General features: G+C 40.3%; 106 protein-coding genes and 2 pseudogenes (2 of these 108 only partly in view). 49 read left to right on the top strand and 59 right to left on the bottom strand.

Features of this window, described 5'->3' with window-relative positions; translation table 11 throughout:
* Nucleotides 1-350: the 3' portion of a bifunctional acetate--CoA ligase family protein/GNAT family N-acetyltransferase gene (locus ACM2FC_RS10070; protein ID WP_498480777.1), read on the top strand. It extends 2,335 nt beyond the left edge of the window; the window shows 350 of its 2,685 coding nt (coding positions 2,336-2,685); its start codon lies off the left edge, out of view; the stop codon is at nt 348-350.
* A 34-nt stretch (nt 351-384) separates the two neighbouring features.
* Here ACM2FC_RS10070 and ACM2FC_RS10065 read toward each other — a convergent pair whose 3' ends face one another.
* From ACM2FC_RS10065 to ACM2FC_RS10050, 4 genes are all read right to left on the bottom strand, one after another.
* Entirely contained in the window at nt 385-1,278 is an 894-nt protein-coding gene (locus ACM2FC_RS10065) for a LysR substrate-binding domain-containing protein (RefSeq protein ID WP_498480776.1), read from the bottom strand.
* A 454-nt stretch (nt 1,279-1,732) separates the two neighbouring features.
* Nucleotides 1,733-3,418 carry an SgrR family transcriptional regulator gene (locus ACM2FC_RS10060; protein ID WP_498480775.1) on the bottom strand — a complete coding sequence of 562 codons (1,686 nt, stop codon included), beginning with the start codon at nt 3,416-3,418 and terminating at the stop codon, nt 1,733-1,735.
* A gap of 102 nt (nt 3,419-3,520) precedes the next feature.
* Entirely contained in the window at nt 3,521-3,754 is a 234-nt protein-coding gene (locus ACM2FC_RS10055) for a DUF3389 family protein (protein ID WP_498480774.1), read from the bottom strand.
* Between the two features lie 17 nt (nt 3,755-3,771).
* On the bottom strand, nt 3,772-4,194 hold the full coding sequence (locus ACM2FC_RS10050; protein WP_498480773.1) for a hotdog fold thioesterase: 423 nt from the start codon (nt 4,192-4,194) through the stop codon (nt 3,772-3,774).
* Nucleotides 4,195-4,285: 91 nt separating this feature from the next.
* Between ACM2FC_RS10050 and ACM2FC_RS10045 the strand changes: the two genes are divergently transcribed.
* Nucleotides 4,286-4,843: a PhnA domain-containing protein gene (locus tag ACM2FC_RS10045; protein ID WP_498480772.1), complete on the top strand. Its 558-nt coding sequence runs from the start codon at nt 4,286-4,288 to the stop codon at nt 4,841-4,843.
* A 54-nt stretch (nt 4,844-4,897) separates the two neighbouring features.
* On the opposite strand, the gene ACM2FC_RS10040 is transcribed toward ACM2FC_RS10045, so the two are convergent.
* From ACM2FC_RS10040 to ACM2FC_RS10020, 5 genes are all read right to left on the bottom strand, one after another.
* Nucleotides 4,898-5,995 carry a Fic family protein gene (locus ACM2FC_RS10040; RefSeq protein WP_498480771.1) on the bottom strand — a complete coding sequence of 366 codons (1,098 nt, stop codon included), beginning with the start codon at nt 5,993-5,995 and terminating at the stop codon, nt 4,898-4,900.
* Nucleotides 5,996-6,204: 209 nt separating this feature from the next.
* Nucleotides 6,205-6,681 carry an aminoacyl-tRNA deacylase gene (locus ACM2FC_RS10035; protein ID WP_498480770.1) on the bottom strand — a complete coding sequence of 159 codons (477 nt, stop codon included), beginning with the start codon at nt 6,679-6,681 and terminating at the stop codon, nt 6,205-6,207.
* A 588-nt stretch (nt 6,682-7,269) separates the two neighbouring features.
* Nucleotides 7,270-7,458, bottom strand: coding sequence for a hypothetical protein (locus ACM2FC_RS10030; protein WP_498480769.1), 189 nt, complete (start codon nt 7,456-7,458; stop codon nt 7,270-7,272).
* Nucleotides 7,459-7,742: 284 nt separating this feature from the next.
* Nucleotides 7,743-8,765, bottom strand: a complete 1,023-nt coding sequence (locus ACM2FC_RS10025; protein WP_498480768.1) for a TerC/Alx family metal homeostasis membrane protein — start codon at nt 8,763-8,765, stop codon at nt 7,743-7,745.
* A gap of 397 nt (nt 8,766-9,162) precedes the next feature.
* Nucleotides 9,163-10,923: a bifunctional metallophosphatase/5'-nucleotidase gene (locus tag ACM2FC_RS10020; protein ID WP_498480767.1), complete on the bottom strand. Its 1,761-nt coding sequence runs from the start codon at nt 10,921-10,923 to the stop codon at nt 9,163-9,165.
* Between the two features lie 197 nt (nt 10,924-11,120).
* On the opposite strand from ACM2FC_RS10020, the gene ACM2FC_RS10015 reads away from it, so the two are divergent.
* Nucleotides 11,121-12,752: an ATP-dependent endonuclease gene (locus ACM2FC_RS10015; RefSeq protein ID WP_498480766.1), complete on the top strand. Its 1,632-nt coding sequence runs from the start codon at nt 11,121-11,123 to the stop codon at nt 12,750-12,752.
* 49 nt (nt 12,753-12,801) lie between these two features.
* Here the strand turns inward: ACM2FC_RS10015 and ACM2FC_RS10010 are convergent, their stop codons facing one another.
* Both ACM2FC_RS10010 and ACM2FC_RS10005 read right to left on the bottom strand, forming a co-directional pair.
* The gene (locus tag ACM2FC_RS10010; RefSeq protein ID WP_498480765.1) at nt 12,802-13,371 is read right to left on the bottom strand and encodes a YceI family protein; all 570 of its coding nucleotides are present in this window, start codon (nt 13,369-13,371) and stop codon (nt 12,802-12,804) included.
* Complete coding sequence (locus ACM2FC_RS10005; RefSeq protein WP_498480764.1) at nt 13,368-13,919, bottom strand: cytochrome b; 552 nt, start codon at nt 13,917-13,919, stop codon at nt 13,368-13,370. The genes ACM2FC_RS10010 and ACM2FC_RS10005 overlap by 4 nt, the downstream gene beginning before the upstream one ends.
* 401 nt (nt 13,920-14,320) lie before the next feature.
* Between ACM2FC_RS10005 and ACM2FC_RS10000 the strand changes: the two genes are divergently transcribed.
* Nucleotides 14,321-14,956, top strand: a complete 636-nt coding sequence (locus ACM2FC_RS10000; protein WP_498480763.1) for a hypothetical protein — start codon at nt 14,321-14,323, stop codon at nt 14,954-14,956.
* Nucleotides 14,957-15,028: 72 nt separating this feature from the next.
* Here ACM2FC_RS10000 and ACM2FC_RS09995 read toward each other — a convergent pair whose 3' ends face one another.
* Both ACM2FC_RS09995 and narQ read right to left on the bottom strand, forming a co-directional pair.
* Entirely contained in the window at nt 15,029-15,661 is a 633-nt protein-coding gene (locus ACM2FC_RS09995) for a response regulator (RefSeq protein ID WP_498480762.1), read from the bottom strand.
* Nucleotides 15,648-17,372, bottom strand: a complete 1,725-nt coding sequence (narQ, locus tag ACM2FC_RS09990; RefSeq protein ID WP_498480761.1) for a nitrate/nitrite two-component system sensor histidine kinase NarQ — start codon at nt 17,370-17,372, stop codon at nt 15,648-15,650. The genes ACM2FC_RS09995 and narQ overlap by 14 nt, the downstream gene beginning before the upstream one ends.
* 204 nt (nt 17,373-17,576) lie before the next feature.
* Here narQ and napF point away from each other — a divergent pair, with 204 nt between their 5' ends.
* The 12 genes from napF (at nt 17,577) to arsB (ending at nt 28,120) form a co-directional block, all read left to right on the top strand.
* Entirely contained in the window at nt 17,577-18,083 is a 507-nt protein-coding gene (gene napF / locus ACM2FC_RS09985) for a ferredoxin-type protein NapF (RefSeq protein ID WP_498480760.1), read from the top strand.
* A complete protein-coding gene (locus ACM2FC_RS09980; protein ID WP_498480759.1) occupies nt 18,073-18,378 on the top strand; it encodes a chaperone NapD in 306 nt (101 codons plus the stop codon). The genes napF and ACM2FC_RS09980 overlap by 11 nt, the downstream gene beginning before the upstream one ends.
* On the top strand, nt 18,375-20,864 hold the full coding sequence (gene napA, locus ACM2FC_RS09975; protein ID WP_498480758.1) for a periplasmic nitrate reductase subunit alpha: 2,490 nt from the start codon (nt 18,375-18,377) through the stop codon (nt 20,862-20,864). The genes ACM2FC_RS09980 and napA overlap by 4 nt, the downstream gene beginning before the upstream one ends.
* A 62-nt stretch (nt 20,865-20,926) precedes the next feature.
* On the top strand, nt 20,927-21,382 hold the full coding sequence (locus tag ACM2FC_RS09970) for a nitrate reductase cytochrome c-type subunit (RefSeq protein WP_498480794.1): 456 nt from the start codon (nt 20,927-20,929) through the stop codon (nt 21,380-21,382).
* A gap of 30 nt (nt 21,383-21,412) precedes the next feature.
* Nucleotides 21,413-21,991: a NapC/NirT family cytochrome c gene (locus ACM2FC_RS09965; RefSeq protein WP_498480757.1), complete on the top strand. Its 579-nt coding sequence runs from the start codon at nt 21,413-21,415 to the stop codon at nt 21,989-21,991.
* 11 nt (nt 21,992-22,002) lie between these two features.
* Nucleotides 22,003-22,137, top strand: coding sequence for a TIGR02808 family protein (locus ACM2FC_RS09960; protein ID WP_498480756.1), 135 nt, complete (start codon nt 22,003-22,005; stop codon nt 22,135-22,137).
* 171 nt (nt 22,138-22,308) lie between these two features.
* On the top strand, nt 22,309-23,049 hold the full coding sequence (locus ACM2FC_RS09955; RefSeq protein WP_498480755.1) for a 5-oxoprolinase subunit PxpA: 741 nt from the start codon (nt 22,309-22,311) through the stop codon (nt 23,047-23,049).
* On the top strand, nt 23,050-23,751 hold the full coding sequence (locus ACM2FC_RS09950; protein ID WP_498480754.1) for a 5-oxoprolinase subunit B family protein: 702 nt from the start codon (nt 23,050-23,052) through the stop codon (nt 23,749-23,751).
* Entirely contained in the window at nt 23,751-24,695 is a 945-nt protein-coding gene (locus tag ACM2FC_RS09945; RefSeq protein WP_498480753.1) for a 5-oxoprolinase subunit C family protein, read from the top strand. Before ACM2FC_RS09950 ends, ACM2FC_RS09945 begins: the two co-directional genes overlap by 1 nt.
* Nucleotides 24,696-25,054: 359 nt before the next feature.
* Nucleotides 25,055-26,485 (top strand): ATP-binding protein, encoded by a 1,431-nt coding sequence (locus tag ACM2FC_RS09940; RefSeq protein WP_498480752.1) that lies wholly within the window; start codon nt 25,055-25,057, stop codon nt 26,483-26,485.
* Nucleotides 26,486-26,653: 168 nt separating this feature from the next.
* Nucleotides 26,654-26,995, top strand: coding sequence for an ArsR/SmtB family transcription factor (locus ACM2FC_RS09935; protein WP_498480793.1), 342 nt, complete (start codon nt 26,654-26,656; stop codon nt 26,993-26,995).
* Between the two features lie 69 nt (nt 26,996-27,064).
* Complete coding sequence (gene arsB / locus ACM2FC_RS09930) at nt 27,065-28,120, top strand: ACR3 family arsenite efflux transporter (protein ID WP_498480751.1); 1,056 nt, start codon at nt 27,065-27,067, stop codon at nt 28,118-28,120.
* A 19-nt stretch (nt 28,121-28,139) separates the two neighbouring features.
* Here arsB and ACM2FC_RS09925 read toward each other — a convergent pair whose 3' ends face one another.
* The 3 genes from ACM2FC_RS09925 to ACM2FC_RS09915 form a co-directional block, all read right to left on the bottom strand.
* Nucleotides 28,140-29,492, bottom strand: a complete 1,353-nt coding sequence (locus ACM2FC_RS09925) for an FAD-dependent oxidoreductase (RefSeq protein WP_498480792.1) — start codon at nt 29,490-29,492, stop codon at nt 28,140-28,142.
* Nucleotides 29,493-30,190: 698 nt separating this feature from the next.
* A complete protein-coding gene (locus ACM2FC_RS09920) occupies nt 30,191-31,027 on the bottom strand; it encodes a 5'-methylthioadenosine/adenosylhomocysteine nucleosidase (RefSeq protein WP_498480750.1) in 837 nt (278 codons plus the stop codon).
* A 556-nt stretch (nt 31,028-31,583) separates the two neighbouring features.
* Nucleotides 31,584-32,972 (bottom strand): YopT-type cysteine protease domain-containing protein, encoded by a 1,389-nt coding sequence (locus ACM2FC_RS09915; protein WP_498480749.1) that lies wholly within the window; start codon nt 32,970-32,972, stop codon nt 31,584-31,586.
* Nucleotides 32,973-33,404: 432 nt separating this feature from the next.
* Between ACM2FC_RS09915 and ACM2FC_RS09910 the strand changes: the two are divergent.
* Nucleotides 33,405-34,666 (top strand): annotated as a pseudogene (locus ACM2FC_RS09910) (ISL3 family transposase).
* A 130-nt stretch (nt 34,667-34,796) separates the two neighbouring features.
* On the opposite strand, the gene ACM2FC_RS09905 reads toward ACM2FC_RS09910, so the two are convergent.
* The gene (locus ACM2FC_RS09905) at nt 34,797-35,354 is read right to left on the bottom strand and encodes a GNAT family N-acetyltransferase (RefSeq protein ID WP_498480748.1); all 558 of its coding nucleotides are present in this window, start codon (nt 35,352-35,354) and stop codon (nt 34,797-34,799) included.
* Entirely contained in the window at nt 35,330-35,689 is a 360-nt protein-coding gene (locus tag ACM2FC_RS09900) for a type II toxin-antitoxin system TacA family antitoxin (RefSeq protein WP_498480747.1), read from the bottom strand. Before ACM2FC_RS09900 ends, ACM2FC_RS09905 begins: the two co-directional genes overlap by 25 nt.
* Before the next feature lie 207 nt (nt 35,690-35,896).
* Here ACM2FC_RS09900 and ACM2FC_RS09895 point away from each other — a divergent pair, with 207 nt between their 5' ends.
* Nucleotides 35,897-36,535, top strand: a complete 639-nt coding sequence (locus ACM2FC_RS09895; RefSeq protein WP_498480746.1) for a recombinase family protein — start codon at nt 35,897-35,899, stop codon at nt 36,533-36,535.
* A gap of 1,258 nt (nt 36,536-37,793) precedes the next feature.
* Here the strand turns inward: ACM2FC_RS09895 and ACM2FC_RS09890 are convergent.
* From ACM2FC_RS09890 to ACM2FC_RS09880, 3 genes are all read right to left on the bottom strand, one after another.
* Nucleotides 37,794-38,021 carry a hypothetical protein gene (locus ACM2FC_RS09890; RefSeq protein ID WP_498480745.1) on the bottom strand — a complete coding sequence of 76 codons (228 nt, stop codon included), beginning with the start codon at nt 38,019-38,021 and terminating at the stop codon, nt 37,794-37,796.
* A 137-nt stretch (nt 38,022-38,158) separates the two neighbouring features.
* Nucleotides 38,159-40,591: an ABC transporter permease gene (locus tag ACM2FC_RS09885; RefSeq protein ID WP_498480744.1), complete on the bottom strand. Its 2,433-nt coding sequence runs from the start codon at nt 40,589-40,591 to the stop codon at nt 38,159-38,161.
* A complete protein-coding gene (locus ACM2FC_RS09880) occupies nt 40,591-41,265 on the bottom strand; it encodes an ABC transporter ATP-binding protein (RefSeq protein ID WP_498480743.1) in 675 nt (224 codons plus the stop codon). The genes ACM2FC_RS09885 and ACM2FC_RS09880 overlap by 1 nt, the downstream gene beginning before the upstream one ends.
* Between ACM2FC_RS09880 and tesA the strand changes: the two genes are divergently transcribed.
* The 3 genes from tesA (at nt 41,264) to ACM2FC_RS09865 (ending at nt 44,854) form a co-directional block, all read left to right on the top strand.
* The gene (gene tesA, locus ACM2FC_RS09875) at nt 41,264-41,863 is read left to right on the top strand and encodes a multifunctional acyl-CoA thioesterase I/protease I/lysophospholipase L1 (RefSeq protein WP_498480742.1); all 600 of its coding nucleotides are present in this window, start codon (nt 41,264-41,266) and stop codon (nt 41,861-41,863) included. The two genes, ACM2FC_RS09880 and tesA, sit on opposite strands and share 2 nt — an antisense overlap.
* 77 nt (nt 41,864-41,940) lie before the next feature.
* Nucleotides 41,941-43,122, top strand: coding sequence for an enoyl-ACP reductase FabV (gene fabV, locus ACM2FC_RS09870; RefSeq protein WP_498480741.1), 1,182 nt, complete (start codon nt 41,941-41,943; stop codon nt 43,120-43,122).
* Between the two features lie 79 nt (nt 43,123-43,201).
* Entirely contained in the window at nt 43,202-44,854 is a 1,653-nt protein-coding gene (locus ACM2FC_RS09865; protein WP_498480740.1) for a P-loop domain-containing protein, read from the top strand.
* Here ACM2FC_RS09865 and ACM2FC_RS09860 read toward each other — a convergent pair.
* The 4 genes from ACM2FC_RS09860 to ACM2FC_RS09845 form a co-directional block, all read right to left on the bottom strand.
* On the bottom strand, nt 44,851-45,468 hold the full coding sequence (locus ACM2FC_RS09860) for a DNA-J related domain-containing protein (protein WP_498480739.1): 618 nt from the start codon (nt 45,466-45,468) through the stop codon (nt 44,851-44,853). The genes ACM2FC_RS09865 and ACM2FC_RS09860 overlap by 4 nt on opposite strands.
* 154 nt (nt 45,469-45,622) lie before the next feature.
* On the bottom strand, nt 45,623-46,462 hold the full coding sequence (locus ACM2FC_RS09855) for an isopenicillin N synthase family dioxygenase (protein ID WP_498480738.1): 840 nt from the start codon (nt 46,460-46,462) through the stop codon (nt 45,623-45,625).
* Between the two features lie 175 nt (nt 46,463-46,637).
* Nucleotides 46,638-49,073 carry a molybdopterin guanine dinucleotide-containing S/N-oxide reductase gene (locus ACM2FC_RS09850; protein WP_498480737.1) on the bottom strand — a complete coding sequence of 812 codons (2,436 nt, stop codon included), beginning with the start codon at nt 49,071-49,073 and terminating at the stop codon, nt 46,638-46,640.
* 14 nt (nt 49,074-49,087) lie between these two features.
* The gene (locus ACM2FC_RS09845; protein ID WP_498480736.1) at nt 49,088-50,188 is read right to left on the bottom strand and encodes a NapC/NirT family cytochrome c; all 1,101 of its coding nucleotides are present in this window, start codon (nt 50,186-50,188) and stop codon (nt 49,088-49,090) included.
* Nucleotides 50,189-50,629: 441 nt separating this feature from the next.
* On the opposite strand from ACM2FC_RS09845, the gene ACM2FC_RS09840 reads away from it, so the two are divergent.
* From ACM2FC_RS09840 to ACM2FC_RS09830, 3 genes are all read left to right on the top strand, one after another.
* Nucleotides 50,630-51,958 (top strand): MFS transporter, encoded by a 1,329-nt coding sequence (locus ACM2FC_RS09840; RefSeq protein ID WP_498480735.1) that lies wholly within the window; start codon nt 50,630-50,632, stop codon nt 51,956-51,958.
* Between the two features lie 123 nt (nt 51,959-52,081).
* Entirely contained in the window at nt 52,082-53,599 is a 1,518-nt protein-coding gene (locus ACM2FC_RS09835; protein ID WP_498480734.1) for an MFS transporter, read from the top strand.
* A gap of 107 nt (nt 53,600-53,706) precedes the next feature.
* A complete protein-coding gene (locus ACM2FC_RS09830; protein ID WP_498480733.1) occupies nt 53,707-54,186 on the top strand; it encodes a CreA family protein in 480 nt (159 codons plus the stop codon).
* A 39-nt stretch (nt 54,187-54,225) separates the two neighbouring features.
* Here ACM2FC_RS09830 and ACM2FC_RS09825 read toward each other — a convergent pair.
* From ACM2FC_RS09825 to nrdD, 5 genes and pseudogenes are all read right to left on the bottom strand, one after another.
* Nucleotides 54,226-54,641 (bottom strand): annotated as a pseudogene (locus ACM2FC_RS09825) (GNAT family N-acetyltransferase).
* Between the two features lie 41 nt (nt 54,642-54,682).
* A complete protein-coding gene (locus ACM2FC_RS09820) occupies nt 54,683-55,342 on the bottom strand; it encodes an ATP-dependent zinc protease family protein (protein ID WP_498480732.1) in 660 nt (219 codons plus the stop codon).
* 24 nt (nt 55,343-55,366) lie between these two features.
* Complete coding sequence (locus tag ACM2FC_RS09815) at nt 55,367-56,548, bottom strand: amino acid aminotransferase (protein ID WP_498480731.1); 1,182 nt, start codon at nt 56,546-56,548, stop codon at nt 55,367-55,369.
* 88 nt (nt 56,549-56,636) lie between these two features.
* On the bottom strand, nt 56,637-57,113 hold the full coding sequence (gene nrdG / locus ACM2FC_RS09810; RefSeq protein ID WP_498480730.1) for an anaerobic ribonucleoside-triphosphate reductase-activating protein: 477 nt from the start codon (nt 57,111-57,113) through the stop codon (nt 56,637-56,639).
* Between the two features lie 4 nt (nt 57,114-57,117).
* Complete coding sequence (gene nrdD / locus ACM2FC_RS09805) at nt 57,118-59,262, bottom strand: anaerobic ribonucleoside-triphosphate reductase (RefSeq protein WP_498480729.1); 2,145 nt, start codon at nt 59,260-59,262, stop codon at nt 57,118-57,120.
* Between the two features lie 505 nt (nt 59,263-59,767).
* On the opposite strand from nrdD, the gene ACM2FC_RS09800 reads away from it, so the two are divergent.
* Nucleotides 59,768-60,658, top strand: coding sequence for an endonuclease/exonuclease/phosphatase family protein (locus ACM2FC_RS09800; protein WP_498480728.1), 891 nt, complete (start codon nt 59,768-59,770; stop codon nt 60,656-60,658).
* Nucleotides 60,659-60,728: 70 nt separating this feature from the next.
* On the opposite strand, the gene phaC is transcribed toward ACM2FC_RS09800, so the two are convergent.
* The 4 genes from phaC to ACM2FC_RS09780 are packed head-to-tail and all read right to left on the bottom strand — an operon-like array spanning nt 60,729 to nt 64,910.
* Nucleotides 60,729-62,501 (bottom strand): class I poly(R)-hydroxyalkanoic acid synthase, encoded by a 1,773-nt coding sequence (phaC, locus tag ACM2FC_RS09795; protein ID WP_498480727.1) that lies wholly within the window; start codon nt 62,499-62,501, stop codon nt 60,729-60,731.
* A 58-nt stretch (nt 62,502-62,559) separates the two neighbouring features.
* Nucleotides 62,560-62,907, bottom strand: coding sequence for a phasin family protein (locus ACM2FC_RS09790; RefSeq protein WP_498480726.1), 348 nt, complete (start codon nt 62,905-62,907; stop codon nt 62,560-62,562).
* Nucleotides 62,908-62,948: 41 nt separating this feature from the next.
* On the bottom strand, nt 62,949-64,157 hold the full coding sequence (locus ACM2FC_RS09785; RefSeq protein ID WP_498480725.1) for an acetyl-CoA C-acetyltransferase: 1,209 nt from the start codon (nt 64,155-64,157) through the stop codon (nt 62,949-62,951).
* Between the two features lie 12 nt (nt 64,158-64,169).
* Nucleotides 64,170-64,910 (bottom strand): SDR family oxidoreductase, encoded by a 741-nt coding sequence (locus ACM2FC_RS09780; RefSeq protein ID WP_498480724.1) that lies wholly within the window; start codon nt 64,908-64,910, stop codon nt 64,170-64,172.
* A gap of 949 nt (nt 64,911-65,859) precedes the next feature.
* On the opposite strand from ACM2FC_RS09780, the gene ACM2FC_RS09775 reads away from it, so the two are divergent.
* On the top strand, nt 65,860-66,573 hold the full coding sequence (locus ACM2FC_RS09775; protein WP_498480723.1) for a TetR/AcrR family transcriptional regulator: 714 nt from the start codon (nt 65,860-65,862) through the stop codon (nt 66,571-66,573).
* Here the strand turns inward: ACM2FC_RS09775 and ACM2FC_RS09770 are convergent.
* Nucleotides 66,565-67,167 (bottom strand): acyl carrier protein phosphodiesterase, encoded by a 603-nt coding sequence (locus ACM2FC_RS09770; RefSeq protein ID WP_498480791.1) that lies wholly within the window; start codon nt 67,165-67,167, stop codon nt 66,565-66,567. The genes ACM2FC_RS09775 and ACM2FC_RS09770 overlap by 9 nt on opposite strands.
* A 61-nt stretch (nt 67,168-67,228) precedes the next feature.
* Nucleotides 67,229-67,354, bottom strand: coding sequence for a hypothetical protein (locus tag ACM2FC_RS09765; RefSeq protein WP_498480722.1), 126 nt, complete (start codon nt 67,352-67,354; stop codon nt 67,229-67,231).
* A 319-nt stretch (nt 67,355-67,673) separates the two neighbouring features.
* Here ACM2FC_RS09765 and ACM2FC_RS09760 point away from each other — a divergent pair, with 319 nt between their 5' ends.
* Nucleotides 67,674-68,879: an aromatic amino acid transport family protein gene (locus ACM2FC_RS09760; protein ID WP_498480721.1), complete on the top strand. Its 1,206-nt coding sequence runs from the start codon at nt 67,674-67,676 to the stop codon at nt 68,877-68,879.
* Nucleotides 68,880-69,128: 249 nt separating this feature from the next.
* On the top strand, nt 69,129-71,153 hold the full coding sequence (locus tag ACM2FC_RS09755; RefSeq protein ID WP_498480720.1) for a sensor histidine kinase: 2,025 nt from the start codon (nt 69,129-69,131) through the stop codon (nt 71,151-71,153).
* Nucleotides 71,154-71,173: 20 nt separating this feature from the next.
* On the opposite strand, the gene ACM2FC_RS09750 is transcribed toward ACM2FC_RS09755, so the two are convergent.
* Complete coding sequence (locus tag ACM2FC_RS09750; RefSeq protein ID WP_498480719.1) at nt 71,174-72,718, bottom strand: DUF3369 domain-containing protein; 1,545 nt, start codon at nt 72,716-72,718, stop codon at nt 71,174-71,176.
* Between the two features lie 529 nt (nt 72,719-73,247).
* Here ACM2FC_RS09750 and gad point away from each other — a divergent pair.
* The gene (gene gad, locus ACM2FC_RS09745) at nt 73,248-74,642 is read left to right on the top strand and encodes a glutamate decarboxylase (RefSeq protein WP_498480718.1); all 1,395 of its coding nucleotides are present in this window, start codon (nt 73,248-73,250) and stop codon (nt 74,640-74,642) included.
* Between the two features lie 33 nt (nt 74,643-74,675).
* Here the strand turns inward: gad and ACM2FC_RS09740 are convergent, their stop codons facing one another.
* The gene (locus tag ACM2FC_RS09740) at nt 74,676-75,623 is read right to left on the bottom strand and encodes a LysR family transcriptional regulator (protein ID WP_498480790.1); all 948 of its coding nucleotides are present in this window, start codon (nt 75,621-75,623) and stop codon (nt 74,676-74,678) included.
* 129 nt (nt 75,624-75,752) lie between these two features.
* Here ACM2FC_RS09740 and ACM2FC_RS09735 point away from each other — a divergent pair, with 129 nt between their 5' ends.
* Together ACM2FC_RS09735 and ACM2FC_RS09730 are read left to right on the top strand one after the other, a co-directional pair.
* The gene (locus tag ACM2FC_RS09735) at nt 75,753-76,847 is read left to right on the top strand and encodes an HlyD family secretion protein (protein ID WP_498480717.1); all 1,095 of its coding nucleotides are present in this window, start codon (nt 75,753-75,755) and stop codon (nt 76,845-76,847) included.
* A gap of 4 nt (nt 76,848-76,851) precedes the next feature.
* Nucleotides 76,852-78,402 (top strand): DHA2 family efflux MFS transporter permease subunit, encoded by a 1,551-nt coding sequence (locus ACM2FC_RS09730; protein WP_498480716.1) that lies wholly within the window; start codon nt 76,852-76,854, stop codon nt 78,400-78,402.
* A gap of 102 nt (nt 78,403-78,504) precedes the next feature.
* On the opposite strand, the gene ACM2FC_RS09725 is transcribed toward ACM2FC_RS09730, so the two are convergent.
* The 4 genes from ACM2FC_RS09725 to ACM2FC_RS09710 form a co-directional block, all read right to left on the bottom strand.
* Nucleotides 78,505-78,867, bottom strand: coding sequence for a VOC family protein (locus ACM2FC_RS09725; protein ID WP_498480715.1), 363 nt, complete (start codon nt 78,865-78,867; stop codon nt 78,505-78,507).
* Between the two features lie 108 nt (nt 78,868-78,975).
* Entirely contained in the window at nt 78,976-79,443 is a 468-nt protein-coding gene (locus tag ACM2FC_RS09720; RefSeq protein ID WP_498480714.1) for a hypothetical protein, read from the bottom strand.
* 5 nt (nt 79,444-79,448) lie between these two features.
* Nucleotides 79,449-80,150 carry an aspartate/glutamate racemase family protein gene (locus tag ACM2FC_RS09715; protein ID WP_498480713.1) on the bottom strand — a complete coding sequence of 234 codons (702 nt, stop codon included), beginning with the start codon at nt 80,148-80,150 and terminating at the stop codon, nt 79,449-79,451.
* Between the two features lie 25 nt (nt 80,151-80,175).
* Nucleotides 80,176-80,556 (bottom strand): MazG nucleotide pyrophosphohydrolase domain-containing protein, encoded by a 381-nt coding sequence (locus tag ACM2FC_RS09710; protein ID WP_498480712.1) that lies wholly within the window; start codon nt 80,554-80,556, stop codon nt 80,176-80,178.
* A gap of 459 nt (nt 80,557-81,015) precedes the next feature.
* Between ACM2FC_RS09710 and ACM2FC_RS09705 the strand changes: the two genes are divergently transcribed.
* Nucleotides 81,016-82,221 carry a sensor domain-containing diguanylate cyclase gene (locus ACM2FC_RS09705; protein ID WP_498480711.1) on the top strand — a complete coding sequence of 402 codons (1,206 nt, stop codon included), beginning with the start codon at nt 81,016-81,018 and terminating at the stop codon, nt 82,219-82,221.
* Nucleotides 82,222-82,297: 76 nt separating this feature from the next.
* On the opposite strand, the gene ACM2FC_RS09700 is transcribed toward ACM2FC_RS09705, so the two are convergent.
* From ACM2FC_RS09700 to ACM2FC_RS09690, 3 genes are all read right to left on the bottom strand, one after another.
* Nucleotides 82,298-83,461, bottom strand: a complete 1,164-nt coding sequence (locus ACM2FC_RS09700) for an MFS transporter (protein WP_498480710.1) — start codon at nt 83,459-83,461, stop codon at nt 82,298-82,300.
* 108 nt (nt 83,462-83,569) lie between these two features.
* Nucleotides 83,570-86,353: an ATP-binding protein gene (locus ACM2FC_RS09695; RefSeq protein ID WP_498480709.1), complete on the bottom strand. Its 2,784-nt coding sequence runs from the start codon at nt 86,351-86,353 to the stop codon at nt 83,570-83,572.
* Nucleotides 86,354-86,518: 165 nt separating this feature from the next.
* Nucleotides 86,519-87,712, bottom strand: coding sequence for an acetate/propionate family kinase (locus ACM2FC_RS09690; protein ID WP_498480708.1), 1,194 nt, complete (start codon nt 87,710-87,712; stop codon nt 86,519-86,521).
* 296 nt (nt 87,713-88,008) lie between these two features.
* Between ACM2FC_RS09690 and cueR the strand changes: the two genes are divergently transcribed.
* The gene (gene cueR, locus ACM2FC_RS09685) at nt 88,009-88,395 is read left to right on the top strand and encodes a Cu(I)-responsive transcriptional regulator (protein ID WP_498480707.1); all 387 of its coding nucleotides are present in this window, start codon (nt 88,009-88,011) and stop codon (nt 88,393-88,395) included.
* Between the two features lie 66 nt (nt 88,396-88,461).
* On the opposite strand, the gene ACM2FC_RS09680 is transcribed toward cueR, so the two are convergent.
* Complete coding sequence (locus ACM2FC_RS09680; RefSeq protein ID WP_498480706.1) at nt 88,462-88,878, bottom strand: RNA-binding S4 domain-containing protein; 417 nt, start codon at nt 88,876-88,878, stop codon at nt 88,462-88,464.
* Nucleotides 88,875-90,521, bottom strand: a complete 1,647-nt coding sequence (locus ACM2FC_RS09675) for a hypothetical protein (RefSeq protein ID WP_498480705.1) — start codon at nt 90,519-90,521, stop codon at nt 88,875-88,877. The genes ACM2FC_RS09680 and ACM2FC_RS09675 overlap by 4 nt, the downstream gene beginning before the upstream one ends.
* Nucleotides 90,522-90,743: 222 nt before the next feature.
* Here ACM2FC_RS09675 and ACM2FC_RS09670 point away from each other — a divergent pair, with 222 nt between their 5' ends.
* The 3 genes from ACM2FC_RS09670 (at nt 90,744) to ACM2FC_RS09660 (ending at nt 93,461) form a co-directional block, all read left to right on the top strand.
* Complete coding sequence (locus ACM2FC_RS09670; RefSeq protein WP_498480704.1) at nt 90,744-91,148, top strand: PPC domain-containing DNA-binding protein; 405 nt, start codon at nt 90,744-90,746, stop codon at nt 91,146-91,148.
* Between the two features lie 261 nt (nt 91,149-91,409).
* Nucleotides 91,410-92,372 (top strand): LysR family transcriptional regulator, encoded by a 963-nt coding sequence (locus tag ACM2FC_RS09665; RefSeq protein WP_498480703.1) that lies wholly within the window; start codon nt 91,410-91,412, stop codon nt 92,370-92,372.
* Between the two features lie 204 nt (nt 92,373-92,576).
* The gene (locus ACM2FC_RS09660; RefSeq protein ID WP_498480702.1) at nt 92,577-93,461 is read left to right on the top strand and encodes a LysR family transcriptional regulator; all 885 of its coding nucleotides are present in this window, start codon (nt 92,577-92,579) and stop codon (nt 93,459-93,461) included.
* A gap of 10 nt (nt 93,462-93,471) precedes the next feature.
* Here ACM2FC_RS09660 and ACM2FC_RS09655 read toward each other — a convergent pair whose 3' ends face one another.
* From ACM2FC_RS09655 to ACM2FC_RS09640, 4 genes are read right to left on the bottom strand one after another with little or no spacing between them, the layout of a single operon-like run.
* Nucleotides 93,472-95,061 carry an ABC transporter ATP-binding protein gene (locus ACM2FC_RS09655; protein ID WP_498480701.1) on the bottom strand — a complete coding sequence of 530 codons (1,590 nt, stop codon included), beginning with the start codon at nt 95,059-95,061 and terminating at the stop codon, nt 93,472-93,474.
* A gap of 18 nt (nt 95,062-95,079) precedes the next feature.
* Nucleotides 95,080-96,126, bottom strand: coding sequence for an ABC transporter permease (locus ACM2FC_RS09650; protein WP_498480700.1), 1,047 nt, complete (start codon nt 96,124-96,126; stop codon nt 95,080-95,082).
* Nucleotides 96,127-96,153: 27 nt separating this feature from the next.
* Nucleotides 96,154-97,239, bottom strand: coding sequence for a microcin C ABC transporter permease YejB (locus ACM2FC_RS09645; protein WP_498480699.1), 1,086 nt, complete (start codon nt 97,237-97,239; stop codon nt 96,154-96,156).
* Nucleotides 97,240-97,248: 9 nt separating this feature from the next.
* Complete coding sequence (locus ACM2FC_RS09640; protein ID WP_498480698.1) at nt 97,249-99,066, bottom strand: extracellular solute-binding protein; 1,818 nt, start codon at nt 99,064-99,066, stop codon at nt 97,249-97,251.
* 176 nt (nt 99,067-99,242) lie between these two features.
* Here ACM2FC_RS09640 and ACM2FC_RS09635 point away from each other — a divergent pair, with 176 nt between their 5' ends.
* Both ACM2FC_RS09635 and ACM2FC_RS09630 read left to right on the top strand, forming a co-directional pair.
* Nucleotides 99,243-99,563, top strand: coding sequence for a heavy metal-binding domain-containing protein (locus ACM2FC_RS09635; protein WP_498480697.1), 321 nt, complete (start codon nt 99,243-99,245; stop codon nt 99,561-99,563).
* Nucleotides 99,564-99,868: 305 nt separating this feature from the next.
* Nucleotides 99,869-100,072 (top strand): hypothetical protein, encoded by a 204-nt coding sequence (locus ACM2FC_RS09630; protein WP_498480696.1) that lies wholly within the window; start codon nt 99,869-99,871, stop codon nt 100,070-100,072.
* 46 nt (nt 100,073-100,118) lie between these two features.
* Here the strand turns inward: ACM2FC_RS09630 and ppiC are convergent, their stop codons facing one another.
* A complete protein-coding gene (ppiC, locus tag ACM2FC_RS09625) occupies nt 100,119-100,397 on the bottom strand; it encodes a peptidylprolyl isomerase PpiC (protein ID WP_498480695.1) in 279 nt (92 codons plus the stop codon).
* A 158-nt stretch (nt 100,398-100,555) separates the two neighbouring features.
* Here ppiC and ACM2FC_RS09620 point away from each other — a divergent pair, with 158 nt between their 5' ends.
* Entirely contained in the window at nt 100,556-101,473 is a 918-nt protein-coding gene (locus ACM2FC_RS09620) for a chemotaxis protein (RefSeq protein WP_498480694.1), read from the top strand.
* Between the two features lie 5 nt (nt 101,474-101,478).
* Here the strand turns inward: ACM2FC_RS09620 and ACM2FC_RS09615 are convergent, their stop codons facing one another.
* Nucleotides 101,479-101,838, bottom strand: coding sequence for an MmcQ/YjbR family DNA-binding protein (locus ACM2FC_RS09615; RefSeq protein ID WP_498480693.1), 360 nt, complete (start codon nt 101,836-101,838; stop codon nt 101,479-101,481).
* Nucleotides 101,839-102,041: 203 nt separating this feature from the next.
* On the opposite strand from ACM2FC_RS09615, the gene ACM2FC_RS09610 reads away from it, so the two are divergent.
* Complete coding sequence (locus ACM2FC_RS09610) at nt 102,042-103,058, top strand: GGDEF domain-containing protein (protein WP_498480692.1); 1,017 nt, start codon at nt 102,042-102,044, stop codon at nt 103,056-103,058.
* 62 nt (nt 103,059-103,120) lie between these two features.
* On the opposite strand, the gene ACM2FC_RS09605 is transcribed toward ACM2FC_RS09610, so the two are convergent.
* Nucleotides 103,121-104,053, bottom strand: a complete 933-nt coding sequence (locus ACM2FC_RS09605; protein WP_498480691.1) for an exopolyphosphatase — start codon at nt 104,051-104,053, stop codon at nt 103,121-103,123.
* Nucleotides 104,054-104,243: 190 nt separating this feature from the next.
* Here ACM2FC_RS09605 and ACM2FC_RS09600 point away from each other — a divergent pair, with 190 nt between their 5' ends.
* The 3 genes from ACM2FC_RS09600 (at nt 104,244) to ACM2FC_RS09590 (ending at nt 106,797) form a co-directional block, all read left to right on the top strand.
* The gene (locus ACM2FC_RS09600; protein WP_498480690.1) at nt 104,244-104,483 is read left to right on the top strand and encodes a putative hemolysin; all 240 of its coding nucleotides are present in this window, start codon (nt 104,244-104,246) and stop codon (nt 104,481-104,483) included.
* Between the two features lie 172 nt (nt 104,484-104,655).
* Nucleotides 104,656-105,318 (top strand): hypothetical protein, encoded by a 663-nt coding sequence (locus ACM2FC_RS09595; RefSeq protein ID WP_498480689.1) that lies wholly within the window; start codon nt 104,656-104,658, stop codon nt 105,316-105,318.
* A gap of 108 nt (nt 105,319-105,426) precedes the next feature.
* A complete protein-coding gene (locus ACM2FC_RS09590) occupies nt 105,427-106,797 on the top strand; it encodes an L-serine ammonia-lyase (RefSeq protein WP_498480688.1) in 1,371 nt (456 codons plus the stop codon).
* A gap of 6 nt (nt 106,798-106,803) precedes the next feature.
* On the opposite strand, the gene ACM2FC_RS09585 is transcribed toward ACM2FC_RS09590, so the two are convergent.
* On the bottom strand, nt 106,804-107,004 hold the full coding sequence (locus ACM2FC_RS09585) for a DUF1289 domain-containing protein (RefSeq protein ID WP_498480687.1): 201 nt from the start codon (nt 107,002-107,004) through the stop codon (nt 106,804-106,806).
* 244 nt (nt 107,005-107,248) lie between these two features.
* Between ACM2FC_RS09585 and ACM2FC_RS09580 the strand changes: the two genes are divergently transcribed.
* The 3 genes from ACM2FC_RS09580 to ACM2FC_RS09570 all read left to right on the top strand — a co-directional run bounded on the left by ACM2FC_RS09580 (nt 107,249) and on the right by ACM2FC_RS09570 (nt 109,883).
* Nucleotides 107,249-108,070 carry a hypothetical protein gene (locus tag ACM2FC_RS09580; RefSeq protein ID WP_498480686.1) on the top strand — a complete coding sequence of 274 codons (822 nt, stop codon included), beginning with the start codon at nt 107,249-107,251 and terminating at the stop codon, nt 108,068-108,070.
* 108 nt (nt 108,071-108,178) lie between these two features.
* On the top strand, nt 108,179-109,249 hold the full coding sequence (locus ACM2FC_RS09575; RefSeq protein WP_498480685.1) for an SLC13 family permease: 1,071 nt from the start codon (nt 108,179-108,181) through the stop codon (nt 109,247-109,249).
* 88 nt (nt 109,250-109,337) lie between these two features.
* Nucleotides 109,338-109,883 (top strand): chorismate mutase, encoded by a 546-nt coding sequence (locus ACM2FC_RS09570; RefSeq protein WP_498480684.1) that lies wholly within the window; start codon nt 109,338-109,340, stop codon nt 109,881-109,883.
* 78 nt (nt 109,884-109,961) lie between these two features.
* Here ACM2FC_RS09570 and ACM2FC_RS09565 read toward each other — a convergent pair whose 3' ends face one another.
* From ACM2FC_RS09565 to ACM2FC_RS09555, 3 genes are all read right to left on the bottom strand, one after another.
* On the bottom strand, nt 109,962-110,555 hold the full coding sequence (locus ACM2FC_RS09565) for a DUF1294 domain-containing protein (protein WP_498480683.1): 594 nt from the start codon (nt 110,553-110,555) through the stop codon (nt 109,962-109,964).
* A gap of 182 nt (nt 110,556-110,737) precedes the next feature.
* Nucleotides 110,738-111,412, bottom strand: a complete 675-nt coding sequence (yjjG, locus tag ACM2FC_RS09560; RefSeq protein ID WP_498480682.1) for a pyrimidine 5'-nucleotidase — start codon at nt 111,410-111,412, stop codon at nt 110,738-110,740.
* 148 nt (nt 111,413-111,560) lie between these two features.
* Nucleotides 111,561-112,373, bottom strand: a complete 813-nt coding sequence (locus ACM2FC_RS09555) for a Cof-type HAD-IIB family hydrolase (RefSeq protein WP_498480681.1) — start codon at nt 112,371-112,373, stop codon at nt 111,561-111,563.
* A 352-nt stretch (nt 112,374-112,725) separates the two neighbouring features.
* On the opposite strand from ACM2FC_RS09555, the gene ACM2FC_RS09550 reads away from it, so the two are divergent.
* The 3 genes from ACM2FC_RS09550 to ACM2FC_RS09540 all read left to right on the top strand — a co-directional run bounded on the left by ACM2FC_RS09550 (nt 112,726) and on the right by ACM2FC_RS09540 (nt 114,996).
* Entirely contained in the window at nt 112,726-113,157 is a 432-nt protein-coding gene (locus ACM2FC_RS09550; protein WP_498480680.1) for a hypothetical protein, read from the top strand.
* Between the two features lie 284 nt (nt 113,158-113,441).
* Complete coding sequence (elbB, locus tag ACM2FC_RS09545; RefSeq protein WP_498480679.1) at nt 113,442-114,095, top strand: isoprenoid biosynthesis glyoxalase ElbB; 654 nt, start codon at nt 113,442-113,444, stop codon at nt 114,093-114,095.
* A gap of 169 nt (nt 114,096-114,264) precedes the next feature.
* A complete protein-coding gene (locus tag ACM2FC_RS09540) occupies nt 114,265-114,996 on the top strand; it encodes a dienelactone hydrolase family protein (RefSeq protein ID WP_498480678.1) in 732 nt (243 codons plus the stop codon).
* Nucleotides 114,997-115,231: 235 nt separating this feature from the next.
* Here ACM2FC_RS09540 and secF read toward each other — a convergent pair whose 3' ends face one another.
* Nucleotides 115,232-115,343, bottom strand: the 3' portion of a protein-coding gene (secF, locus tag ACM2FC_RS09535; protein ID WP_498480677.1) for a protein translocase subunit SecF. The gene runs 791 nt beyond the window's last position; the window shows 112 of its 903 coding nt (coding positions 792-903); its start codon lies beyond the right edge, outside the window — the gene reads right to left on this strand; it ends in the stop codon at nt 115,232-115,234.

Raw genomic sequence — 115,343 nt, 5'->3', positions numbered from 1 at the left:
TAGCCAAGCTGACTCAAATTGATTATGACCGAGAGATGGCATTTGTAGCCGTTCAAGATAGTGAGCAGAGCCCCAAAATCCTAGGCGTCTCTAGGGCGCTCATTGATCCAGACAACGATGTAGCAGAGTTCGCTATTTTGATTCGTTCAGATTTAAAACGGAATGGATTAGGTAAAATTTTAATGGAGAAAATCATCCATTACTGCAAAGAAAAAGGCACCAGACAAATTCAGGGTATGACAATGCCAACTAATCAAGGCATGCTTAGGTTGGCCTCAAGTCTCGGTTTTGAATTAGAAGTTGAATTTGAAGATGGCATTGCCGACATGAAATTGACACTAAACCCTTGAGAAGTAGAACGATCCCATTCGATCTTCGTAGATCTTAAGCTAATTTCCAGTTTTTCTGCAAATATTGAATACACCAAGATTTAGCCTCGCCGATAGAGTTTCTCCTCCAAGAGAGAATGATATCGGCGAACTTTTCCTCACTGCCTTCAATTATCTTTAGTTCACCCGAATCAATCAGTGGAGACGCAACCTGACTAGGTAAAGTGCCGATACCTAACCCTACTCTCAAAGCTTCAATTTTGGCGTGAAAATTAGTCACAGTAACACGAGGTTGTTTTTGTAGAATATTTACACTGATTGCTGCCTGCTCTCTTGCAGTATCAGCGATTGCTATTACGCGATATTTTTCACGCGCCTCCTCATCAAATGGGCCTTTTCTTTTATGTATATAGTGATTGCTACTCGCCACCCATACCATTGAAAATTTCCCCAACGCAACTGACTTCACCTCTGGCGGTAAAGGTTCATCCCCTACTCTTGGACAAACCAATAAGTCTGCTCGCCCTTGTAATAGTGACTCCCAACTTCCGGCAAGAATTTCCTCTTGTAACTTAACTCTGGTCTTACTCACCTGACTGAACGCTTCAACAAGTGGGAAAAAGTTGCTGACAGGAATAATGCCATCAAATGCCAACGTTAAGTCAAGTTCCCAGCCGTTAGCAACCAAGCTTGCTTCATTTACCAAGTTTTTTGTTGCTGATAGTATTTGCCGCCCCTGATTTAAAATAAGCTTTCCCGCATCGGTAAAAGATGCTTTGTGTCCAGAACGATCGAATATCATGATATCGAGTTCTTGCTCGAGTTTTTGAATTTGATAACTCAATGATGAAGGCGCTCTTTCAAGCTCTACTGCTGCGGCTGCGAAGCTACCTCGCCTTTCAATAGCATCTAATATATGTAAAGCTTCTAACGTGACTGGGCTCTGCAAAACCTACTCCGTGGGATGACTATTATCTCTATACAATAGATGATTTTCGACATTCGACCATCAACCCAAAATAACATGTTGTCAATTTGAGCGTATAACTTTTTGAATAGGCTTATTAAAACAAAAAGCCAGCGATTACTCCACTGGCCTTAGCAGGAAAAGCTCAAATATCTCTTTAGATATTATCACTTAGAGTTGTTCATATCCTTTGACGATTTCATCTCTTTTACCACCATAACTGTTGCTGTGGCGATGAATACGACGATCAAAGCTAGCTCCATGGAGCACCTCTTTACTGTATTTTTCAAGGAATGTTGTATTAAATCGCGGCCATTCTAACAGGTTGTATAAATGTTAACAGGTTTTATTTTATTGATTATCAATTTATAGATATAGATCAAGGTGATTTTCTGTATGTTATTGATCAATATAAACAACGTATAAATCAGGTTGCTTACAATTCACCGTCTGGTTTAACCCAGACTTGACTAAAATCGAACCAACCAAGTGCATTACATTTCGCATTCTGAATTGAACCACAGTGGTCTTTACTTACTCCCAACCAACAATGAAACATTGGGATAATTTGCATTTTTTCAACGAGTGACTTTGCAAGTGATTGGCTCGGAAATACTTCTATTTCACCTGAACGCCAATCACTGATTTGTTGTGTCCAAAATTGATAGTCTTCTTCTAAACTAAACGTTTTTACATCACTGTAATTTAATAACCAACCAGCAAGCGCATCTTCTCGGTTATTGGTAATTCCCATCGGTTTTATCCAGATATCGACTTGCTCACTATTCGGAAGATCCATATCGTATTTAACCAGTTCGACAGATACCCCATCATTTTTTAGTACTTTCTGGATACTCTGAGCAAGTGTCGGAAACATCGGGTGCTGAGAATAATAAGCGATCTTTACCGTTCCGCTTTCAGGTGGAAAAGCATCTTTGTCTGCATATGGCTGATGATACCAGCCCGGCTTGATGCCGTGGGCTGGCAAAATACCGAGTTCCGTCACCTGAGTTTGAGAAATATGACCAAACAAATTCAGAGAGTTTAGCCTATTTAAAAAGTACATTGCCCACCTATCATCGGTTGCCAAACCCGATCTCCTGTTCAGCAATAGATAAGTACATCCGGGATCCAATTCAACTCCTTCCGTCATTGTGCCCCTTTTAGGCTTGGTAAGACTAGGAAATACTATAGAAGAATGAACTTTATCGATCACCCAAACTTCAACCCTATCTAAAAGAGGACGAAAGCCAAAATAATTGTCGTTCGCTTGCAAAACCAGTCGCTTATTGTCATTTTGAATCACTTTATATGGGCCTGTACCCACTGGTAACCTATCGAAGTTTTCAGAACGGGTAGATTGCTTAGGTAATATTTTCGCGCAAGACTCGGTGAGTAATAAAGGTAGGCGTATATCCGGCTGGCTCAATAGAATATCTACAACCCAGTTTGCAGGCGATTCTACTTTTGAAATATGGCTAAATAAATCTGTCGTTTTTAACGCTCTAATACTTTCGAGAATACAGTCAATCGTCAGTTGGTCTCCATTGTGAAAACGCACACCTGGACGGATGTAAAACCGCCAATGAAAAGGAGAGATCGCTTCCCATGAATGGGCCAAATCGGGTTGTATTGATTCACTTTCATCCAAACGGATTAATCCGCTAAACACTTGGCGTGCAATATGTAATTCAGAACGTCGCATGGGTTTAAAAGGATTGAGCATCGAAAGCGGTCGATAGTATGGCAACCTAATGACTTGTTCACCTTCTTGCTGTTGCAGCCCTAAATAACCCTCAACAACTTGAGAAAGCTTTACGGCATCATGTCCCAACACCGCCAACGCTTGTTCTATTTTTCCTTCATCTAGATAACGCTTAGCTAAGGTTTCGCTAATATCGTTTCTGCTTCGCTTGAAATTCAGCTGGGATAGTTTCCCTCGCCCTGGAGAAGGACGCCACTCTATCCATCCCTCTTCCTCTAATTTATTCAGTACAATTCTTGCGTTTCGACGTGTACAGAATAATATCTCTGTAATTTCGTCTAACTGAACTTCGCAGTTTTCTCCATTGTAATGTTCAAATAGCTTTTCAAATTGTGCTCTTAGCCTTGGGCTTACCATAAAGAGGAAATCTCATTTTTTTTGGGACCAAAATTAGTTTCCCTATTTTAGACGATATATCAAGGGATATTTAGAGCATGTTTTACTTTTGCGAGAATATAGTTACAAGATATCACAACCTAACTGCTGAGATATTTGCTGTATTTGTTCCTCTGAGTCCAGCTTTATAGACCATTTCATGTCGCCAATATTGGCTGATATCACGTTTGCTCCATTACCTATCAGAACAACATTTTCAGCACTAGCTTGCATTGTAATCATATTATCGCCACCTGCTTTAACCACAAGCTCATAGGGCGTAACAATAATTTTTCCATTCTTGAACTCAAGTACCACTGTTTAAACCTCACCTCTTATTGTTTTCTTTTTACAGCAACAGTAAGTCTGCTCGTGCAAACTAAGCGCTCTCTCTCGTCAGTAATGTTGATTTGCCACACTTGAGTAGTCACACCCAAATGTATCGGCTCAGCTTTGCCAATCACTGTCCCAGATCTCATTGACCGAATATGGTTTGCGTTTATATCTAATCCAACACAGTACGAGCCTTTTTCAACACAGAAATTTGCAGCAACGGAGCCCAGTGTTTCTGCTAGAACAACCGAAGCGCCCCCGTGGAGCATGCCAAGAGGTTGATGGGTAAACGAACAGACAGGCATTGTTGCGGATATTGAGTTTTCATTAAATTGTGTGTATTCAATTTGCAAATGTTCAATTAGGGTATTTTTTGACGTTTCATTCAAAACATCAAGGTCAATATCTCGTTTCCAAATTGCCATTTAATATTCTCCACCAACTATCATTAAGTGCATCTTTATATTCCTTGAGTATAATACCCGCGTTTTTATTGTTAACCCACAAGAGATACTTATGTCTATCGAAGCTTCGTTGCTCGAACGCAGTCAATCTAAGTGTGAGCTTTGCTCAAGTACCAAGCAACTAACGCCTTATGTCGTGCCGCCTTACAGTCAACTTACTGTTGATCATAGCATTTTACTATGTGAAAAATGTACGAGTGAAATTGAGGATCCAAAAGATATTAATCATTGGCGTTGCCTAAGTGATAGCATGTGGAGTCAGGTTGCTCCTGTCCAAGTCACCGCTTGGCGACAGCTCACTCGACTCAATACGGAAAGTTGGGCGCAAGACTTGTTAGACATGATGTACATAGAAGAAGAGCAACAGAATTGGGCAATGATTGGAATGTCTGAAGACGATAAGCCATTAGATTGCAACGGTGTTGAGCTTAAAAAAGGTGACGACGTAACGGTAATCAAGGATTTACCAATTAAAGGCAGTTCTCAGGTCATCAAACAAGGTACGGTGATTCGAGGCATTAGTCTTTCAGCAAATGACCCAACTCACATTCAAGGTAAAGCAAACGGTCAAGCAATGTTTGTGATTGCAGAGTACTGCCGCAAGAAATAGCTCTAATTGCTACAGCTAACTAGAAATGGCAAATCCCACTGCCATTTCTTTACATTAAGGTAAAAAATACCTCGTACTTCTTCCTCCAGAATCCGATTTAACTAAACACCCTAGCTCCAAAAGCGTTGCTAAATGTCGAGTAGCCGTTGCCCTACTCACTTTTGCGACCTTTTGGTATTGGCTGGTATTGATACCCTGTGCAAAATCTCCATCTAGCATTCGATTGATAACTTTAACCTGCTCTGCATTGAGTTGTGTTTGATCGATCCCACGCCAATAATTGGTTTTGTACACGGTTTGATCAATCTCGGCCAACACGCCAGAAAATGTTTCATCAAGGACATCTAAAAACCAGAGCAACCAAGCTGTGATATTTAAATCGCCTTTTTGTGTGTTTTCTAGGATTTGGTAATAGCTTTTTCTGTTCGCTAAGATGCCTACAGACATTGCGTAAAAGCGCACTGACTGTTTTTCTGCTTGTGCCAAAGCTAAATCGGTTAACAATCGAGTAATGCGGCCATTACCATCATCTAATGGATGAAGCGTCACAAACCATAAGTGAGTTATCGCGGCTCTCAACAATGGATCCAACGTATAGTCAACTATTGAAGAATTGAACCAATCAATAAAATCAGCCAGTTCCCCCTCAAGTATTTCTCTATTCGGGGCTTCAAAGTGAATAATTGGCTTATCTATTCGACCAGATACAACTTGCATTGGTGCGTTGCCACGCAACTGGCCCCCTATAACAGGGTTGAACATGGTATAGCCTTCCGGAAAAAGCTTTCTGTGCCACTCTAGGATACGCCCTAATGCCAAGGGCTCATCTAAATTTTCTACCGCGTCGAGCATTATTTCAGCTAAGCCGTCTGTTTGCTCTGTTGTAGGAAAAGGTCTTTCCTCACTCAGACCTAGCTTATTTGCCAACGAAGAGCGAACCGAGAACGCATTCAGCTTTTCTCCTTCAATTGCACTTGAATGAACAATGTTTGCGAGCAAAGTATCCAGCATGGTTTTTTGTTTATCCTGCGACTGCGCGCTCACTTTACCCAGCAAGATTCCTTGGTTGAGCCTAACTTGTCGCAAACGAGGCTCAATGCTTTGCTCATCCCATGAGAAATGGGGCCATTGCTTGCGTTGCCATATCCACATATAAACCTCAGTGAGTCGAATAACGTTATTATTTAAATCAAATTATGATTCAAATAAGTAAAACATTCAACTCACATAATGATTTGAATAAGCATTTAATTAGCTCAAGTAAAGAATCATTGAGAAAGCCAAAAAAAGCACCATGACTCAAAAGTCGATGGTGCTTTTACAAACATCCCAAAATGCAGCCATAGGATTCTATGTTTATCTCAATGAAATTGCTTACCAAAACGTAAATGACGTGCATTAGACATAAGTAACTGAAAAGTTTCTTTATCGACACAAATTAACGTCTCGTGATCGCCTGCTTCAATATAAACTTTGTCCAAATTGTCTAGTAGCTCATCACAAGCAACCATTAAATTATAAGGTTCACCGAGTGGTGGCACTGCACCTTTTTCGCAGTCCCAAAACATACTGTATACCGTAGGCTCTTTTATCAGAGAATATTTAGCATTAAAGTTATCGTTTAACACCGACAAACTTATCTTTTTATCAGCGGGCAATACCGCCATCAATCGACGACCCTCATGATCCTCTAATAAAACTGCCTTGGCTAAATGATGTAAAGGAACTTTAGAAGCAACAGCGCTATCCACTGAACTTGTACTTTGATAATGAGATATAATATCGTAATCAATCCCTTCGCTTTCAAGGTATCGATTTACTCTCGCTGAAATTGTCATATTTCTCTCCTCTTGGGTAAAACACCCTATGAGGTCAACTAAAATTCAATCACACATCGTTATCTACCTAACAGGGTTGTCAGCCTATAACTTAGCCCCAATACTCTGTGAGATAGTCAAGTCGTGTAATAAAAGTATATATGCAAGTGAAATGAGTGAACGGTATGTTGTGCAAGTTTTGAGCAAATAAACAAGCAATGTGCACATTGACACCTTTTGGAAGATGCAATAGCAAGGATGTAATTAGAAAGTCAATAACATACGCTGATATATGAATCAGTATATATCTCTAGATTTTGGGACCATAGCAAAGCATCATAAATAAAAACAATGATTACATTTATTGAACTACAAAAACTCGTTGTTATGTTGTTAACTAAATGTGAAACGAATTGTTTACCTTACTGTCCATGTTACAAATGTTGAGTGACATAAAAGTCACTTAATCCCCCTTCCCCCCATGTAACATGACAACGCCGCTTTTTAACGAGCGGCGCTTTTTTTGGGTATAAAAAAACCAGCAACTCATAGTGCTGGCTCTTTCTACGTCAGTAGCAACTGCTACGGACACTTATTGGCTGAACTCGCTTATCGGTTGATACCAATATCTCTTTGCATGTGACCAGACAAATCACTAGCGTTGTAACAACGAGAAGTATTGTTGTCTGTAAAGAGAACATCTAGAAGATGTTTGAACAGTCCTTTGAAGTCAACCGAGTAGCGTTTTTTGCCCAAGTCATTCGATGCAACGTTTTCTACATTGATTGCGTGTGCCATATGCGCCTCTCAGAAGTATGTAATTCAGATTTCCCGCGCATAATAAAAAATATCTTATACGATAAACAATGACATATTTTAAATTTTTCGATTAGTTTTTCTAATGAAACAATAGATTAACAAGTCGTTCGGTAAATATTCAAATTGTTTTATTTTTACGCATATAAATTCATCAAACATGAAAGTTAACTCAAGTACTCGATAGATAACTCCAAATGTTTACAAATTTTCAACATGAGACATTCATCACGCTTAACTAAACGATTCCAACCCCTATAAAATAGCTATATTTTACGAATTACTTTCTTGTTTTTCATTACTTTAGACTTTTCATGCCAAACAGATAACACGACTGCAATTAGCATCGCCAATACTAGCACCGTAAGCGAAATAGGAGTTGGTATGTGCCATGAGGTATGCACAAGTGCCATTTTAACGCCGATGAATATCATTATGAATGAAAGTGCCGGTTTAAGATAAATAAACTTATCGATCATCCCCTGCAATACAAAGTATAAAGAACGCAAACCTAGCAAAGCAAAAACATTGGCCGCTAAAACAAGAAATGGTTGGTGTGTGACTGCAAAAATAGCTGGGATTGAATCAAGAGCAAACATAACGTCAGCAAACGCTATAACAACAAGAATAATAGCAAAAGGAGTAAGGTGCCTCTTACCATTTAATGTTGTAGATAAGTGGGTGCCACGAAATTGTTCTGTAACGGGAAGTAATCTACGCAATATTTTCTCTGGCCAAGGGTTAAGCTCTTCTTCTCCTTTGTCCAAAGCCAAACTGAAGCCAGTCCAAATCAGAAATACCGCGAATACATAAAATAACCACTGGAACTGATCTAATAGATGGATTCCAATAACAATCATTATACTGCGCAGTATTAGAGCGCCTATCACTCCCAGCAACAAAGCACGAGGTCTTAAAGCATCGGGAACAGAATACTGGCTAAAAATAATAGCAAATATAAACAGATTATCGACACTAAGCGACTTTTCTAGCAAATACCCAGTCACAAAAGCCGTCGCTGCTTGAGGGGCTCTGTACGCACTGTTTGGGTCAATATATGACCAAAAATAGTGAATGAAGACTGCAAAACCTAATGCGAGTACAAACCAAAAAATGCTCCAAATAACCGCACTTCTCAGCGATACGCGACCATTACGGGTTAACCAGATATCGAATAAGACAAGAACAATAGTGAAAGCAAAAAAAGAAAAGTACATTGTTGGGGTCATAAATCCTCCAATTGCAGAAGGATTAGGTGTAATAACCTGAACGAAACCTTCCGCAAACAAAACAAAACCCTTCTCAACCCAAACAGGTACGAGAAGTGATAATTAAGTTGCGTTGGTCTCGTCGAAGCATTAGCTCTTGCTAACGCCCATACTCACCGGATAAGACAAAGCTTAACGAGATGACGATAAGTATGCTCTAGGCGACTACTCCCCAAAACGTGGTGATAATATATTTATAACTAGAATATGTCTACAATCAATTTCGGTTCCTAACTGTGCGACAACAATAATAATTTAAAGTCACACCCCAACATAAGGTAAAAAATACACCAGTGCCGACCAGACACCTATCCAAGCGGCCACCAGCATGAAATCGAACCAATCTTTATCCCACATAATTTACTCTCCAAGCACACTTACGTTCGAGTATGCTTTATGAATCAAATACAGTGGATAATTAGCAACCTTTATGCCAGTTAAAGTTTTTCGTTCCGTTTAATTTAGACTGATTAATGACTTCGGGGTGATCGGTCAAAAGTTCAATAAAACAATCGGCCATTGAGAAGGTTGTCACTCTACCCTCACCTTCCATGTCCAGTATCGCGTGGTAGCCTTCTTTACCTTTCATCGAGTAAGCTGAAGAGCTTCCTCTATATAGTTTATTCTTTTCAACAGCTTGCCACCCAGATTCAGCGGTAAATATTTCTAGATTAACTACTCTTTTCCCAAGCGCGTTATTAGCAAGATAACGATACCTAAGGTTATAAGTATATGGGTATGATCCAGTCCCGGTTCCATTTACACCATTATTCGTCGCATTATTGATTGCACCTTCCAAGATCAGTGCAATCGTCGTTCCTTTGACGCAATAACTCCCAACTGGGACGGCAAATGGCAACAGTTTCCCGGCAATATCTGCCACAGAGATATTACCTTCTGTAAGTGATGTCCTCACGCCACCCGCGTTATGGATAGCAAACTCAACATTATCGCCATGCTTATTCAACATGTATAAAAACGATTGAGCAACCAACGGGGCGATTTCACTCGCGCCTTGCTCATCTGGTACACGAACATGCCGCAGTGTGTTAGAAGCCTTAGCAATTTTTTTCTTTTGAAGCTTACGTACTCGAGGAATGTACTTGTCCTGCAACATTCCTTGTACTTGAGGATCTTTTTTACAGACAACAACATTTGGGTGCTGGCCAAGAAACTCACAGGCAGCAATGTGTGCGTCATCGCTGCCAGCAGTATCCATACTAGCGTTCAAAAACAATCGTCGTCCTAACAGAAGTTCATTTCGTCCAGAGAAGCGTGTGACTTCCCCCTCTGCACTAAATTCAATTTCGCAATGCCCAAGACAGAGCGCATTACATCCAGATTGAACAATATACGTATCATTAACTTTAATGCCGTATTCGTCGTGTTTGCCTAGGCCAATAGAGCTAAAGTCACCCTGTAACGTATGACTGTGTCCACCAACAATCAAACTTATGCCACTAACATGCTTAGTGAGTTCAATATCAGCTTCATAGCCTAAGTGACTCAACAGGATTATTTTATTAATACCGTTCGACTGAATTAACCGGACAGTGTTGGCCACAGTTTCCACTGCGTTAGTAAATGGCGTATCAGGATCAGGGTTTGCAATATCAGCCATTTTATCTATAGAGACACCAAAGATTGCCACTGGCTCATGATTAACTGTCTTACAAATCCACTGAGCACTTTGAGATTCAGGTAAGTAAGAAAATACTTTGGGGCTATTTGAAAGTCCATGATGTTTCTTACTGTCTTCGTTTGAAAGGTCCCAGTTCCCAGCCAACAATGGAAACTTAATTTTGTTAACAAACGCTGCAACAGGAGCATTTCCCATATCCAATTCGTGATTCCCTAATGCCATTGCATCAAGCTGAAGCTCGTTAAGCATATCGGCATTCGCTTTGCCTTTAAATAGGGAAAAATACAGTGTGCCTTGAAAACAATCGCCCGCATGCAAAAAGAGGAAACCTCGGCGCATACGTTCCGCATCATTCTTTAGTTGGTGAATTCGGGTCGCAATTCTTGCGAACCCACCCGCACTAACATAAGGCTTGAGCTGTTGGCCATCTTGTTCGAATGTAAGTTGAAGTGAAGTAGGTTCGAAGTAAGAGTGAGTATCATTGACGTGCGCTAAAGTAAGCCTCAGCGGCTTATTTATCATTACTTTGCCATTCATTTTATATTCTCTGTTCATCCTCGTTACACTAGCACATAAATCATGACAGAACCATGATATGCAAAATGACGGGTATTCGTGAATCACTTCATCAACAGGCATCCGAATTTGCGTTATGCTTATAAGTATTAAAGCAATTTTATTAGGAGCGCATTTGAGAAAATTTAAATGGAGTTTTTACTTTAGAGGTCCACTCTATGAGACTAGAGCGAATAGAAATATCTGGATTTAGAGGAATCAAGCGCCTTTCTCTTGCTTTCGATGATCTAACGACGCTCATTGGAGAAAACACATGGGGTAAATCTTCGCTTCTTGACGCTCTATCAATTGTATTACCCGCTGAAGGCAAGCTTTATCAATTCGAGATGAGTGACTTCCACGTCGATTACTCAATTTCGCATCCACAGACGCAGCATTTACAAATCGTATTAAGCTTAGTGGCCTCGGACAAAAAAGAGCTTCTTGCTGGCAGGTACCGAAAAATAAAGCCTATCTGGATTGAAGATGAAACTGGCACGAATAGAATTTACTACCGTATCAGCGGCTCCAGAGATGGTTACAACGTCACTACAAGCTATGCTTTTTTAAATGTAAAAGGCTCCCCACTGCCATTACATCACTCCGAGAAACTTGCCCACGAGTTAATGACACTTCATCCTGTTATTCGTTTAAGGGACTCAAGACGCTTTGAAAAATTTAATACTCAAACGAACGGTATCAACGCACGAATTGAAAAACGGATAAACAATACTTGTAGGCGACTTCTCGCCATTCCTGGACATGTCAATAAAGGGGAAATGCGGAGCAGTTTAAACTCGATGAATAGTTTAATTGAGCATTACTTCTCTTACAAAACCCCTCAACGTAAAAACCCAAGAAAACAGAGAGATGGCTTATTCTATTCCTCCAACCATAAAGAGAAGAGCCTAACTGAAGTCGTAGAAGAAACGAAAAGCCGTCAGACACAGTTACTTTTAATGGGGCTTTTAAACGCCTATTTACAAGCTAAGGGGCCCACTGAACTTCGTCGGTGTGCGAGGCCACTGCTAATATTGGAAGACCCAGAAAGTAGGCTCCATCCAACTCATCTAGCAAGAGCCTGGAGTCTGTTACAATTACTGCCTATGCAAAAAGTCCTGACGACCAATAGTTCAGAGCTACTTGCGCAAGTGCCACTCGGTACCATTCGGCGGCTTATCCGGCATTCTGATAAAACAATAGCCAGAACAATTCCACTTAAAGGCCTCAATAAGGATGAGTTGCGTCGAATTGGTTTTCATATCCGCTTTCATCGCTCCGCAGCATTATTCGCTCGTTGTTGGTTGCTAGTTGAAGGAGAAACCGAAGTTTGGTTATTTAACGAGCTTGCCAACCAATGTGGATACAATCTCGCGGCAGAAGGCGTACAAATTATCGAGTTTGCACAATCGGGTTTGAAGTCTTTGATAAAAGTTGCCAAAGCATTTGGCATTGATTGGCATGTAGTGACGGATGGCGATGCTGCAGGTAAGAAATACGCTGCGTCAGTGCGTGGACAACTAGATAACGAAATCGAAAATCACCGCTTAACTGAATTGCCCGACAGAGATATTGAACACTTTTTATATTCACATGGCTTTGAAGCATTTTTTAAAGACATGATTAGAATTCCACATGATCACCCTATACCAGCGAAAAAAGTCGTCGCACGAGTGCTGAAAAAGCATGCTAAACCCGACTTAGCGTTAGCTATTGTCTCTTACTGCGAAGAACAAGGAGTAGAGATTATACCAGTTGAACTTCGCTGGATTCTTAAAAGAGTAATTACAATGGCAAATGGTAACACCTAAAGAAAAAACGCGCACTAAGGTGCGCGCTTATCGGTAGCTTCAACTGCATTTACTGCTTGATACCTTCAACATACAACTCCATATCGACATAGCTTGTCGTACCCATCACTTTAATATCGAAATCAGCAAGCTCTATTCGAGTTAATCCAGAAAAACCTGCTCTTTGCCCACCCCATGGGTCTTTTCCTGCGCCGATAAAGTCAGCAACAATAGTAATCGGTTTGGTTTTTCCATGGAGTGTTAAATCTCCTTGAATGTCAAACAGTCCATTCCCTTTATCAACAACTTTAGTACTGACAAATTTTGCTTCAGGATATTTCTTAGCATCTAAGAAATCATCACTGCGTATATGTTTGTCTCGCTCAGCGTGGTTCGAATCTACGCTGCTTGTATCCACCGTTACAGACACAGTAGACGCTTCAATGTTTTTCGGATCATAGCTAAATTGACCTTTAAACTTATCAAACCGTCCGACTGTATAACTAAAACCAAGGTGGCTTACTTTAAAATTGACGGATGCGTGAGCACCTTTAGTGTCAATTAAATAATCCGCAGCATTTGCACCAATTGGAAGACTTATCCCTAAAGCAAGTCCTACTGCAAGTAAGTGTTTCTTCATTTTGACGTTCCTATCATCTTCCGTAACGTATTGTCTTTATTTAAAAAATGGTGTTTCAATGCCGCTATCACGTGTAAAGCAGCCAAGCTTATTAAAACCACCGCGCTATATAAATGAATATCTCCAGCAATATCAGCTTGATGTGAAAACAAAGCACCTGCACCCGGCACCGTAAACCAATCAAATACGTCGATTCCTCGACCGTCTTCTGTCGAGATTAAATAACCAGAGATAAATACAATCAATAAGAGAAGGTACATAACACAATGAGAAATTTTTGCTAGACTCACTTCCCAAGACTTACCTTCAATTTGTGGTGACGCCGTCACTGATTTCCAGAAAAAACGAAATACAGTCACAGCTAACAAAATGATTCCGATAGACTTATGCCAATGTGGTGCTAAGTTATACCACTTACTGTAGTACGTCAGATCAACCATCCACAGCCCCGCAATAAACATTCCAATAATAAAGATTGCTGACAACCAATGGATAATTCGAGTAAGTAGGTTGTAATTATTTATTGATTCCATCTGACCACTGTTCATTCTTGTTCATTGCTCCTGCAGCACAAGCTGTTACTTTGTATTGAGGTGACCCATAATCGGTTACAAAGTATTTACTATCCATCATGAAATGAAAATACAGTGAATTTGACCAATTTAATCAAATTATTTGATGAAGGTAGTGAAATTAGTTGTAAGTGTTCATTAATGCAAAATTAAGGTGGGCTCAAATTATATGTATTTCTGAGTAGAACTCGTTAAGTCTAACAAGCCATGCATAAAAGTGAATCCTTTTTCAAACCCAGTCAAATGCAGTGAACAAAGTTCCGTTACGAGAGTTTTGGTAGTGGCGTTGATCATGAACTTCCCATTTAAAAATCACAAATGTCAATTCTGTGTTAACCTTTTAACAATAACGAAAATACGGTTAGAGGCTTATCTAGGTGTTACTTGATGTTTTAGTTCAAAGTGTTAACGAGTTTCAGACTGATTGCATGGCGCTCTGTGAAAAGCATTATCCCACTATCCACAATCAAGGAATCAGCGGTAACCATTTAGGCGTTGCTTTTTCTCGTCGACTTTCTCGCACATTAGAAGAGTTCGGTCACCAATTTAATTATAGTGCGCTAGAACCCATCATTAAAAGAGAGGAGTCTGCGCATTTTAGAGTCAGCTCGGATGTAGGTACGGTTTGGATTATTACTTCTCATATGACAAGTGCTGGAAAAATATGCAGAGATAAACTCTTGCAACAAGTTGGAGTATGGCGACAAGAGCATGGGTACGCTATCCAGCCAAACGACTTACTTTTGTTGTTAACGGATCATTGGATAAGCCGCAGCAAACAAAGCCGAGAGTTGCTGCATTGGTGGACTGGGCAGCTACCAGATGAAATCGAAGAGTACAGCGCTCAAGGCATCAGCTTATTCACGAGTGATTCACTACTATCTAAGACATTGGACGATCATTACCAGTTAAGCCCCTACTACATTAAGTATTCGCATCCAATTAAACATTCAAAAAATCAACAACTCGTGCGTAAATATGTGCAGTTATATGCGGTAGTCCAACTTAGCTAACCTTTATTGAAGCCTCTGTTCGGGATAATAGAAGACCTCCATAGAAAAATCGTCAATTGTCCCGAATCAAACTTAATTCACTTCACCATATTGCTCTAAATACAACACTGTAGCAGCCGTTCTTGAGGGTACGCCTAGTTTTTTCAGTAAGCTCTTCATATGCACCTTTACCGTCGCTTCGGAAATAAACAACATTTCTGCTATTTGCTTATTTCGATACCCTTTAGCGACATGCTGCAAGATTTGTGTTTCGCGCTGAGTGAGTTGATCAAACATTGTTTTAACACCAGTTTTACCAACTAAGTAATCTTCCACTTCCTTGCTGTATACACGTTCCCCTTCTAAGACTTTTATTAGACCTTCAACTAATGCTTCTGGCTCTGTGTCTTTTAGTAAGTAACCGTCCGCTCCAGCACTTAATACGGCCTCAATATCAGAAGGGCTATCAGAGACAGTTAAAATAACAATAATTGCGTCTGAGCCATCTGTTCTTAACGACTTTAACGTATCAAGCCCAGACATCCCTCGCATGTTAAGATCTAAAACGATTAGCTCTGGCGATAGCTCTTTTGCCTTTGCTACCGCTTCAATACCGCTGCTTACATCCGCAACAACATTAAAGCGCTCTTCATCTTCCAGTAGCTGGTTTAATCCTTTTCTCATCAATGGATGATCGTCCACCAGCATGACGCTACACTGTAACATATTGTTCTTCATGATCATTTTTTGGGTACGTCAATACCACTTCACTCCCTTGATTAATCTTAGAATTTATTATAATCGAACCATTTAATCTAAGCGCACGTTCACGCATGATACTCATTCCATAATGGTTTTGTTTTTGATGTTTGACATCAAATCCAACACCATCATCTCGAATACTAATAATGACTTCTGTATCCACCTCGTTACAATCGATCCAAATATGCTTCGCCTTAGAGTGCTTGATTGCATTTAGGATTGCTTCTCGTATTAACTGTAAAAGGTGAACTTGTTGGTTTGCATTCAGATCAAGACTAGACAATTCGCTGTTAGAAGCAATTTGCGCGTCTGTCTGGCTACTCAGTTGATTGACAATTTCATTCAACGCTTGGCCAAAACTTCCTTCTTTGATGTTAAGCCTGAAAGTAGACAGTAGTTCGCGAAGTTGGGTGTAAGCAGAAGACAATCCAACATCAAGCTCAGTTATTACACTGAAAAGCTTTTCACTCTTGCTTTCTTCTGGTTGCACGTTTATCAATTTTTTGAGTCTAGATACTTGAATCTTAAGATATGATAAAGATTGAGCCAACGAATCATGTAATTCCCTCGCAATCGTAGCACGCTCTTCCATCAAAATAAGTTTCTCTATTTGTCTTTGAGAGCGGTAGTAAAACAAGGCTCTTGAAAGAAGTTGAACAAAACTATCGACAACAGCTTGATCTGGACGGATAAAATCAAACTCTAAGTATAAATAGCCAAGGTTTTCTCCCTCTAGGAACAGCTTGAACTCTTCAGACGATTCACGGGATAGATCCCCTTCTTCATATACTTGGCTATTCTCATGGGATTCATCGATTTGTAGCTGGACAGCTTTAATTCCCTCTATGCTGACGATATTTTCTAAAATATTAGCTAGGTTTTCAGGGTCAACCCTAGAGACACTTAATTGTTGAGAAGAATCATACAGTAGCTCCAATGAGCGGTTGAGCTTGCTAAGCTTGTCTGTTTTCTCATCAACAATTCTTTCTAAATTATGGTATTGGTTTCCTAGATCATACGCCATTTCGTTGAACGTTTTCGCTAAGGCGCCCATTTCACTTTGACTACTATCATCCAACTGTATATCGAACTGTTGATTTTGGATTTGTTCACTGGCAAGTAACAGCGACTCCATCGGTTTTACTACTTCTCGCCTAACAAACAGTACGACAAATAAACTGATGGTGAAAATCCCACTTAGCCCTAGCCCACCGACCCAAGCTAGTCGAGTAAGTGTATGCTCAGACATTTCTTGGAGTTTAAACACAAACGAATCTATCTGATCAACAAAGGGCGCGACCTGCTCTAAGTATAGCTGTCTATCGTTGCCACTTAATATGATTTTCATTTTTTGCCATTGTTCGACTAATCTTTGATAGTCCTGTTGAACCTCTTCAGAAATCATTTCTCTATCAAGATCCAACATTGCTTTGGAGTTCAAAGACTTCTCAAACATTAATACATGATGACTGAAGTTTTTCGAATCAGTTCGAATATCATTAGCCAAACGGTAGCTTTGCATACGCATCGAGCCTGCGACGTTGACCGCTTCAGCATCATTGATACTTGATAACAAGGTAATGATTGAAAAGCCCGTAATGACAATAGATAAAACAACGAGCGTTACCATAGAAACCGCTATCGTTTTTGTGACTGAGCGCTTGACACTTTCCAATGTGTTCTCCTAACTCAAGTGGCTTGATCTATGACCTTTAATGATATCGTGTAATTGATTAATAAATATGTGAACTATCTCGTTTACTTAATTTGATCTAAAACAAATTTAACATTTATTTACCACTTTAGGGTTATGTAACCACTTTTAGTTAACACTACACTTTGTCTATATATCATTACTCAGACATAGGTAGGTCTAACGGTGGACTATGCAAAAAGGAACTTACTAAGAGGGAACGTTCGTCCATCAATTGCTGAACCCACTCTACCCTGGTTAAAAGATCTTAATAATTTTTTTGATGCGTGTACTCAATGCGGTAAGTGTATTGAACGGTGTGAAACCAATATCATCCAAAGAGGCACCGGAGGGTTTCCTTCTGTCGATTTCTCATTAGGAGAGTGCACATTTTGCTATAACTGCGCGGACATTTGTCCTGAGCCTATATTCAAAACTCGTGATACAGAAGCGTGGAGCTATAAAGCCAATATAAGCAATGATTGCTTAGCAAACCAAAATGTCGAATGTCGGAGCTGCGCCGACACATGTGAAGCCATGGCGATTCAATTCCAACTACAGATTAGTCACGCAGCGATACCTTCAATCGATGTCAATCAATGCAATGGATGTGGGGCATGCGTTGCAAGCTGCCCTACTTCTGCGATTGTCGTAACCGTTTCTGAAAGGGAAGAACCAGAATATGGCGTTTAACAACGAAGTTCATATTTCTAGCTTAGTGGTCTATTCCGTAGCCACAGAAGTCAAACACACCATTGAACAAATAGAACAACTTAATGGTGCGGAAGTATATGGGCATAGCGAAGAAGGCAAAATTGTCGTCGTACTTGAAACAAGTAGCGAAGGTTTTGTAACCGACTTAATCGATGTAATAAACCAGCTACCTAGTGTTATCAATGCCGTACTGGTTTACCACCAAATTGAGCAAATACAAGAAAATAGCAAATATGATGGAACAAATTATTCCCAAGCAAAGGGGGAAGCATGAACTGGACTAGAAGAGCATTTATCAAAGCTAACGCTGCGGCATCAGCAGCAGCTGTTGCAGGTATTACATTGCCTACCTCTGCAACAAATCTTATCGTTAGTGAAGATAAAACAAAAATAACTTGGGACAAAGCACCTTGCCGTTTTTGCGGTACCGGATGCTCTGTTTTGGTTGGCACACAAAACGGAAGAGTTGTCGCCACACAAGGTGACCCTCAAGCTCCTGTCAACAAAGGGCTTAACTGTATCAAGGGTTATTTTCTATCCAAGATTATGTATGGTTCCGATCGCTTGCAACAGCCACTTTTGCGCATGAAAGATGGAAAATATAGCAAAGACGGTGAATTCACCCCTGTTTCTTGGGATACCGCTTTTGACATCATGGCTGAAAAATGGAAAGCGACAATTAAAGACAAAGGGCCAAATGGGCTTGGTATGTTTGGTTCTGGGCAGTGGACAGTTATGGAGGGCTATGCCGCTGTTAAAATGATGAAAGCAGGTTTCCGTTCCAATAACATTGACCCTAATGCTCGTCACTGTATGGCATCTGCCGTTGGTGCCTTTATGCGAGCGTTTGGAATCGATGAGCCGATGGGTTGTTACGACGATTTCGAGCATGCGGATGCATTTGTATTGTGGGGCTCTAATATGGCAGAGATGCACCCTGTCCTCTGGACTCGCCTGACCGATCGCAGACTCAGTCACTCACATGTAAAAGTTAATGTGCTCTCCACTTACTATCACCGTTCTTTTGAACTAGCAGATACAGGATATATTTTTAAGCCTCAAACCGACTTAGCTATAGCCAACTTTATAGCCAATTACATCATCCAAAATGATGCGGTAAATTGGGACTTTGTTAATAAACACACTAACTTTAAGCAAGCGACAACCGATATAGGTTATGGCTTGCGTGATGATGACCCACTGCAAGAAAAAGCGAAACACCCTAATTCAGGCAAAGTCTCCTCCATCACATTTGAAGAATATAAAAAATCTGTTGCTCCTTATACATTGGAAAAAGTCTCTGAGATGTCGGGAGTCGACAAAGACAAGTTGGTTGCGTTAGCCAAGCAATATGCCGATCCAAACATTAAAGTAATGTCGTTGTGGACGATGGGTATGAATCAACATACTCGAGGCGTCTGGATGAATGGCTTAATCTACAACATTCACCTTTTAACAGGCAAAATATCCACCCCAGGCAACAGCCCTTTCTCTCTAACAGGGCAACCTTCAGCATGTGGCACCGCCCGTGAAGTCGGCACTTTTGCACACAGACTGCCTGCGGACATGGTGGTTGCCAATCCCAAACACAGAAAGATAGCAGAAGAAACTTGGAAGCTACCTGAAGGCACTATCCCACCTAAACCCGGAGCTCACGCAGTATTGCAAAATCGCCTTCTAAAAGACGGAAAGATTAACGCCTACTGGGTGCAATGTAATAACAATATGCAAGCGGGTCCAAACCTTAATGATGAAGCACTACCGGGTTACCGAAACCCTGAAAACTTCATCGTCGTTTCGGATGTTTACCCAACTGTCACTGCTCAGGCTGCCGATCTAATCTTGCCAACAGCAATGTGGATTGAAAAAGAAGGAGCATATGGCAACGCGGAACGACGTACACAAGCTTGGTATCAGCAGGTTGAGACTGTGGGCGAAGCAAAATCTGACTCTTGGCAGGTCATGGAGTTTTCTAAACGCTTTAAAATGGAAGAAGTGTGGCCTGAAGAGCTATTAGCCAAAAAACCGGAGTATCGTGGCAAAACGATGTATGACGTTTTATTTAAAAATGGTGTTGTAGATAGATACCCTGCCTCTGAAGCAAAAGAAATGAATGATGATGCTCACCATTTTGGATTTTACGTGCAAAAAGGGTTATTTGAAGAATACGCTTCATTCGGACGTGGGCACGGACACGACTTAGCGCCATACGACACCTATCAACAAGTTAGAGGTCTACGATGGCCAGTGGTCGATGGTAAAGAAACTCGATGGCGCTACAAAGTAGGCTCAGACCCATACGCTAAAAGAGATGGCGGATGGGACTTTTACGGAAAACCAGATGGTAAAGCTTGGATAATATCAGCTCCGTATGAAGCACCACCAGAGTCACCCGACAAAGAATACGACCTGTGGCTATGTACTGGACGAGTACTTGAGCATTGGCACACGGGCACTATGACTCGACGCGTACCAGAGCTCTATAAAGCTGTACCTGACGCGCTCGTTTATATCCACCCAGCAGACGCAAAAGAGAGAGACTTAAGACGCGGTCAAGAGGTCCTTATTTCGAATAAAAGGGGGGAAGTACGCGCTAGGGTTGAAACCCGAGGCCGTAATCGCCCTCCTCAAGGGCTTATTTTCGTTCCATTTTTTGATGCGCGAATACTGGTCAATAAGTTAATTCTCGATGCAACTGATCCGCTATCGAAGCAGACGGACTTTAAAAAGTGCCCTGTAAAAATCACCAAAATTAGTTAACGGATCTCAGCAGCCTAGTCACTAGAGCTAGCAGTGTTTGCCAATTTGGCGGAGAAAACATGATGAAAAAATTAATTGCAGCGCTTTCAATAATCGGGATTACATTAACTGGTAGCGTTATAGCTGAAACAAAATATCCCGGAGGAATTGGCGGAGTAGAATCCTTACGCGGAATCACCATAATCGAAGAGACTCGTCCAGCAGACGAACTCAAACATGTGCCAAAAGATCAAGTTTTTGAAAGCGATTATGTTTATCAACCTCCTTTGATCCCACATAGCATCCGTGGCTACGAAGTGTCACTTAACGCCAACAAGTGCTTGGCATGCCACAGTTGGAAATATGCACAGGAAATGGGGGCAACAAAAATAAGCGTTACGCACTACGTCAACCGAGAGGATGCCGTGTTAGCTGACGTATCCCCAAGACGGTACTTCTGTCTACAGTGTCACGTTACACAAGCAGCAGCCAAACCATTAGTAGAGAACAACTTTGAGAGCGTCGATTCACTTCGTTGATTTCTCTGCGCACAATGAAAGAGGCTAACTATGAGATTACTCAAAACATTTTGGAAGAGACTTACAACGCCCAGTAAAGCTGCCGTCGGCGTCGTTCTCTTCATGGGGTTTATTGGCGGCCTGCTATTTTGGGGCGCATTTAACACAGGTATGGAAGCAACTAACTCTGAAGCATTTTGTGGTGGTTGTCATGCACCTATTGTGGCAGAAATTCAAGAAACGATTCACTACTCTAACCGCTCTGGAGTGAGAGCAATATGCTCAGACTGTCACGTTCCACATAATTGGACAGACAAAATTGTTCGGAAAGTTCAAGCTTCAAAAGAGCTGTATGCTGAGTTTATACTAGATTCAATTGGCACAGAGGAAAAATTCAAAGCTCGACGAGCTCATTTAGCAGAGCGTGAGTGGGCAAGGTTGAAGAAAAACGATTCATTGGAGTGCCGGAACTGCCACCAATTTGAGTACATGGACTTTTCGGAGCAAGGTCCTAGGAGTGCAAAACAGCATTCCACTGCCCTTGCTTCTGGCGAAAAAACGTGCGTTGACTGCCACAAAGGTATCGCCCATAAGCTGCCAGACATGCATGGCATTGAAGGTTGGCAATAAGGAGTATAACTATGAGCACAATGGAATCCGTTATCTGGCACATTTTAGGTTACTCAGCAATGCCAGTCATTATTCTTGGCGGTTTCGCAGCTGTTGCGGCAATTTGTATTTGGATTCTTTCTTTATGGAAAGATAAAGAAGTATGAATTTACCCTAGATGCTATTTATTTTAAGGCTCCTTTTAAGGAGCCTTAATTTTATGAGTACTGAAATATAGAACAACAAAAACACACACTTAACAATAAAGTTAGGCTATTATGAAATGGTTGCGCGTTGGAATATTGAACTAGTACCGCAAATGAAATGAGACCATCAATATGAATAAAAGCTCAATTACGCTGAACTGTGACATGGGTGAAAGCTTTGGCCAATGGAAAATGGGTAACGATGAACAAGTGATGCCCTACATTGACATGACAAACATTGCTTGTGGGTTTCACGCTTCCGATCCACACATTATGAGCAAAACCATTGAATTAGCTATATTACACAATGTTAAAATTGGTGCTCACCCTAGTTACCCAGATCTACAGGGATTTGGCCGACGCTCTATGTCCATCGATCCTATGGAGCTTTCTGAAATATTGATTTATCAGATTGGCGCATTGAAAGCACTATGTGAAAGCAAAAACACATCGCTTAGCTATGTAAAACCGCATGGTGCACTATATAACGATATGATGAAAAACCACCAAACGTTTGAAGCAGTCGTTGACGCTGTATCCTGTTTTGGGGTTCCATTGATGATGATGGCGACTATTGATAACCAAAGATTTCTCGACATTGCGGACAAATACGAAGTACCTCTATTGTTTGAAGCCTTTGCAGATCGGGCATATTTGGGGAATGGTTCTTTAGCTCCTCGAAATCAAGAAGGCGCGGTTTTAAAATATGAAGACGATATATTGGGCCAAGTTCAGCAAATAAGCCAATATGGAAAAGTAACCAGTATCGATGGATTTGTTGTACCCATTGAAGCCGACACCATTTGCGTGCATGGCGATAATGAAGACTCAATTCTACTGATCGAAAAAATCAAACATATACTGGAGAGATAAGTGCAATTTAGCTACGGCATTGAAGCCGTCTCTGAGTGTGCTTTAATAATACGGTTTGAAGAAAGTATTCACGAAGCTCTTTCACAGTTCATAGGAGAGGTGACACGGTCACTATTTATCCATTTAGAACCTTACTTGATGAGTATTACCCCGTCTTTCTGCACCATATTAGTGGAGTATTTTCCACACAGAATCCAATTTGAAAAAATATCTCAACTTATCGATGAAATATTACCGGAGACCACTCAACCGTCGAATATTATCGAGCAACTGATTGAGCTGCCAGTTTATTATGATTTAAGCACTGGGCCAGACTTAACTCTCTACCAAAACAAGGGCATATCTCAACAAGAGGTAATAGCCTTGCATACGAGCCAAACATATTCAGTGGCAGCCATCGGTTTTGCCCCTGGATTCGCATTTTTAACGGGCCTGCCATCCAAACTCAAACTGTTGAGAAAAGAGACGCCTAGAGTAATGGTACCAAAAGGAAGTGTTGCTATTGCAGCAAATCAGACTGGCGTTTATCCAAGTGACTCGCCTGGTGGATGGAATATCATTGGAAACTGTCCTGTTTCCCTTTATAACCCCACTCAACAACCCATGCTTTCATTTTCTATTGGAACAAAGGTTAGATTCCACTCAATCGGAAAGGACGAGTTTTTACAACTGGGTGGCAAAATTAGTAAGGATTGGAATTAATGCAAAGTGACAAGTTTGGTTTGCGAGTAATAAAACCGGGTGCGTTGACCTTAGCTCAAGATATTGGTCGTTATGGTTTTAGTCACATTGGCATCACCCAAGGAGGAGCTATTGATGACTATGCATTCAGTTGGGCCAATCACCTACTTGGCAACTTACCAAATTCAAGTTGTTTAGAAATCACATTAGGACAAGCCGAATTTGAAATATTACAAGACTGTATGCTTGCAATTTGTGGCGCCGACTTAGCCACCACGATAGACAATCAACCGTTACGTAATTGGAGTACTGTTTTCGCACGCAAAGGGCAAGTTTTACGTTTTAAATTACCAAAGAATGGCTTACGAGCTTACCTTGCCGTGAAAGGCGGATTTGATTTCCCTCTGCAACTTAACAGTGCAGCATGCGTAGCAAAAGATCAATTAGGCGGAGTACAGGCAAATGGCCAACCCATTAAGCAAGATGACTTGCTTAAATTTAACTTACATCAGCAAGCTGAGCAAAAACCCGTTCAACTAACCTTCCGTTATACGCCTGACTACAATTTACCATTAACCCTGAGAGTAATTGAAAGCTATCAAGCCAAACAGTTCTCAAAACAATATCTACGAAGTTTTTATGCAACGCAGTTTACCGTAAACAAAAATTCCAACAGGATGGGCTACAGGCTATCTTCAACCGTTGCCAAACCACCTATCGTCGACGCAATACTAAGCGAAGGAATAACACTAGGCGCAATACAACTTCCTCCTGATGGAGAGCCTATAGTACTACTAAACGACCGACAAACCATTGGAGGGTATCCAAAGTTAGGCTGTGTTGCGCGTATGGATCTTCCTCGACTTGCCCAAGCAAAACCGGGACAAACCGTTCGGTTTATTAAAGGTAACTTAAGCAAGCTACAAAGCACATGGTGCCAATGGGCCAATTTTTTTGGTTACTAATTCATCCCTTTACAAGATATCTGATATAAGACTCAAACAAGTTGAATTAGTGTTACGTCAAAGTATTACGTGAATAAAGTTTTATCGTTATTTAATCAAACAAAAACTCTTCTCCTTTAAAGACACTTTTAAGCCCATACGCATAATTACCAGCGCAAGACTATAATTCAGAGAAGTTTGTTCAAGGTCCAGCTTCAGTTTAGCGAAGGCAACTACGTTTTTTAAATTTTCGCTTTGTGTACGAAAAAGCCCTAACGCTTTAACCCACCCGCGTTCATTGCTTTGTTAGAAAGCAACGTTGTTATGACTGAAACTTCATTTGATACACTTGATATACCTCTCTGTATGAGGAGTTTTAGATGATAAGATTGACATTATTCAGAAAGTTCTTTTTTTCTCTACTTTTACTAAGTGCTCTTGTACTGACTGCGATGATGTATCTCGTTAATAGCAGCTTCAAACATGGCCTGCAAAATTACATTAATCAAGGCGAGCTGAATAAAGTCGAACAATTTGCCAATAACCTTTCAAACTACTACTCGATACAAAGCGGATGGAACAAACTAAAAGGGAACACAAAACAATGGCGGCTTTTATTCTTAGAGCTGGGTGAAGCCCCTCCACCTCTACTTAGTGTCATGCATGAATTTAAAAAGCTTAATCCCGAAAATGATCATCGAGTCAAGCCAATTAGTTTTCGAATGAGTTTATTCGACAAATCTGGACATCTCATCATTGGGCCACAGCTAAACTTAGTTAAGCCCAGTAAACCTTTAAAGATAACTCGTATCAAAGTGTTATATGATGGGCAAGTTGTGGGATGGCTATCTGTAGGCCAATATATGACTATCAGTGATGGGCTAGCGAATAGCTTTTACTTACAGCAAGAAAAAAACATTTATTGGATAACCTTTTTTGCCGCAATCTTCTCGTTCGGCGTTTCATTCTTCCTGTTAAGACTATTTTTAAAACCTTTAAAAGAGTTGCAAAGAGGCACTGAGGCATTGATGAATGGAGATTACAGTTACAGAGTCGCCCCAAGCGGAAATGATGAATTAACAGATTTATCTAAACGATTTAATCAGCTAGCCAGTGAACTGAATGACCAGAAAGAATTGAGAGAACAGTGGGTTGCTGACATTTCACACGAGTTAAGAACACCTGTCACTGTTTTACGTGCAGTAATAGAATCAGTCAAGGACGGAATTAGAACACCGACGAAAGCTATTTTTGACTCACTGCATGAGCAAGTCTTGGAGCTCGGCCAGCTAGTGACCGATCTGCACTCTTTATCGCTTTCAGATACAGAGAAATACCAACACACTAAAAAGCCCGTTGACCTTAATAGCATTGTTGAAAAAATATTACCTCGCCACAAAGATAGATTTTCTGAAAAAAATATTCTGTTAGCTTGTGAATCGCCAAAAGACGTCGAGTTTACGCTAGTTGCCGACAGTAAGTCTTTAAGTCAATTGATCACTAATTTATTAGAAAACAGTTTGAGGTATACGGATGAAAATGGAAAAGTGCGTGTAACACTTTCAAAAGATACAGAGAAAATAATATTGGTCGTCGAAGACACAGCTCCCACAGTCCCAGAAGCTTCACTCCCTAAATTATTTGAGCGTTTGTACAGAGTAGATCAATCAAGAAGTCGACTTTACGGCGGAAGTGGTTTGGGGCTATCTATTTGCAAAAACATTGTGAATGCACATCAAGGCGAAATACATGCGAAACGCTCCGAGTTGGGCGGCCTTTGCATTCAAATTGAATTTCCGGTGGATCAATAAGTGTCAAAAAACTATGAATAGTGCTTCCTACTCAGTCTGAGCTAAGCCTACCTGACTTTTCGAATGAATTTTCACGTTAATAATGCCAATCTAGGCGCAGAATTGTTGACATCAAATGACAACAGATTTACATTATCGTCATTCGACGATTATCTATTAAATACAGCTATGAATAACTCATGTATTCCTACTAACAAGCAAAGCTTTTCTGCGACAAACTCTGAGCTTGAGCTAGAACACGACTTAGCAGCAATGGCAAAAGCCATTTCACACCCGGCTAGAATTCGCATCCTTAAAATTTTACTCACCTTAGATAACAATAATGGCTGCCTAAATAGCGATTTAGTGTCCGAGCTTGGACTTGCGCAGTCCACTGTGTCCGAACATTTAAGGATTCTAAAGCAAGCTAACTTAATATCAGCAGAGCCTATTCCACCTAGAATGTGTTACAGAATTAATCGAGACACTCTGAACCTATTTAATATCTTGTTTAATCAAATCTTTATTTAATCATTTAGTACACTAAATTTTTTACTCTCATAAATCGTATTTCGACGATACACGAATAGGACAAGAAAAATGAACAACGAAACTGAAATACCTAAACTTGGCTTTCTGGATCGGTACCTCACCGTTTGGATATTGATCGCTATGGCCATAGGCGTTTTGCTTGGCGTAGCTTTCCCTAATATCGATCAAATCAACCAATCTATGTCCGTTGGTACAACTAACATCCCTTTAGCAATTGGCTTGATTTTGATGATGTACCCCCCACTCGCCAAAGTGAACTATCGATTAATGGGCCAAGTCGCTAGAGATAAAAAAGCCATCACGTTGTCACTTATTATGAACTGGGTGATTGGCCCGATTTTAATGTTCATCTTGGCTATCACATTTTTACACAACCATCCTGAGTACATGACTGGGATAATTCTGATTGGCTTAGCACGCTGCATCGCTATGGTTTTGGTATGGAACGACATAGGAGGTGGGAACAAAGAATATGGCGCTGCGCTCGTTGCCCTGAATAGTCTCTTTCAGATTATCACCTACAGCTTTATGGCGTGGCTATTTGTCACTGTTTTACCGCCGTATTTTGGCTTAAAAGGAATAGATATTAATATTTCCTTTATAGACGTAGCCAAAAGTGTATTGATTTACTTAGGCATACCATTTTTGGCTGGCTTTTTAAGTAGAGAGATATTAGTAAAAATAAAAGGTGAGCATTGGTACAACAATCAATTTATACCAAAGATCTCCCCTATCACCCTCGTTGCTTTGCTAGCAACTATCGTCATCATGTTTAGCTTAAAAGGGGAAATGATCATTGAACTACCAGTAGATGTGCTGAGAATAGCTATCCCGCTAACTATCTACTTCGTGCTTATGTTCTTTGCAAGTTTCTTAGTAGGCAAAAAACTAGCGATACCTTTCGACAAAAACGCATCCATAGCATACACCGCAACCGGCAATAACTTTGAGCTAGCTATTGCGGTTTCAATTGCAGTGTTTGGCATTAATTCCGGACAAGCTTTTGCTGGCGTTATAGGTCCTCTAATTGAAGTTCCAGTATTAATTGCCCTTGTGAACGTATGTACGAGATTAAAAAAGCAATATAAACCAGCGCAAGCCTAAATACTAAGAGCTTAGTGGCTTAACTGAATACCTCAGCTAATTCAACCGGATAGTTTCTTTTCTTCGCTAATTCTATTGCTAAACGCTCTATCTGCTCTTCAGTTTGTGACATTGTCACCGACTGGAGAGATTTGGTGTTTGAAGCTCCCATTACATTCCACTGCTCTATTATTTTCCTTGCCGCCTCTACAGCAGATGAACCTTTGACCACCTCTATACGCGCATAATTTCTACCAGCAAATGAAACATCTGCGGCTCTTAAAGTGACATTGTCACCTGGAATTTGTTGCGCTCCGTATAATGGTTTACTCAAACGCGTTGCTGAAATATAGCTGGGGATAAATTTACTCAAATGGGAAATCGCTTTGTTAGTGCGCTTTTCAACGATGTCATCACACCACCCATACTCAATTTTATCTTGTAGGCGCATAGGTAGGGCAGGCTGAGAAGAGTCTCTATCCGAGGCTGCAAGACCGTCTTCAAACAGGGTAATTTCTTCAGTCATGCCATGAACTTGAAAAACGCCATTAGGGTAAGGAGTCAGCTGAGCCATGCCATTTTTAGTTCCGCGGACACCGTGGAAAATAACTTCAGGCCATTTTTGGTGGCAATCAGGCCATTTCGTAACATATGCAGCTTTAAACTCCACTAAACGATTGCTGGAGTGGTTAACTAGATCGTCCACAATGCCAGTTTGATATCCACACGCATTTACAAGGTAATCCGCGTATAACTCAACAGTTTGACCAGAAAGCTTACGATATTCTAGCTTCCAGCCTTCATTACACTTGGTGACCTTTTTAAGCTCACTATCAAGATAAACTCGGCAATTCGAATAACTTTCTAATGTTATCGATACACTTGCAGCGACCCTAAATAAGCTCCAGCCATATTCTTGCACAGCAATAACGGGATACTTTATGTTATCCAAATCAGCATGTTGAGCGAAAGGAATAACCCATTCATCTGTACACATTGGCTTTGTTGGTTGCTGAGTATTCGCTAGCCTTTGCAAATCCGCTTTTGAATATAAGCGATAGTAGTCTTCAGGTTCGCCCAATACTTTGTTTCTAGGGTCTTGCTTCACTAGCTGCTCATAAGTCTGGGCAACAACATCTAACCGTTCAACAAGAGATTGTGCAGAACCAGTATCTTGCTTTGGCACCGCGATGAGCGTCGGTCTGATATTTAAGGTATATGGGAACAAACGAGCAGTATCAATAGATTGCTTAAGCAATTCTATACATTGCTCAATGGAGATTTCTCTATAGAGATTCCCACCAGCATGCAAATGGCATATTGGTGGACCATCGACCAAACTTGGCCCTTTTTCAAGTAGTACAACATCAGCCCCTAGACCAGCTAAATGCATCACGGCTGTAGATCCTGCTATCCCACCACCAATTACGGCATAGGTAGGTTTTTTTGTTTGAAAACAACTAGACAAATTATCAACTACACACAGTTACAATGCGAACATTGTATTAAAACCCATTAATGAAATAAATCTCATTTTTAATATGGATATAATCGGTTTTTTATATAAATTCAACTCGAAAAAATTAAATATTTTTCTTGACTGGCTATCTAGTCTGTAGCGTTAAACACAGGTTGTGATTAACAACTGTAGCAAAAGCTTTGTTACAACTGGGGTAGCTTTCAACCGATAGTTATCTACAGGGGAAGTTATCCCAAACTTTATCCACTGTTTTTGTGGATAACTGGATAAACTATTCAATAATCACTACAAAGCAAGCCAGTGAGATGGGGATTACTGTAAACTTAGGTATATAGACTATCAAAGAACACTGATAGTGAAATAACGCAAACGTTTAAATGAGATCGCCTGCAAAGTGACTAACTAAAGTTTTAAGTATAGACAACCCACATGCATTAATAGTGCTGTCGGAGGACAATAGAGATTGATCAGTTACAATAAAGTTTGTGCATTTTTAGGCGTGTTAGAACATTAAACTAACACGCTTATGCCCCTTTTTCATTTAACCTTCCCACTTCTCCTATCGCTTAGAAGTAGGAAGTAGACATAGAAATTGTAATGAATACTAGTTTTTAGCGTGAGTTAGAATCCAAGTTTTTCACGATACTTATAACGAGTCCGGCGTTATTTTTTGCGACCAGCTTGAAAAAATTCTGGAAATTAATATGCGCGTGTTGTTCTGCAGAATCAGATATGGATCGAATGATTAAGCATGGCACTTTATTTTTATAACTGACCTGAGCAACAGCAGCCCCTTCCATGTCAACAATATCTCCACCTAGCTTAATAAGCTCTTTTTTCTTAGACTCGTTTGCGACAAACAGATCACCTGTTGCCTCAGTGCCAGATTCATATAATTTCGGTTGGTACAGCTTGTTTCCCATTTTTATGTTCTGAAATAAGTGGCTGTAAGAGACAGCTTGCTTTTGAATAGTTTTAAGTTGCTGAGCGTCCCAATTTTCAGACAAGTCAAAGTAGGGACTAGCCTTCTCAGTACCGATACCAATTTCCGGAAGATTTCCAATAGCGTGTAATTTAAATTGACTACCTAAATAGCCGTAGTCGTATTGAAATGCTCGAGAGACGATAACAACATCACCAATTTTATATTTAGGGTTAAGTCCACCTGCGACCCCTGTAAAAAATATTTTTTGTACATGATATTTGGAAATAAGCATTTGCGCAGTTGCTGCGGCGTTAACTTTGCCCATTCCTGACAAAGTAACATAGACAGTGTTTGGGCCAATTTTCCCCTGTATTACTGTTGGAGTAACCTTATGATAGCCAACAATGCTTGATAGTATTGCAGACTGCTCTTGTGGAAGAGCCGACATGATACCTATTGTTTCTGCTTGACTGAACGTAGAAATCAGTAGAAGAACGGTACTAAGAATGATGTTCTGTTTCATTTGAGCGAACTTAATCTTGGTTTAAAACCGCATCTTAGTACAATAAATAGAGCTTTCCTATACAAAGAATTGCACTCGGAGATATAACTTGCCATAGATATATCCAAGTAGAATACTACTCACTTTATGCATTCAAAATAAATAACATTTGCCCCTTTTCGTGCCAGAAGATTCGACCGACGCGTTAGCTCTGTTCGCTTTTTGCCCTAAAAATCCTAATTCACGTAGACTATACAAGTGCCCTGAATTGGATGTGTAGTAAAGGTAAAGTGGGTTTATTTACTGCTCCAAACTACTGTGACTGGAGAGCTCCAAGAGTTGATGACAAAATGCCACGATACACGTTGGGGTAAAGTGGCATTATAAATCAGCTAGATAGCCTGATAGTTATGACTCATTTAGACTCAACAAAGCGGAGAAGTGCCTAGAATAAGTTATTTAAAGAGATCCAATGGAACTAATTTCCTTAGCGTACGTTTTCGTTCCATTGGACTTCGAGCCCCTTTAAGGCTTACGTCTAGACAACTACACAGAATTACGAACAGTCTCATGGTCTCTATCGCTGATTGTCAATACAATCCTTCATAGTTCTCACAGTACTATCTACTCTCCGACATACTACATTTTGATAGTCGGTTTCATACAAAATATCGTAAAATTCGCCTCCTAATATCTCCTTGATTATCTCTGTATTTTTTTTTCTAGATGAAAAAGTACTAATTTTCCTAATACTGCGAATAAAGTCTAACGACATACCTTGGATATTTTCAAAACTATATTGCTTTGTGGGAGTTACATTCATTTTACTCAACCCCTTTAGAGAAGTCGAAAGATATACATTTTTTGAGGTTAGTATTTGTGGCTTCTTTCCGTCTCTAATTAAAATGACTAAATTTAAAGAGTCATTTAGAATAGTTGCCAATAGGTTTGTATCTACGTCATAACGTTGTTTTCTAATCGTTTCCAGAATCTCTACTATTGACGTTATCTTATTTCTTTTGAAATCAGACTTTCGGTGGAAAATTGCATAGTTACCACTTGAACAGTTTTTTAATAATTTTAAGAACCTTATAAGATCTTCCACATACTTCATTTTCTGATCTAGCAAACGCTTATCTTCGTATTTAGAAACTTGAATAGTTCGGTTAGAAATTGACGACTTGCTAGAATAGATCGATTTCAGGTTTGGTTGAGAAAGACCTACAGATAATCCTGTAAGAGAACTTTTAGAGCCATTATAATCGATAGAAGATAAATTGGCTTTGGCAGGCATATTAACTGGTTCTTCATCGTCAATATTAGGTGGTGGAAGTCCTCGAAAGTTACTACGTGCTATGTTCTCATCTTTGGCAAAAAAACCATCCAAAGTAACACCTCCGGTGTAACTAGAGTATTGCCACTCTATCAATGCGTCTATAAAAGAGTACAAATTGTCACTATTTTTGAAATCAGCTTGACCGAAGTTTGGGTCAAAACATCTGTTGCTATAGGTATCGATAGCGATAGCATGTCCACTGCCTGTCTCTTGGTTATTTAGGCCTTGATTGAATATTCCAAGGATATAAAATCCGTTTTTTTCAGATAGTAGTTTTTTTATCACGCTAAAGTTGTAATTCTCTAGGTCATTAAATTCGGATGATGTGATACCAAAGAACTTAAAGTATTCCTTCAGGGCAGACTTTGGATCTTTGCTTTGATTAATCCTAAGCTGTATTACCTCTTCTCTGGCATCTTTAGTTTTCATCTCCTGCTTAAAGTTCAATCTGTCATTTAAGCTCAATTTAGGTTGCAATATAAGATGAGAGATCCACTTAGCCGATAGAGCGAAACATACCCCACCTACACCAAAGAATTGGTTTGCTAGAAATTTATTTTGGCTCCAGTCATGAGCTTTCCCATGAAACTTTTTTTTTACTACATACTTGAAATCAGATATTTTTGGCATCTAGAAACCTTTTACAAAAATTTTTATTGAAAGTTAGCGATATAATACTGAAACGATAGTTTACGCTGAAGATCGTTATACCTAATATATATATTGGGTTTGGCTTGATAAGATAGAAACACCTTATCCCTACACTACATTTTTTATGAGCAACTAATTGAATAGCTATGCTGGATCAATTTGAGTTAGAAAACATTCTTCTATGTATTTATATAAAGTTCGTTTATTATTTGTTGTGAGTAAAGACATATTTCACCTAAAACATATCTGTCTAAATTAATAATATTTTTATATTATATCTGTGTAAAAGTCTCTATATGGGAATAAGTAATATTTATTTAGGAATAACTGGAATGAAATTATGAAGTGGCACTTCTCCGCTTTGTTGAGTCTAAATGAGTCATGATTATCAGGTTATCTAGCTGATTTATAATGCCACTTTACCCTAACGTGTATCGTGGCATTCTGTTGAATTTACCCAATCAGCTCTTTGAGTTACCCACTCAGTCAATCCAGTCCATCAATCTAGACGAGCAAACACAATCTGTTGTTATCAAGTGTCGCCGTGATAGACGCTATAAAACCGTGAACCCAATCTCGGGTAATGCGTGCACTGTTGATCACTATGTACAAAGACGCATCCGAGATCTCCCTATCTCTGGTTATCCTTGCTGCATCGACATCGAATTAGCACAAGTCCGGACTTCTGATTCGGTTCGTCGACTAGAGCATTGCGACTTTGTCTCTAAAGGTGGCCGATATACTCACCGATTCTGCCAGATGATTAGCGGTCTCTGTCGGCATACCACCCCCGACACCTTGGTATTCGTTGGGAAACGGTCAAGAACATCGACAAACACATGCTGTCTCAGTCGCTACCTTCTCAGGATGTATCTGCGCTCACGCACCTTAAATACATTGGCGTCGACGAGGTGGCGAGAGCAAAGGGGCATGACTACATGACAGTGGTGTATAACATGGAGTCGGGTCAGCTGATTTGGGTTGAGCACGGTAGGACAACACAAGTACTGATGACCTTTTTAGAAAGCTTATCTAAGCGTACCGTACTCGGGATTCAAGCGGTCGCCATGGATATGGGTAAAGCCTACCAGAAAGCCATCAGGGCCTGTTTGCCTAATGCTGATATCGTATTCGACCGTTTTCATGTCATGCAAAACTTCAGCAAAGCCCTCCGTCGCCAACGTATGCACGAGTTCCGAAAAGCCAAGACTCGACATGAGAAAGGATTGATTAAGGGCTCGTTATTCTTGCTGCTGATGAACGCAGACAAACTAGATGAAAAACAATCCGATAAGCTTGATGACTTACTAGAAGTAAACAAAAACTTATGCACGATGTACATGATGAAAGAGCAGCTTCAAGCGTTATGGTCTGCGACATCCTATCAAGACATGAGTGACCGATTAGACACGTGGTGTCAGCTCGCTAGGCGTTCGAAGCTTTTTGTACTCCATGACTTTGCTGACTCGCTCCAAGCACATAAAGAAGGCATCTGTAACTATGCGAAATACGGGCTGACCAGTGCTCGAATCGAAGCAGGTAATGTGTCCATTGGCTTGTTAAGAAAGCGAGCAAGAGGCATCAGGGACACAGAATACTTCAAGTTAAAGATACGGCAAATATCAGTGAAAGAAACGCACTCACTGTTTTATCCAAAAATCAAGCTCACTTAACCGGAGAAGAACCGATATTGTATTGAAAACCGCAACTCGATTCAGTTTTAGAGATACGGTTTGAAACTTAAAAAGGGGCAAGAGCGTTTTATAGACGCTCAATAAAAGAATGTTGAGCGTCTATTTTTCACTATCGTTTTCTACTCAAAACAATTTTCTTAAATGCTTGTTCGTACTGCTTTAGTGGATAGATAAACATGCTAGGGTCTGCTTTTGACCGAATTAGTCCAGCTTTGATGTAAAACTCTTCTTTTCCCTCTACAGACTGAAGAAATAGAGCGTATACACCTACGTCTCGAGACGATAGAAATGCTTGCTTAATCGCTTTACCGAGTAGCCACTTTCCTAAGCCTTGACCACTCATGGATTTATCCACCGCAATCTTGCTCAGTAAGATACAAGAGACTGAACGATAGATCACTTTACGTCGTTCACTGCTCGGTAAGTGTTTTCTATCAAATGAGCTACTGGCTAAAGTAAAATAGCCGACGACTTTAGGTGGAGAGTTTGGCTCGTCTGCATCGAGTAGGCATAGGTAGGGTATGGATACTCTACGTTCAAATTCTTTATGCATGTTCTTGTGGAGAAAAGTATTGAACTCATCCATGCCAAAATCAAACTCAGTGACATCGTATTCGTTGGCAGGATCGAAGCGCTCAATACTTACTTGTTGGTTTTTACCGTCCAAGTGTCCTCCATCGACATATCTATGATTTCTTGCATGAGCTCAGTAGGTTCAGGCGGATTCTCTAACGCGTCCATCACTTCTTCCCACTGATCGGATTCAATCTGAAGCCTTTTATGCTGCTCAATAATTTGCTGAGCCTTATCTGTGGCAGACTCAGAAACAAACTTGCTCACCGTGGTATTCGATAGCAACGCAGCTTCTTCCAAGAGCTCTTTTTCAGTAGGAGAAAGCCGAAACTCAACTCGCTCTTTTTTTAGTGCGACCATATTTAACCATTCATGCTGTTTCCAGTATGAACCTCCATATCGATAAATAGAGACTGACTTGCGTCTCATTAAAAGTACGGTAAATAACCGTACGTAGTTATTTTGAATTAAAATTGCATACACGTCAATAAAGGTACGGTAATTTTCCGTACTTCAAGTATGACATTAGGGTACACTCTAATGTCATAACCAAAAAATGGACAAAAACATACATATGTCATAACCTAAATGACACACCCACTTAGATCATAACTTAAATGTCACCTAGGTAGAGAAATGTACATATTCGGTTATCTAAGAGCTTCAACAACTGAACAAAATGCAAAGCGCGCACAATCCACTTTATTGAAATTTGTTCAAGATAAAGGCCATCGTATAGCTGGATGGTATTATGAGAATGAATCGGGAGCATCTTTACATAGGCCAGAACTAATGCGATTACTTGATGAAGCAGCTCCTGGCGATTCAATTATCGTTGAGCAAATTGATCGACTTTCTCGTCTGGATGATGCTGGATGGCAAAAATTGAAGTTTATGCTCCACGAGAAGGATCTTAAAGTTGTCGCGTTAGATCTTCCAACTAGTCACTTAGCTCTTTCTCCCCATGTTTCCGATGACTTCACACGATCGATGCTCATAGCAGTAAACAGCATGATGATGGATATGCTTGCGGCAATAGCGCGGAAAGACTATGAAGATCGTCGTCGCCGGCAAAATGAAGGTATTAGTAAAGCGAAACAAGAAGGTAAATATAAAGGGAGAAGGCCAGATCTTGATTTACATGAAAAAATTTACCAATTGAGAGTAATAAACGGGTTGAGCATTGCAGACACAGCCAAGCTTACCAATGTCTCAAAAAGAACTGTTGTTCGAGTGGCCAACAATTTTAATCCTGATAGGGATAGAAGGCTTTAAAAAATATCAAAATAATACTTATATAACAGCGTATTACAGAATTCTATGGAACTTTTTCCCTAAATGGGCGCAAAACCCCATCTTGTCGTGCATTTCAGCCGATTTGAAGTAGTCGATTTAATCGCTTAATACGGGTTCGAAAGTTCAGGTTTTCCCGCTACGCTGAGTATATCGTTTACTGACAAGGTGTTTTTCCGACGGAAGTTCGTCATAGGCGTGGTAACCATCCGTGCAGAACACCTTCTTGCAAGTCGAAATTTTGGTCTGGTGTACTGATTCTGGCATAACCGATCAACATACGAGCTCAAATAGTTCAATAAACTGATGAACAAAGTATTGATGTGAACTTTGATTTCATCAACCACAAAATTGAACTCATTTTCGGCCTATGGAGAAGAAAGTCACACTTTCTTTGAGAGTTCAGAAAAACGGACGTTTATCTGAACTATTCAAGCTGTTTTGCAAGCCATTGATATGCTGTAACCAAAGAGTTTGATTAACTGGTTCAAAAAATGAGTTCGCTTTTTCAATGAGTTTTTTAGACTAATTTCAGTCTTAACTAATTTGAGCCGAGCAGGATGAAATCAAGCTCGTTCTTAACCAGAGTGAGCCAAGCTAAATTTATATTCCGAACTAATGTGAGCCAACCTTCACGGATAAAATCAAGCCGAGACGATTATGAAAAAGAGCAAGCAGTGTTTTTCTGCATTACGGCAATAGTGTAGGCTAGTGCCCGATACTTTGCAGAGACAATTCATTCGAATAGTGAGCTATTGATTGTTACACCCCACCTAACTTAGGGATATTGGCCACTGAATCAACTTTGTAGTATTTCAGTGGCTTCCTATCAAACAGTTTGCCCTAGAAATAATAATTCGACTATTTAGGAAATAATTGTAATTCCTGAGAAGCTTTTGTCCATAACCTTCTTAGAAAACACGGTAATGACAATGGCAATTTCTCGTGTGTGATCACCGAGCGATTCTGTCGCACTTCACGATGATAAAAAGCTTCAATGTAATTCTTAAATAAAATGGGCCCAAGCTTCTTGTTCTTGAGCCCATTCTTACAAAGCGTGGGGCCAAATGCACTGTTCGTGGGTCGAACCTTAGATTAATTCTTATTTATTGTCGGCCCAAAACTTGGATGTAATCGGGTCCAAATGCTTTTGTTTGCGGACCGCTACAAATACCAATGCGCTCATACATATAAGGCCCACAAACAGCGGGCCTCTTTTTAATTACGGTATTGCTGTGCGTTATTTTTGAATAACCCCAAGAATCAATGCTTCTTCTTGAGGGTTAACATCAATGGTTGTAAGCGTAGCGTCACCGTTGATGGAAAGTTTATCCTTGCTGAATTCGAATGATTCACTATCCGCATACTTTCCAGATACGAAATATTCTTCTCCGGACACAGTATATTGTCTTGCTGTTAGATCAAGTTGCAAAGTGTAGCCGCTAACCAAATTGAGTCGAAAGTTCATCACAGATCCTTGTGTTGATATACATATAGTAGTTATGAAACCACTATACTAAGACGCAATCCGACTGCAAGCTTATTTGAGATCGAATACTGTATAAATTGTAAGAAATATTACATTCTCCGCTTGATGAGCAAACCTTACTTACGAATGGGCTTCAACATCCGCTTGATGAGACCATTAACCACTAGCATCAAAGTGAATAAAGTTAAAATCGGTAACACCAGCCATAGCTTATAATGCAGTGACGTTGTCACCTCAAAGCCGAATTTCATGATTCCTTTTACCACGAGCTCTGCAGCTAGCGTTGCAATAAAACCAGAAACAAGTGCCATTAAGCCAAATTCTGCCCAGAGCGTTCTCACTACTCTATTCTTGCTCGCGCCAAGTGTACGATAAAGTTGGATCTCTTGTTGACGCATTTCCACGCTAAGTTTTAATAAGGTGAAAATGAGTAGAAGCCCAGCGATAACACCAAGCGCTGCCAAACCAGAAATCGCCAAAATGATTTGTGTCAGCAAGTCGCGAATTTTTTCCCCCATTAATCTGATATCCATTAAGCTAACGGTTGGATAATCGCGGGACAAATCCCGAATTAGTGGATTATGAGAATCATCAAGCCTAAAGCTCACCAGCCAAGACATTGGAATATCTTTAAGTACATCTGGAGTAAATATAAAATAAAAGTTTGGCTTCATATCTCTCCATTCAACTTCTCGAATGCTGTTTATCTTGGCATTAAAGTTCTGCCCGCTAATCGAAAAGGTTAACGTATCGCCTATTTTTAGTCCTAGTGCTTCGGCCACTTCTGATTCAACCGATACACCATTATCTTTAGTCCAACTCCCAGCTAGCAGCTTATTATAAGACGGTAATTGCTTCGCCCAAGTAAAGTTCAACTCGCGACGTAACGCATCCGTATCTTCTTTGCCGTGAGTGATCTCTTTGGCATCCACCCCATTAATTTGGGTTAATCTTCCACGTATAATAGGAAATGCTTCAGAACGCTCGACGTTTTCAGTATCCAAAACGCCAAGATATGCATCTTTCTCGTAAGGTGCGATGTTAAAGGCGAAAGCGTTCGGTGCATTTTCTGGAAGCACTCGGTTCCAATCTGAAAGTAAATCAGTACGAACTAACCATATAATTCCTAGCATCATCAGCGAGACAGCTAAAGCGCCGAATTGTATTCCACTCGTTAACTTTGAGCGATTAATACGACTGACTGCTAACTTGAATGCTATGGATAACGGTAACTTTGTGATGGCTTTAGTTAGCAGCAAACTCAGTACGGCTAAAATAGCGAATAGCGCAACAATCCCACCAAACACTAACCAAACCAATATATTGCTGTGGTAAGCAATAAGCATAGGCACCACAGGTACCGCTATAAGAACGACATTTAGTAACTTATAATTGGTTTTGTGCTGCGGTTGAATAACTTCAAGTGCACTCACGTTGAGTAACCGATTTAGAGGAATACCTAGTGCGGGAACCGCTATAAGTACGCTCGTGGAGATAGCGACTAACGCTGGTTTAATACCATAGCCTGGTAATGGCTTAGGCAACATATCTGATATCGGTATACGCAGTAAATACTCGATAAGAATCCCAAAAGAAACCCCGAGTACGATCGCCACAACCAGTAAAATGAAGACTTGAGTCGAAAGCCACATCGCCACCCATTTTTTGCTCGCTCCGAGGCTCTTTAACATCGCTATAGTTTTAAGCCTAGATGCAACGTAGTGTTGGCAGGTTAGGACTAAGGTCGTTGCAGCCATAATAACAACAATGGCAACAGTCAAAGAAAGGTATTGTTCTGTTCGTTGAAAGATTTCATTGGTCCGGCTACGACTACTTGTGTCTCGCCAGCGATCACTTGGCCCCAATTGCACAGATTGGCGTAAGCTTTCTAATTGCGAATCGCTACCCGTTAAAAACAGGCTATATCTTACCCTACTTCCTGTTTGTATCGCTCCCGTTGAGTCGACATCACTAAGATGGATGAGTACAGTAGGCATTTGCTGAAAAGGATTAAAGCTTAATCCTGGTTCATCAACAATCTTCCCCGATAATATAAAATCGGCATCACCGATTGAGATAGTATCACCGGGTTTCACCTTTAATTGTTCTATTAACCTCTCTTCCATCCATAATTGATTTTGATTCACATGGACTTGCTGATTCTTCCCATCCGTTAACAATAGCTTTCCCATTAATGGGTATTTAGAGTCGACAGCTTTAACAGTCACTAACTGCATTTGCTCATCGCTAAACGCCATCGTATTAAACCGAGTCATTTTTGAACTTGATAAACCATTGGTGGATACAGAGTTCAGTAACTGATCAGTTAACGGATTTGCCGAAAGAAATATGCTATCTGCAGAGAGTGCCTCTTTTCCTTTTTTAACGACTACCTGCTCTAGTCTTTCTGCCAAAGCCGTCAACGCAAAAATGGACGCAATAATTAAGATAAGTGATACGGATATTGGCCAAAGTTGGCCATGTATAATCTCCTTCCAACTCCAAGCAATCATCCGGTTCATACTACTTTGACGTTTAGCACTCTCCATCAGCGTGTCTCCAACTGGCCAGCACTCATGTGAAAGACTCGATCACATCGGTTAGCTAGCTCTAAGTCATGAGTTACCATCACCAAAGTAGTATCGTGTTGTTTGTTTAAGTCAAAAAACTGATCGATAACTTTTTGAGCAGTTTGCTGATCCAAATTACCTGTAGGCTCATCGGCAAATAATACTTTGGGTTCAATCATAAAGGCTCTAGCCAAGGCTACCCGTTGCTGCTCTCCTCCTGATAGCTGAGACGGCAAGTGCTCTAGCCGATGTGACAAACCGACGGATGACAATAACTCCTTTGCTCGTGTTACGTTTTCTTTCTCTCCTTTTAGTAAGCAAGGTAAAGTCACGTTTTCAAGAGCAGTTAGGCTAGGAATCAACATAAAGCTTTGAAATACAAAACCAACTGAATGACTGCGTATATATGCTCTCGCCTCCTCGTCAAGCAACGATAGGTTTTTACCCAACAAGAAGACTTCTCCACTAGTCGGCGTATCAAGGCCTGCTAACAAAGTCATCAAAGTGGACTTTCCTGCACCAGAAGCACCTACGATGGCCACGCTTTCACCTTTACCTATCTCTAAATTTACACCTTGTAAGATTGTTAATTCTTCTCGACTGGTAGACACTATTTTGGACAGTGATTTTGCCTGAATAATGGATGTTTGCATGATTCGACTACTTTCCTTTGTACTAATTGTCATCTTCTCAAGCTACGCAAATAGCTCCACACTACTTATATTAGGAGATAGCTTGAGCGCGGGTTACCAAATGCCGATAGAAAAAGCGTGGCCTAGTCTTTTAGGTCAATCCTTAAAAGAAAAAGGAAAAAATATCACGGTTATTAACGCCAGCATATCAGGTGATACATCCGGCAATGGCTTAATGCGCTTACCTTCTTTGTTGAAAGAACACAAACCCGACGTGGTCCTTATTGAACTCGGAGCAAACGATGGCTTGCGCGGCTTTCCCATCAAAGTATTGCAATCTAATTTAACAACTATTATACGGAAGATCCGAGAAGAAGGTTCAAAACCAATATTAATGCAGATTCGCATTCTTCCTAATTATGGAAAACGATATACGCAAACATTTTCAAATACTTACCCAGAAGTAGCGAAAGATTTAAACGTACCTTTAATTCCATTTTTTTTGGAACAAGTTGTAACAAAACCAGACTGGATGATGAATGATGGCTTACACCCGACTGCGCAAGCTCAGCCATGGATCGCTGACTTTGTTGCAGAACAGATCAACGGATATCTGTAATTTTAATGCCGTAGCTCAATAAATGAGTCCTATTGATACGCTACTGTGTAACATCACGGTAACTAAAGGTACTAGATATGATCGTTGAACCAGTGATTAATGGTGTCGTCGCCAAAACTGCGCATCCTATCGGCTGTGAAAAGTCCCTGGCGGATCAGATACAATTTGTAAAGTCGCAACCAATCATTCCTCGAGCCCCTAAAAGAGTCCTCATTTTAGGTTCGTCCTCAGGATTTGGATTAAGCTCTCGCATAGCACTCACTTTCTCTGGCCAAGCAGACACTATTGGCGTCTCGTTCGAAAGAGGACCATCTGAAGGGAAAACTGGCTCTGCAGGATGGTACAACAATGCTGCCTTTAAAAAATATGCAGAACAAGATGGCAGAGTCGCAATTAATATACAAGGTGATGCATTTTCTCAAGAAGTAAGAGAGCAAGTCGTTGAAGCTATCGAAACGTATTTTGAAGGCGAAGTCGATCTTGTTATTTATAGCTTAGCGAGTGGTGTTCGTCCAAAACCAAATGATGAGGGCATGTGGCGATCAGCAATTAAACCAATTAACGGCCCTTACCGCGCGAACTCAATATCGTTTGAAAATAACGATTGGCATTCAGAAACTCTGCAGCCCGCCTCCAGCAATGAAATTGAAGATACTATCAAGATCATGGGTGGTGAAGATTGGGAAAGCTGGATTGATACTCTCATTAATTCCGAATCTATTGCAGAAGGCTTTCAAACTGTCGCGTTCTCTTATATTGGCCCTAAATCGACACACCCAATTTATCTAGATGGTACTTTAGGTAGAGCGAAAATCGACCTCCAGCAGACTAGCCACGCTCTCAACCTCAAACTCGCTAACTTTTCTGGTCACGCCTACACCACTGTTTGTAAAGCACTTGTGACCAAAGCAAGTGTGTTTATCCCTGGATTAACACCATACTTAGCAGCTCTGTACAGAGTCATGAAGGAAGAGGGAAACCACGAAGGTTGTATACAACAAATGTATCGCTTGTTTGCTACGAAACTCTATTCGGGAAGCCAGAAAGTTCCCGTTGATGCAGAAAGGTTAATAAGAATTGATGATTGGGAAATGCTGCCAAGCATTCAAGCAAAAGTTGACAACTTGTTAGCCAAAATAAACCAACATAACTTCACCGAGATCGCGGATTACGTCGGAGTGAAAAGTGATTTTATGCAACTAAATGGCTTTGGTCATGAAGGAATCGACTACACTAAAGACGTTGACATAAACGTATAAGAAAGTCAGGAATTTCCTTTACTCTGGGGCAGCTGATTTTTATAATCGCTGCCCTATTTATATACACGTGATGCTAGCCATGGATCAGTTGATTGCTAAGCTAAAAAAGCTTGAAAAACAAAATTATCGCTCTTACCAAAAAGTCAAAGGACAATATGATTTCAAAGATTTCACTTTGTTTATTGACCAGGTCCAGGCTGATCCATACTCACCCGCATCTAGGTTTAGAGCCATTAGAAACTGGTCCCTCACCGAGTTGCAATGGCTAAAAGAAGCGTCATCTGATTATCAAGTTGCCGCTAGAGACTATATCGCTCGCGAATTTCATCAGTTAACATCTAACGAAAACGCCATCAATATCTTTGTTGGTGAACAAACGGTGTTGGATACGACTTCAGTTCAGTTTACTGAGCAAGGCATAGAGCTACGTTTCAAAGTTGACCTCCCCGCAGATGGCCGCAGTATACTGGCGAAGAAAGCAATTAACCTCATCACCTTCCATCTGCCTAAATTCATTCGCCGCGCCACCATTGCACGTGAGCTAGATATAGAAGAACTCAAACACCACTGTGAAATCTATGAAGACCAACAAAGTTTACGCAATCAACTAGCAGAACAAAATCTTGTTGCTTTTGTTGCCAATGGTAGTATTTTGCCACGAGCCTCTGGCGCATCTGACAAACCAATGGTAAACGCAATTCCATTTGAAGCACCAGCATCTTTGCAAGTAGAACTTACCGCGCCAAATCAGGGTAAAATTCAAGGTTTAGGGATCAAGAAAGGTGTTACGCTCATTGTCGGTGGTGGTTTTCATGGCAAATCAACATTGCTGCATGCTATAGAAAAGTCGATTTACAACCACGTACCCGGCGATGGCAGAGAAAAAGTCGTCTGCGATCAGAGTGCGATGAAAATTAGAGCCGAAGATGGAAGGTGCGTTCACAATTTAAACCTGTCGAACTACATCAATCATTTACCAAATAGAATGAGTACTGAAGACTTCTCTACACAAGATGCTTCTGGCTCCACTTCTCAAGCCGCTTGGTTGCAAGAATCTATCGAGTCAAACGCTTCAAGCCTTCTCATTGATGAAGACACCTCTGCTACTAACTTCATGATTCGAGACGAAAGAATGCAGCTACTGGTAGATAAAACTGCTGAGCCAATCACGCCACTAGTTGACCGAGTTAAACAGCTTAGTGATACGTTAAACATTTCAACGCTTCTCGTAATGGGTGGTTCTGGCGATTATTTGGACGTTGCAGATACCGTGATACAGATGCATGATTATCAAGCGTTAGACGTTACAGATAAAGCCAAACAAGTTGTCGCAACCCATCCAAACCAGCGTAATTTTGAGGGCGAAACAACCCTTCAATCTATCGAGCCTCGTTCATTTGACCGAACTTGCCTACAAAAAATACTTTCTGAAGGTAAATTTCGCATTACAGCCAAAGATAAAAACTCACTTCGTTTTGGCAAAGAATCCATTGATACCTCCGCACTTGAACAACTCGAATCCAGTACCGAGCTAGCCGCAATTGGATGGCTCTGGTTTCAATTTGCCCAATTAAACGGATGGGCAAGCAATTCTGCAGAAGAGTTTCATTCTTCAATCAATAAAAATTGGAGCGCCCATATTCCTAACCACGTGGACGCCAGCAAACCAAGAGTACTTGACGTCATGGCAGTGTTAAACCGAATGCGCAAAGCTCGATTTAAGAGGAGCTAGTGCCTAAGCACATGCCATGCTTCACAGAGAACACGGAACTTTTCGCTGTTTCCGTTTTCTCTGTCTGGATGCCATTTAAGCGCTAACTTACGCCATGTTTTTCGAATTTGAGACGATGTCGCATCATGTGGCAGCTTAAAGAGGCGTAACGCTTTTGTTCTGTCCATGTCTGCGCCGTTGCTACCGCCAACATGTTTGCGATACTTAGTCCAAAACTCATTAAGTAACCGCTTCACCTCTCCTTCCTCTGCTTCATAGTTGTGCCAATGAATGTAGTAATCGCGTAATGGATCATCGACATCGATCTCGCAGCCTTGAAGAGAGGTCATCGGCAGTAACACGATATCCATTGCTTGCACTTGAAGCCATTTGTCAGGATATAAAGTTTCTTGAAGCTGGTACAAGGCATTCATTATGAGGAAGTTACGTTTGAAGAGGTCTTTTTGCGGAGAGGAATCAAGGATGGGGATGTAACCTAAGGAGCTGAGATGAGAAGCGAGTGTGTGAACTTTCCACCCTGAGGGCCTCTGTCGCAATACTTCCAATATTGGCCAAACAAGTGGATTTTCCATATAACTCTGAAATGTTGCAGTGAGTTCTTGTTGCTCTGACATTGTATTACTTTTCAGTAGTGGATAATTAATCATTCAAATAGAACAAGTCTGATTTGTCGAGAAGTTGCTTAATTATCTTCACTAGTTCATGATCTCGTCTACAAAAAAGCCGATGTTCTACACATCGGCTAGATCTTTCGTGGATCATTTTAGATCACAACACGCCAAGCTCTCTCAAGCGCTCTTTCAAATAGCTATCAGCCGTGTATTTTTCTGACAGTACCACTTCAGGTTTTGGATGCAAGAACAGTGGTAACGAGATTCTTGAATTCTCTTGTCTCTTACCTGTTGGGTTAATAACACGGTGAGTCGTACTCGGGAAATAACCGTCAGAAGCTTCTTGCAGCATATCACCGATATTGATGATTAGGTTGCCAAAGTCACATGGGACGTCTAACCAATCACCCTCTTGAGTTTTAACTTGCAGGCCAGGCTCATTCGCCGCTGGAAGTACTGTCAGTAAGTTGATGTCTTCATGAGCTGCAGCTCGGATCGCTCCTGGCTCTTCATCACCGGTCATAGGTGGATAGTGCAATACACGTAACAAGGTCATTTCGCTTTCTTCAATCATTTTAGACAGTGAAATAGAGAATTTCTCTTGAATTTCTTTTGGCGCGTATTCCTCTACCCAACCTAACAGCTCAGAAGCAAAATTGTTGGCTTGACGGTAGTAATCCAAAATCTGATCTTTTAGCTCAGGTGGAATTTGCCCCCAAGGATAAACATGGTAGTACTCTTTAATATCTTTATGCGTGTGCCCTTTCGCTACCTCGGAAATTTCTGCTGGAAAGAATCCATCTTGAGTTTCCACATTGTAGTGGTAGTTGTTCTTTGGACCAGAAGTAAAAAATTCGTACCAATTTTTATAGATAGATTCTACTAGGTCTTGCGAGATAGGGTGATTTTTTAAAACACCAAAGCCAGTTTCACGTAAGGATTTTACAAATTGCTCAGCAGCATCGGGAGCGCGATAATCAACAGTTTCCAATTTCATAGCATTACTTTCTTGTATGTATAGTTTGGCGCTGATTCTAAAAGCCACATAAGGTTAAATCAAACTATTATGAAATTAATGTGAAACTGATTACTCGGATAGCGATCTCATCTACATATTCAGGACCTGACGAAAGCCTAAAACAGGCTTTCGTCTGAGTAGCTGGTTAACACCACTAACCAATTTTCGGAGGAACAAACGCCGTTAGTTTGAGGTCTGGCCCGGTATATTTTTCAATTCGAACGAGTGAAGAATTGGCAGCGCAACCGTTAGATAACCTTGAAGTAGGGATATCCAAAGTCAGCACATTGGCTCCACCATTTTTACAAATACCTGATTTATCATCCATATCAGGCCATGCTCCTTCGTGTATACAAACCGAACCTTGCTTAATTCTGTCAGTAACATAAGCCCCAACAAGTACTTGGCCCCGTTTATTATACGCGCGCACTAGATCGCCGTGATTGATGCCCCTTTTCTTCGCGTCAGCGATATTGATCCAAATAGGTTCGCGGTTAGCAATTGCATAATCTTCTCTGATCTTCGCGTAGTTAAATTGACTATGTAATCGATCAGCCGCATGCGAGGTCATTAACTGAAGTTCATCGTCTTTCGCATTCCCGAGGAATTCATCTGGCGCAAGCCATGTCGGATGTGGAGGGCAATCTTTAAGTTTGTAGCCTTCAATTGTTTTTGAATAGATTTCTATTTTACCGCTTGGTGTTCCTAACGGATTTAACACGGGATCCTTTCTAAATTCATCATAACGAACAAATTTAGCGGCTTTGTCGTTGTACTTCATTTCAATCAATTGATTTTCGCGCCAAAACTCAGAGAAGTTAGGCATAGCAACTCGCAAATTACGGCCACTCTTTTGTGCGGCAGTATAAAACTGATACAACCATTCCATTTCATTTTTGCCTTCGGTGTATACACCTCGACCACCGGGTTTTAATAGCTCAGCCATATCTGAAAATACTTGGAAATCGCTTCGCGATTCACCTTCAGGCTCCACCACTTTTTTCATTGGCACTAAATGCTGATTGGAATAGTCCCCTGTCATCGTTAAATCATTACGCTCAAATGAGGTCGTAATGGGCAAAACGATATCAGCGTGTTTGGCCGCGCCAGTCCAATAAATTTCTGAAATAACCACTAGCTCCGGCTTCTGCCAAGCTTTAATGAGTCTGTTTGTATCTTGATGATGGGTGAAGTTACTTCCCCCCGCCCACCAGATCATTTTGATATTTGGGTAAGTAATTTCATGTCCGTTGTGGAAAATAGTTTTACCGGGGTTTTCTAACGCATCAACAATCCGTGCGACAGGAAACGCGGCCACGGAGCCTTTTGATGGCCAAGCTGGGTCGCTGATAGAAGCGGTCATCGACGGTAATACACCAGCAGTTCTGGCTGGATTACCACCATTAGAATAGTGATAAGAGAAACCAAACCCGCCACCGGGCAATCCGATTTGACCTAGCATAGAAGCAAGGGTCACCAGCATCCAATGGCGCTGTTCTCCAAATTGCTGACGCTGTAAACCCCATCCTGCCATCAACATGGTTCGATTTTTACTAAAAATATCCGCCAGTATTTCAAGCTGCTTAGCTGGAACACCACAAACAGAAGAAGCCCATTCTGGTGTTTTTTCCACACCATCTTCTTTACCCAATAAGTAAGCTTCAAATTTATCGAAACCAACTGTGTATTTTTTTAAAAACTCTTTGTCATGCTGCTTCTTAGAAATCAGTGAGTGAGCAATACCCATCATCATAGCAACATCAGTAAACGGATTTGGCGCTATCCATTGCGCTTTATCACCAAAAAATTCAGCCGTTTCAGACTTAATAGGATCAATGACAATGATAGTTTTTCCAGACTTTTCTAGCTGATGAAAAAACTCAAGCCCCGAGCAATCTGTCGAACTCCAAGCAATTCGAAGGGTGTTAATTGGGTTTAGCCCCCAAATTACAACGACGTCACTATGCTCCATCACCATAGGGAAAGTGGTTTGCTGCTCGTAGACTTCAATTGAACCGACAACATGAGGCATAATAATTTGTGCCGCTCCCGTCGAATAATCGCCCATTCGATCAGTATAACCACCAGCCATACTCATATAGCGCTGTAATAGCGTTTGAGCTTTGTGCAAAACTCCACTCGAACGCCACCCATAAGAACCCGCATATACGGCAGATGGCTCATTTTCTTTTCGTATCCTCATATGCTGCTCATGGATAAGCTGATAGGCTTTCTCCCATGACACACGCACATATTCATCTTTCCCACGCACACCTTGTGGTTTGCTTGGGTTGGCTAAGAAGCCTTTCCGCACATATGGATACTTTACTCTTGCTTTCGTATAAACTTGGTCTGGTCCAGTAACTTGTAAGGTATTCGGCACAGTTTGAGCCAGTGCGTTAGTACTTGATATCAACTTCCCACCCTGAACCTTACATAGTAATGGCCCCATACGACCTGCAGTGAGCACACCAAACCCTCGACCTGACTTAGAGCTATTAGCATAAGTAGGTGAAACTGAAGTAATCGCCAACGCACCAGCGGCTAGACCCGTTCCTTTAAGAAATCTGCGACGAGAAATATCTTTCATGACTCTGCTCTCCATTAGTGCTTGGCGTTAGTAATGTCTTTGGCATGATTTTGGAAAAACTTAGTCAACAGCTCTAAGTTTTCTGGACTGATATCGGTTCTCGACCCCATAGTCTTAGCCACAGGCCCCCACGCATTTACGGTAAAGTGTTTAGGTGGGATCTTAGAGTGACACGTCGAACAATAAACATTATCTAACTCCTCTGCGTAGTTCCAAATTGGCTCTAGAGAATCAACAACAGGCTTATCTGTTTCTGCGGTTAAGCTAACAGGCCGCCACTGGTTTCCATAGGCATCTGTTTTGTAAGTACCTACATCGAGAGATTTTTGCCCCTTTGCACTCAATTTAGCTAACACCGCGCGTTGCCCTTCGCCCATATAAAGTACTTGTTCAGCACCTTTCATTTGGTAAGCATGAAGAACAAATTTCCTTTCTTTGCCCTTTGTAGAAATCACTTCTAACGGAGCGGTTGGGGAAACAGTACCTAAATCACCAATAGCGATGGTTTCTACTGGATATACTACCTTCGCTGATTCAGACGTGTTATCCGTTAAAGCGATAAGCTTTTTATAGGCTCCATCATCCAACTTCACCTCTGGTGTTAGGTGGGCAACACCTTTATGACAATCGATACAGGTTTGGTTGTTTGCTTCTGCGTATGAATGCATTTTTTGTGCATCTTTGCTTTGCGCGTAAATTTCCATCGCATCAAACGTATGGCATGAACGACAAGTGGCAGAATCATTCGCTTTTAACTGAGCCCACACCATTTCGGCTAACTCTTTACGGTGCGCCTCGTATTTTTCTGGCGTGCTAATTTTGCCAGTTATGAATTCGTGATAGATATCCTTGGTTGCACGGATTTTTGTAATCACATAACCAATTGGATCAGATGGGATGTGGCAATCGGCACATTCGGCACGTATACCGTAAACGTTACTATAGTGGACAGAGCCTTGATATTCCTTAAATGGGGTCTCCATTGTATGACAAGAAATACAGAATTTTTCACTCGAGGTATAGTGCAAAACCGCTGCAGTACCTCCTAATGTTAGCCAACCAATGCCAATTCCTAGAATGGCAATCAGCAGGACATACCGCTTTTTGATAGCCATGGTGAATATATCCTCTTATTCCGAAAACTTACTAAACTGACAGTTGTATCAGTTTAGTAAGGATTATGATTTTTGCTCGGCAGTATAGATGAGCAAAATCGTTCAGCAGTTTGATCGGAATCATTCATTAGTTTTATACCTAAATGAAAGGTTCATTTATGAGACTTTGATCGTATACGGTAAAGTAGTAATCGGTGATATGAAAAATAAATAAGAACGTATGGTATCCACGAACCATTTTCTAGTACTTTTTACTACAAAGTATCGGATAACACTATAAATAAATAACTTAGAGAAATGTGTATTAACACATGAATGTAAATTAATTATCTCTACGTGCTTTATACAGTAAATTTTCAACTATTGAGCAAATCTTAACTTGCCTGTAATAATCTTACTGCTAATATTCGCATTTAATTTAAATCACTAATTTTGTTAGTTATGGCCACAGCTAATAATCATAAGAAAATTATATTAATTTCAAGTGTTGGAGGGACGCTGGAATTTTTTGACTTTGCCATTTATGCGTTATTTTCTAACTATATAAGTATTACTTTTTTTCCAGATGATACGCATATTACATCTCTACTCTATACATTTGGTGTTTTTGCCATTGGTTATCTAGCTCGCCCTATCGGTGGCTTAATATTTGGTACTATTGGCGACAGATTTGGGAGAAGGTATTGTTTTAGTAGTAGCATAATAATAATGGCGTTAAGCACCTTATTTATTGCTTTGCTTCCTGGGTACGTTCATATTGGCGCTGCAGCCCCTATACTGCTCACGATACTTAGAATCATTCAAGGAATATCCTTAGGAGGTGAAATTCCCGGTTCAACTGTATTCACCGCAGAGCATTTGTTTGGGCGTGAAAGACGTGGTTTAGCTATTGGCGTTATTTTTATGTGTATTACGCTTGGAAATGTCTTCGGTGGATTATGTGGCGCAACATTGACACACTACTTAAGCCACGAACAAATGCAATCTTGGGGTTGGAGAATTCCGTTTATCGTAGGTTCTATCATTGGGCTTCTAAGCTTTAATTTACGCAAAAGTATATTGGAAACCCCAGTATTCCAATCACTAGTACATAAAACCAATGGATTATCGAACAGAGAACTGCTAAAAAAGCTTATTTTCGGCAAGCCGAAGCTCGTAGTAATAGGATTTCTTTTGACGGCACTATCTGCTGTTACTGTTTCGTTATTGCTCTATCTACCTAGTTACTATTTACTCATTGCAGGTCATAAAAATCAGATCGTTCAACAAAGTTATATTTCAACATCTAGTAGTTTTATTTTACTCGCTGTTCTATCTGCTTTTTTCGGATGGGTATCAGACTTTACCAACCGCCGTATTTTGTTAATTATTGGCACATTTATGAGTATATTATCTGCTGGGGTTGTATCTTCACTCATATATATAAACTCGCCATATTACACAACAGCGTTTCTTCTTATCCCTATTTCAGTCAGTATTGTAAATGGCGTGTACGCAATTAGTATCATCGAGCTATTTCCAGCAGATATTCGAAGTTCCGGAATGGGTCTGAGCTACAATTTAGGGTTTGCGATCATCGGAGGTATCTCCCCACTTTTATTTACATACCTTATTAAAACATCGGGCTCTATCATTGCACCATTTGCCATTTTTATAGTATGTGCTGTATTGACCTTTATAGGGGCTCTAGGATGGCAAACCAGTTTTCATACGGCCTCGAATTCAAATGACAAATCTCGCCCAAACTTCAAAAGCAGCTTGGCAGATTAATTTTTTCAGAATGTATGTGTAAAGCCTAACAGCTTAAAATAGAAAGCATTGGCAGTTCAATTATCACAAACATTTAATAACAAACTCTTACATTATAAATAGCAAGGCAATTTGGTAACCAATATGTCAAATTACGAAAAGTATGGAGCGTTAGTCGCCACAGGGATTGTAGGCTTAGCATTAGGAATTGACTTTAGCGTCGTATCAACAATATTACCCGTACTGCAACGGGAATTATCTGCAAGCATGGCTCAGTTGCAATGGATGATTGCTGGCTTCAGCTTGCTATTTTGCACTTGCATGGTTGCAGCAGGAAAGCTTGGAGATAACTATGGTCACCGCCGTTTGATGTACTTTGGTATCGTCGGTTTTGGTGTTGCCTCATTTCTTGCTGGGCTTTCATCCTCGGCTGAACAACTTATTGTATGGCGTTTTGTACAAGGCTTTTTCGCCGCTGCTATTTTTCCCTGTGCAATGGGGATTATCGCTCGCTGTTTCCCACCAGAGCAACAAGGCCGAGCGATTGGTTCATTTAGTGCTATCGTGGGGATAGGTCTAGCCGTGGGACCAGTCTTTGGCGGACTGATCACTAGCATTCTAAGCTGGCGTTGGGTGTTCTTCTTCAATATACCAACGGTTATCATCAGCCTAATTTGTTGCATTATTTGGGTTCATGAAGACAAAGATAAGTCTCATGAGTCAATTGACTGGGCTGGTATGTTTACTTTAATGGCCTCACTCGCGTTATTAATTTTTGGCATAACTCAAGGACCAGTTAATGGTTGGAGCAGCATTACAATCATTTCAACATTGGTTTTAGGTTTAGTCGGTTTAGTTATGTTCGCCTTGTTCGAAAAACGGGCAACCACGCCGCTAATCCCAACAAAGTTGGTAGCAAACTCCAATTTTCTATTAGGACTATTCCTAAACATCAGCGCGGTTGGATTCTCTTATATTGTCCTCTTTATTCTGTCAATTTATCTCCATTTAGTCCTTGGTTTAAGCTCTAGTAAAATCGGGATGGTGATGTTTCCTATGACTGCATTAACCTTCGTAATGCCTTATGTTGCGGGTCATTACTTAGATAAATACGGTCCAAAAGGTGTTTCACTGACTATTATGCTGTGCGCGATCGTCGGTTTTGTTATGTTTAGCCAATACACGCAGCATACAACTATAGCTTTCATCATACTAAGCTCTGCGTTTTTTGGTTTAGCTTGGGGCCTAGCAAATGGAAGCGCCACTCCAATTTCATTAACTAACCTTACTGCAGATCAAGTGTCGGTAACCGCTGGCGCACAAATTACGGTGCTGAATATATTTGGAATTTTGTCCGTCAGTGTTGGAGGAGCGATAATTAATCATATGATGCTTAGCCAAGTACAACAATACATCAGCCAAGTAGGTGGCAAGTTATCGTTTATCCAGGTCAATGTACTGGTACAAAAGGCGCTATCTGGTAGCGCAAACAATGCCCTGAACCCGCATGTTTACAACCTCTCTCATGTTCTCCAATCTAGTTTCATGAGCGGCTTCAAAATTACTTCTCTATTTTTTGCGGCGGCTATTTTTGTCATGTTGCTTGGTATTGTGAAATCACTTCGACACAAAACTCGTAAGCTACTAGCTGAGCACGCATAAAGCTGATAATGGCTGACCTTCAGCCCTTCAATTCAAGAAGAAGTTGATATGGTGAACAGCATATTCTTGCTATCATAAATCCAATTTTTGCAACGGATTATCATTTTATGAAGACAAAGCTAGCGATTATCGCCCTATCTTCTCTCGCTCTATTTGGCTGTGACAACAGTGAAGTTGGCGACGTGAGTTTAGGGCTCTTTACCATGAAAGATATCAAACTGAATCACTTTCAGGACCCAGTTGTTACAGGAGTGACGTGCCATGTTGCTTCTATTGATGCAAAAATGAGCCTTTCGGATCCTAGTGATAGCTCTATATCTTGCCGTCAGACTGGGCCTATTACCCATCAAATGATTTCGAAAATCGACAAATCGAAATCTGGTGAAGTGATATTCAAAAAATCGAAAAGCATATTTTTTAAAAATATGAAAGTAAGGCGAATTTACGACCCTGAGACACAGACTTTGATGTATTTATCCTATTCAACCAAAGAGACATCTGGCAGTTTCAAACATAGTCTTTCAACCGTGCCTTTGTGGGGTACTCAGGCTTACACTCCCCCTGTCCCAAAAGTTGATAATTCATAACAATAATAGGCTGTGTTCAAATTTATACTTTGCCACGGCCTATACGTTCGAGTTGTCTGAGCTGTTGTAGGAAAACATCCGAACTTCATCTCTAGGGTACCAACCAGAATTTTGATAGAACTCTTGAGCAGCAGCATTTTCATTAAATACAAATAGATGAGTTTTAAAAATACCAATATCTGATAGGGCCATTACGGCGTGACCGAGTAACTGCTTCCCGATGCTGTTCTCTATGATGCTTAGATACAGCTAGGTGTTGTAGGTAGCCTCTACGTCCATCAGAACCCACTAGCACAGCACCAATAATTTCGTTATGTTTTAGAGCTACAAAACTTAGCCCTGGTTTTTTTATTGAGATAAGGTTCGATGCTGTCATACGAATCAGAATCTCTCATTGTTAAGTTTTCAGTACTTCTCCATAACTGTGCCACCGAGTCATAATCTGACATTTTCATTTCTCGAATGATCAATTTACTAAGTCCATTCAAAATACAGATTACTTGTCTCCTTGAACATACTCTTGGCCAACATCTACGATTGCAATGTCTTTAAAGAAGTTTCGTCCGAGGATCACTGGAAATTCCATTTGCGTTCTGTCAGTTAGAGTAAACTCGGTTTTCTCACGCAGCTCACCAAGCTCGACCCAAGAAATCACAACTGGCCTAACTTCTTCTTTTGAATTTGCTTGTCGAACTTTAGCCCAACGCTCAACAGGAAGCGCCATTTCTTTTGATTTAACAGAATCATGCACCACGGTAAACTTAACCCAGTCCTTGCCATCACGTTCAAACAGAACCACGTCCAGAGCACTGATAGAGGAAGTTTTTGCTCCAGAATCAACCCTAGCCTTAAAGTTCTCTTCCAACCCTGGTATATGAACCCACTCTTTTGAGCCTAAGATAACCTTCCCATCACTAGTGTGTGTCGTTTTGGCTACTTTTTTCTTTGGTTTAGGTGCAACTTCTGGCTTAGGTTTAGCTTTAGGTGTTTCCAAAGAAGGCGGGACATGCCCATAGCTCGGGTTTTTATCAGATGTTTCTGTCGCCTTTGTCGATGAATGCTTGGTATCTGGTGCCGGCGGCTTTTTAGTGGCTGTACAAGCCATCAAACTGCTGCTGAGGATTAAAATACCTATTGCTTTCCATGTCTGCTTCATTCCCGGCACCTAACTAGTTTTGTGTTATGAGACTTCTACAATAGCATTTGCAACGTAAGGAATGTGCTTTTCAGTTAAGCCTGCAATATTAATTCTGCCATCCCCTACTCCGTAAACACCATACTTTTCACGTAGTTGAGTCATTTGATTCTCAGTAAAGCCTAGCACGGAAAACATCCCTTTGTGACTTTCTATAAAATCAAATTGTTCTGTTTTGTGAGTGTTGCGCATCTCTTCACAAAGCGCTTTACGTAGGTTGACTAAGCGGCTCTGCATCTCATTGAGTTCTGTTTTCCAATTTTCAGTTAAACCATTGTCCTGCAAAATTGTTTTTACAATTGCTGCTCCATGATCAGGTGGCATTGTATACGTTGCTCTCGCAAGGTTTAGTATTTTTCCTTTGGCATTTGCAGCTTCCGTTAAAGATTTGCCTACAACAATCGCCGCTCCAGTGCGCTCTCGATACAGTCCAAAGTTTTTTGAACAAGAAGTCGTGATTAGCATCTCTTCAACGTTGTCTGCCAGAAATTGCAGCCCTTTGGCATCTTCTTCCAATCCATCACCAAAGCCTTGATAAGCAATATCAACAAATGGTGTAAAGCCATTCTTCGCGGCTAAACTGGCGACTTCTTGCCAAACGTTAAAATCAATATCAGCGCCAGTTGGGTTATGGCAGCAACCATGTAGTAATACGATATCCTCAGAACCTGCTGCCGCTAATTCCTCTAGCATTCTTGAAGCATTCACTTGTTTAGTCGCCGGGTCGAAATAAGTATATTGCTTCACTTTTAGACCAGCAGCTTCCATCACGGGCCTGTGATTGACATAACTTGGATTCGAGATCCAAACAGTACTATTTGGCTGAGCAACTTTCATTAGATCGCCCAACATTCTCAATGCACCACTTGCGCCCGGTGTTTGGACCGCAGTACATCTATCGTAAGCACTTGTACCTTTTAGTAGCAGATCAATCATAGATTGGTTAAATTCTTCACAGCCCGCTAATCCTACATACGCTTTAGTGGTTTGCGTTTCAGCTAACTTCTCTTGCGCTGCTTGAACCGCATTCATGATGGGTGTCTCACCAAAACTGTTGCGGTAAACGCCGATTCCTAAATCAACTTTATTAGGTCTAGTATCACCTCGAAATGCGACAGATAAGGATAAAATGGGGTCTAGTGAAGGGGTGGGTAATTTTGAAAACATGAAAGCCACAACTGTTTGAATTAGAATAGTGGCTCTCAAGTTACCATTAGATTTAACAAAATCGAAGTATATTTTTTAGAAAGTCGACTTAAAACGTATCGACCTTTTGACGATGAATAATTTGGTTCGAACTACCCCGCCATACTAAGCTGGGGTCGGCATTTTCCTGTTCAAATTTACCGTCAATAAGCACATCGACCATATCAACGATTTGTTTTTGTTTATCGGTCAACTTAGCAAATGTGTACCCTGTCCACATCCAAATATCTTTCCCTTGGCACGCTTGCTTAACTCGAGTGACAAGCTTCAAGATAGAGTCTAGGTTTTTAGGGTGAAGCGGATCGCCGCCTGAAAGCGACAACCCTTTTCTCTGAATTCTAGTATCCTGAAGATCTTTGATTATTTGGTCTTCTAATGCTTGAGTGTAAGGACTTCCAGAGTCAGGCGACCAAGTCGCTTGATTATAGCAACCTCGGCATTGGTGCTCACATCCTGACACAAACAGTGTACAACGTGTACCTTCCCCATTAACGACATCAACTGGATAATATTTATGGTAATTCATAAGCTTACATATGCTTCACACGTCGCTTAACTTCTTCTTGCTTACCAGAGTTGAACGGTCTTGCGTCTGGAGAACCAAGATAACCACATACTCTTCGTGTCACCGACACTTTCTTGGAATCATGGTTACCACATTTAGGACATTCGAACCCTTTACTGGTACAGGAAAACTCTCCTGTATATCCGCACTCGTAGCACTCATCTATAGGCGTGTTGGTACCGTAATAAGGCACTCTTGAATAGGAGTAATCCCATACATTCTCTAATGCTTCCAAATTGTGCTGAATGTTTGGATACTCTCCGTAACAAATGAATCCGCCGTTGGCTAACGCTGGATAAGGCATCTCAAAGTCTATTTTGTCGTACGGGTTAACCTTCTTCTCTACATCTAAGTGAAAGCTATTGGTGTAATAACCTTTGTCAGTCACTTTTTCTATGACACCAAACTCTTTGGTATCTAGAGCACAGAAACGCGTACACAGGTTCTCGGATGGAGTGCTATATAAACTATACCCCCAACCCGTTTCTTCTTTCCATTGCAACACCGCTTTCTTAAGGTGTTCAACAATTGCTAGCCCTTTCTGGCGCAACTCTTCGCTATCAAAAATATGTTCGCTATTTTCTACGTACAGTGCATTAATGGTTTCATGAATACCGATGTATCCCATTGAAATAGAAGCGCGACCATCTTTAAAAATATCAATGACGTCGTCTTCTGGCAGTAGGCGCACACCCAATGCCCCCTCAGTATACAAAATCGGAGCTACTCTGGCTTTAACGCCACGCAGACGATCTATCCGAGTATCTAGAGCTTTTCTGACTAACTGAATGCGTTTATCGAGCAACTTATAGAATTGCTCTTCATTACCATTAGCTTCTAATGCGATTCTCGGTAAGTTTAAGCTCACAACACCAAGGTTATTTCTTCCTTCATGGACTTCCCGGCCATTTTCATCAACAAAGCGGCTTAAAAAGCTACGACACCCCATTGGCGCTTTAAATGAGCCTGTTACTTCGACCACTTTGTCGTAATTCAAAATATCTGGATACATGCGCTTTGACGCACATTTAAGCGCAAGCTGCTTTATGTCGTAGTTAGGATCTTCCGCTTTATGGTTAACGCCTTCTTTAATACTGAATATCAGTTTCGGGAATACCGCTGTTTTCTTGTTTTTGCCTAGGCCAGCAATACGATTGTCAAAAATAGCTTTTTGAATCAGACGCGCCTCCCAGCTCGTTCCTAAGCCTATGCCAATAGACAAAAATGGCGTTTGTCCATTGCTGGAGAATAGCGTGTTAACTTCATATTCTAATGACTGAAATGCGTCAAATACCTCTTTCTCAGTCAACTTAACAGCATACTCTTTCGCCTGAGGAACCTGCCACTCCTCCGCTACTGACAAGTGTTTCTCATAGCTTGCAGTCACATAAGGTGCAAGCACTTCATCTAGTCGATTTAACGTCGTGCCACCGTAAGTATGGCTAGCCACTTGCGCAACAATCTGAGCGGTAACTGCCGTTGCTGTTTGGATAGATTTAGGCGTTTCTATCTCAGCATTCCCCATACGGAAGCCGTTGGTAAGCATATTTTCCAGATCAACAATCATGCAGTTGAACATTGGGAAAAAAGGTGAATAGTCTAAGTCATGATAGTGAATCTGTCCGGTTTCGTGTGCCTGTACGATATCACGTGACAGCATATGATTCTTTGCGTAATGCTTGGAGACAATACCCGCTAGCAAATCTCGTTGTGTTGGAATCACTTTCGAGTCTTTATTCGCATTCTCATTAAGTAAATCAGCATTGCTTTGCTCAACTAAACCTGCGATCTCCGAACTTAATGCACTGATTTTTTCTCGCTCTATATCTCTGTCATGACGATATTCTATGTAAGCGCGCGCAACATCCTCTTCAAGGTGCATGAGTTCAGATTCAACCTTGCGCTGAATTTCCTGAATACTAATTTCTGAGCGACTTAACAAGATCTCGTTGACGTTAGACGCAACGATATCGCCCAAGTTATCTACTTTTGAACTCTGTATGCTAACTGCAGCAGCATTAACTGCGACTCTAATTAAATCGGCATCAAATGGTACCTTAGCGCCATCCCGCTTTACTACGACACGATCGTTTATTTTTTTGATATTCATTGTTCGTACCTTAACCTAAGTCTTTGTATTTCTAATTCGAATCGCACTATGTCTCAGCAGCATGGTTTACATCGGCGTAGCTGGGCTTAGCACACTCCTCACTAAAGTGAATTTGATTCAATATGTCGGTTAGATATGGAGAAAGGGATCATTGAATGTTATGCGACACTACAAGCCTCACACAAAGATCATCAAAATCTAAGTGATTGATATGAAGTGTTATAACGACAATCTGTAGTACTAGTACAAATCCTTCTGAATAGCCTACTCCAAGCCAATAACACTATATAGTGATAAAAATTTAACCACAGCACTATATGTTGTGTGTATTAGAGGTTATTCACGCTTTAAAAGTATTGATTTCGATCAACTAAACCTTGTCATTGGACAAGATCAAATCGACGTTTTGACTAAAAACAAATGGCTAAATTTCCTAACAAATTTGAAAATAATTGAAGAAATTATGCGGTATGTTGAACATACCTGCGAAAAGGTACCACTATAAATGACAGTTTTTCTTCGTACACTATTCACTCTGCTACTAGCCTCTTTTTCAAGTTTGGCTTTGGCCAAAGAGCTAACACTAGCAACTTGGAATTTAGAATGGCTGAGCAGCACTCCTTATTATAAGTTTCCTTCATCAAAACGAAGTCACCAAGATTTCAATGAACTGGCTAAATATCTAAAGGGTGTTGAACCAGACATTCTGGCATTTCAAGAGGTCAACGATTTACAAGCAATAAGACGTGTAGTTGGTGGAAGGTATAATCTCTATCTGTCTAACCGTTCAAAATCACGTTATTCAGCCAACCAGTTTAAGGATATTAACCAATACACTGGTTTTGCTATTAGAAAAACGATAAACGCCGACAACAAGCCTGACATTAGACTGGAAACAAGCAAAACTAGCAGGCTTAGATTCGCCAGCTACGTAGTGATTAAACAGCCACATAAAAAACCTATTCACTTGCTCTCTGTTCATTTAAAAGCGGGTTGTACAGGCAAGTATTACAATAGTCACAACTGTGTAACGCTAAAGCGTGAAGGTAAGTCACTGAATGAATGGATACAACAACGAAATCACATGAAGCAACCATACATCATTATGGGTGATTTTAATCACCAACTGAATCGCGCTAACGACTGGTTATGGAACCTGATAGTAAAAGATGTGACACCCATACCAAAACTAGCAACAAAACATGTTAAGGCGGACTGCATAGTGAAATTAAACAAAGACCCGAGTAAAACCCACCGATACCGTTCTCTAATAGACCACATCGTTGTGAGCCCAAACGTAAAATATAGAAATGCTGGCCAGCTCGTATATAGCAAAAACGATGTATTGAAGTATAACTTGAGCGACCATTGTCCAGTAAAACTAAACCTAATGTAATTTCTTTACCAATCAACAGATATAACAAAGCCCAACCTGTTGGCTGGGCTTTCAAACTACGTTTAAAACTTTATTCTTTAATAGGTAGAACTTGTTTAACGTATTCACCAGGTGCAGCACCAATTACTGGGTTCTGCTCAGAGCCTTGAGTGAATGGCTCAATTTGCTCTTTAGGGTTGAACCCTGCTAGCCATTCATTCCAGTGTGTCCACCAAGAGCCTTCATTGTGCTTGGCATTTGCGAACCACTCATCAGCAGATTCGTCAAGGTTCTCGTTTGTCCAGAATCCATATTTATTCTTAGCAGGATGGTTAACGATACCTGCGATATGGCCTGATTCACCAAGAACAAATGTTTTGTTACCACCTGCTTTCAGTGCACCACGATATGTGCCTTGCCAAAGTGCAATATGATCTTCTTTAGTCGAGATGAAGTAGCATGGAACTTTGATCTTATTGAGATCAATCCAAACACCACCAATCTTAACGCCTTTATCTTCAACAAGTTTGTTTTCTAGATATAGGTTTCTTAGCAAGAAGTTGTGAGTCGCTGCAGCAACGTTTGTACTGTCGCTGTTCCAGTACAGTAGGTCGAAATCTACAGGGCTATTGCCTTTCAAGTAGTTATCAACGTAGTAGTTCCAGTACAAGCTATTTTCACGCAATAGGCTGAATGTTACGCTCAATGAACGTCCATCCATGTAGCCTTTCATATTGTTCTGCAATTCGATAGCATCAATCAATGTTTCATTGACGTATGCACCAACTTCACCCGGCTGACCGAAGTCTAGAAGCGTAGTAAAGAAAGTTGCAGACTTGATGCGTTTCTTCATACGCTTAGCAGCGTAATATGCAACGGTAGACGCTAGAACAGTACCACCGATGCAGTAGCCAGCAGCGTTTACTTGGTCTTGACCCGTGATGTCTTCAATAGCATTAACCGCTTTAACCACGCCTTCAGTAACATAGTCACCAAATTCTAGTTTAGCTTGCTCTTTGCCTGGGTTACGCCAAGACATCAAGAATACGCTATGACCTTGCTCAAGCAACCAACGTACCATTGAGTTCTTCTCACGAAGATCAAGGATATAGTATTTGTTGATGAACGGAGGAACAATCAATAGCGGAGTTGCATTAACTTTCTTAGTTAAAGGCTTATATTGGATCAATTCGAACAATTCGTTCTTAAATACAACATCACCTGCTGTATTTGCAACGTCTTCACCAATGCGGAAAGCATTGTTGTTAGTCATTCGAATTTTTAGGATATCAGCACTGGACTCTAAGTCCTCTTTAAGCGTATCCAAGCCAGCCATCAAGTTTTCGCCATTTTTTTCTAACGTAAGTTTTAATAACTCAGGGTTAGTCGCGATAAAGTTACTTGGTGACATTGCGTTGATCATCTGACGAGAGAAGAACGATACACGTTCTTTAGTTTTCTCATCCAAGCCTTCAACGCTTTCAATTGTTTCTAGATAAGTTTTGCTAAATAGCAAATACGACTGTTTGATGAAGCTGTAGAACGCATCGTTCTTCCAAGATTCATCAGCAAATCGTTTATCACCTTTTTCAGCCTCAACATAGCATTTACTGTTACCAGCAAGTGCAATGTTCTGCCAAATTTGCAGTTGTTGCTCCCACCATTTAGTCTGAATTTGAAGAAGGTTCGCAGGCTGATTTGCTGCCTTTTCAAATAGCTTTGCAGTATCTTCAATATTGAGTTCGTGCATTGCTTTGTTCAGAGGGGAGTTAACGGCTGCCTTGCCTAGTTCAAGATCTTGCCACCACTGTTGATTGGTTTCTTGGAGCTTAACAAGGTAGTCCGAAAAGAAGTGTTGAAACATTTTAGTACTCCTATACTCGGAAAAATTGCCGCCTATGAAAGGCGGCAGATATGCAGTGTTATGCAGGAGTCACTGTCTTAAGGTTTTCCGTAGTAAGCTTTTCAACGTCATCTTTGAACTCTTTCGCGATGTTTTGAAGCTTGTTGCTGTCATCCATCATTTGTTGAGAAAGTTTTGTAAGAACAGACAGTTGTTGGCTGTTGAAAGAAGTAAATGAAGTTACGTCTTTGATTTCGCTTGCAGCTTTCATTTGAGCTAGGCCCATTTCGCTGTAAGTGCGGATAGCGTTTAGTTGAAGTTCAGTTAGAACTTCTACGTTCTTAGTTACAAGCTTGTTGAACTTGATGAACGGTTCTAGGTTTTTTTCAGTTTGATCTGCGTAAGTTTTGAAGAAATCAGTGTACATAATAATGCTCCTAACGATTGACGATAAAATTCTTTAATAAATTAATTTACAGACTTAACAACTACAGCAGTACCCATGCCACCGCCCACACACAATGAAGCGACGCCATAGTTACCATTTTGTTTAGCCAGTTCGTGAATGAGGGTAACTAGGATTCGGTTACCTGATGCACCTAAAGGATGTCCTAGAGCAATTGCACCACCATTCAAATTCGCTTTGTCCAGAATGGACTCTTTTGTTACGTCATGCTCTTTAGCCAAACCGTACACAACGCCTAGCGCTTGTGCTGCAAACGCTTCGTTCAGCTCAAATACATCAACATCTTGAATTGACATATCTGCTTTGCTCAGAGCTTGAGTAACCGATTGTACAGGACCTAAACCCATCACTTTTGGATCTAGACCAGTTTGCGCATAGCTTACAATCTCTACAATAGGAGTAAGATTGTGCTCTTTTACTGCACTTTCAGAAGCTAGGATAATTGCGCTAGCTCCATCATTAATACCTGACGCATTACCTGCTGTTACCGTACCTTCTCTATCGAAAGCAGGACGAAGTTTTTGCAGACCTTCCAAAGTAGCATTTGCTTTTGGATACTCATCAGTATCAAAAGTTACTGTTTCACGGCGCTTTTTAACTTCTACAGGAACGATTTCGTCTTTAAATTTACCCGCTTCGACAGCAGCTACTGCTTTTTGTTGGCTGCTTAAAGCGAATGCGTCTTGCTCTTCACGAGTAAGACCGAATTCTTTTGCTACGTTTTCAGCAGTTACACCCATGTGGTAACCGTTGAACACGTCTGTCAGACCATCGGCAACGAGCAGGTCAACAAGGTTCATGTTGCCCATCTTATTCCCATCACGGATTGTAGCAGGAGCCGCAAATGGGATTTGTGACATAACTTCAACACCAGCGGCAACAACAACATTTGCATCACCAGCGCGAATATGAGAAACAGCATCCATCACGGTTTTCATACCACTACCACAAACCATGTTTAGTGTGTAAGCAGGTACAGTTTCAGGAATACCAGCGTAGATAGATGCCTGGCGACCAACGCTCATGCCTTGATTAGCGCCAACTACGTTACCAACAATAACTTCGTCGATACACTCTGGAGAAACATTGCCAGATTCAAGCGCACCCTTAATTGCAACTGAGCCAAGTTTGCCCGCAGTTTCACCTTTTAATGAACCGCCAAATGAGCCAAGAGGGGTACGTTTTGCAGCAACAACAAATACTTTTTCCATTTTAGCGTTTCCTTAGTGCATGTGTAGGCCGCCGTTAACCGACAGCGTAGAACCAGTAATATAAGCACCAGAATCACTTACTAAGAAGCTTACTGTGCTCGCAATCTCTTCAGGAGTCGCTAGACGCTTCATCGGGATCTGACCTTTGATTGCATCCAATACTTCTGGTTTCATCTTTTCAACCATAGGAGTGCCAGTGTAACCAGGAGCCACAACGTTAACCGTCACACCACTCTTAGCACCTTCAAAAGCAAGAGCTTTAGAGAAACCAATCATGCCAGCTTTAGCTGCAGAGTAGTTAGTTTGACCAAACTGACCTTTTAGCCCGTTTACAGAAGAGATGTTTACGATACGACCGTTGCCTTTTTCGCACATCGCACCAAAAAGAGGTTGAGTAACGTTGAAGAGACTATTTAGGTTAGTGTCAATGACATCACGCCAAGCTTGAACTGACATTTTTTTGAATACACCATCACGCGTAATACCAGCATTATTTACGAGTACATCAACGGTGCCTTCTTCCTGAACTAAAGTACACAGGCGATCTGCACACTCTTCAGCGTTAGTAACGTCAAGTTCAAACAAACGAACTTGCTCATTAGTGAATTCTTTTTCATTGAACCAGTCTTGAGCTGACTGTAGGTTACCAGTTGAGTATGTAGCAATTACTCGATAACCATCATTCACTAGTTGAGAGGTAATAGCAGAACCGATTCCGCCTTTTGATCCCGTGATCAAAGCGACTTTTTTCATTAAGAGACTCCATCTTAACAGCAATTAAAACAACCGCACAATATACCAATTGTGCTTTTGCAAATGGTGTTCCTAATAACAAGTAACACCAACTAACGTAATAAATTATTTCTCTTGGTTTTTATTTCCAAGCTCTTTTCTAGGGGTATAAATTAAACGTTAGGTGTTACATTTCAAACATTATTTGAAAAAACCTTTATAAAGGTGATCAAGATCTCATATAAAATGTAATGTTACAACATTGTAAATAAATTCTATCTAATTGTTTTTATTGGTTTTTATTTAATTTTATAAATTTATCATTAGACAATAAACAACTGATATAAAATAGTTTTTTTCAACTGAAACAAAATTACATATGATACATTTAGCAAATAAATACAAAAACATAAGTAAAATAAATGTGTTCTACTAGTGAACAAGTCACTCCTTACCCAAACCTTGCCAAGCTTCAACTGGTTAACTAACTTATAATTTTTCAACTACTTAACCATGTGCACTTAATTTTACATTGTGTAATTTTTTTACATATTGTAACAATAAGAAAACAATCGATAGTTTTTTGCTCCAAGATGCGCTTTTTATTGCAAATATTAATTCTTCTTCCCTATTCATTTTAAATAAATATATTTAAACCCAATCCACAAGCATTGAGATATAAGATTTTATTCTAGTATTTATTTATCAAACACTCTTCTTTTTTAATTTAATCTACAAACCAATCAATAAAGCCAGAACCAAAGATATTCACCTAGACAAGTTATTTACACTTTACCGAATATATCCAAAACCAGAACTCCTGTACTAGGCTCACATCGTTTTACTGATTGATGCTGTCATCTAAGAACTCGAGTATCTTCATGCTGATTTGTGGGTTCTTTATTGGATTTTATTACACATTTGGATAATAATTCACTGTAGTGTGAATCGAATAAAGAACTTCAATTACATGATGCTAGAGAAGAAACCGGGCCGAAGAAGTGCGGAAGATGCAGAGAAGACCAAGCATGAGATTATGCATGTTGCAATGGGGCTTTTCTGTGAAGAGGGTTACGATAAAGTGTCGCTTAGAAATATTAGTGAAAAAGCCCAAGTTTCACATAGTTTGATACGCCACCATTTCGGCAGCAAAGAAAAAATATGGCATAGCATTAGCGACGCATTACACAGTTACATGGCTACTTACGTCACGTTAATCTTAAATAGGATAGAAAAAAGTAGCCTGCCTAATGTAAAACTGTATATTTTTACCACTCACTTGCTCGCTCACATGCTCGTTTACAACCGTCCTATTCAGCTTTTAGCTGATGCTGTAAGGCAAGGAGACTCACTGATCGAAAGATTTATCAATAACGCTGGCAACTTACAATCGCTCCTGAGCGGCCTAGCCTTAGATTTCAACCATCAATTTCCTGAAGCTTCGCTAAACATAAATGAAGTGAAGTGGCAAATACTGCTTTTTGCACATGGTCCTGCAAGCCTAACACCTTTCTTAGAAGAAACTTGGCCTGATAAGAACATAAGTTACGATACGCGGCTGTTAAAACACTGGAAACTTTTTAACGAAATCATGGTGAACACACTTAAAATCTCAAAAGAAGATCGGTTGTCCCCAAACAGCATTCGTGAACTAGTTTATGATTTACCATCACCTTTATCGTAGAGTTTGATAGCGATGACTTTCGGTGCGGGCAATAGAAAGTATTTGTGGATACAACTCGTCAAATGCTTCGGATAAAGGCTGATATTTATGATTCAAGGTTGTAAAACACTCTGACAAAAGGTTTAACCTAGGGGAGCGCTGCGAGATACGACCCAGTACATACTCAATATTCTCTATATACTGATAGGACTCTAGCCAACGGTTCTGCCACATCATTTTACTCACTTGAGTAAATCTTTCAGGGAGAGGTACTTCAGGTAATGTTGAAAACTCTAGCTCAGCAAACTGACAAAACTGAGATAGGGATTTTTCATGATAATCTTCCCATTTACAGGCGAGACAATGATCCCAAAAAATATCTAAAGCTATAGGCGAGTAGCGGACCAATTGAGTGGGAAAGTATTTTTTTGCATTTCGAACTAGCTCATGCCTATCGACATAAGAGTCGATGAATCTATGTAATCTGATCCCTTGTAAGAGCTCTTTTTGCTCAAACCACTTACTTGGGTCCCCTTTTACAAAATCACCAAGAAAATTACCAACTAAGCTAGCGCCACAATGACTGGCAATATGCAAGTGAGCCAAATAGTTCATCACTCACCCTCTTTACTAGTTAACACTACCAATAAGTGTAGTGTGTCCACGGTAAAGAAAATCAACAAGCTTCTGTTGGGTCTTCGCTATTTTCTTTCAATTCACTTAAATAATAAGAAAGATACAAGCCAGCTTCCAAAGCATCTAAGGTTTCAAGGCTCTCATCAGCTTCTAAATACTCACTCATAAACTACTCCTTAGAGCTTCACTAATTTGTGTTTGCAACAGTTGTAACTCATCTATGTTACATTTTCTTTATATCATGATATTTCCCGTAAACAAATTTATCCTTCATTTTGTGTGAGGCTAGAATTCACGTTCTTCACCAGTTTGATTTCTCATTGCCACATTGTGTTCATAATTATTTACATATAAGGAAGTTTTTGTATACAGAGCACTTGCATTCATGTACGACATACTGCAAAATCTGCACCAAAATAGGCTTTTGACAAATTTCTTGCCCTATTCCTTATTACTAACTTCATTTATTGTAAAGATTATTATACATGTCTAATTCAAAGGTATTCGGTAGTACTTTGATAATCGCAGGTACAACTATTGGTGCTGGGATGCTTGCGCTGCCGCTTGCTTCAGCTGGTATGGGCTTTTTATCCTCTATTGTTGTTATGTTAGTTCTATGGGCTCTAATGTCATTTACTGCATTGTTAATGCTAGAGCTTCACCAATATGCTGACAGCACTGCAACACTCCATTCTTTAGCAAAGCAAATTTTAGGTGATAAAGGTAAATGGGTTGCGAGCTTCGCAATGCTATTTCTTTTCTATTCTTTGTGCGCAGCGTACATCGCTGGAGGGGGAGCACAATTTGGCGACAGACTTCAGCAGTGGTTTAATCTTGATATTAGCTCACATTTTGCAACAATCATCTTTACTGTAATTGTTGCCCTTGTAGTCACTATCGGGACAAGTACTGTAGATAAAGTGAATCGCGTCCTATTCTTGATTAAGGTCATAACAATGGCCTTAGTACTCACATTCCTTGCGCCTAATGTTTCGGAACCTTACCTTTTAAGTATGCCACTCCACCAAGGACTTGTTGTGGCTGCTATACCGGTTATCTTCACATCTTTTGGCTTTCACGGAAGTATTCCGGCTATCGTAAATTACCTCGATGGCGATACTCGATCACTGAAGAAAGCGATTATATTTGGCTCTTCTATCCCACTTATTATTTACATTATCTGGCAGGTGGTGACCTTAGGCGTGGTAAGTCAGAGTCAACTCATCGCTAATTCAGGCCTGAGCGCGCTAGTTTCGTCGCTAGCACAAACCGTTCATCACTCATCATTAGGACAAGCCGTGGGTGTATTTGCAGATTTGGCGTTACTCACTTCTTTCTTGGGCGTTAGCTTAGGGCTTTTTGAGTACCTTGGCGACGTGATTAAAGACAAAAGTGGCGCCTCTGGCCGAGTGCTACCTTCGCTAATTACGTTCTTACCACCTCTTGGTTTTGCACTGTACTACCCAAAAGGATTTATTCTGGCACTAGGCTATGCAGCGATCGCTCTAGCCATCCTAGCGATATTCCTTCCAATAGCAATGGTTCACAAAATACGCAAAACCAATTCGAACGCTGAGTTTTATCAAGTAAAAGGTGGAAAGCTCGCTCTCTCTATTGCTGGTATAGCAGGCATCGGAATTGTTGCAACACAAATACTGATAACTTTTGGATCACTACCTGCTTTAGGTTAATTACGTGCGAAATCTTGAACGATTAAAGGTGGGTCAATTGACCCACCTTTATTTTATAAAAAGTAAATTCTTTTCGGCATAATTCTACAAAAACCCTATCTAACAATGCCATAGGTAATCATTCTCTTAGTCAGCATTAACAATTTACTCAAAAACTGTTAGAGATCAAATTATTAAATTGTCTCAGTTTATCAATCATTGCGAAGTTGCAACTATACTAAGATAGATACGGATATTGATTGGTGGTGTATGAGTAATCCAGATGAATTGTTAACTAGCAAAAACTCCTCTAGCACAGACAATTTTAGCAACGAAGAGCTTTCTTCTAGTTCATATAATCGACGACGAAATAATCCAATATATGGAAAAATTGGCCGTCGTATTATCCTGATTATGATCTTACTAAGTAGTACCATTACTTTGGTTACAACCATTGTTCAACTTTACTGGGACTACGAGCAACAATTTAACAGCGTCGAGCAAAGGCACCACGAAATTAAAACAATTCATGCTAACCTACTCGCCTCTTCTCTTTGGAACTTTGACCTAATTCTTTTGCAAGAACGTTTAGATGGCCTTGTCCACTTACCTTCAATCGATTATCTACAAGTGAATTCTGGTCAGTATGAATTTAAAGCGGGAAAGAAAGTAAACAATGATTTTATCGCTGACACCTACCCTTTAATGCATTACAACGCCGATACTGACAAATTTGAGGAAATAGGAAGCTTATACGTTGAGACTAATACACAAGAGATATATGACTATTTAATTCATCAATTTATCGTAACATTAGCGCTCAATGCTTTTAAAACAGCACTCGTTTGTTACCTTATATTGATCGTTTTTCACAAAAGCATCAATCAGCGTATCTTTGCAATAGCAACATATTTGGGGAATTACGATCCAGCCAGCCCATCAAAACCGTTAGTCTTACCACACAAAAAGTTTATTTCAGAGAAAGGAGATGAACTTTACTGGTTAGGCGATGAAACCAATAAAATCACTGCAAATGTTACCAAACTATATAAAAGCATTAAATATCAACAGGATAGATTAACAGATTTTACACATGTCTCTTCGGATTGGTTGTGGGAGACTGACGAATATGGTCACCTAATATACTGCTCCGATATTATGTTAGAGGCCCTAAACATTGATACGACCAAGCGACCTCTTATTACTGATGTGCCTATGCTGTCTCAAGCAGAAAAATTAGCCGTGTGCTTGGCAAAACACGCTGATTTTTCTATGTGCGAAGAAACAATCGATATCAACGGTATCACTCATCACTTTATGTTTCAGGGAATGGCACGATACGTAGACGACCAATTCGTTGGATTTAGAGGTACCACGATTGATATTACTGATCTCAAAATTGCTCAGCTGAAACTAGAAGAGCTTAATACGGGATTAGAACGCACTGTGGCCGAGCGGACGCTCGACTTGAAACAAAGTATGCAGCAACTGCAAGCTGCGCAAAACCAGCTAATAGAATCTGAAAAACTTGCGGCTCTGGGTGGATTAGTAGCTGGAGTTGCACATGAAGTTAACACTCCATTAGGTATTTCAGTTACCGCAACTTCTGTTGTAAGAGACTCTGTTGGCGAACTGAACAATGCGTTTGAGGCAAAAACATTAACTACTGATCAATTCGAAACTTTGATGTCTTCATTGAATGAAGGCGTAACAATGCTTGAGCATAATTTGGATCGCGCTGCCAAGTTAGTCAAAGACTTTAAACAAACAGCCGTCGATCAGGTGTCGGAGAGTCGAAGCGAGTTTAAGATAAAACAGGTATTGGAAGCTCTAATAGCGAGCCTACACCCAGAAACACGAACAGTTCCTGTTACTCCATCTATTGATGGTGACGAAATGCTTACCATGAATAGCTTACCTGGTGTTCTAACTCAAATAATATCCAACTTAGTGTTGAATAGCGTAATACATGCGTTTAAGGAGCAAAACAACCCCACTATTAGCATCGAGTTTCACAAAAGAGAAGACAATATAGTTTTCGAATATCGTGATAACGGTGCTGGCGTCGAAGATGCACTACACCAAAAAATCTTCGAGCCATTCTTTACCAGCCGACGTGGTCGAGGTGGTTCTGGCCTCGGGCTAAACCTAGTGTTTAACTTAGTTAAACAAAAATTACAGGGTCACTTAGAGTTCGAATCTGAATTAGGAAAAGGAGTTCATTTCACCATATCCATTCCTCAAGAGTTGAAAATGGACATAGTGAAATCAGTACCAAATAGTAAAACGGGTTAATTAAAACTGACTGATGCGCTCTAATCAGGGAGTGCATCTCTTATTGCGATAAAATCTTCCCAATGCTCTACCATGAGATCAACGAGCTCCGGCTCGAAATGCTTACCCCTCTGAGCAACGATTTCCTGCATAATTTCATCATCAGGCCAAGGTTCTTTATACGAACGTTTTGCCCCCAATGCATCGAAAACATCTGCTAATGCGGTGATGCGACCGGAAATAGGAATATCTTTACCAGAAAGTTTATTAGGATAGCCAGAACCATCCCACTTTTCATGGTGAGTAGCTGCAATCTCTTTCGCCACCAAAATCAACTTTCTCTTTGATTTACTCAAGATTTCGACGCCATATTCCACATGCTTTTGCATGATATCCCACTCTTCAGCCGTCAGTTTTCCAGGCTTATGAAGAATACTATCCGGAATAGCGACTTTTCCTACATCATGTAAAGGGGAAGCAGACTTTATCAAGTGAACATCTGACTCAGGTAAACCATACAACTCCGCGAGCCTTTCACAAATTAGCGAAACACGTTCAACGTGTGCACCCGTTTCTTTGCTTCTCGCTTCTACTGCATTTGCTAGGTTATAAACCAACTCTCGAGAAGTTTCTTTTAAGTCAACTAACAGATTTAGGTTTTCAAACGTCAAACCTATATTTTGCATATAAATTTCAAGCAGCTGCTTGTCTAGTTCTGAAAGCTCCTGATTGACATTTACGTACAATAAGTTGTCTAGTCCGCGCTCATCACTAGTGAACAACACAAATGCATCACCAAAATCGTGAGTGCGACGATCCAGCAACACTTCTTTGCACCTATCTGAAACTTGATCAGGTAATAAATCAAATGAGCATTCTGAGTAAAAGTTGACATAGCCCCCTGTCGCAGCAAGAGTCAACGCTCGGCTTTCCTCACCTTCCGGTCTTGGTTGTACAACACAGTAAAATGCAGATGTGCTTAATCCCAAAAGAGAAGTCAACTGATTGAGCACACTGGTGGCGTATGTTTGTAGAGAGGAAGTATTTTGCACATTGGCGGATGCCTGGATTACTCGACTGAGTCCTTGTTTCTGTTCTTCGATTAAACAAAGATCTCGATAAGAGCGTAACATCGAATAAAGTAACGTTTTAAGTTTCTGAGTCGTCAGCTCTGTTTTTTCTTTGTAGTCGTCTATTTCATAGTTTTGGATAACGACATCTTCGGGGGCTTGGCCCGCTTGGCCAGTTCGAAGCACTAAACGAATTTTCTGATTTTGGCACTTTTCTCTTATGTATTTAACGAGATCGAGTCCTGCATGTTCTGTTTCCATGACAACATCAATCAATGCCAACGCGATGTCATCATGGCTTTCAATTATCCCTTGTGCTTCCTTACCTGATAACGCACATAACAGTTCTAAGCGCCTGTTCTGAAATTTGAATGCACTCAGGGCAAGCTTAGTGACTTGGTGAACCTGTTCGTCGTCGTCAACAACCAGTACTTTCCACGGCTTTTCTGGAACTTCTATTGTCTGATGGGATGCTGTTTGTTCGTTAGCATCTCTTTGGTCAGCAAACAAATCCATTTGGCCTCCTAAAATGAATATCCCTATTAATAAGGTTTAGCACACTAACTTCCTCATTGATAAATAATTTTGAATAAACTAAGTTCAAAAATACGTGCTTAATCGACTTTTTATCTCCAAACCAGAATGTGGTGGTTGAGCGCAAATCAACTTTCTAATATTACGACACTAATTACTTTGTTTTCCATCGAAACAGACATAGGTTTCTCACATCTTTGACAATAAACTTTATACAGAATTAAATTCTGTATATATAAGTAATAGTAGCTAAAGCAGTCAACGCTAGACTTTAATAGTTACTATAGCCATTTTTACAGTGTAAACCACGAATTGTAGGTATATACACCAATGTCTTACCAATATTTGTATTATTGAGCATTTATTTTTAATTGAAGAGTGTTGACGACATTGTTCGTGACATTAGTATAGAAATGGTGATCTCAAAAGCTTGTCCAAAGATCCGTAATTCCGAAGTTCCAATTAAGTCTGTTGCTAAAGCAAACAGCGACTAAAAACGGAGACGTAATTTATGCCCCTTCATGAGAAAGATACTGTCCGAGATAACCTACTTGATGACATATACTCTTCTAAAGACCTTTCTATCGCACTCCCAAAATTTAAAATTCCAGAAAACGAACAGCTTCCCAGTCATGCGTATCAAGTCATTCATGATGAGCTAATGATGGATGGTAATTCAAGACAGAATCTAGCGACATTTTGTCAGACTTGGCTGGAAGACGAAGTGCATAAGCTGATGGACGAAAGTATCGACATCAACATGATCGACAAGGACGAGTACCCACAGACAGCAGAAATTGAATCTCGCTGTGTACATATGTTGGCTGAATTATGGCACTCTCCTGATCTTGATAATCCAATGGGTTGTTCAACCACGGGTTCCAGTGAAGCTGCGATGCTGGGAGGGATGGCATTAAAATGGGCTTGGCGAGAAAAAATGAAGCGCCAAGGTAAACCAACTGATAAGCCAAATTTAATTTGTGGACCTGTTCAGGTATGCTGGCATAAATTTGCTCGTTACTGGGATATAGAGCTGCGCGAAATTCCAATGGAAGGTGATCGACTAATAATGACGCCTGAAGAAGTAATAAAACGTTGTGATGAAAACACCATTGGGGTTGTTCCAACATTAGGCGTTACGTTCACCTGCCAGTACGAACCAGTAAAAGAAGTCCATGATGCATTAGATGAATTAGAAAAAACTACCGGCTTAGATATTCCGATGCACATTGATGCAGCAAGTGGAGGCTTTATCGCCCCTTTCTGCGAACCAGACCTAGTTTGGGATTTTCGGTTACCAAGAGTCAAATCCATCAATGCCTCTGGACATAAATTTGGCTTATCTCCACTGGGGGTTGGTTGGATTCTATGGCGTGATAAATCAGCTTTGCATGAAGACTTAGTTTTTGATGTTAACTATTTAGGCGGCAACATGCCGACGTTTGCACTTAACTTTTCACGCCCCGGAGGACAAGTTGTAGCACAATACTATAACTTCCTTCGCTTAGGTAAGGAAGGATATAGAAAAATTCACGAAGCTTGTTATGCAAACGCTAGATATATCGCCAAAGAAATTGAAAAAATGGGAATGTTCGATGTCATTTACGATGGTGACGGTGGCATTCCGGGGTTGAGTTGGTGCATCAAATCAGGAACTAGCCCAGGTTTTAACCTCTATGATTTATCCGATAGGATTCGCTCACGAGGTTGGCAAATAGCAGCTTATTCAATGCCAAGCCATAGAGAAGATCTTGTTATTATGCGGATTTTAGTAAGACATGGTTTTAGTCGCGATCAAGCTGACATTCTTGTTGCTGATTTACAGCGTTGTATAGACTTCTATGCAACTCACCCGATTACACATGGAAGTGACGCTGAAGAGTCCGCGGGCTTTAATCATGGCTAATCATTAGCTCTAATCTACTAAAAACGACACCACCTATGGTTTGACCAAAGGTGGTGTTTTGTTAGCCGCTTTGTTTATCATCATCTCCTGATTATCTGATACACACTCCAGCAAATATTCGATAAGTACCTTGAGCCTTTTCGGTATGAGCTTCCTATGTGGATAGACTAAGCTCACTGGTAAAGCCTGCATTTTATATTCTGGAAGAAGCCTTACTAAACGGCCATCACTTAAATGCTCCAAGCAAATGAACTCAGGTATCAATGAAATACCGAGTCCGTCAAGGCTTGCTTGCAGCGAAGCGGTAATCGTGTTGACTTGCAGTTGATGCGGTAAGTCGATGATTGAGCTGATTCCGTCATGTGTAGACACCAACCAAGGTATCGGTTTGACCGCTTTACTCACAATTTTTATCTTCCTGTGAGGCGGTTTGATGTCTTCGAGTGAGTTTATCTGACCAAATTGATTTAAGTATTCAGGACTAGCTACAAGAGCTCGCTTTGACGTTGTTATTGGCCTCGATATTAAGTTGGAATCTGTTAATTCACCAACTTGAATGTACAAGTCAACGCCTTCTCCAATGATATCTACTTCTCTGTTTGTCAGCTCTAAATTAATATTAACTTCAGGGTAAAGTTTCAAAAACGTATTTAAAAAAGGTCCCACAAATAAATGCCCTACTTCAACTGGCAATACTATATTGAGTTTCCCACGAATTAGATCCTGATTGGCAGACACTTCAAGCTCTGCTTGTTCTATCACTTCCAGCATCTGAATAGCGGACTGATAGAACCGCTCTCCTTCGGGAGTTAATATTAAACTCCGAGTAGAACGAGTGATCAGCCTCACACCTAAATATTTTTCAAGCTCATCAATTTTTCGGCTTACCGTTGATTTAGTCATATCTAATGCCTTAGCAGCTTGAGTAAAGCTTGCATATTCAACGACATTGCTGAAAACCCAAACAGCATTTAGGTCCATTGATGATGGATTTTTAGTAGTATTAGGCATATTTTTGCAACAGTGTTTCCCTTTTTTCCTATCTTATCATCCAATCAAATTCATTTACAATTCACCCTAATATATTTACAAGTTTTCTGGCCAGATATTATGAGCGATGCAAAATCTGACAATTTAACCGAAAGTACTGGCAAAATAAGCAATACAGTCCAGCCTAAAGCCAGTAAGAAAAAGGCCCCTCTAATTGCGACTGCAATTATTGCTGTGGCTGCTATTGCGGCTACTATATACTGGTTTGGTTATGCCCAGTATTATCAGTCTACTGATAACGCCTACCTTCAAAGCAATGTAACGACTATTAGCCCTAAAGTATCCGGCTACATTGTAAAATCGTACGTGAAAGACAACGAACATGTAGAAGCCGGCCAATTATTAGTCCAAATCGATGATAAAGACTATGTGCAAGCTTTGAATAAAGCGCAAGGTAACTTAGCTGAAAGCGAAGCTAACGTGCAAAACCTAGTCGCGGAAAAAAACCTTCAAAATAGCAAGATAAATCAAGCCGCCAGCCAGATAGCCGCTGCACAAGCACAATATAAACTGGCTACTCAAGAGGTCAATCGAGTACGTAGTTTGAAAAAGAAAAACTACGCTTCACAAAATGAACTTGATACTGACATTTCCCAACAAAAAGTTACTCTTGCCAACGTAAATGAAGCAGAAGCAAACTACAAAGCTGCAACCGACGAAATTGCGGTCATTAACACTCAAATTGTAGAAGCTCAAGCAACCGTTGAAGAAGCGAAAGCGGAAGTAAATCAAGCGAAGCTAAACCTTAGCTACACAAAAGTATATGCCCCCGTAAGTGGTGTTGTTGGTAATCGCAGTCTCCGAATTGGTATGCTAGTTCAAGCGGGTACTCCACTCCTCAGTTTAGTGCCAACACAAAACATTTGGTTAGTCGCTAACTTCAAAGAGACACAAATCAGCAATATGAAAAAAGGCCAGAAGGTAAAAATCGTTCTCGATGCGTATCCTGACCAGCCTTTGCAAGGCGTTGTCGATAGTTTCTCTCCAGGTACAGGTGCCCAATTTGCACTTCTTCCACCAGAAAACGCGACTGGCAATTTCACTAAAATCGTGCAAAGAGTTCCTGTCAAAATAGATATCGTTAATCCAGAAAAACTTAAAGGTCACCTTGTCCCAGGCCTTTCTGTAACTGCCACTGTAGATACTAGAGGCTAACAGTATGGAAGCTGTCATCCCGGTTAGTGACGATAACCCGAATAAAGTTGTGACCACACGAGATTGGATTGCACTTTTCGGTGGGTTGTTGGGTGCCTTTATGGCAATCTTGGACATCCAAATCACCAACTCGTCCTTAAGTGCTATCCAAGGTGCTTTATCGGCAACATTAGATCAAAGCTCTTGGATATCAACATCTTACTTAGTTGCAGAGATGATAGCAATCCCACTGAGTGCGTGGTTTGCAAAGTCACTTGGGGAAAGACGTTATCTGGCTTGGACTACCGCCTTTTTCGCGCTTTCTTCGTTTTTGTGTTCACTATCTTGGAACCTAAATTCCATTATCGTGTTTCGTGCAATTCAAGGTTTTAGTGGTGGTGCACTCATTCCATTGGCATTTTCACTGATTACACAGATTCTACCACTAGAAAGGCGAGCTACGGGAATGGCGCTTTTCGGTGTTGCTGCAACATTTGCCCCGTCGATCGGTCCAACTTTGGGTGGGTGGTTAACGGAGGTTCTCTCTTGGCACTATATTTTCTATATCAATATCCCTCCAGCCTTCGCTGTAATCGCAATGGTCACTTATGGGCTAGATAAAAAAGAGATTGATTTTAAGCTATTAAAATCAGGGGACTGGTTCGGTATTTTGACAATGGCACTTGGTCTGGGTTGTTTAGAAGTTGTTTTAGAACAGGGTAACGATGATCAGTGGTTTAGCTCTAGTTTCATTGTTGCGCTAAGTATTATTTCAGCAGTTAGTTTAATCTATTTCGTCATTGTGGAGCTGCAACGTGAAAAACCGTTGGTCAACCTCAGATTAATGCGAGACCCACAATTTGCAGCCTCGTGTGTTGCTTTCCTTATTCTTGGAATGGCTATGTACGGCTCCATTTACGTCATCCCGTTGTATCTCACACAGATACAAAATTATGACTCGCTGCAAATAGGTACAGTACTGATGTGGATGGGCTTTCCCCAACTACTTATCTTTCCGCTACTACCGAAGTTAACCAAGTATATCAAGTCAACGTATTTAGTTGCTTTTGGGTTTGTTGTGTTCGGTATCAGTTGCTATGTCAACACACATATGACGGCTGATTACGCTGGCCAACAAATGGTCGTATCTATGGTTCTGAGAGCGATGGGACAACCATTTATCATTGTACCTATTTCGCTGCTGTCACTTAAAAATATAAAATTGGTTGATAGCCCAGATGCTTCTTCAATAACTAATGTGATGAGAAATTTAGGCGGAGCAATCGGTATCGCGGTCATTGCAACACTAGTCCAGAATAGGACAACGTTACACCTTGATAGAATCGAGTCTACATTGACGTCAACAAGTCCCGCGGGTTGGGCAAAATTAAACCAATTGCAAAGCTTTTTCATGCATGCAGGTAGTCCAGCGGCAACGGCGTCACTTCAGGCAAAAGCTGACTTGCTTAATACAATGCAAACCAATGCCGCTATCATGGCATACAATGATGTTTTCTTTATCATGTATGTACTGTTAGTCTTCGCGGCTCTTCTTATCTTGTTGCTGAAAAACTAACGACTTACATACCACCTGAAGAAAATAAATCGATTATTTGGTTTATTTCTTCAGGTTTTTCTACAACCGCATTAAGACTGTAAGCTAAGAACAAAGTAAGACTTAGTGCTCGATGAGCTCAATGCGATTCCCAAATGGATCTCTAAAGTGACAACGGATTGAGTTGCCATTCTGTGAGTCTGGCGTAATGACTTCGACGTTGGCAGAGCTCAACTTTTCCACCCAAGCCATCACATCTTCCACACGAAGAGCAAAGTGCGCTTTACTCTTTTCTCTATAACAATTGTCTTCGCAACTTATATGCAACTGAGTGTCCGGCAACCGCAACCAAATTCCCCCATTACCTTTTAGAGCTTTAGGTTTCTCGATTTCCGATAGTCCCATTAACTGGCAGTAAAACTCTCTAGCTTCAGCTTCACTTCCAACTGGCATAGTAATATTTATATGGTCAATTCCTAATATCATTAGATCTCAATACTCTACAAGCCGTTTAATCACTACAACGGTACGCTAGGACAACTCAAGTAGCAACCAATTATGTTTATTAAAACCAATAACTTGTTAGTAGAAAGATCAACTTTCCCTAGAACAACGATAAACGAACTGTTTTGAATTGTGCCTCAATTCTAAAGCGCTATCCGTTAAGCTTAAAATCTTATAGTTTTCCTGCGATGGACTTCTTAACATACGATTAATATCGAAGTTTTCATAGCTTGTTTTGCTTGATTCCATCGTCTGCATATCGACAACATTAAGAGAAAGCTGATCGCCATTTAAATGCCATAATGCCTCACCAGAAAACGAATACTCGTTGCTGGGAGGAGATGCTGAGGTGCGGGTAGTTTTTACTATACCCATTGTGCTAGCAGTACCATCTAATCGAAATACATCATGAGAATGCACTGAAACTTTTTGGTCATTTTGCCAGAATGAATAATCGCATTTCCAAGCACCAACGATATCACCAGAATGATAGGTTACTGGAGTTGCACAGCCTGCTAGCAGACTCAGTGAAGCGAATATTGTGGTTAGACTTTTCATTTCCATTATTGCTTTGACTCAATCGCGATTTTAACAGCATGTTTTGCATGACACTCAGTACTATCATAAAGGCACATTTTAGTGTGCTCAGCATTTATCAACATCCCTATTTCCGTACAGCCCAAAATCACACCTTGAACTCCTTTACGTTTTAGCTCATCAAGAACTTGAACATAGCCTACTCTAGATGATTCGAGCACCTTGCCTTTACATAACTCATCATAAATCACATTGTGGATGAGTTGACGACTTTCCTCAGAAGGAACGACAACGTTTAAACCAAAGTTTTCTTTCAGCCTATTCTTGTAAAATGGCTGTTCCATCGTGAATTGCGTTCCCAGTAAACCAACCGTCGTAATCTCGTCACGCAACAATTGATGCGCGACGCTATCAGCAATATGTATTATAGGGATTCCAATAGTAGATTGGATTTCATCGGCAACGATGTGCATTGTGTTTGTGCATATCAGTAGAAAATCGGCACCAGCTTTCTCTAACGATGTCGCTGCTTGAGATAATATTGCCGCAGCCTCTTGCCATTTATGTTCTCTCTGCAGGCTTTCGATTTCAGCAAAGTCTACGCTATACATAACAATCTTTGCTGAGTTTAGTCCCCCTAACTGAGTATTAACCGCCCTATTTATCAGGGCATAATACAGTGCTGTCGACTCCCAGCTCATTCCACCTAACAAACCGATTGTTTTCATTAAATCCCCTTACATCCAAACAACCTTAAGAAACACTTTTCGAGTGTTTAAGATGCTCAATTTCCAACCTCTGCTTTTGATTTTTCTTAACGGAATCCCACTCAATACCATTTTCTATCGCAGACACTCTTTCATCATACTTTTGACAAGCTCGTCGCATGACAGAACTGATGTCGACATCAAGTTCTTTTTCTAAAGCAATTAATGCATTGACGTAATCCCAAAGCACATCAGCTAATTCATCTTCTAAGTAACATAAACGCTGTTTTTCTACTTCTTCCACGACTTCATCAACTTCATTCTTGATCTCATTTAAGTACGTTTTTGCTCCAGCACTCCAATCAGAGCGTTGGTCAAGAATGGATTTGCGCCGCGCTATTGCTATTAATTGATTCAATTCATCCATAAACAATCCTATTAAACCATTGAAACATTGAGTAAAAACCTGTAATTGCTGTTCTTCTCCAAGTTAATTAAGAGTCGTTACTAAAAGTGTTCTGTATTACTTATGAGTTTGCAATTCCAACTTTAGCTTTAAGGATGAAGTATGTTGCAGATTGATACGTAAACCACCCTGTGTCTCGACATCTACCATCAAGACATTATTTCGGGCCAAAGGCAAGCACAAGAAATTATAAATTTTTCAAATAAAACACTTAGCGCTATTGCACTCACTGGAGGTGAGTAACGAGAGGCTTTAACTATTATAGATTGCCTACAAAGGCTCTGTTTACTATGCTTTAAGATGCAGTAGTGCTATCTCACTAATAAATAACTAAACCGATAGCACAAAACAACGAATTATAAACGCTTTCTGGCTAAGTGACTAATTAGGCTCCGTTTATCTTTGTTCAGGAGTGCCTTCATGGATGGAAGTAACATTGAACTAGTGTTGAATTCCCCTCTGTATCAGGAATTTGAAATTCCTGAGGAACTGTTAAAACGCTGGCATGCTGTAATAGATAGTCTCGTTGAAGTTTGTGGGGTAACCAGCGGTTTTATCAATCAGGTTCACGGTCCAGATGCCCCCAAAATCACTATTTTAGTCAAAAACTCCAGTGACCCTAATGGCGACAAACTGCCTGTTGGTCTGAGTATGATTCTGCAAGGTTCCGATGTATATTGTGAAGAAGCGGTAAAAACCAACTCAATTTATAAAGTTGAAGACGCATTGAGTGAAGTCCGGTGGGCAAACAGTCCAGAATTGGAGTTTGGGTATTACTCCTACGTAGGTCTACCTATTCTGTATCCTAATGGTTCTGTTTTTGGCACCATTTGTATACTTGATATGAAAGCACGCAAATTCACCACTTCAATTGAAAAGGTGCTCCAGAGCTATCGTGACCATATATGCGCAGATATCGAACTACAGCTCAAAGTGACAGAATTAGAAAAAGCTAACCAGCAGCTAGTAAAGTTAGCAGGGAAATTAGAAATCTCCTCTTACATTGACCCACTGACCAACATATATAACCGACGTTTTCTCACGAAGCACATAGATGATCATATCCAAAGGGTAGACTCTAGAGTTTCTAGTGATATAAACACTCCTGATATTGGATTCTTGCTTGTTGACATTGACTTCTTTAAACATGTTAACGATATGCATGGCCACAAAGCTGGAGATGGCGTTTTAAAACAGGTGGCTAGCTGTATTAAGCAAAATTGCAGAGAAAGTGACTGGCTAATTCGTTGGGGCGGAGAAGAGTTTCTAATAGTTGGTCACTTTTCAAATATTGAGGACTTGCACCGTTTCGCAGAAAGAATACGTTTACGAGTTTCCCAACACCCATTCCAAATTGGCCATGAGCCGAACATTACTATCACATGTTCGATAGGTATGGCACTGTATCCATTTGACTATCAGCATCCAACTGACTTGAATTGGGAACAGGTGATTAACCTTGCGGACTTTGCCCTGTATTACTCGAAACATTTAGGCCGGGATTCATGGACTCACTTTAAGTCAAACGGTGATGCCCCTTTGAAATCTATCTATCAAGACTGCTGTGAAGATATTGAGTCTGTCTTGTCGACTGGAAAAATCAAGGTTGTGACTAACGATGGCTAATCTATTTTTAGCGTCAAATGCCTCCTAGTAAAAGTCTGCTAACCTATAAAGTTGGCAGGCTCCTTGTTCCTGTCTATTACTTATCCACATTTCCTTTTATTAGTAAAACCAACGCAATCAGCACCAAATACATAATTAACAAAGGCTCTGCAGAAGTCGATGGCAATGAAGAAGCCACAAAAGATATCGCTGCCGTCGCCAACCAACTACCAGAAAATACCGTTGCATTCGCTATACCTGCGATGTGGTTAAACGGAGCCAAAGCTCTTCCTAAATACAAGGGAAATAACATTCCCAAAGAAAATATTATAACTGCTACAGGAACAACAAAAACCACTAAATTCAATCCAGAAACGGCCAAGTAGCATACGCTTACTAGAGTCACAACTAACGACGTCCATAACGATACTCTTGTTTTGGTAGCCGCAGATATCTTAAATAAGACAATATTCATAGAATTACCTAGCAACCAGCACGCTGCCAGAAATAGTGCTATGTAGCCATAAAATACCGGGCTGTATCCTAGCTGGCTTTGAACCAAGAATGGCGAGACGGTATTAAATGCAGGCAAAATACTATAGAAAATTCCACAGATTATTGCCGAACGTAAGAAGCGACTGTCTGAAAACATTTCCGTCAAGTTGTTGCTAATCGACTTATATCGAATGGGCTGTGGGTTGGTATGGGTTTCTTTATACGCAATGAGCAATAGACAGGTGCCAATCAATACACAAGTTGCCAGCGCCTTAAATACCATTTTCCAACCAAACATTGCTAAAATATATGCTCCAACGAATGGTGACAGGGTAATACCCATGGCAAAAGAAATCGTTATCCAGTTAACCGCCTTTAAGTAAGCATCACCATGATAAATGTCTTTTATAACGGCTCTGCCACCTACACATACTAACGATACTGCTAACCCTTGAATTAAACGCAGCAAAATAACCAACTGTATACTAGGAACTAATACTGTCAGAAATAAAGATATAGTAAGCAGAACACCACCGATTAACATTGGCTTCTTACGACCAAAAGCATCGACAATAAAACCAGCGAAAAACTGCCCTATTCCAAAGCCAACCATCGCTGCAGCAAACGCCCACTGAGTGAGCACTTCTGTAGAGGAAAATGCTTTCTGGATAGATGGTAATGAAGGAACAACAATATCGACAACAACGCCACCAAAAGCAATAAGGAAATACATGAGAGGTGGAATAAAACGGCGACTCTTTGACATATCAATACTCACTTATGTTATAACTACAATATACTGACATAATTGAGAGATCAGATCTTTGGATATGTATTTCAGTAGTCTGAAATTACGTAGTTCAAGCACCACAGACTATTCAACCACAACGCTACCTTTAACATAATGTTGATTTCTGTTGTCACAATCTACAGCGGATAAACATGCCCTTAACTGTTGTAATAAACCCTCAGTAGGATCGTTGAGTTCATGCTTAAGTCGAAACAATAACGCTCTTAGCTTTAATGCGTTAGCTCCAGATGTTTTTGCAAGTAGTATGGCTTCATCTGTTTTCTGTTTCGCCTTATCCACGTCGCCTTTATCCAACAAATAACTCGCTTGAAGCTCCAAAAAAATCGTCGATGCCCAATACTGTTGAATTGAGCTATCAAATGACAATACTTCATTGTCATTGACTGCTCCAGTACTTTGCCAAATTTCAGCTAACACATTTGTATACGACCAATGCAATTCACATACAGAAATAGATTCAAGTTTCTTTGCTACTAAACCTGCCTTCGTCCTATTTGGTTCCTGCTTTACTTCTCCCCACAGTAAATACAAATCCGCATATGACTTCCAAAAAAGCAGATTTGAATCGGTTGCGGTTTTTCGCAGCTCAGTTGCAGCGCTATGTAAGTTCTGAATGTCATGATTAAGTGCAGCGATCGCACACTCCCCTTCAGCCAACGCGCAACAAAGGGAACTAATGTGATCGAGCCTGCGTGCAGCTGCAACTGCTTCTGAAGCCATTACTCGAGCTTCAACGGTCTCACCGACTACCCAAAGTGCTCTTGAAAGGAACGCTTTAGCGGCGACCAGTTGATCAAGCCCAAACCGATAAGGCGAAGCGGAGTTGCTTAATGAAAAGTATTTAATAGAGCCTCGCAATAAGCGTTTGGCTTCTTCATAATGACCTAAAAAAAATAGCGAAGAACCCTGAATTCTTTGCGCCGTTTCAAGCCCCTCATCATCATTAAATTGCTTAGATTTCTCAATCATTAGATGGGCAAATTTTAATGACTCCTCAACATCTCCCGAACGTAAATAATATAACCAAAGCCCGTAACACGCTTGGAGTTGAATTTCTTTATGTTCGTTGTTATTGGCTAGCTCCAAAGCTTGATGCCAACTTTGCCCAGTTTTACTAATAGGGCCCTTACTCCAAGATAGTGCCTTTCCTAGAGACGCATACAGGTGCATTGCTTGACGCTCGGATACGCTAAAATCTTTTTCCAACAGTGGCTCAATATAATGACGACATTCGTCGTATAGAGAATAGGTTATCCAAAAAGGAGTCGAGTTCTCGAGGATCTGTATACCTAGCTTAAAGTGCCCATCTGAATTAAGTGTCCAATCTAATGCCAAGCGAATATCATCGGTTAATACGTTATATTTACCTTTCCAAGCGTTCGTCGGAAGATTTAACGATTCGGCCAAGGCTTTTTCCGTTTCAGCGCAGCATAGGGTTGCGTGTTCCCGCTTGAGCGCTTCAAACTCATTTCTTTCCTTTAGTCTATCAATTGAATAACAGCGTACGCTTTCTAAAAAATAGTATCGAGTTTGACCATTTACTATTTCTGTCTGTAGTAGCGATTTTTCCACCAAGCTAAGCAGATGATCTGAAGTTTGCCACTTTGGCATACCCAACTTTGAAAGCAATCCGACAAGCATACTTTTAGTAAATTTTTTAGCGAACACCGACAGTCGATCGAAGAACAACTTTTCCTGCTCATTTAACAAACCATATGACCAATCAATAGCACCAAGTAAAGTTCGATGCCTTGGTAAGGCGGTTCGTTTTCCTGAGGTAAGGCTATTAAAGCGGTCAGATATTCCTTCAAGAATTTCATATACCGTTTCAGAAGCGATCCGAGATGCAGCAAGTTCTATCGCTAAAGGTAATCCATCGAGGCGGCAGCATATTTGTGCTATTACGGAAAGGTCTGAATCACTGGGCTCGAAGTCATAGCGTTTAGAGCGACACTTACTTACAAACAAAGCCACCGATGGGTTGTCGATTAATCGTAGATCTTGTGTGTCATGTATGTTTAAAGGGACAGAGAGAGGGGCTAACTTAAATAGTTGCTCACTTTGCACTTTCAGCGCATCTTGGCTTGTTGTGAGTATTTTTAAGTTTGGTGCAAACAACCTTAATTTATCTATAACCTTTGCTACAGCATCGATGATATGCTCGCAGTTATCGACAATCAATACACCTTGCATTTGTCTTAAAACTTGCAAGTCATCGTTTGATGCTTGGTCGATGCCGTTATTCAGGTTGAGGTAATTTGCTAGTAATAGATTCAAAAGCCTTTCGTCACTTACGGTAGCCAGTTCGATAAGCCGAACTTGAGAAGTATTTTTATACTTTCGCACCAACCTGCTTTTTATTGCCATGGCTAAGCTTGTTTTTCCGATACCTCCCGCACCGGTCACTGTCACCAAATTATTTGACTCTATGAGAGTTTCTAGCTCGACGAGCTCCCGCTCTCGACCTATTAACGTTAACTCAGGTTCATTTGAAAAAGAAAGATGGGAAGTATTAACGCTCGTGGCATCAATTGTTGCCACTTCTCCGAGAAAGCGATAGCCTCGACCAAACTCAGTTACAAGTAGATTCCTATCAGTTTTCAGAGCTTTACGTATCGCTGAGATCTGCGCTTGCAGGCTATTTTCTTCAACAATCACATTCTGCCATACACTTTCTAACAACGTGTCTTTGGTAACTAAATTACCCTTGGCAGAGACTAGCTGGTATAAAACATCAAAAGCCCGCTCAGTCAACGTGACTGGCAACTCCCCCTGAAACAGAGTTTTCCTATTTGGATCAACCCTCCACTGGCCGAAGGTATAGGTTTGTTTTTCAGGTAAGGCCATAACTAAGTAATCACTAGAAACATATGTGCTTCAGTAAGAGTATCACATTGCTATAAAAACAGTCTAAGCTACGAAGGCATTCATATTTGTTCAAAATAGGCTGGAATGAAAACAGCCCAAACGACAAAATTTGGGCTGTAAACCAGGGTTTAATTTTTGTTATTATTATAGACGTTCAACACACTCGCGAGCAATGACGAGCTCCTCGTTGGTTGGCACAACAAGCGCAACTGCGCCAAGTAATTCAGAGCGTGCAATAATACCTTCGTTACCAAAACGAGCCTTATCGTTTCCTTCTGAGTCTACAACAAAGCCTAGCAATGAAAGATTTTTAAGAATCTCTTCACGAATGATATTTGAGTTCTCACCAATACCACCAGTAAATACAATAGCATCGAGGCTAGTCAAAGGAATCAGGTAAGAGGCAATATACTTCGCGACGCGATAAGTAAACACCTCAAATGCTAATTTTGCATCTTCGTGGCCATTCTCCATTGCTTCTAATATTCCTCTAGCATCAGAAGTAATGTGAGATACGCCAAGGAACCCTGACTTTTTATATAGCATTTCAAAGACTTGGTCTTGGCTCCAGCCTTTCTTCATCAAAAATTCTAGAATGCCTGGATCAATATCTCCTGAACGGGTTCCCATCATCAACCCAGCAAGTGGAGTGAAACCCATAGACGTATCTTTTGATTCACCGTTTTGCACTGCGCAAACCGACGCTCCGTTGCCAAGGTGGACAGTAATAAAACCAGAGTCTTCGATTGAAATGCCAAGAATTTTGGCTGCTTCACGACTTACATAGTAGTGGCTTGTACCGTGAAAACCATAGCGGCGTATGCCGTACTCGGTATACAGATCCTTGTCGATACCAGCTGTAAACGCTTTCGTTGGCATAGTTTGGTGGAAAGCAGTATCAAATACAGCAAACTGAGGTAAATTGGGAAATGCTTCCATTGACGCTTCAATACCTTTTGCTCCAGCTGGGTTATGTAAAGGAGCCAAATCAGATAAGCGTTCAATCTCAGCAAGTACTTGTTGGTCTATTTTTACTGTTGATGTGAATTTCTCGCCGCCATGCACAACACGATGGCCAACAGCAACGATATTATTTGTGAAACCCAACGACTCGATTAACGTGACTAATCGTTTAATCGCAAATTGATGGGGGTTTCCCTGTTCGGTAATCGCCTCTTGCGTCTTTTCTCCATTGAATTTCCAACTAATCGTCGCCTCAGGCAAACCAAAGCACTCTCCTAAACCAGTGACAATTGCATCGCCTGAAGCAGAATCTATAATGGCGAATTTTAAAGAAGAGCTACCTGAATTGATGACTAAAACATAAGAGTTAGACATAAGATGTGTATCCTCAATTTGAGTTGAACGACGGTTCAGCAAGGCTTAACCGTATGTAAGAACATTATTCAATAATATTTGAATCTTTCAATAATATTTTATGGAAATTTATGTTGCTATACACTCTTCGTTGATCTGCAACAAATATGAATTTTTTTAGCAACTAGAAAATAATCATTATTCATTTTTATAGGTGTCTCGCGGACCCGTTATTGAATCATATTTACGTACAACTACACTTTTTTGATTAACAGGTTACAATGGCCTTATTAGTTACATCAAAGTTGAGGTCAAACATGAATATTGGTACAGCCTCCAAATTGACAGGCCTTTCCAGCAAATCAATTCGGCTTTATGAAGAGAAAGGGGTCATTACTCCCCCATACCGTTCGGATTCTGGTTACAGGGAATATAACGAATCTCATATCCAGGAACTGAACCTTGTTGCTAGAGCAAAAAGCGCTGGCTTTTCACTCGCGGAATGTAAAGAGTTTGTCCAACTTGCTAACAACCCAAGTAGAAGAAGCAGCGATGTAAAGCAGCGCGCAAAAGAAAAATTGCAAGAAATTGATGTCAAGCTACGCCAGTTGACAGAGATCAGGCAGCAGTTAAGTCAATGGGTCGATGCTTGCCCAGGAGATACACACTCCGATTGCCCGATCATCGACGAATTAACAAAATAAATTGATAAGGCGATACACTTGTCTCAGATTTGCCCAAGTTCGCCAAAAACACTCCACCTAGCTTCTTTAACCTAAGAAATCTAAGTTGCGACGTTTTTTGGGTTTATTGCTAGCTTCTTGTTTTTCTTTATCAGCTTCATCTTTTGTCTCGCTCAGCTTGTCGACTGGAGCCGATACTGAGTCATCGTGTTCTTCTTCTATTTCTATAGACTCGCTAAGCACTACCACATAGTATTCTTGATTAAATTCGAAAAAATCTCCGTCGTACATTTTCCGCCGCTTTCTTTTTTCTAACTCCCCATTGACTGCAATATAACCGTCTGCAATTAATAGCTTTGCTTCGCCTCCACCACTCACTAGATTAGCTACCTTAAGCAACTTATATAGCTCTACAGGCTCGCTGTGAACTTCTATCGCTACCGCTTCAATTTCGATTTCTTGCTCTTCAGTGGGTAAGCTATTCTTTTCTTCGTTATTCATCATTCTGTTACACTAATCATCTGATTAAACTTACTTTTAACCTCTTTCAATAAGGCTAGAGCCTCTTCTTTCTCATTATTTCTTAAACTAATTGAGTGGATAACTAACTGCTCACTATTTGTTATCACTCGACGAAGAGACGTACGAGATACATCTTTCGGAAAATAGTCATGCATTAATTCGATTGCTAGTAAGGCACTAGGGACACAAAACGGCCTACTTTCCGACAATTCTATTGCCGATAAGACAGCTTGATATGTGCTTTGACTTTTTAGTTTTCGTATATCGTTCAAATTTGATTCTAACAGCATTGCGCGTTTTTCTATTTTTTTTCTAAAGTTAGTAACGCGAATACATTCACATACATCAGCTAGGCGAGCTTTGTTGGTTTCTAACAGCAAAGTGTAGTGAGCCGAAACTTTGTCAAACCAGTAATCATCATGAGTGAGATACAGTAGGTATAGTAAGTACCAGCAATAATTAGGCTTAAGTTTATCGAGACTTTTTAAAAGTAAACTCAGCTGCGGCCTTAGCGTTCGATGGTTATGTTCTAGAATCGCAATGTGTGTGTTAACAAGTGTTGGCGCTAACTTATCTTGCTCATCGCAGATACTTTTTCCGATCAACTTAGCACCTTTTTCTAAAATAGATAAGTTAGACTCGCCGGATTCTAAACATAAGTTACCTTGAAGTCGCAAAATATCTAGCTGTGATTCCAACTTATGCCTGTCTCCACTGACATGCACACGTGAATACTCTCGGTAATCTTCTAAAGCACGACTTGATAAACCTAGCGCCTCATTCAATAAACCCAAGCAGTGCAATCTAGTTGAATTACCTTTGGCAAATTCACTTGCTTTGGTCAAACATAGAAGACCACCCTCATGATTACCCTTCAGCAAGCGAACATGAGCCAGTTTGTCTAAAATTACTGGATTTGGCGAACCCTTGCTATCAATTAGTGCATTTAGATAACCTTCTGCTCTATCGTAGTCCTCCAAATGAATAAGGCAGGTAGCTAATCCAACGGTTGCCCACGAAGATTCATATTTGAGACTATTTTTCTTAAAATGCACTAAAGCTGAGCGATAGTCTTTAGACGTGACAAAATATTCACCCTTAAGGATGTCTATTTCCTCGGTAAGATCAGGGAATTGCTGATAAGATTTAGTGAAGATCTGCTCTATTTCATTTGCTGGCTTGGTCTTATCTAGTTCATACAGGTTACTCAGAGACATTTTCTTGTGACAAATGTCCTTCAGTTGACGTTTCAAACCAAAAAGTGAGTATGGTTTTACAACATAACCATCAACACCAAAGTCAATGATAGAACGCACTCTCTCGGCATCTATTTCACTCGTCAACAAGAATAATATGCATGAATCGTCGACCAGTCCCCGCTGTCTCGCTTCACAGGCTACTGACACAGCGTCAGGACTGCCACCGAATTTAGAATCAAATATAAACAAATCAATAGAATACTTTCTCAAAGCCGCGAATACATTGCTACGATTTTTGGCAACACAAACTAGTCGATCGCTAAAACCCATCTCTCTCAGCAAGATCTTAAGATTTGCTATAACAAGTGGGGATTCCTCTGCGATAAGAACTTGAGCTTTACTAACTTTACGAGGCAAGGCGGACATTTGTTGCTTCATTAAATAAAAACGAAAGGCCTAGATCATACAAAAATATCAACCGATTATAAATGCGTATTCGGTGTAACTTGAGTCACTCCAAGAAAATTTATACTTCGTTACCGTAAACTGTATCAATAAGTAACTTGAAGACTCGTCTCAATTTAATTTACAGCAGCTCGACAAAGCAATACAATTGCCCGCCTTGCAACAAACAGATTTCATTCCGATATGATAACCCCCATAGCAATACGCCTTACTAAGGGTGCTGACCTTAAGAAAGAGATTCAAAAACTGGTCAATCAACATAATATCCAAGCAGGGAGCATCGCATCTTGCGTTGGTTGCGTATCGACTATTTCTCTTCGCTTGGCTGGTGCAACCAAAATGCTTTCTATTACTGCACCTTTTGAAATTGTTTCAGTCATGGGAACTTTAACGCCACGTCACCAACATATTCACGTGTCGGTATCTGATGAGCAAGGAAAAGTCATTGGTGGTCACTTGCTTGAGGGAACTATCATAGATACCACAGCAGAACTCATTTTATTTCATTATGAGAATTTTCGGTTTGATCGTACAATGGATAAATTAACTGGGTATAGTGAGTTAGATATTCATAATAAATTTCAATGAATATAAATACATTCATTCTCGCTTAGACGATCATCGTTCTCTATATAAGTAGTAAATGTTTTGAAGACCATTGTTCCTGTAACTCCAAATTAAAAAGTCATGATTTAAAAATAAATAGACATAATCATTCACAGAACTTATAGTTCAACAGTTTTGAATAACTTAATTACATAGTGCAAGACATGAACTCTTTGATAGCCAAGTAGCTTAATCGATGAGACTAGGGATATTGACGAAATGTATTGTGTAAATCGATAGCAGATGAATAGTAACTCCATGTCAGAGATAACCAGACCCACAAACATAAATATCAATCACGTTCGCTACTTTATTAAAGTCTATGAAACACAAAGCTTATCCCAAGCTGCAAAAGCGTGTGGCGTCTCTCAGCCGACTATTACAAAAAGCATTCAAGCTCTAGAAAAAAACTTTGGTATCCCGCTGTTTCATAGAGATACCCAAAACGTTCACCCAAGTGAGCCTGCTAAACTACTATACTGTGAATGCTTAGATCTTTGCCAATCTGCTGAATCGCTAGAAAAGCGCGTAAAAAATATTAAATCGGCTGAACTCGGTGAAGTTAGAATTGGTATGGGGAAAATACTATCAACTCAGTTCGGATACTTTTTGACTAGAGTATTTCCGGAACACTTTCCTAATTTAAGGCTATCCGTAACTGACGGTACGGTCTTTGAGTTGAATTCGTTGTTATTGAACAGAGATGTAGACTTTCTACTCTGCTTCTCTGAAGCACAAAGCTTTTTCCCAAACATAGACAAAATCTGTGTAAAGGAATTCTTTAAAATCCCCCTTGCACATGTAGTCTCTCCAAACGCCCCATTTTACAAAGAGAATCAAGATATTTTTTCATTTCCTTGGGCTATAGCTAGTGAGGTTATGAATGATGCAAAAAATACCACATGGGAAAGTTTTTATTTAAAGTTGGTGGAAAAAGGCTGTATCACCTACAAAATTAATAGTACCGAGGTTCGACTGCAACTTGCAAGGCAAGGAGGCGCTGCAACTGTGGTCCCTAGATATTTCGTTAGTGAGGAAATAGCCAATGGAAGCCTTATAGACGTTACTCCCCCAGGACTGGATATGTTCCCAGTTGCCGTATACACACTCAATAACAATCCGCTGTCAATCAGTAGTACAAAAATACTATCGTCATTAAAGGTACTATCTAAAAACTTTTATACAAAGCACATTATTGATAAGTAGTATTTTAAATATATAGAAATCATCATCCAAAACGTGTATATAATAAAGAGTGTATGGCTAGTAATCATACACTCACCAATCTAAATTTCTCTATCTCACTGTAAAATAACATTTATTCCAAACAGTAATAGATTTATAACTCTGTCTCTACAATAATCAGTGATATGATTTATTAAAAGTAAAATCTTCATAAATATATTTTATATGAACAGTAGAGTTATTGATAATCTCGCTATGAGGCACCTTGAGTCCTTTATTTCTATTTACGAGTTAAAGAGTATTTCGAACGCAGCTGAGCGTTGTCATATATCCCAATCGGCAATGACAAAGCATCTACAAAAACTAGAAAACTATCTTGGTCTCACACTCTTTTATCGTCATACGCGTGAACTAAAACCGAGTCCTGCTGCTACTAACTTATACTCGTATGCAGTAGATCTATTTTCGTCGGCGATGAAATTTCAAGAACGTGCAGAAAATATCTATAAAATCAATAACCAAGAGGTCAAGATCGGTATTGATTCACTAGTACCACAATGGCTTTGCAGCAAATTAACTAAAGAAGCTTATACGAAGATCCCTGATCTTTCTTTATTCTTGACTTCTGGTGGATGCGAAGCCCTGAATGATATGACCAATAAGAATGAAATCGACTTCTTCATAAGCAGTGTTTCTGGCCGTGAGCAGACGATTAACTGCGACAGTTTGATCTCAACGCCTTTAACTAGCATACCTTTAGTTTGTGTACGGTCTGCAAAACAAGAAGTAGAAAAGCATTGCAACTGGGCAATACCAAGCACTTTAAAATGGCATCTACAAAAAACCATTACGCAATTTTCAGATCCGACTACCCATGCAATACAAGAAATTGATAACATCCAATGTTGTATCGACCTTGTCTTAGAACAATTGGCATTCACTATTGCACCGAAAGAATTCGTTGAACCGTATCTGGAAAGTGGGGAGCTAGTAAAGCTGCCTGTTAGTGATGTATTTTACCAGCTGTCTATATTTCGATCCCAATCAACACCACTTTCGACAACCTCTCACAAACTTGTTGAGTTGTTGCCAAACTTAGTTAAGAGTTGATTTGCCACCCTTACATTGAGAGACTTACCAGCTCTTTTGTGTAATCGTGCTTTGGCGACTGAAATAGAGATTGTGTTTCACCTTGCTCTATAATTTCTCCATGTTTCATCACAATCGTATAGTGGCAAAGGGATTTGACTACGTTTAAATCGTGGCTAATGAACAAGTATGTTAATTGATGTTTAACCTGCAGCTCTTTGAGCAAGTCGAGTACCTGTGATTGAACAGTGCGGTCTAATGAGGATGTAGGCTCATCCAACAGTATAAATTCCGGTTTTAGCACCAAAGCCCGTGCTATTGCAATTCTTTGCCTCTGCCCCCCAGAGAATTCATTCGGATACCGATGACGTGTTTCGGGATCTAATTCCACTTCTCTCATTGCGTCACATATCATGGTGTCAATTGTGTGTTCATCATGATCGAAATGAACCCTTAGCCCCTCCCCTATTACTTGTGCGACAGACATGCGCGGGTTTAAAGCAGAAAATGGGTCTTGAAATACAACCTGCATTTTGCTCCTGTATGGTAGCATTCCTTTTCTATCAAGTGACTGCAGAGCTTGCCCTTGATAGTGTATTTCTCCTGTTGATGCCACCAATTTCAATATAGCCATGCCTGTAGTCGATTTTCCAGAGCCACTCTCGCCTACTAACCCTATTGAATAACCCTTTTTAAGCACAAAGTTCATATTTGTCACAGCTTTAATATGATCGATGGTTCTTTTAAATATTCCACCAGTGATAGGGAACCAGACTCTAAGTTTGTCGACACGCAATAGATCTTGGGCCTCACTAAGCGTAGGTACAGGAGTCCCTTTGGGGTCTGAATCGATTAGCTGCTTAGTGTAAGGGTGTGAAGGATTATGAAAAACTTGCTGGCAATCCCCTACTTCAACAAGGCTGCCTTTTTGCATAACAGCAACTCGGTCTGCAATCCGTTTAACGATACTCAAATCATGGGTAATAAATAACATTGCCATACCGAGTTCTTGCTGGAGATCTTTTAACAAACTGAGTATTTGGGCTTGTACTGATACATCAAGCGCAGTCGTGGGCTCATCAGCAATAAGAAGTTCTGGCTCATTAATTAAAGCCATTGCGATCATAACTCTTTGCCTTTCACCACCAGAAAGCTCATGTGGGTATGCGGCAATTTTTTTATCTGGAAACCTTATCCCTACTTTTTTCATCCAGTCTAATGCTAGAACTTCTGCTTTGGACTGACGCATCCCTCTATGAATCGAAAGTGTTTCCACGAGCTGTTTACCAACGCGATGTAGAGGATTAAGTGATACCATCGGTTCTTGGAAAATCATACCGATACGGCCACCACGTATACCGCGTAACCTCCGCTCAGAGCAAGTCAGCATATCGTTACCATCAAACTCAATACGACCATTCATGTAGTGAGCTGAATTACGGGGTAAAAGCTTTAATACTGAATTCGCTGTGACGGACTTACCCGAACCACTTTCACCTACTAACGCTAGTGTTTCCCCCTGATTAATTGACAAGGTTACTCTGTCAGTCACTTGTTCGACGTTTCCTTGCCTACCAAAGCCAACTGAGAGTTCGTTGATGGTTAAAACTGTTTTCGTCATAGATATATTCTACTAGCCTTACTTGCCGTGATGGTGCGGGTCAAAAGCGTCACGAACAGCTTCGCCAATAAACACCAATAGCGTTAACATGAGTGATAAAACAATAAATGCCGAAATACCTAACCAAGGAGCTTGTAAGTTCGCCTTACCTTGCGCAAGCAACTCACCCAAAGATGGCGATCCTGCAGGTAAACCAAAACCAAGGAAATCAAGCGAAGTCAGTGTCGTCACCGATCCAGATAGTATAAAAGGCATCATAGTTAAAGAAGCCACCATCGCATTTGGCAACATATGGCGTAGCATAATGCGAGTGTCATTAACGCCCATTGCTTGTGCCGCACGAACATAATCAAAATTTCGGCAGCGCAAAAACTCTGCCCTTACCACCCCAACTAAGCTCATCCAACTAAATAGCACCATAATGCCTAATAACCACCAAAAATTGGGTTCGACAAAGCTCGACAATATAATCAGTAAGAATAAGGTAGGCATTCCCGACCAAACTTCAATAAAGCGCTGACCAAATAAATCGAGCCATCCACCATAATACCCCTGCGTGGCCCCTACAACCACGCCGATAACACTCGAAACAATCGTGAGCACAAAACCGAATAACACTGAAATTCTAAACCCATAAATAATGCGAGCGAGTACGTCACGACCTTTGTCATCCGTGCCCAACCAGTTTGTCGCATCAGGGGGAGATGGGACAGAGCCTACTACATCTAAATTGATCGTATCGTAGCTAAAATGAATGATTGGCCAAACTATAAAGCCGTGTTCTTTTATTAAGTCTTCGACATACGGATCGGTATAGTCTGCTTCAGTTTGAAATTCTCCTCCAAACTGAGTTTCAGGATATTGGTGAAAAATTGGAAAGTACCATTCTTGCTTGTATTCAACGAAAAGTGGTTTGTCGTTAGCAATAAACTCAGCGAATAAGCTGATTAAAAACAATACAGCAAATATCCATAAAGACCACCATCCCCTTTTATTCGCTTTAAACCTTAGCCAGCGAGCTTCATTGAGGGGGTTACCTCGCCTCTGTTTTAGTTTTTTTGGCATTATCCTTTTGAACGCAAGCAACATAAATTAACGAGCCTCAAAATCAATACGAGGATCAACCCAAGTATAGGTAAGATCGGAAATAATACTCAGAATCAACCCTAGTAACGTCATGATATACAAGGAGCTAAATACGACTGGATAATCGCGTTGAATCGTGGATTCAAATCCAAGCAGCCCTATTCCTTCGAGTGAAAACATCACCTCAATTAGCATCGAACCAGTAAAAAAGATGCTTATAAATGCGCTAGGGAAACCAGCGATAATGATAAGCATCGCATTACGGAAAACGTGCTTGTATAGAATGCTTCTCTCATCCAGCCCTTTAGCTCGAGCGGTCACCACATATTGCTTATTGATTTCGTCTAAGAATGAGTTCTTGGTTAGCATACTGAGTGTCGCAAAACCACCAATCACCATCGCTAATATTGGAAGAGTAAGATGCCAAAAATAGTCACCAATTTGCTGATACCAATTGAGCTGGTCAAAATTGTTCGACACCAAACCTCTTAAGGGAAACCAACTGAAGTAGTTCCCACTAGCAAAAAATATAATCAGGATAATGGCGAATAAAAAACCTGGAATCGCGTATCCAACAATGACAACCGCACTGGACCAAATATCAAACCTTGAGCCATGATGAATAGCCTTCAGCACGCCAAGAGGAATTGATATGAAATAGATAATGAGTGTACTCCAAAGACCCAACGATATCGAAACGGGCAGCCTATCCACAATCAAATCGATAACGTTGCCACCTTTAAACAAGCTTTCACCGAAATTAAAAGTGGCATAGTTTTTTAGCATGTCCCAATAGCGCTCTAAAATAGGCTTATCGAACCCAAATTGTTTTTTTATTTCAGCTACCACTTCTGGGTCTAGACCGCGAGATCCTTTGTAACCTGCTTTGTTATCGTCAGGTTTACTGGTATCAACTTCACTACCTCCACCGGCAAAACGCTCCATAATGCCAGAGTTTTTGCCTTCTATTTGGGCGATAGCTTGCTCTACAGGTCCTCCCGGAGCAATTTGAATAATAAAGAAATTGATAGTGATAATTGCCCAAAGTGTTGGTATCACCAGCAATAATCGCCTAAAAATATAAGCCGCCATAACAACCTCTTATTGACGTTTTTCAGGTAATTTCTTAGCTTTCTCTTTTGAAACCCACCATGTATCTATACCTAAATCATATTTTGGCATGACGGCTGGTCGCTCAAATTTATCCCAAGTTGCTACACGGTAATTATTTATGTACCACTGGGGAATCATATAGAAATTCCACTGTAAGACCCGATCTAAAGCTCGTCCAAGTGCTAGCAACTTTTTAGGGTTTTGTTGGCTATCAGCAATGTCTTGAGTGAGCTGATCGACAACTGGATCTGTTACACCAGCTTGGTTGTACGAAGAGTCTAAATAGTGCGAATTCCACACAATCATAAGATCGGGTCTTGGGTAATTCATTGCTGAATAGCGAGACGAAATCATATCGTAATCTCTATCTCTCCAGCGCTTGGTGTATTGTGTGGTATCTATGGTACGAATCTTCATATCAATACCAAGGCGCTTTAAGTTCTTTTGCAGAGGTATAGCGTAGCGCTCGGTCGAAGGGCTATAAATCAACAACTCGAATGTAAAAGGCTGACCCGTTTTTTTATTGGTCAAGACACCATCTTTAAGCTCCCAACCCGCTTCTTTCAAAAGTTTGAAAGCGACGCGCATTTGCTTTCTTATTCTTCCTGTGCCATCGGTCTTAGGTGGTTGATACTCTTCTGTAAATACTCGCTCAGGTATCTTTCCTTTAAATGGCGTTAAAATTGCCAGTTCGTCTTCTGACGGTAACCCTCGCGCTTCGTACTCAGAATTTTCAAAATAGCTTCTAGTCCTTACATAGGAGTTGTAGAACATATTTTTGTTCATCCACTCAAAATCAAACGCATAGTTAAGTGCTTCTCGGACTTTAGGGTCACTAAAAATTGGTCGCTTAATATTGAAGATAAATCCCTGAGTAGAGACAGGCTTGTGATGCGGTATCTCTTCTTTTTTGATATAACCTTTATCGAAGTTAACGCCTGTATAAGACTTAGCCCAAAACTTCGCTGAGCTTTCTTGACGAACATCGAACTCCCCTGCCTTGAAAGCCTCCAACATAACGGTCTCATCACGGTAATAATCGTACTCGACCTGTTTAAAATTGTTACGACCGACGTTGACCGGTAAATTCGCAGCCCAATAGTTGTCAACTAATTCATATGTCACACTTTGCCCCGGCTTAAAATCGACAACCTTATAAGCAGAACTTCCTACCGGTGGTTTATCCAGCGGCTCTGAGAAATTTTTATCTTTCCAAAAGTGCTCAGGTAATACAGGTATCCCCTGAACAAAACTGAATAGCTTCTCTCTATTTGGCGCAGACATTTCTATTCGAACCGTTTTATCATTGAATGCGGTTACTGACTTAATGTCTTTATAGTAAACACGGAATTGAGGGACACCTTCCTTCATAAATTTACTGAAGGTAAATGCCACGTCGTGCGCCGTAATTGGAACGCCATCGTGAAAGCGTGCTTTAGGGTTGATATCGACCTCCATCCATTTGAAGTCATCGGAATAACGAATTTTTTCAGCTATCAATGGATAGTAGGAATCAACTTCATCTGCTGGGCCAAACATCAAAGTGTCGTACAATTCACCCGATGCCGCTGCGGGAACCCCTCGCGAAGCATAACGGTTAAAGTTGTCATACGTTCCAATTCGACCAAACGTCACCTTTCCATATTTTGGCGCGTTAGGGTTCACATAATCGAAATGAGTGAAGTTTTCGGGGTACTTAGCCTGGCCAAAACCAACAAGTCTGGTTGATTCAATAGTTTTCGCGTTAGCAACCAAACTGATCATGGATAAAGTGACGACAGCTAACAAACACTTTAGCGCTCTCATTTTAGACTCCCTTCTAAATTTCACGATAGCTCGCATATTCAGTTGTATACCCAAGTAAACTGAATATGTATAGTGAAATTTGTCGCAATCAGATGGTGCTCACTGTTATGACAATTCATTCGAACTATTTTTCTACTTAACTATCGAAAAGCGCATCAACACTAGGAATATGCTGCATGATTATTACCACAACACCTCACATCGAAGGTAAGACAATCAAACAATACAAAGGCGTTATAGCTGGTGAAGCCATATTGGGTGCGAATATGTTTAAAGACATGTTTGCAGGGATCCGCGATTTAGTCGGAGGAAGGTCTGGGACCTATGAAAAAGAATTAGAGAAGGCGCGCAATATAGCGTTTCAAGAAATAGAGCAAAAAGCTCGTGAACTTGGAGCCAATGCAATTGTTGGCGTAGATATCGATTACGAAGTACTTGGTAATAAAAACGGAATGCTAATGGTTTCAGCTAGTGGCACTGCAGTTGTGATTGAATAGAGTGCGCAACAAATAAGGTGACTGCACACTTTTCGGCTTCGCCTGCACTAAAATGGTTAGGTTAATATGTGTAGGTTATTGAATATAATGTAAATAATCATTAAAAACTAGCCAGCAACCAATAGTCATTACTTATACATCTCATGCTAGTAAAGGCATTCTTGTCTATTTCTAAATTGTCATAAGTTTAGGATAAATTTTGGCACGAGCCATGCATTGAGCTAAACAAGGTTCGGTGGCATGAAAAAAGTTGGCCCAAGTTTAGTTCAATCTGCCGCTACAGTAGTACATTTGTGAGGTATAAAATGAGAGTAGACCTATCCGCACCAAGTGCTTTACTAGATGCAATATTGCCGGGAACGCTCGATCTGGCTGAGCACAGACAAGACAGCGATGTATCGAACGCATCCACAAGGCATATTACTAACAAGCCTTCAATACGCAGAGAAGATGATTTACTAGCAAAAAACTCTATGCTTGTTCAAGCAGACACGTTTATAAATGCCTAAGCATGTTGAGATCTGCTAACTTCATTTCAATTGAGAGACAGTGAATTCAAGTTCGGTAAAGAACTTTAACGACATGCCAACCAAACTTGGTTTTCACTAAGTGGGGTGTAAGTGTTTCGCCGCTAAAACAAACTTTATCGAACTGCGGTACCATTTGTCCACGACGAAACTCACCAAGATCGCCGCCTTTTTTCCCAGAAGGACAAGTTGAGTATTTTTTTGCTAGCGTTTGAAATTTAGCGCCTTTTTTCAATTGCTTAATAATATCTTCGGCTTGTTCTTTATGCTTAACTAATATGTGCAATGCTGCGGCGGTTTGTGCCATGATTTTTACCTACTTATAAATTTTTCGCTATTCTACTGAAGATTTCCATAAACGTCACAAAATCATAGGGTGTATATTCACACCATAATAATCCAATTACGTTCAGACACATTTGAGTTATTATTACAATTAGTAAAGGTAAAGAATTGGGAAAAACCATGGCAAAAGTAACCAGCAAAGCGAACCAATCACAAGGTATGCTGATGTTTACGCTCAACTTGCAAAAGCAGTTGTTTGCTATTGGTACTCTAAAAGTACGTGAAATAGTCCCATATATGCCAACAACTCAGATCCCCTACTCGCACCATCACGTCATTGGTACGGTCACAATTAGAGGGATGACCATTCCTGTTATTGATATGTCTGCTGCAATAGGCTTCCGTGCAATTCAGCCAGAAGAATATCAAAGCTGCTATCTTATTGTGACGGACTGCCTACGAACCATCGTAGCGTTTATGGTGCGCACTATTGATAAAATTATTGAGTGTAACTGGCGCTCCATAGAACCCGCTCCCGATACTGCGGGCAAGAACATCTTTGTAACTGGTATAACTCGACATAAAGATAAAATAGTCCAAATGCTTGACGTTGAGTTACTTCTATCCAAAATATATCCACAATTCGAATCTGGCAATATTCCAATGCTCACTGATATCGAGCGTGAAAGATTAAAAGTCCTCAATATACTCCTCGTTGACGATTCTAGTATTGCGAGAAAACAGTTGTCAGACGCGTTAGATGGGATCAACATTCCTTATCAAATTTGCAACAATGGAGTTGAAGCGCTGCAGTTAATGAAAGACCAAGCGTCAACGGATAAAGCTATCCATTTACTGGTGAGTGATATTGAAATGCCCGGTTTAGATGGTTACGAGCTAGCGTTTGAGGTACAGAATTCTCCCGAGCTAAAAGGTGTATATTGCATTTTACATACTTCATTATCCAGCGAAATATGCGTTGACCGAGCACATCAAGTTGGCGCTCATGAAGCCCTAGAGAAGTTCAACGCTGCTGAGTTAATTCAAGCAATGCTAAAGGGTGCAATCAAGCTTGAACACATAAATACCGATGTGTAGGCACGCTATTTCAATTTTGACTCTAGCTCGACCCTGTCTGATTTCTTCAACTGACCAATTACTAACTTATAAGATTGTTCAATTAGTTCATGAATCAAGCTTGGCTCCACATCAGTTTGGTCGGTATAAACAGTAATCCAATGTCGCTTGTTCATATGATAACCGGGAATAATCCCATCAAACTGACTCGCTAAAACTTCTCCATCTTCTGGTTTGCATTTTAAGTTAACGTATGGACGACCATCAAGGGTTGAGACCAGCGCAAACATTTTCTCTTTAACTTTATATACTGCCACTTGGGGACCAAATGGAAAGTCTAATTCGCTAGCGGGAAACTGCTCTAAGTAATCATGTAATTGCTCCATAACCCTTCACCCATATCATCAGCTACACGTAAACAAAATAACCAAAAACACTCTTTAAACCCAGCAAAAATACAGTGCGCAATTGAAGCGTACTCTAGATATAGTAGCGAAATGCAATATCCGCTTTCAGTTTTTTGATATTTATTAGGAAAGCCGCTCTAATTTCCACTAATCTTATTGTATTCAAAGTGTGAGTATCAATCATGACAGATAACGACTATAAAAAGGCAACCGCAAATCTAAAAAAAGCCGTTCCGTTAATGATGAAAAATCATGTTCCTGTAACGCCGGCAAATTACGCTCTTTGGTACACTTACGTCGACAAAGCAATACCCAGTCTTAATATCGAGTTAGATGCCGCAATAGACAAATATGGCGTGTGTCCACCAGCAACAGGCTCTGCTCTATATTCAAATTACATTGCGAGTAGAGCGGAAGCGGACAATCAAGAGCTCAAAGCTAGCTTAGAGCTGCTATTATCTGAAGCCGGTAGTTCAATGAGGGATACATTAAAGGACACGACACAATTTTCAAAAGTCATTGACGAAAGCTTCTCTAACCTTGAACGAGCCAACGATGATGGCATGACAATAGAAGAAATAATGAATGTCGTACAAGAGCTATTGTCAGAATCCAAAGAAATTCAAAATTCAACTCGCCATCTGAGTAATTATCTACAAGATGCAAGCCACGAAATTAGTCGTCTAAAAACGAAACTATCTGAAATGCAAAAAGATGTTTTGTTTGACAGCCTATCGGGCTTGTATAACCGAAAAGCGTTTGACGACGATTTATTTACACTTTGTCATGCCAAACAAAAACTATGCTTAATTTTACTAGACATCGATCACTTTAAAAATTTTAATGACGAATATGGCCACTTGTTTGGTGACACTGTCATTCAAAATGTTGCTAAGCGACTACAAGCGACAAGTAAAGAAGGCATATCAGCTTATCGCTTCGGCGGTGAAGAATTTGCTCTTATTGTACCGAATAAGCCACTCAGTGTGGCGAGACAATTAGCCGAAACTGTAAGAAAGCTGATCGAAAACCTTTCCATTAAAGACAAAAAGACCGGACAACAGATTCGCAGTGTGACCGCTTCTTTTGGCGTGGCTGAGATGGAAGAATCTGAAAGTGTGTCAGAACTTATTGATCGAGCAGACAGGTTAATGTATGAGGCAAAAGAAGCAGGTCGAAATCGAGTTCATCCAGAATAAAACCGCTTATCAGTAACCCCATATTATATGTTAGAGTATCTCCTGTTTATCTGGCATATACTCTAACCATCTAAAGTAATTTTCTTGATCAACTCCGATTGAACCTGACTTGCATCGTCTATTTCTACTTGGCAAGTTCCTGCAGCTTTATGTCCTCCACCTCCGTACTTAAGCATCAATTTACCAATATTTGTTTTCGAGCTTCGATCAAAAATGGATTTCCCTGTAGCAAAAACGATTTTCTTTTTCTGAAAGCCCCATATCTTATGGATAGATATATTACATTGTGGAAAAAGAGCATAAATAATAAAACGATTACCAGCGTATATTGTTTCTTCACCAGTGAGATCCAGCAAAACCAAGTTATCGTAGACAGAAGCACACCTTTGAATCTGCTGTTTGAACATGTTTTCATGCTCTCTGTACAACTCAATGCGCTCTTTCACATCAGGCAAGGACAAGATTTCTTCAATAGTATGATTTTTGCAATAGTCTATTAAATCCATCATTAACTTGTAATTCGATATCTTGAATTCTTTAAAGCGCCCGAGTCCGGTTCTCGCATCCATGAGAAAGTTGAGCAGATTCCAACCTGTTGAGTCCAATACTTCATCACGGCTGAATTGCGCAGAGTCCCCCTTATCAACTGCCTCCATCATATCCTCCCAGTCCTGCGGAAATTTGGATTGACCACCATAATAGTTCCATACTACTCTGGCCGCTGACGGCGTATCTGGCTCAATAATATGATTTGGGTGCTGGCCCGGATTTCTTAATTTCTCAGATAGATGATGATCAAACACTAAGTGTGCATGAGGAACATACGGCAAGTTAGTCACTATATCCCTATTTGTTATTTCTACTATGCCATCCTGCATATCCTTAGGATGGACAAATTGGATTTCGTCGATCAAATCAATTTGTTTAAGAAGAACAGCGCAGACTAACCCATCAAAATCACTACGAGTCACTAAGCGATACTTGCTATCTGACATATAAAGTTCCTTTTTTCTGTACAGACACTCGTCTTGCTATACAGTTTTTGCTGTTAATTAGATAATGATAAAATTCACTTTTGTTTTAATTTTAGACACCATCGATCTTTTAACAAACTTAAGGCAATGTTTTTTAGAGCTTCTTATATAATTCGATACATGCATACGGATTAATTGCTACGGAGAGCCAATGAAAAAAGTCTATGTTTTTACAGGGTTAGCTATAAGTTTCCTCATCACTGGGTGTGAAAGCCAAAGTGGTCGGTATCACGTAGCTGATGAACTTGCAGTAACAGAGCCTGCAACAATTTACTGCGTTCAAGAAGGTGGGGCGCTTGAATTCGACACAGAGCACGGTGAACGCATGACTTACTGCGATTTCGGTGATAAGCGAGTCGAGCAATGGGCCTACTATAACCAACATCATTAATTTTATTGCTGGTGATTACCTAAGAAAGGTTTTTGCCAGCCCACTCTGCATATGCAACTAAAACCTCATTGACTTTACTGACATTTAGGGTATTTTGTCACCAAATTATTGCCTCGATCGAGTCCTGACATTATGTACCAGTACTCAAATCTCTATTCGTCATAGTAGCAAAATGAAGTCAAATATCAGAGTGAACTCAAATCATTCAAGTATTACCAACAGTAATGCTTCTAAAGCTCTAAGTAAAAACTCGTTGAGTGCCTACGCTCTAAGCATTGTAGGCATACTTCTAGTATTAAACTTGTGTCTTCACTTCGATAGTTCACACTCACACCTTTTACTAAAAGGTGCGTCATTTACTAGTTTTACTCAGAAAATCATGTTGCTTGCTTGTGCTTTTATTTTTTTCAACCTTCGCCGGTGGAGAAAAGACCTCAGAAATGCACTCGTTTTTATTTCTGCAATGTTTATGCTTATTTTTCTTTATAAGTCAAATTATTGGATTGAAACCATTTTTAACATCCCTTGGTACATACCCGGACTCAAGTTTTTTGCCGCTGCAGCCATTGTAGCTTGCCGAGGTGGAACAGGACTGTTGAAAGAACTGAACATTGTATTTTCTAGCCACAATGCCAAACTCATTCTTTGTACATCCTCCATACTGATAGTTGCGATAACTTTATTTCGCTTGCCAGAATTTTGGCATCTGGTTTTGGGCTCTCACTCTTCGATAGAACAGATAAAATCTATCAGCGAAGGGACACAACTTGCAGCATTTATTTTTATCGCCATTGAATCGATAAAAGTTCGTATACGCTTACAACGACAGCTGTAAGTCAAGCTAAGCGCTCTATACTGCTTACTATTTCACAAAAGCTATCCCAACCGTCTAAAATTTAATGTATTACACAGAGGTCATTTGACCTAGCATAAGGTGCGCTTAATGTTGTCGATATTTGATATCTATAAGATTGGTGTAGGCCCTTCGAGCTCACACACAAATGGTCCAATGCTGATTGGCTATAACTTTTTGCAACTTATTCACTCGAAACTAATAAAAATCAAACGAATTCAAATAGATTTGTATGGTTCGCTTTCTCTTACCGGAAAAGGCCACCATACAGACAAAGCTGTCATTCTTGGTTTACTTGGCAACAAACCGGATGCGATCAAGATGACAAGTGCAAAAGCAGCGCTGGAAAAAGTTCTTACAGACGAAAAGTTAGAACTCAACCAAAGTCACGCCATTCCTTTTCATTATTCGTCAGACATGATATTCCATACTGATAGCCTTCCATTGCACGAAAATGGCATGTCTATATCAGCATTTGATTCTGAGGGGCGTAAAATTGAATCGGAAATCTATTACTCCACCGGGGGCGGTTTTATTGCCACAGAAGCTGAGTTAACGTCTCCGAGCAATCTTTCCGAAGTGACGGTCAAGTATCCTTTCAGCTCTGCAGAAGAAATGCTAGAACAAGCAGAAAGTCATGGACTCAGTTTAGGCGGAATGATTCTACAAAATGAACTTTCTTTTACCTCCTCGAATGATATTGAAGCCCAGTCAGATAAAATCTGGAAAGTCATGTCCTTGTGCATGAAAAGAGGATTCGAAACTGAAGGTATTCTAGAGGGTGGACTCAGCGTTGTCCGCAGAGCCCCAAACTTACTAAAAAAACTAGAATCAAATTCATCTGCGAATAATGATCCAATGGAAATCTTGGATTGGGTTAACTTGTTCGCTTTTGCCATCAGTGAAGAAAACGCCGCTGGAGGCCAAGTTGTTACTTCTCCCACCAATGGTGCGGCAGGCGTTATCCCTGCTGTGCTGATGTACTACAACAAGTTTATACAGCCGCTCGATACCAAGCAGTTAAAAGACTTTCTCGCGGTTTCTGGTGCTATTGGTATTCTCTACAAAACTAATGCCTCCATAAGCGGTGCAGAAGTGGGTTGCCAAGGCGAAATTGGTGTTTCCTCATCAATGGCTGCCGCTGGGTTAGCGTCTCTATGTGGTGGAAGCAACGAACAAATTTGCATCGCTGCAGAAATTGCCATGGAACACTCTTTAGGAATGACATGTGATCCTATTGGAGGGTTAGTGCAGGTCCCTTGTATTGAGCGAAATGCTATGGGAGCAATGAAGGCAATCAATGCATGTAGAATGGCATTAAAAAGAAACAGCAAATGTTTAATTTCTTTAGACAAAGTTATCGAAACCATGTATCAAACTGGTAAGGATATGAACAAAAAATATCGTGAAACATCATTAGGTGGCCTTGCTACAATCCATATTGGCCCCCCTTGTGAATAAATAACTTTACCTATTAGCGAGTTTTTTTCGAACCTGACACTGTTGAACGATCTCCACCTTTCTTTTCGGTGGAGATGAGGACCAGTTAAGAATCTCATCCAGCGTTCGATAGCAACCCAGACATACATCTTTTTCATTTAAACAACACTGTCTTACACATGGAGACTCTACTGTAATATCAGTTCTCTGCCTTAGCTTTGATTCCACGTTACGCCCTCAGTAATGGGTTACCCCTAAATTATAGCCTTTCGAGGCTCACAAAAATGAATATTGAAATTGATAGGCTTATCTAGTTAAAAACTTTTTGTACTCTATACCTATTCGACATTAATTACTGTATATATAGGTTGACCCGAGTCTTAGCGAAATGGCCGTATCGGCACTTTATTTAAAGCTCATGTTAAATTAGGCCAAGTCCGCCTTTCAACTGCACCGTGAGTATTCATAGCATATGAAATTGCACTATCCCCATTTTGATAAAAAATATAGACACCACGAACACAAACGATTTCACAGTTTTCATGTAGAACTCAAACTATTCGCAGGTGAAAAACTCAAGATTTGGAATGCTCGCCGCCATAGGAAAGGGTTTAATTTAATTGGTAATGAACACCATGAAACGGCTAACCCGCTGGTACTGCTAAACCTACCTATTGCACTGTTATTTATACTCGGCGCAGCCCACTTTATTTTTGCTAGCCTACTACAACTAGAGTGGATTTCCTTTCAAACCCACTTCGATATCAATACTATTTTCTTCTACGGCTCGATATTTTTCACATTAGCCGCTTATACTCAATACTTACAAGCCATCAATGGCACAGAAAGTATTGACACCCCACCAAGTTGGACCGATTGGAAATGGTTCGCTATTCAACCGCATAGAATTGGATTTTGGTCTACTTTTACTCAGTTTATAGGCACATTACTGTTCAACCTATCGACTTTCTCTGCGATATTTCCTGTATCAGCCCATACTGCTTGGCTATTCATCTGGAGTCCAGATTTCATTGGCTCTATATTGTTCTTAGTTTCAGGCTACTTAGCGGTCATTGAAAGTGACACGCACGTACACTACTGGCCCAAATTAACGTTATCTTCAGTCATTACCGTCTTCAATTTATGGGGATGTCTATTTTTTATGGTGTCTGCTTTTATGGCAGTACCATCTATTGTTTCAATACATTTATTACTAGAAGGATCATTAGCAACCACTGCCTTTGGGGGAATTTGCTTCATGATGTCTTCTTTTTTCTTGGCAATAGAAAAATAGCGACGAGCTAGGATTTTGTTAATTTTGACACTCGAATCAGACACTTAAGGCAACTAATTGAAAATCCACACAAGCGTTTTACGATTCATTGTTAAGCAAGATAAGATTATGCTGTCTTTTTTAATACTAGCTCTGATAAGTAGCTGCTGGGTTAGTCCTAGGCTTGATAGTATAAATTGGCCAGTCATTGTTACACTATTCGCTCTCATAACGACCATAAACTATTGGCAATACTTTGGGTTGTTAGAGCGTGCAATCGTGACACTTACAAACCGCTTTTCTACCACAAGAGCCTTGCAAACGTCCTTTGTATGCTTGTCTTTTTTCTCGTCAATGCTGATAACCAACGACGTCGCAATAATCGTCTTGCTAGCACTGTTTCTTCCACTTTCTAAACGAGTGGCTATTAATCCAATTCCAACCACAATTCTCATTATAATTTCAGCAAACTTAGGAAGCTCTCTCACTCCTTTAGGTAATCCGCAGAACATGTTTCTGTATTTCTTTTCTAAGTTAACTTTATTGCAATTTCTCTCAATCACAGCACCTGTTGTAATAGCTAGTGGTATCATCTTGCTAGCGTTATGCCGCAACCTGCCAAATAAGCCCATTGATGTAACGCTATCGCCTAATCACAGGCTTTCAGTAGCTGGCAGCGCTACTTTCTTCTTGGTATTTCTATCGATCTTATTCGGGCTGTTCCATTTAATATCCATTTACTTAGTCTTAGCCGTCACACTCCTTTCCTCATTACTGTGTGGCTACAAGCAACTAAAAGAGCAAAACTATAGTTTACTTTTCACTTTTATTTTCGCTTTTATTTTCATTGGAAACGTTGCTCAATGGCCACAATTAACAAGCACCTTAACAAAAGCGATCTATGAGCCTACGAGTTTATTCTTATCGTCAATTATAATTAGCCAAATGATTAGCAATGTGCCAACCGCAATACTACTTGGACACTTCACCCAGAGCTGGCATCCACTAATAGTTGGGGTGAATATAGGAGGCTTGGGAACGTTAATTGCTTCTATGGCGAGCCTAATTGGCTATAAAGCCTTATGCGCACACTATCCAAATCTTGCGCGTAACTTTCTATACAAATTCACTGTATATAATATCGCAATAGCGATTATTTTAACTATTCCATATTTCATTTACTATTTTTATTCTTATTAGATATTTGATATATATTGTCCATTTAAAAACTCTATTAACATACTGTATTCTCTTCTTACCAAGAAAACCTAACAGTTAAACAACACGAATGAATATAAAATCATTTATTACACTTTGGCTTCTTCTCGTAACACCGGCGGTATTTGCACAAGGAGTTGATTCAACTCTATTTAACAACATTAATACTAGGCTTGGTTATATGAAAGATGTCGCTCTCTACAAAGCTCAAAACCACCTTCAAATAGAAGATACAGCGCGGGAAGCCATCGTATTGGAGAAAGCCCAAGCTCAAGCTGAACGAATTGGCTTGAATCCTAGAACGGTCAAAGCATTTTTTGTAGCACAGATTAGCGCTGCAAAAGCCATTCAATATAGGTATAGGGCTGACTGGTTGTCTCATCCACATCAGCTAAAAGCCAAACCACTTAATTTAAAAACACAAGTTAGGCCAGCATTAATAACATTGGGCAATGCCATTTTGGTTGAGATGAAAGCCCACATAGAAAAATATGGACCGTTCAAACCTTCTGAGCGTGACAGATTTATTCGCCACATTAAGGTAGCAAACTTAACTGAAGCAGATAAAAACAAGCTTTATGACGGTTTAATGAGAGTTCGGCTAGCAAAAAGCTGATTCACCGAACATTTGTTCTAAACTAAGCAAAAGACTTACACTTTCGTGTAAGTCTTTTAAAGTTGGATGTTGTAATAGTTATAAAAGAAAAAACCAATTAATAATATTTGACAACTTTTCCCTGCCCTCATTCGTTAGAGACCAAGCAAATAGTGCTATGTTTCCAACTAACATGGACCAAAATATTGGTGTGTAGCTAGCAGAGTTCGGCTTATACCTTAAGAAAGACTGAGCTAATATTGCCCCTGGCCAACCTCCTACAAAACTAAACAAGTGGAATATCACTTCTGGTACTTGCCAGTCCTCTCGAGAGGAAATCGATTTATCTACAGCATACAAAAGGTATGTGAACCCGCTGATTAACAGCAAATAATCAATGACAATAACGGGATAACTAAACATATAAACGCTGCCAAGAACCATAGTAGCAAACCAAATGACAACAGCGATTGAAAAATTAAATACGATGGGTCGTTTAATATCTATGGCTCGGAGGTTTCCGTTGGGGTCTTTCGTCAAGCTAAAAATGACATTTTCACTCACTTGAGGTCTTAGACTATGTCCTGCAAAGTCTGATATATGAAATAAAATTTTTATCGGCTGGTCATTAACAGAAATATAACCATAACCTTTATGTTCATTCCATTCAGTTACCGTCCCTGTAATAGACATTGTCGCCCCTCATCCAAATAAACTAGCCACTTCCAAGACATGTGCACCCAAGAGCAGTGCACTCGTATTTTAAAAGTGTAAGCAAGTATTTAGACTAAGGCTATGTGGAGATCACAATATAAAACATCGATAAGGTAAATGTGTTATAAACCACTGATTTACATATTTTAATTAACTAAAAATTAAGCGAGTAAAATCTTGTTTATCTCACTTAGAGAGTTTATCGAATAACTAGGTTTGATTTCTTCATTGTCAGCTGTATTTCGAGTATTTAACCAACAAGTATCTACTCCATAGTTATTTCCACCTAAAATATCTGATTGTAAGCTATCTCCTACCATCAATACTCGGTCTTTTTTCGGCTGGCCCATTTTTTCCATTGCATAGTCAAATATCCCGACATCTGGTTTAGCAATCCCTACTTGTTCCGATATCACTACATGCTCAAAACAATGAGTTAAACCCATTTTTTCGAGGCGAATTGCCTGCAACTCTACAAAGCCATTGGTGATGATAACCAATTTCACTCGCCCAAATAGCGTCTTAATCAGCTCTTTTGCGCCAGGTAACATAGTACAAACATCAGCCATTGCTAACATAAACGCGCTATTCAGCTCCAAAGTTGAGGTTTCTAGCTTATCCGCCCAATATTGAAATCTCGTTTGCTTTATCTCATGAGCTGTAATCAAGCCTTTTTGATATTGATCCCATAAAGGTTTATTAACCTGCTGATAATACCTGTAATCATCTTCTGTGAAGTCAACGCCCCTTCGCTGGAGCATCAACTGCATTCCTTTAAACGCGTCAAAATGGAATAACGTTTCGTCTGCATCAAACAAAATCCAATCGTACTTCATCACGGCCCTTTATAGTTGGTATCTTTTCTTCGGTCGCTTGTCATTCATGACTGCTGACAAGCGAAGCTTACCTTAGTTCTGCTGGCCTTTGAGTTCAGCAAAACTTGGAGGTGAAGGATGGTAACCGTCTCACCTCAAAATGTCATACCTATTCATTATCTAAGCTATGGATATAGCTCTCAATCACCTTAATTACACCTTTTTCAGCGTTGCTAGGGGCAATTTTACGTGCAAATTGTTTGACGCCAGGATGCGCATTTTCCATGGCATATGAATGATAGCTAGATTTGAGCATCTCAACATCATTAAAATAATCGCCAAAGCTCATGGTTTGTTGGTAACTAAAGCCTAAGGTATTTTGCAAATACTCTATTGCATCACCCTTAGAAGCCGATGCATTCATCACATCAACCCAAATATTGGAACTGACAACCACTTGATAATCTAGACCAAAAGCTTTGTGAATAGGTGGATAGATGTACTCTTCAGATCCACCGAAGTGCAGTATTGCAACCTTTACAAACTCATCCTCTACAGCAAGTACGTCTTCAACCATTTTACATTCATGGTAATACTTTCTGATTTCTTTCATCGCATCCTGACAAGGTGTATCTATGTATGCAGACTTCTTACCACATAAAACGACGTGCGAATTGTCTATCAATTTCGCTGACTGAATAATATCTCGTATCGAATTCTTAGGGATTGTAGAACTGTATACTTCATTTCCTTTATGGACAACGTAAGTGCCATTTTCAGCGATAAACAACATCTCGTCCGCTATGGGGGCGAACAGGCTTTTTAAACTAAAGTATTGACGGCCAGACGCAGCGGCAAAAATAATGCCTTGCTCCGTTAGTTTCTTGTATAGCTCAAAGAAAGCTGGGTCTAACTCCCCTCTCTCGTCGAGAAGTGTACCATCCATGTCAGCGGCAATAAATTTGACTCTGTCTTGATTCATAAGTAGTTAAGCTATATGGTCTTTAAATTATTTGAAGCACGCAGTATATACCTAAATGCTTATAACGTGCGAACTTTGATAATATAAACACTAAAATATGCAAAACTTATGGCATCACCTATGACACTTAACCTATTAATTGTAGCCAAACTTGAATTAGAACATTATCCAACACACCCGCTTAACTATAAATATATAAACCACCATTCTTTATAAATTGTAGAATAAAATTTCTTGCATATATAATCCATTTTATACCAACATCTATCAGCAGTATTAATTCATAAAAAATACGATTAGTAAATAATTCAAAACTGGAATCAACGTTAATAATTAATTAACACTTATTAAGTTGACCAAAATAAAACTAAAAGATAAGGTAGTAGCACATGAAACCGACAAACTTTATATAAAATTTATATCAATGGCTATTATAAAAATGAAAAGAATTATAAGAAAAATACTATTACTATCTGTATCTGCATACTCCTTCTCTACATTTGCTTCAGGATACAACGGGCCTATTTCTCATGGTTTTAACCAAGAAAACTACTATACGAAGTCGGTTACATTAGATGGCCATATTGATTCAAGAAATGGAAAAAGTAACTATTATACGTTTACGACTAAAAATACTTCTGAGAAGTATATTTTAAAAATTACCAATAATGTTTGGAATGGCTTAGCGATCTCAGATAAAAATAATGTGGAAATACATGGATTTTTAGAAGTATCTAGAGCATTCGACTATATCAATGTTGATAGTTTAAAAATCATAAAATAAACAAAAATCGTTAACAACAGGTTGCGTTAAAGTTAATATATTTTACAACCTCTTGCTTATTTTTTATCAACCAAGCCTGATGTAAAACCCTATATCGTATATTTTTTGTACATACTAAATGCAATACTGATAGCAACTACAACAATTAATTCCATTATTGAGTGTTAGTATGATGCTTCTTTAAGTAGTAGGTCACATTTTTTATATGTGAAAACCGTTTAATATCAAGATATTGAAATTTTTAAATCTTAACTTCGCTAATCATTTTATAGAGGATACACTTAATGAAAAAAGTAGCAGTTATATTAAGCGGTTCAGGTGTTTTTGACGGCTCTGAAATCCACGAATCCGTACTCGCACTGCATGCCATAGAAAAACAAGGAGCCACTTGGCATTGCTACGCACCAAATAAAAACCAATCTAATGTAGTAAACCACCTTACTGGCGACGTGATGGAAGATCAGTCTAGAAATATCTTGGTTGAGTCCGCGAGGATCGCTAGAGGTAATGTACTTGACTTGGAAGAGCTAAATGTCGAAGACTACGATGCTCTGTTAGTTCCTGGAGGCTTCGGCGCCGCTAAAAACTTTACCGACTTTGCTAATTCAGGTAGTGATTGCAGTATCGATCCTCTCATCGCTTCTGTATGTCGTTCCTTCGCCGTCGCTAAAAAGCCAGCTGGATACGTGTGTATTGCACCTGTTATTATTCCTATGGTCTACGACAAAGGAGTTAAGGGTACATTAGGCACACATCCTGAGATGATTCAAGCATTTACCGACCTAGGTGGCGAGCACGTTGAATGCTCGGTCGGAGAAGTTGCATTCGATCAAGAACATAAAGTACTTTCAACGCCTTCCTACATGCTTGCAGAAAACATTACCCAAGCAGCCTTAGGAATTGAAAAGCTTGTTCAAACTCTTGTTGAAGTTGCTTAAAAAACTGTAATTGCACTACCCATCCGCCCGAGCAACGTTCGCTCGGGCAAACACTTTTTTACAAAGATAATTCAATTGCATATCACAACTCTATTCTATAAGTTTCTCGCAATACACCAACTATCCTAAACTTTTTCTGCTATCGCCAAAACTAACAGTTGGAGGTTTTATGAAAAAATGGCTTGCATGGATAGTGATATGTTTTTCAGCACAAGTTTTTGCAGGAGACGACGTTGTATACACAATCAACGGAGAAGATTATGAAGGTTACTGGTCAAAAGTCGATGACAAGGCCCCTCTTGTTCTGCTTGTACATGACTGGGATGGTCTAACAGACTATGAAAAAACGCGCGTAGAAATGCTCAACCAAAAAGGCTACAACGTATTTGCTGCAGATTTATTTGGCAAAGGCGTTCGCCCAACCAAGGTAGAAGACAAGCGCCAACACACAGGTGAACTATATAAAGACAGAGAAAAGCTAAGAGCCCTTATGCAAGGTAGCCTCGATCAAGCAGGTGCACTTGGTGGTAACCTGAATAACGTCGTAGTGATGGGGTATTGTTTTGGGGGCGCTGCGGTGTTGGAGTCTGCCCGCGCAGGTATGGATGCGAAAGGGTTTGTAACGTTTCACGGTGGTTTAAAGACGCCTGATGGACAGTCTTATAGCAATACCAAAGCCCCGATTCTTGTCTTACATGGCACAGCAGATACTGCCATCCCTATGGAGCAATTCGCCGCATTAGCAGCCGAATTAGAACAAGCTAAAGTTCCTCATGAAATGATTACCTACAGCGGTGCACCACATGCCTTCACTGTATTTGGTTCGAACCGTTATCGTGAAGATGCAGATAGAAAATCTTGGTTCGCTTTCAACGAGTTCTTAGTTGAAACAACACGCTAACACTATTCTAAGTAAGAGTGTGAACTAAGTGAATAAGCTTACTCAAACCGCTCAAGACATCCTGTGCGCTTAAACATGGGCATCCAGGCCCATGTATGTTTGTTCCAGCTCATTTCACTTCGCAGACTAACGATTTTCCCAGATTGGTATAAATCACCTGACGCACATTAAAAAAATAAAGCCTCTAGCGAAACGACGCTAGAGGCTTTTGAATTTCTATAAGGTAAATCGCTTACTAAGGTGCAGCGTCAACTTCTACTGGCAAGTAGTGCTTAGGCTCCAACTTAAACCACTCTGGCAATACAGTACCAATAGAGATAGAAGACCAAGTACCGGATAAAATGCCG

It is taken from the genome of Vibrio sp. A37 (assembly GCF_059777565.1).
The sequence above is the reverse complement of the archived record's forward strand: the minus strand, read 5'-3'. Positions and strand labels throughout refer to the sequence as shown.

What these genes read in the sequence shown, in the direction of transcription:
- ACM2FC_RS09940 (WP_498480752.1), top strand. Translation starts at nt 25,055, where the DNA reads ATGATAAGATTGACATTATTCAGAAAGTTCTTTTTTTCTCTACTTTTA.
- ACM2FC_RS09890 (WP_498480745.1), bottom strand. Translation starts at nt 38,021, where the DNA reads ATGAACTTTCGACTCAATTTGGTTAGCGGCTACACTTTGCAACTTGAT.
- ACM2FC_RS09565 (WP_498480683.1), bottom strand. Translation starts at nt 110,555, where the DNA reads ATGTCTATTACAGGGACGGTAACTGAATGGAATGAACATAAAGGTTAT.
- ACM2FC_RS09970 (WP_498480794.1), top strand. Translation starts at nt 20,927, where the DNA reads ATGAAAAAATTAATTGCAGCGCTTTCAATAATCGGGATTACATTAACT.
- ACM2FC_RS09540 (WP_498480678.1), top strand. Translation starts at nt 114,265, where the DNA reads ATGAAAAAATGGCTTGCATGGATAGTGATATGTTTTTCAGCACAAGTT.
- ACM2FC_RS09845 (WP_498480736.1), bottom strand. Translation starts at nt 50,188, where the DNA reads ATGGCTATCAAAAAGCGGTATGTCCTGCTGATTGCCATTCTAGGAATT.
- ACM2FC_RS09570 (WP_498480684.1), top strand. Translation starts at nt 109,338, where the DNA reads ATGAATATAAAATCATTTATTACACTTTGGCTTCTTCTCGTAACACCG.
- nrdD (WP_498480729.1), bottom strand. Translation starts at nt 59,262, where the DNA reads ATGAATATCAAAAAAATAAACGATCGTGTCGTAGTAAAGCGGGATGGC.
- ACM2FC_RS09590 (WP_498480688.1), top strand. Translation starts at nt 105,427, where the DNA reads ATGTTGTCGATATTTGATATCTATAAGATTGGTGTAGGCCCTTCGAGC.
- ACM2FC_RS09790 (WP_498480726.1), bottom strand. Translation starts at nt 62,907, where the DNA reads ATGTACACTGATTTCTTCAAAACTTACGCAGATCAAACTGAAAAAAAC.
- ACM2FC_RS09575 (WP_498480685.1), top strand. Translation starts at nt 108,179, where the DNA reads ATGCTGTCTTTTTTAATACTAGCTCTGATAAGTAGCTGCTGGGTTAGT.
- ACM2FC_RS09980 (WP_498480759.1), top strand. Translation starts at nt 18,073, where the DNA reads ATGGCGTTTAACAACGAAGTTCATATTTCTAGCTTAGTGGTCTATTCC.
- ACM2FC_RS09955 (WP_498480755.1), top strand. Translation starts at nt 22,309, where the DNA reads ATGAATAAAAGCTCAATTACGCTGAACTGTGACATGGGTGAAAGCTTT.
- ACM2FC_RS09895 (WP_498480746.1), top strand. Translation starts at nt 35,897, where the DNA reads ATGTACATATTCGGTTATCTAAGAGCTTCAACAACTGAACAAAATGCA.
- ACM2FC_RS10030 (WP_498480769.1), bottom strand. Translation starts at nt 7,458, where the DNA reads ATGGCACACGCAATCAATGTAGAAAACGTTGCATCGAATGACTTGGGC.
- ACM2FC_RS09690 (WP_498480708.1), bottom strand. Translation starts at nt 87,712, where the DNA reads ATGTCTAACTCTTATGTTTTAGTCATCAATTCAGGTAGCTCTTCTTTA.
- ACM2FC_RS09885 (WP_498480744.1), bottom strand. Translation starts at nt 40,591, where the DNA reads ATGGAGAGTGCTAAACGTCAAAGTAGTATGAACCGGATGATTGCTTGG.
- ACM2FC_RS09580 (WP_498480686.1), top strand. Translation starts at nt 107,249, where the DNA reads ATGAAATTGCACTATCCCCATTTTGATAAAAAATATAGACACCACGAA.
- ACM2FC_RS09595 (WP_498480689.1), top strand. Translation starts at nt 104,656, where the DNA reads ATGAAGTCAAATATCAGAGTGAACTCAAATCATTCAAGTATTACCAAC.
- ACM2FC_RS09815 (WP_498480731.1), bottom strand. Translation starts at nt 56,548, where the DNA reads ATGTTTTCAAAATTACCCACCCCTTCACTAGACCCCATTTTATCCTTA.
- ACM2FC_RS10020 (WP_498480767.1), bottom strand. Translation starts at nt 10,923, where the DNA reads ATGAATGGCAAAGTAATGATAAATAAGCCGCTGAGGCTTACTTTAGCG.
- ACM2FC_RS09730 (WP_498480716.1), top strand. Translation starts at nt 76,852, where the DNA reads ATGGAAGCTGTCATCCCGGTTAGTGACGATAACCCGAATAAAGTTGTG.
- yjjG (WP_498480682.1), bottom strand. Translation starts at nt 111,412, where the DNA reads ATGAAGTACGATTGGATTTTGTTTGATGCAGACGAAACGTTATTCCAT.
- ACM2FC_RS09915 (WP_498480749.1), bottom strand. Translation starts at nt 32,972, where the DNA reads ATGCCAAAAATATCTGATTTCAAGTATGTAGTAAAAAAAAAGTTTCAT.
- ACM2FC_RS10060 (WP_498480775.1), bottom strand. Translation starts at nt 3,418, where the DNA reads ATGGTAAGCCCAAGGCTAAGAGCACAATTTGAAAAGCTATTTGAACAT.
- ACM2FC_RS09645 (WP_498480699.1), bottom strand. Translation starts at nt 97,239, where the DNA reads ATGGCGGCTTATATTTTTAGGCGATTATTGCTGGTGATACCAACACTT.
- ACM2FC_RS09840 (WP_498480735.1), top strand. Translation starts at nt 50,630, where the DNA reads ATGGCCACAGCTAATAATCATAAGAAAATTATATTAATTTCAAGTGTT.
- ACM2FC_RS09630 (WP_498480696.1), top strand. Translation starts at nt 99,869, where the DNA reads ATGAGAGTAGACCTATCCGCACCAAGTGCTTTACTAGATGCAATATTG.
- ACM2FC_RS10010 (WP_498480765.1), bottom strand. Translation starts at nt 13,371, where the DNA reads ATGAAGAAACACTTACTTGCAGTAGGACTTGCTTTAGGGATAAGTCTT.
- ACM2FC_RS09800 (WP_498480728.1), top strand. Translation starts at nt 59,768, where the DNA reads ATGACAGTTTTTCTTCGTACACTATTCACTCTGCTACTAGCCTCTTTT.
- ACM2FC_RS09555 (WP_498480681.1), bottom strand. Translation starts at nt 112,373, where the DNA reads ATGAATCAAGACAGAGTCAAATTTATTGCCGCTGACATGGATGGTACA.
- ACM2FC_RS09720 (WP_498480714.1), bottom strand. Translation starts at nt 79,443, where the DNA reads ATGAAAAGTCTAACCACAATATTCGCTTCACTGAGTCTGCTAGCAGGC.
- ACM2FC_RS09705 (WP_498480711.1), top strand. Translation starts at nt 81,016, where the DNA reads ATGGATGGAAGTAACATTGAACTAGTGTTGAATTCCCCTCTGTATCAG.
- ACM2FC_RS09865 (WP_498480740.1), top strand. Translation starts at nt 43,202, where the DNA reads ATGGATCAGTTGATTGCTAAGCTAAAAAAGCTTGAAAAACAAAATTAT.
- ACM2FC_RS09775 (WP_498480723.1), top strand. Translation starts at nt 65,860, where the DNA reads ATGATGCTAGAGAAGAAACCGGGCCGAAGAAGTGCGGAAGATGCAGAG.
- ACM2FC_RS09700 (WP_498480710.1), bottom strand. Translation starts at nt 83,461, where the DNA reads ATGTCAAAGAGTCGCCGTTTTATTCCACCTCTCATGTATTTCCTTATT.
- ACM2FC_RS09740 (WP_498480790.1), bottom strand. Translation starts at nt 75,623, where the DNA reads ATGGACCTAAATGCTGTTTGGGTTTTCAGCAATGTCGTTGAATATGCA.
- ACM2FC_RS10035 (WP_498480770.1), bottom strand. Translation starts at nt 6,681, where the DNA reads ATGACAATTTCAGCGAGAGTAAATCGATACCTTGAAAGCGAAGGGATT.
- arsB (WP_498480751.1), top strand. Translation starts at nt 27,065, where the DNA reads ATGAACAACGAAACTGAAATACCTAAACTTGGCTTTCTGGATCGGTAC.
- ACM2FC_RS10045 (WP_498480772.1), top strand. Translation starts at nt 4,286, where the DNA reads ATGTCTATCGAAGCTTCGTTGCTCGAACGCAGTCAATCTAAGTGTGAG.
- ACM2FC_RS09880 (WP_498480743.1), bottom strand. Translation starts at nt 41,265, where the DNA reads ATGCAAACATCCATTATTCAGGCAAAATCACTGTCCAAAATAGTGTCT.
- ACM2FC_RS09660 (WP_498480702.1), top strand. Translation starts at nt 92,577, where the DNA reads ATGAACAGTAGAGTTATTGATAATCTCGCTATGAGGCACCTTGAGTCC.
- ACM2FC_RS09965 (WP_498480757.1), top strand. Translation starts at nt 21,413, where the DNA reads ATGAGATTACTCAAAACATTTTGGAAGAGACTTACAACGCCCAGTAAA.
- ACM2FC_RS09640 (WP_498480698.1), bottom strand. Translation starts at nt 99,066, where the DNA reads ATGAGAGCGCTAAAGTGTTTGTTAGCTGTCGTCACTTTATCCATGATC.
- ACM2FC_RS09650 (WP_498480700.1), bottom strand. Translation starts at nt 96,126, where the DNA reads ATGCCAAAAAAACTAAAACAGAGGCGAGGTAACCCCCTCAATGAAGCT.
- ACM2FC_RS09935 (WP_498480793.1), top strand. Translation starts at nt 26,654, where the DNA reads ATGAATAACTCATGTATTCCTACTAACAAGCAAAGCTTTTCTGCGACA.
- ACM2FC_RS09945 (WP_498480753.1), top strand. Translation starts at nt 23,751, where the DNA reads ATGCAAAGTGACAAGTTTGGTTTGCGAGTAATAAAACCGGGTGCGTTG.
- phaC (WP_498480727.1), bottom strand. Translation starts at nt 62,501, where the DNA reads ATGTTTCAACACTTCTTTTCGGACTACCTTGTTAAGCTCCAAGAAACC.
- ACM2FC_RS09820 (WP_498480732.1), bottom strand. Translation starts at nt 55,342, where the DNA reads ATGAAGCAGACATGGAAAGCAATAGGTATTTTAATCCTCAGCAGCAGT.
- ACM2FC_RS09655 (WP_498480701.1), bottom strand. Translation starts at nt 95,061, where the DNA reads ATGACGAAAACAGTTTTAACCATCAACGAACTCTCAGTTGGCTTTGGT.
- ACM2FC_RS09735 (WP_498480717.1), top strand. Translation starts at nt 75,753, where the DNA reads ATGAGCGATGCAAAATCTGACAATTTAACCGAAAGTACTGGCAAAATA.
- ACM2FC_RS09600 (WP_498480690.1), top strand. Translation starts at nt 104,244, where the DNA reads ATGAAAAAAGTCTATGTTTTTACAGGGTTAGCTATAAGTTTCCTCATC.
- ACM2FC_RS09925 (WP_498480792.1), bottom strand. Translation starts at nt 29,492, where the DNA reads ATGCATTTAGCTGGTCTAGGGGCTGATGTTGTACTACTTGAAAAAGGG.
- ACM2FC_RS09715 (WP_498480713.1), bottom strand. Translation starts at nt 80,150, where the DNA reads ATGAAAACAATCGGTTTGTTAGGTGGAATGAGCTGGGAGTCGACAGCA.
- ppiC (WP_498480695.1), bottom strand. Translation starts at nt 100,397, where the DNA reads ATGGCACAAACCGCCGCAGCATTGCACATATTAGTTAAGCATAAAGAA.
- ACM2FC_RS09755 (WP_498480720.1), top strand. Translation starts at nt 69,129, where the DNA reads ATGAGTAATCCAGATGAATTGTTAACTAGCAAAAACTCCTCTAGCACA.
- ACM2FC_RS09850 (WP_498480737.1), bottom strand. Translation starts at nt 49,073, where the DNA reads ATGAAAGATATTTCTCGTCGCAGATTTCTTAAAGGAACGGGTCTAGCC.
- ACM2FC_RS09855 (WP_498480738.1), bottom strand. Translation starts at nt 46,462, where the DNA reads ATGAAATTGGAAACTGTTGATTATCGCGCTCCCGATGCTGCTGAGCAA.
- ACM2FC_RS09610 (WP_498480692.1), top strand. Translation starts at nt 102,042, where the DNA reads ATGACAGATAACGACTATAAAAAGGCAACCGCAAATCTAAAAAAAGCC.
- ACM2FC_RS09620 (WP_498480694.1), top strand. Translation starts at nt 100,556, where the DNA reads ATGGCAAAAGTAACCAGCAAAGCGAACCAATCACAAGGTATGCTGATG.
- ACM2FC_RS09995 (WP_498480762.1), bottom strand. Translation starts at nt 15,661, where the DNA reads ATGTTACAGTGTAGCGTCATGCTGGTGGACGATCATCCATTGATGAGA.
- ACM2FC_RS09760 (WP_498480721.1), top strand. Translation starts at nt 67,674, where the DNA reads ATGTCTAATTCAAAGGTATTCGGTAGTACTTTGATAATCGCAGGTACA.
- ACM2FC_RS09635 (WP_498480697.1), top strand. Translation starts at nt 99,243, where the DNA reads ATGATTATTACCACAACACCTCACATCGAAGGTAAGACAATCAAACAA.
- ACM2FC_RS09670 (WP_498480704.1), top strand. Translation starts at nt 90,744, where the DNA reads ATGATAACCCCCATAGCAATACGCCTTACTAAGGGTGCTGACCTTAAG.
- napA (WP_498480758.1), top strand. Translation starts at nt 18,375, where the DNA reads ATGAACTGGACTAGAAGAGCATTTATCAAAGCTAACGCTGCGGCATCA.
- ACM2FC_RS09695 (WP_498480709.1), bottom strand. Translation starts at nt 86,353, where the DNA reads ATGGCCTTACCTGAAAAACAAACCTATACCTTCGGCCAGTGGAGGGTT.
- ACM2FC_RS09920 (WP_498480750.1), bottom strand. Translation starts at nt 31,027, where the DNA reads ATGAAACAGAACATCATTCTTAGTACCGTTCTTCTACTGATTTCTACG.
- tesA (WP_498480742.1), top strand. Translation starts at nt 41,264, where the DNA reads ATGATTCGACTACTTTCCTTTGTACTAATTGTCATCTTCTCAAGCTAC.
- ACM2FC_RS09665 (WP_498480703.1), top strand. Translation starts at nt 91,410, where the DNA reads ATGAATAGTAACTCCATGTCAGAGATAACCAGACCCACAAACATAAAT.
- elbB (WP_498480679.1), top strand. Translation starts at nt 113,442, where the DNA reads ATGAAAAAAGTAGCAGTTATATTAAGCGGTTCAGGTGTTTTTGACGGC.
- ACM2FC_RS09615 (WP_498480693.1), bottom strand. Translation starts at nt 101,838, where the DNA reads ATGGAGCAATTACATGATTACTTAGAGCAGTTTCCCGCTAGCGAATTA.
- ACM2FC_RS10015 (WP_498480766.1), top strand. Translation starts at nt 11,121, where the DNA reads ATGAGACTAGAGCGAATAGAAATATCTGGATTTAGAGGAATCAAGCGC.
- cueR (WP_498480707.1), top strand. Translation starts at nt 88,009, where the DNA reads ATGAATATTGGTACAGCCTCCAAATTGACAGGCCTTTCCAGCAAATCA.
- nrdG (WP_498480730.1), bottom strand. Translation starts at nt 57,113, where the DNA reads ATGAATTACCATAAATATTATCCAGTTGATGTCGTTAATGGGGAAGGT.
- ACM2FC_RS09675 (WP_498480705.1), bottom strand. Translation starts at nt 90,521, where the DNA reads ATGTCCGCCTTGCCTCGTAAAGTTAGTAAAGCTCAAGTTCTTATCGCA.
- ACM2FC_RS09830 (WP_498480733.1), top strand. Translation starts at nt 53,707, where the DNA reads ATGAAGACAAAGCTAGCGATTATCGCCCTATCTTCTCTCGCTCTATTT.
- fabV (WP_498480741.1), top strand. Translation starts at nt 41,941, where the DNA reads ATGATCGTTGAACCAGTGATTAATGGTGTCGTCGCCAAAACTGCGCAT.
- ACM2FC_RS09780 (WP_498480724.1), bottom strand. Translation starts at nt 64,910, where the DNA reads ATGAAAAAAGTCGCTTTGATCACGGGATCAAAAGGCGGAATCGGTTCT.
- ACM2FC_RS09605 (WP_498480691.1), bottom strand. Translation starts at nt 104,053, where the DNA reads ATGTCAGATAGCAAGTATCGCTTAGTGACTCGTAGTGATTTTGATGGG.
- gad (WP_498480718.1), top strand. Translation starts at nt 73,248, where the DNA reads ATGCCCCTTCATGAGAAAGATACTGTCCGAGATAACCTACTTGATGAC.
- ACM2FC_RS09960 (WP_498480756.1), top strand. Translation starts at nt 22,003, where the DNA reads ATGAGCACAATGGAATCCGTTATCTGGCACATTTTAGGTTACTCAGCA.
- ACM2FC_RS10050 (WP_498480773.1), bottom strand. Translation starts at nt 4,194, where the DNA reads ATGGCAATTTGGAAACGAGATATTGACCTTGATGTTTTGAATGAAACG.
- ACM2FC_RS10040 (WP_498480771.1), bottom strand. Translation starts at nt 5,995, where the DNA reads ATGTGGATATGGCAACGCAAGCAATGGCCCCATTTCTCATGGGATGAG.
- ACM2FC_RS09785 (WP_498480725.1), bottom strand. Translation starts at nt 64,157, where the DNA reads ATGGAAAAAGTATTTGTTGTTGCTGCAAAACGTACCCCTCTTGGCTCA.
- ACM2FC_RS09750 (WP_498480719.1), bottom strand. Translation starts at nt 72,718, where the DNA reads ATGGATTTGTTTGCTGACCAAAGAGATGCTAACGAACAAACAGCATCC.
- ACM2FC_RS09770 (WP_498480791.1), bottom strand. Translation starts at nt 67,167, where the DNA reads ATGAACTATTTGGCTCACTTGCATATTGCCAGTCATTGTGGCGCTAGC.
- ACM2FC_RS09680 (WP_498480706.1), bottom strand. Translation starts at nt 88,878, where the DNA reads ATGATGAATAACGAAGAAAAGAATAGCTTACCCACTGAAGAGCAAGAA.
- ACM2FC_RS09900 (WP_498480747.1), bottom strand. Translation starts at nt 35,689, where the DNA reads ATGAGACGCAAGTCAGTCTCTATTTATCGATATGGAGGTTCATACTGG.
- ACM2FC_RS09860 (WP_498480739.1), bottom strand. Translation starts at nt 45,468, where the DNA reads ATGTCAGAGCAACAAGAACTCACTGCAACATTTCAGAGTTATATGGAA.
- ACM2FC_RS09710 (WP_498480712.1), bottom strand. Translation starts at nt 80,556, where the DNA reads ATGGATGAATTGAATCAATTAATAGCAATAGCGCGGCGCAAATCCATT.
- ACM2FC_RS09765 (WP_498480722.1), bottom strand. Translation starts at nt 67,354, where the DNA reads ATGAGTGAGTATTTAGAAGCTGATGAGAGCCTTGAAACCTTAGATGCT.
- ACM2FC_RS09725 (WP_498480715.1), bottom strand. Translation starts at nt 78,867, where the DNA reads ATGATATTAGGAATTGACCATATAAATATTACTATGCCAGTTGGAAGT.
- ACM2FC_RS10005 (WP_498480764.1), bottom strand. Translation starts at nt 13,919, where the DNA reads ATGAACAGTGGTCAGATGGAATCAATAAATAATTACAACCTACTTACT.
- ACM2FC_RS09835 (WP_498480734.1), top strand. Translation starts at nt 52,082, where the DNA reads ATGTCAAATTACGAAAAGTATGGAGCGTTAGTCGCCACAGGGATTGTA.